Genomic DNA, 113,797 nt, shown 5'->3' with positions numbered 1-113,797 from the left:
CTAGACGAAACAGAGCATGACATCGTCTGCCTCCAGGAACTGAAAACTTCGGACGAGAAATTTCCAGTCGATGCGATCAGAAGCGCCGGTTATGGCGCGATCTGGCATGGGCAGAAGTCATACAACGGTGTCGCTATTCTTGCCCGAGGTAAGGAGCCGATTGAACGTCGACGCGGCTTGCCTGGAGATCCCGATGATACCCACCGCCGCTATATCGAGGCTGAGGTGGATGGGCTCGTCGTCGGCTGCCTTTATCTGCCAAATGGAAATCCATCACCCGGTCCGAAATTCGACTACAAGCTGCGTTGGTTCGATCGACTGATCAACTATGGCCAGTTTCTGTTAGCGGAACACGCGCCGAGCGTTCTCTGCGGCGACTACAACGTCGTTCCTACCCCGGCCGATGCTGTGGTGCCGACACGATGGCTAGGCGATGCAGTGTTCTCTCCCGAAAGTCGCCGGGCCTACGCTCAAATGCTCGACGACGGTTGGACTGATGCCGTGCGGCGCATTCATCCGGAGAAAGGCATCTACACATATTGGAACTTCGCTTACCGCGGCGGCTACGATCGAAGTTCCGGACTCCGGATGGACCATATCCTCATAAGTCCCGCCCTTGCGAATAGGCTACGCAATGCCGGTGTGGACGTTGAAGTGCGGGGATGGGAGAAGCCAAGCGATCATGCGCCAGCTTGGATTGAGCTGGATGAGTGTCGCTGAAGATCTGAAGCAAAGTCTCGAAGCCAGCCCGGTCATGTCGGCGCCTTACTGTAGAGCCCAAGCGTGCTGGAGCTAAGTCGGACGTGTGCGCCATCCCGGCAAAGTCTACATCAGCAAACGGTACAATAGAGACGCGTGCTGAGTGAGGGACTTTGCTCGAGTTTGAAAGCGGGCATCGAAATAAGATCCGGACAAAACAGCCGCGTTTGAGACGGCCGATGTGGCTTTCCCCGCTCGAGGTCCGCCGTGAACCAATCCTGCGGTGGCGAGCCGGCGCCATCGGGTGCCAACGAGATGTAGGGAAGCTTCTGTTTTCGATGGAACATTAGCCTTCGCGAGGGGTTCGTTAAAAGAGCGCTCATACCAGCGCGTCTCAAACCAACGAGGTCAGTCATGTTCTCTAAACTTCTAGCGACAACCGCTCTCACAGTGCTCCTTGCGACAGGTGCTCACGCGGGCAACGTGATATCCACCGCAACCGCTGCCCAGAATATTGCTACCCAGGCTCCTGAAGGCAGTCTGGTGTCCAAGATCATTGGAGTGGACGTCTACAACGGCACCGGCGACAATGCCGAAGACATCGGCGAGGTGAATGACGTCCTGCTGTCGAAGGACGGCACGGCCAAGTCACTGATCATTGGGGTCGGCGGGTTTCTCAACGTCGGCGAAAAGAATGTCGCCTACGACTTCGACAAAGCCAAATGGGCCGAGAAGGACGGAAAGCGATGGCTGGTTGTCAGCGCGACCAAGGAAGAGCTGAAGGCATTGCCCGAATTCGATACGAAGGCATACGACCCTTCGATGACGACCGCATCGACCAATTCGACGGCGCCCTCGGCCGCGCCGGCGAACTCTTCCACCGCGGTCGACAAGTCGGCACTCACCGAAATTCCTATCGACAAAATCCGCGCAGAGGATCTCATCGGCACCACGGTCTACGGTGCCGACGATGCGAACGTCGGGAAGATTGGGGATGTGGTGCTGACCGGCGACAAGAAAATCGATGCCGTCATCATCGACGTTGGCGGCTTCCTGGGCATCGGTGCCAAAGAGGTGGCAGTCGGCTTTGAAAAACTGAAATTCATGGCCGACAAGAATGGCAACAAATATCTCTACACCAACTTTACCAAAGACCAGCTTAAGGCACAGGCCGCTTACGATAAGGGCACCTATGCACAGGCGCGGGACAAACAGCGCCTGGTCGTCCAATAACCCCGGCACAACTGGGAACTGCCCGCAACCTCCCACAGGTTGCGGGCTTTCTGCAAATTGACTCACGATGTGCGGACAGCATAACCCTCGCGTCTGCACCTAACGGCTCGTCCGACCGTGGTTGGGCCGCGGCTCGCTCAATTTCATTAGAGGATCACGAAATATTTCGCCTGGAACAGACGTGAGAAGCCGGGATTGAATAAAGGTAGGAAAAACTCCCACAGCAGGAGGATGGCCATCAAGGCGGAAGCCGTGAGCAGCACGTGAAGGCTGGCAGCAGAGCCACAAAAAACAGCGACCAAAACCAGTACCAACGTCTGAGCCGTCTGCCGCCGTTCTCGGCCGCGCTTCTATTAGGCCCTTATAAACGGAGATACAAAATGCCAACAAAATCGGAAAATGGACTGGAGACCTTGTTCGCGGATGGTCTGAAAGATCTCTACTACGCAGAGAAGAAGATCCTGAAGACGTTGCCGAAGCTGGCCAAAGCCGCTCAGTCTGAACGACTGAGCGCCGCGTTCGAGAAGCATCGGATGGAAACTGAAGGACAGGTCGATCGGCTTGAGCAGATTTTCGAACAACTCGGCAAGCCCGCGAGAGGCAAGACCTGCCCGGCGATCGACGGGATTCTGGAAGAGGGCTCCGAGGTTCTGGAAGAATACAAGGATGCGCCTGCCCTTGATGCTGGCCTTGTCGGCGCCGCGCAGGCGGTGGAGCACTATGAGATTGCCCGTTATGGGACACTCATCGCCTGGGCGGAACAACTCGGCATGAAGGACGCGCTGCCTCTATTGCGTGAAACCCTGGAGGAAGAATCGGCGACCGATGAGGCGTTGACCGCTTTGGGGCAGAGCGACGCGAACAAGCGTGCGCTGCAGGCAGCTTAAACACTCAAGAGCGGCTCCGAGATTTCTCGGAGCCGTTCGTGATCTCTCCGGCGCCACTCGCGAACAACCAGCAAGCGAAAAGTAATAGCGAGCCAAAAGCCGGTTTCCCATCATCGCCTGCCGCCAATCGCTTCAGCGGCGCTCGCCATGAATGCGCCGATACAAAGCACCGGGGAGGCGAACGTGGTTCGGCCTTGATGCAGGGCGCGGCGCTATCCTTTTGCGCCGCCTAAAATTTTTCGACCGTTTGGCAGTTGGTCGGCGTTTCGCGCGTCGGAAAATCGAACAACGCAGCGGCATGATGCTAACTCGACCTGCCTGCTCCTCTTCCCCCCGCCGTCTTGTCGCATCAGGCCCAGTGGAATGGACCGCGGACGATTGGCCTAATGGCACAATGTTCTCGTGTGAAGCAAGCCTGCTTCACTGGGCAAGATTCGGAAGCTTCAATGCGCGAGAAAGCTCCTTCTCAGCCAGGCCAAAAGTCTATTTCCGCTGATGATCCGCCGGACCCGGCCAGCAGCCCAACTGCCTTGCATCATGGTGCCGGCATGACAACTACAGACAATTTCATGCAACTCCCAATCCGATAGCTGGAAGAAGCGCTTGGCTTCCCCATAGGTGTCCGACTTCAAGCCCGAGGCGCGCAACAATGGATCGTCGAAGGCAACCGTGATCGGCGATCCGGCTGCTCGCGCTTGTTCGCGAATCCCAGGGTAAAGACGCTCGGTCCCATGGAGAGCGGCAAGGCAGCGCGAGGGATTTTCGTCGAGCAACTCCGGCCCACCGCTCCATTCGCTGCGTTCTGCTCAAAGGAAGCGCCGGCTCGAGCGGTTTGATTTCGGCGATGGACTGCAGTTCATCGAGTGTTTGGTGTTTCATGATTGGCTCCCATACATTGGTCCGCAGCTGACTTCGCGAGAGAACGTCCGGGCAGGACGAGACCGCACGTTCTTGAGCCCGACCCGACGGGCCGACCGGATTGCGCACCGATCTTAGCAGACACCAAGTAGCGGCATCTCGTGACACAGAACTGCCAGCTTTCTCCAATGTTCCAGTCCCCAAAGTAAATTTCTACAGGGCCCGGTGGATCCGTGAATGGAAATGATAAGCTTGCTGGAGCGTTCGGCTTCAATCCGATTTGCTGCCCGTGCAGTCACCCTTGATGGCGCCGTTTCGACATCTCCAAGGGCTGCCGCCGGATTCGCCTGGCCACAGGCGACAGGGCGTAGATCCGAGAAATTTTCTCCGAGTTCGAGCTGATCGGCCGCCCGCGGCGCGGCCAACGGAAGGACGTGCGCGAAGTGATTATCCTCGACCGCAAGACGCCGCGGCCAGCCACCTTGCCGCCGGCGACCAGCGCGCACGAAGGTATTTCGACATTCCGACGGAACAACAGTCTCAAAGTCCCGTTGGAATGATGCCGGACGGCGCCCCCACACCCCTCCGCGCGCCGCCGGGCTACTCCAACCGAACTCAGCCCGCCGGCCCCTAGCCGTCGGGCTTCTTTTCTTTCAGCCATCCATCTCGAGAGGCTTGTGATCGGCCTTTTCATGCCAGATCACCTGACGCAGGTCGCGGCGATCGACGGGCTGCCCGCATCCCTTGCAGCGATAGAAATGATCGAACTCGCATGGCGGCTCACCGCCATGACGCGTGCCGGTGATCGGCGGCCCGAGATCCGAAAGCTTTGTCAACCGTGAAGTTTCCGGGCTTCGCGTTCCAAGGTCTTGCGGTCGTTGCCATGCTCGCTGATCAGCTCTCTCACCTGCTCTGGCGTGATCCGATGCTGTTTGGCGAAGTAGCGGACCTCGTAATCCTCATCCGCCGACACGCGGTCGCGGTCCCGAAAATCGCGCTTGGCCTTGTCGTCTGCCATGGTCGATCCTCCTTGCCGTCAAGAAACCGCGACCGCGCCGCGAGGTTCCTTTTCTTTAGCGGCGGCTAACGGAACCGAAGCCGACCTTCCTTATTGAATCGGCGTCTGGGGATGTGCGCATGCATGGAAAGGCTGCCGACGACCGGCTGTCGTTCATCGAGCCCCTGATGCCGACCCTCGTGGAAAAGCCGCCCGAAGGCGATGGCTGGATTCATGAGGTGAAGTTCGACGGTTACCGGTCGCAAATCGTGAGGGATGCAGGCGGGGTGCGCATCTTCACGCGCCGGGGCCTCGACTGGACGTCGAAGTACCGCGATTTGAGCCATGCTGCCGCTGCGCTTGATGTTGAAAGCGCTATCATCGACGGCGAGATCGTGGTGCTGAACGAGGCCGGGCTGTCCGACTTCGCCGAGCTGCGCAAGGCGATCACACGTCGACAGCACGACCTCTATTTCGTTGCCTTCGACCTTCTCCACTTGAACGGCCATGACATCGTCGACATGCTGCTGATCGACCGCCGCGAGATCCTGGAGGCGCTGATCCCGACCGATAGGCGCATCCAGTTCAGCCAAGCGTTGCCCGGCGACGCCAGGTCGATCTTCCATCTTGTCGAGCAGGCCGGTCTTGAGGGCGTGGTGTCGAAGCGCAAGGACAGCAAGTATCGCAGCGGGCCGTCGACCAACTGGCTAAAGGCGAAATGCTACACCATCGACGAGTACGAGCTGCTTGGCGTCGAGCGCGAGGCAGGCAAGCCTGCGTTCGCCTTGATGGCCGAGCGCGGCACGAGCCGCTATGTCGGATCGGCCTTCATCACATTGAACCGGGAGCTGCGCGAGCGGCTTTGGCGGCGCGTCCAGGAGCACGCAGGGCCAGCACCGAAGGGAATGAAGCGCCCTGCCACTCAATGGGTCAAGCCAGGGCTCATTGGTCGAGTGAAGCATCTGCGTGGCGAGGAAGACCTTCGCCACGCCTCGCTGCAGGACTTCCGCGAAGATGAAACCTGAAGGCTGTTCGCAGCCTCATTTCCCGGTTGCGAACCTCCCGGAGCCCCGACAGTCGCACCTTCCGTTGGCGATTGTAAAAACCTCTCCCCGGCGCCGGAACCGAGCTTGGCAGCTGGACGTTTTTTCGGTCACGTGTCGTACAATATAGGGAGGTATTCCGATGACCGTGAAAATGCTCAGTATGGGCGCAATCGCGCTCGCCATGATGGGTGGTGTTGCCATGGCCGGTTCCGCTGCCGGAACGTCCGCGCTCGATGATCCGGCGAAGATGTCGCCGTTCTTCACCGATGCCGGCATGAAAACATTGAAGTCGGAAGCGGATTTCAAAACCGCGTGGATGGCGATGAAACCCGACGAACGTACCGCGGTGTTGAAAGACTGCGGCGATGCTACGATCAACAAGTCGCATGCCGATTTCTGCGCAATGGCCAAGAAGATGGGTGGCTAGGCGTTCAAACCAGTCGCGAAGGCGGACCGTGTGGCCCGCCTTCAAGCATCCGGCAAACCGACACCCTTAGCCGGCGGATAGCTTATGTCCGTGCCTTCCGCTTGGGTGGCACGAATGATGTCACGAGCCTGAGGGTGTCCATGTTCACCGTCACTGGCAGGCCCCAAGTTCACCGTGCCCAGATCCCCGTCGATATGGGTGACATCGCCTGTCAGCTCGATCGACTGGCCTTTCTTGACCGTCGACGTCTTGTCGATGATCGAGTGAAGGGAATTCCGTAAGGATTGACACGCTAATCCGATCTTCGGTGACGCGTCGGCGCACGGTCGCGATCGTCCCGACTTCGTCGCCGATATTGATCCTGCCCTTGGCCATACCGGGAGTCTGGTGCGGCCCGCGGCTTAAGCAGCTGCTGCCAATCGCTTGAGCACTGCAAAATGCTCTCTATGAGGTCCTTTTGACGAAAGGGCTTCTTGAGAACGGACAAGTCGCCTTGCCCGAGCCTTCAAGGAATTGAGAATTTGACGACGGTTGAGTTGCCGTCTTGATACTTCACAGTGCCACCTAGCCCCGCGGTTTCGTGAAGGAAATGATTGCCAGATGAAAAGTCCGCCCCTGTCGGCGATGCAAGGCTCAAAGCGTGGAATTGGCCCGCTAGAGGGGCGATGCAGATCGGAGCATCAACGCCTACCGTTTTACAGTGCGGATCTTGCGCCGATATACGTCAGGCGCCGAGCAATTTCAGCGCGGTCCTCGATATAGGCCCGGCCGCGTGCGCAAGTCTTGACCTTCTAGGCCGCCAGGAAGAAGGAACTCGCTAGCCGCGCTCCACGTTCGTGGTGATGGTCAAACACGCGTTTCGAGAGGCCCTGACTCTAGGCGGGGTCTTCACTTCCCGGCCATGGGCCTTTCTGATCCTCGCAGCTTTCACAGTCAGCTGGATCGTCTTCGAACGTGACACTTTCGACTGGCACGGCGTCGCTACGCTAGTAACCTGGGCAATGACGCTCTTTATCCAGCGGGCGGAGCATCGCGACACGCAAGCCTTGCAGGCGAAGCTGGATGAACTCATCCGGGCCACCAGCTCAGCAAGCGACGACGTTACCGAGATCGACGACAAGGAACCGGAAGAGATCGAAGAAGAGCGATCGGCAGCTCGGCAATGAGAGGAGCTCGCGACGCGTCGCAGCCTCACTGCGTTGCGGCCGTTAAGGCGAGGCTTACCGCAGCAAGTAAGGCGCATTTTCACACATTGCCTACGAGCCTGATGCGCTTCCATGTTAGCAATAGATGATCAGCATGAATAAGATTGACGCTAACTTTGAAGGATCGGCCAGGCTCGCAGGCTCAACCCGGCGGTCGGTCTCATCACTTGGCGATATAGATTTGACGGACCAAAGCTAAAATTGTTCGGAACCGAATTCCGCCCTCGCGATTATCCAGCTAGACGACCATACCCCCCACCAAGGTCGTCTAAACCCAAGCAGACAGCCCGTCGCCGTTTCCATCTCGACGACGGGCTTTCCATCGGACTTCAGTCGCACCAAATTGACTCGAAGCCGACCTTTTGGGCGTATCTTCATCAAGTTGTCCGTACCGAAGTAGGAGCACGCGGACGCTTGGAAGCGGTCCATGCTTCGCCCCGATGAGGGAGGCAGGCATGTTGCCATATGGAATTGCGGATTCCGTCCAGCTCAGCGTTCTCACAAAAGCTTTGAACGATTACTGCGAGAAGCATCGTATCAAGTGTAAAGAAGAACGCGAACGTACGTATCGCAATCAGAGTGATGAGCCTTTTCGGGCTGGTGTCGACGATCCCGACCAACTGGCGGAAGAGCTTGAGCAGGTAGGCTAGACAGTCACTTCCACATCGTGGAGCGGAGAAGAACGGGCATGGGACTGCGACCGATTGTTGGTGCACTATGAAGGCATCTTGCTCCAAGCATAGGAGCAGCCTCCCGGGCGGGAGAGGTCTTGGACAGGTCCGACAGTCGGTTCGATCAATGGCGAGTGTTCCGAGGCTAGCCGATAGCTCGCTCTCCGTTGGGAGAGCGTGTCCCGACAACTGGTCTTTGTGGCCTCGCCGCAGACGGCGTGCGGCTCCTGGCCACAGCCGCTTCAGTTGGAGGCAATAGGTTTCACGTATTGTGCCGCTTGTAGCGAAAACGGTTGCGAATGTGATTGTTGAAGTAGCGACCCTTGGCGAAGGCCGATCGGAATGCGGCAAAAATCTCCGGCGGCACATCCTCGAATTCATAGCGTTGGCCGCTGGCGACGAACCAGACGAAGAGAACCTTTCTATCCGGATCGTATTCTGTTTTGCGTATCAGGGTCGACGGCATGGCAGTCAACGAGCGGACGGGCACACCTGTTCCTGCCAGACGGCAATCACAGAAAGGGAAGTCGTAATGATGATGTGGCACGAACGGACCACCACCAGGCGCTGGAAATGGATTGATGGCAAGCCCGTCATCGCCGGATGACGGGCACTCGCGACCTCGCGTGTGACAATTGTTGCGTTCGGCACGGCCTCATTCACACCTTCCTTGCGAACGTCCACACCATCAGCGGATATTCCTCCTCGTTGCTCAGATCCCGCCACAGCCCGTAGGCCCGCACCGGACCACCGATATGCGCCTTGGCGCAGGCCTTATTGCCCCAACCGAAGGCTTGCACGTCGTCCTCGGCGAAGCCGCCTTCGACCATCACCTGCTTCAGCCCCGCCGGCGTCCAGCGGCTATAGTCGTGCGGGCGGGCATGCACCCGGAACAAGAAGGGCGTGGCCACCATAGCCCAGCCGCCGGGCCTGGTCATGGCGTGGATGTTGGCGGCGGCCGCCAGCGGTCGCTGCACATGCTCCAGCACCTGGTCGGCGATGACGATGGAATACTGCTCCTCGGTGCGGTCGCGGCAGATGTCGAAGTCGGGGAAATCGACCGAGCGGTAGTTCGGGCACATGGCCCGCCAATAGCGATTCCAGCCGGGCGAGATTTCGATCACGTCGCGCGACTTGCGGTTAGCCGCTTCGAGAAACGTTGTGAAGGCTTCGATCTGGCGGATGCGCAACCAGTTGCGGCTATCGTAGCCGATCAGCCGTTTTAGGGCTTGCTTCCCACGAGTTTTCAGCGCGCCGGCAAGGCTGGTGGTCACATCGACCTCCTCCGCAGCCCCTCGCCAAAATGGTTCTATATCGAAAAGAGTACAAAAGCATGACGGAAGAAACGGCGCCGAAGCGCCGTCTCGTGCGTCTTAGAGATCAATAATCGCCGTTGTAATAGCGGTCGTCGCAGGGCGCGGTGTAGACGCGGCCGTAACGGTCCTGGTAGCGGCAGAGCTGCTCGCCACGGCGCTGCGGGGTCGTGGCCGAGCCGACGACGGCGCCGAGCAACGCGCCGCTCGCGGCGCCGATCACCGTGCTCTTGGTATTGCCGCCGATGGCCTGGCCGACCAGCGCGCCACCGGCGCCGCCGATCAGCGCGCCGGAGGTGGCCCGCTGCTGGCCTTCGGTCTGCGTCTCGCAGCCGGCAAGGGCGGCGGTCATGAGCACGGCCAGAATGGCTTTCTTGATGATCATCTCTAGAACTCCTCTGAAGCCCCAGGGACTGAAAACGGGGGCGATTGCGCCAAGTGCGGTCGTATTGCGGCCAAACAGCGGCAGACCCCACTCACGAAGTGAGTCATGGTTTCCCGGCTGTTGAAGAGCATGGTCGCCAAACAGGAAAGACCGCGCGATACGCAAGAGGGTTGGTGCCTCCGCATCGGGCAATGTGATGCCCTTCATAGCGTGTGGAATATTCGCCGGCGAATGATGTTCGCGCGCATTTGGCGTTTTAGAAAAGCCTTAATTGCCGTATGGTAATGTCAGGAGACGGCGGTTGGGCTCCGCCGAGTTGAATGGGGTAGCGGCGTTGCGACGCCGCAGGGTTGGGCAAAATGGGTTTGATTTTCCCCGAAATTGGCGAGTGCCAGGGCTGCGGCGGCTCCGGCACGATTTTCGAATGTCCAAGATGGCGCAGTTCCAACGGCCACTGCTGCCCGGCAGGGACACATCAGCACAGGTGTCCTGGGGTCAGCGTGATGTGCTCTGAGTGCGAAGGGACCGGCGGGACCAAGCTGCGGGGCGCCGAGGGACACGCAACGGTCAGCTAGCTGGCCGACGTGGGAAAATGCCTGGCAGCCTTCAGACGCACCTGAATAGTTGTGAGCACGTCTTGATCGGTGATCAACTGCTCAGGAGAATTCGGCTCCGGAATGGGCTCGCCGTCCTCTAATAGCCCTTCGACGTGAAATGCGAGAGCCCGCCCTGCGAGCTCACGCACCTCTGCAATTGTCCCGGCGGCCGTGACGACGCCAGGAAGGTCGGGGAAGGAGAGCCCGAAGTCGCTGCCGCTCTCTTTGTGGATCACCCCGACGTATCGGCACATACCATCCCCATAACTTGTCAACCACGCCTGCGGATCTATTTCCGGATCGCGGATAGGCAAAACGCCTTTTGTGATCGGGGCAGAATGTTAATGCCAGCAACGGCTGCGGCCGTCGATCAATACAAAATCGCATCGTTCAAGGATATCCCGCAAACGTTGGCTACACAGATCGACTATCCAGGCGCGGATCGTTGGGCGGACGGCTCCGTCGGCGATGTTTGCTGGATCGAATCCACCCATCGCAGCCGCCTGACCAAGTCTTTATTGCCCGTGAAGAGGTCGTTGATCTTTACCTTATCCATTATTCCCAGGAGCGACGCCACGAGTTTGGAGGGCGACATGAAGAAAAGGCTCGGCCACATGGCAGCCGGACCACCAGTTGTGGGAAGATGAAGGGAAATTGATGTTGAGGGTCACATTGATTTCACCAGCGCTTCTGCCACTATCCGAATGGCGGAAAGCTTGGAGGCAAGGGCTTGATGAAGACTCAGCAGTGGAAGACCTCGGTCGAGATCGAGGAAATTGAACATAGGCATTACGTGCGCATCATCGAAGACGGCGCTGTAAGCATCAAGGGGTTCGGTTCCCGGACGGATGCCAAAATCTTCGCCCAAAGGGAACGCGCGCGGCTCGGGCTTGATATGCCTTCCAAAGAATAACCCGCCTTGCCAGCGGGCTGTCTTTTTTGTTTGCGGCATGAAAGCTACGGCCCGCTTCATTGCCAGCAGCTCCCCAAAAACAACCGGCCGGCCGGGCCACGCCAGCGTGCTTCCTGAAGGCCGCTGCTACACGAGCGATATGCCTCTCGGGTTCTGACGCCTGCGCGTGGCCCGCTGCATGCGCTATCGGTTTGGCTGATCTTCGCGCATGACGTTGTAGAGAAGCAGGCCCGCCATTAACGAGACGACGGCCCCTAACACATCGTTGCCAGTCAGCCCCAGATAATGAACGATCGCGAATGTCAACTCGGACATGATCCACCTTCGAAGGTTGCTTCTGGAGAACCCTCAGGGATCGCTAATGTTCCGATCGTTTGAGCGGGCGCTTGCGCGCATGTCAGGGGCAAGGCGTCCACCGCCTATCAGGCGTCTTGGCATGGTTGGTGAAATGCAGGTTCCGGTCGTCCCGGCCGGCGGCCCGGCATTCGTGGCAGAACAGCACATTGATCAAGTCGTGGTGCATGCACCGCTGGTCCGGCCCGAGCCGTTTCACCAGCTCGGCTATGTCAAGGATCGCGTGCCGGCGGCAGGTAAGGCAGTCGACAGAAAGCCCGGTGCCAGCTTCGAGCTTCTTGCCGAGCGTGTCTTCTGTGAAAGGAAACCTCATTGCCATGGCGATCCTCGTAAAATGGGTCGCCGCACCGGAGAGGACTATATTCCTCATCCCGAAGAAGCTGGCAATTACAAAATATGAAGCCCGCTGCCAAGGCTGGCGCAACGGGCCTCATATTACTCACCAGCCGGAATTTGAGGGCGGCAGGCAATCCGGCTGGCAGTGCTAACGAGAGACGCAAGTTTTGGTTCCCGCGGCGGCTTATATTAGCATTTCCTTGAATAAAGCTGCTAGCAATGCCAGACTCATGGCATGAAGGGCATCAAGGTTGGCGATGGGTCGCCATCACAGCAACGGAGCCGCGTCAGCGTAGCCATGCCTCACTGAAGGATTTTCGGGAAGAAAGTTAGCCAGTTGGAACCACGCTGGTCGCTAAATGTTCCTGTTGATCGGAACGATGGCAGGGATGGAACATTGGCGGCTCCCCGCGCAGTTTGGAAGGGTTTCCTGAAGGTCGGGTCCGTTTCTTGCGGCGTCAAGCTCATAGGGGCGACCAGCGAGGCCGGAAAGGTCCACTTCAAGATCCTCAACCGGAAGGACGGCCTGCCCGTCAAGAGCGCCTACGTGGATGAAGAGACCGGCGATGTCGTCCCCTCGGAAGATCAGATTAAAGGCTATGAAGCTGACAAGGGCGATTTTCTCGAGATCGAGCCCGAAGAGATCAAAAAGCTGAAGCTAACTTCGCAACACACGCTTGAGGTGGAGGGATTTGTCGCGATCGATGACATCGATACGCGCTACCTCGAAAAGCCCTATTATGTCATTCCGGCGGATGGCGCTGCGGTCGAGGCATTCACAGTGCTCCGTGAGGCAATGAAAAGGAAGCATGTCGCGGCCCGGTCTTGCGTCGTGCTCTACCAGCGTGGCCGAGAGGTCGTGATCCAGCCCTTTGGAAAGGGAATGCTTCTGACGGAGCTGCGCACCAACAATGAGATGGTTTCCGAGCGCAGCGTTTTCGACAACCTGAAAAAACCGAAATACGATAAGGATTTGCTCGAAATTGCCAGCCTTCTGATCGACAAAAAAGTGACCAAGTTCGATCCATCGAAATTCGAGGACACCTACGAAGACGCGCTGATCGCCATGATCGATGCCAAGCGCAAGGGCAAGAAACCACCCAAGCCCGTGCCTCAGCCAAAAGAGAACGTCGTCGATCTCGCTTCGGTGCTTCGCAAGAGCCTGGAGAAGGAAGGCATCAAACGACAGCCCAAAGCGAAGGCAGCCAAGACAGCGTAGCCCCAGTGCGAAGGGAGCTTCGCGGAGTGAAACAGGTGTCCGCATCAGCGGGACGTTGTCTATGCGGAGGCGTGCGCTATGAAATCGCCGGCAAACTTGCCGAGCCGATAGCCTGTCAATGCTCCCAGTGTACACGCACCAGCGGCAACTTCGCAGCCATGGCGGCTTGTCGATCAGAAGACATCAGGCTGATCGCATCGTCGACCCTGACCTGGTACCGTTCGTCGCCCAATGTCGAGCGGGGCTTTTTGTTCGCGCTGCGGCGGCAATCTTTTCTGGAGGGCAGCGCCCACACGACGTCTCTAAAGGCATGATGCAGCCGTGCCGATCGATGATTGCTCTCGTCTGCGCAAGCAGTCTCTTGTTTTAAGGGCTGCCAGTGCTCAATCCCCAAGCAAAAGCCCGTCGCCTCCTCTCCGACGGCGGGCTTTGCGTAGCTCAAAATCCCACATCAAACGTCTCGCCGCTCACGATGTCGAAGATGGGGTCTTTCCGGAGTAAAGACCACGCTCCGACTTCAGTCGCATTGCGAGTCTGCCTACAAGGGACTTCCAGGACTCCAACTTCCAGGACTCCAGTTGCCCTTCTAACCAGCATGCTCAACGGCCGGAGCGTAGCCCGGCCTGCCTGTCAGAACGCCGTTATTGCCACCAGAGCAGGTCGGGTTGCTGACTGGCCCGCCCCGTTCCTTAAAAATGTATTGAACCGGGCCCGGAATCACGCGTCACCGATACGATATCCAAGCAACGACAGCGCTCCATCAAAAGCCCGTCACCCCTCCCCCCGTGGCGGGCTTTCTATGCGCCTTCGGCTGTGCGCAGATCGAAAGCGACCACCACAACTCGTCTTCGGTCGGTGAAGCCATTTCAGACCTCAGTCGCACTTCCATAGCGACCGTAGACGTATCCCGGAACGTTCGCTCTAAACGCCCGTTTGCTTGAAGGTCCAGAAGGAGCGAAGGCCATGAAAACTAATGATTGGAACGATAGCGTCCTGGAAGCCCGGTGGCTTCTCGCTGTCCCTGCCTCGCTTGTCCTTACGGTCCTTTTGGCCTGCGTCTTGCTGACTTAACCAGCCAAGCTTTTGGCACGAAACCCAAATAGGAGAATAAAATGAGAACGCATCTTACCGCGGCTGCTGCAGGGTTTTTGCTACTCGCCGGCATCGGCGCGGCCGCTGCCGACACCGTGGTTATCCAGCCGGAGCAGGAAACGGTCATCAAGGAGTACGTGAAGAAAAAGCCTCTGGCGTCGGTGAAGCTTCCTGGCGTGGAACTCAACATCGGGACAGCACTCCCCGATACTGTCGAGCTTCACGAAGTCCCCAATGTCAAATACCGCTACACCGTCATCGACAATCGGACGGTCATCGTGGATCCAGACACACATAAGGTCGTCAAAATCATCGAATGAACTAAGGTCCGCTGGATGACTCAGCGGGAACACCCTTGAGCAGTTGTTCCTTCGGATGGAGCCCGCCGTCAGCCTCTCACAGGCGGCGGGCTTTTCGTTATATGCCAGGAACACGCAAAGGCCGACCCAAAATCGGCCTAGATCGGCCTGTTCGCGCTCCTGGCGCTGTTCAAAACGGACGGATGAGGCGGGGGCTGGGCCGCCGCTCGTTTTTCCGGCTAAGTCAGACGTGTGTCTGTGGCGCTTTTCCCGAAAGCGGGGGCATTGCGCCGTCTTCGAGCAGGATGTCTTTCTTGCGCGCAAAGGCTACGAGCACGCCCCGTGCAGTCTCGGCGTCGACATCTCCTATCAACGCGGCCTTGCAGGCGCGGATCGCTGCTCTTTGTTCCGGGCTGTTGCCGCACCAGTCAACTGCGAACTGATAGGCATCTGCGACCGTGTTGAGTTGGCGTGGAAAGCCCAGGCCGACCCATACCCGGATCGGCGTTTTGAAGGGTTGGGAGAGCATCGTGAATTCCTCCTTTCACGGCGTCTCTAGGTGCTCAGCCCGCCGCCCTGGCTACGGTTGCCGGGCATCCATGGCAAGACCGCGGTCACTTCCTCATGGATTTTGACGGACTTGGCGAAGCCACAAAACGCTTGCTTTGCGGCCGATCGCGGGTAGCTGCCGTCAAACGCTCTCTGGCATGCGCGGAGCGCGGTTTCATAAATGGTGCCGCGTCTATTTTTTGGCCATTCGTAAAGAAATTCCAGGGCGTCCTCCACGCACGCGATCTCCTGGATCAGGCTGTTCCCGCTTTTCACGAAAACAGGGCTGTCGAACATCCGATCGTTCATAGGATCCTCCACGTCGAACGAACAATTGAGTTTTGAATGAGTGGGACCGACAGCGGTCCGCCCGGCAAAAATATTGGGTTGCAAATTTTGGCCGTCAAGATGCCCATCACCGACGTCGACGAGAGCACGGTGGTAAGGGGACCGAACTCCCCCGATCGCTATTGCAGCCCGGTATCACAGGACTGGCCAAAAGTGCTTTCCCGGCTCGTGGCGCTGTGCTCCAACGGCCATGCACCAATACTTGCGCCAACTCGCAAGTCGCAACGGTCAACAGCTTGACCGCACGTGGGGCACAGGGAAGGTGACGCATTTCCTCGCCGGCCCCGTCGAATGACGCATCGTGAAAGTTGTTTCACTGCAGGGACCAATGCGCCTACTGTCCGGCTTCAGTCGGTCTTGGGGTTAGCGCCTTGTCATTGTCGGGCGGACCAAGGTGCCTATATCCGAAGCATTGAGGAGCTGGGGCAGCTTCATGCCTGAGGCGCGAAGAGAGATCATTGATTGGTGGCGTAACAGGCTAGCCGACGACAAGCAGCTTTTGGCCGACATCGAGGCTGGACGTATACCGGCGGATGAGATTCACGCCGCCTATCTCAGATGGATGATCTCGCAAATGGAGGCCATCGTACAGAGCGTGGAGCGCCACGGGCATCTGATCAAGCCTGACGGCCCTGGGTAGCGTGCTGCCATCGGCGCGACTGGCGCCCTAGTAGCCACTACCGCCCATGGCGCCAGTTCCGCTGGGAAATGCCGATCCTTTGTTGGTCATGCACCCGGCCGCACCGGTTAGGATCACTAGCAACGCTGCGATGGTGATGAGACAGCGCTAAGGGTTGCCTCCTCAGTGGGCTACCGCCCCGCATCCGGTAGACAACACTGTGCTCAGTCTTATTCCACCACGCTTGGGTGACGGATATGCGTGCTCGTAATGGGCCTCGCCTGGCGGCCTTGATCTCCGAAGACGCAAGATTACCGGGCCAGCCTTTGGTCTCTGCAGCAAGCGAAGAAGATGGCCGAGCAGTGACGTCGCTCAGCTTCTCGCGCTTGCGACGGGGATGCGAGGCCGAACAACCAGACCTTAGACGAGCTATGCACGATCGATCGAAAAAGGAAGATGGCCCCTCAGCAGCTTTCGACCTATTTTCCCACCCATGGCAGCAGCTATGGAATCGAGTTCCGTGGGCCGGCCAAGTGGGCCGACTAGATCGAAGTCCACGAGAAGCCACAATGGCGAGGCGGGCCGCGCCGTTCTGGCAGTTTCGCCTCTCACGATGACGTTGAGGGGGCGCGTTAAAAGTGAATGTCATCCACCAAAACCGTAGGTGGTGGGATATTGACAGTATGCCCGTTATGGGCGAGTTTCGCGCCGGACGGATGCGGTCAAAGGTAACCGTCGATTTTAGCCAACCTATCGAAGCGAGGAGCATATCATGTCGGTACAAGCAATCCGCGATTTGAATGATGCAGAAATTGACGAAGTCAGCGGCGCTGGCGGCTGGCGAGACGGGGCGATTGGCGGCATCTGGGGGGGCGCTACCGCACAAGCGGCGGGCGGCGACATGCGAACTGTGGGAATTGCCGCTGCAGGCGGATTTGCTGCAGGGTATTTCTCCGGCGGTCTCAGCAGCGGTGGAGGCGGCCGAGGCGGCCGGTCCTGAGTCTTGATCAACAATTGCTGTGCAGGCCTCTAGGTCTGCATAGCAACTTTATGAGGCCGACAAAGTTGAAATTTTTAGTAAGATCTGCAGCCGACTCCTTAATGTATGGGTTCGCGACCTACGGATTCGTCAATTTTGCGTCGCATTATGTCTCGGTTACAGGCAAAATTACCGAACCGGTGGCGCTACTTGCTCTGGTGACGTTATTTTTTCTTAGCCGACTGGTTTTGAACGGAGCTTTTTCGGGCCAGAAGTGATTCTTCAATTCGCCGGCTTGATCTTGATATCATTCTACTATCACAAGTAGCGGCTCTTCGGGCATTAACAAATGCAGGTACTTTGGATCGGATAGTGAAAGACCAGCTGCTCTAGATTCCACCGCATTGATATCGTCCACGGACCACCCGAATAGCCTTAATGTAGTCAATTGATAGGCGAATTCTACAATATTATGGTTCAACTGTTCGACTTGCCGTAAGAACGCCTCACGTGCCGAGCGTTGTTCTCCTTCCGTTGGACCTTCCTCTACGAACCCCCGGACGCTTTTTCTTATAGCAGAGAGCACTTCTGCGAGTTTCTGCTTGGAAACAGACCCGAAAACCACGAAAAAGCCTGTGCTAGAGAAGAAATCAAAACGGTATTGCAGGCCATAGGTCACGCCTTGGGTGTCGCGGATCTCGCGAAAGAGCCGGGATTTGTCGTCCCCCGTCAGAGCGTGAGCGAGCATCCGAACAGCGAGCCAATCGCTCGGCCTGGACGCGGCGGCGCTTCTGCCACCGATCCCCACAAATGCTTGTGGCTCGCCGCCGTGGTGCAAGAAAATCGGCTCCTTCGCGGAGGCCACGAATTGAACAGGTGGTAGCTTGTCCACCATGCTCCCTGTTGGCAGACCTTCGAACAGTCGATCAACGAGTTGTCCTGCACTCGTGGTCTCAAGATCGCCTACAATACAAATCCGCAAGCGCGCCAATACGATGTTTACCCGGATCCAATTTGCGATATCCGCATCCGAAATCTGCTCGATGCGGCTGGCCTCGGGGAGTAATGCCTGAATGTATGGATGCGGGTTACACAAGGCCGAGAGGAAACTTTCCTGAGCTTTGGTATCGACATCCTCGGCCTGCTCGAGGATTTGCGCCGCCAGCAAACGCTTCACGTCTTCGAGAACCTCAGCAGGGATGTCGGTACTCGTTAGAACTTGGTTCGACAAACGAACGATCTCGTCAATATTTGCAGGGGGGCCGGCAACACAACCGACCACCGCTTCCGCTTCGCTCTTGAGCACGAAGGACGCCTGCAAGTCCTTCAGCTTTTCGGCTAGTTGGTGATTTGTGCGCCGCATTGCAGAGTCGATGAGAGCTCGAGGCGCCGACATCGATGTCTGCGGGCCGTCTACGGGATCGTGCGCCATCCCTCCAGCGAAGCAAAAGCCGATCGCTATTGTCTTGGCCCCTTCGAGCGGCTGCAGAAGAAATGGAATCGCACGTTCACTGGTTGCCTCAATCGCCGGGTGCTTCTTGAGCGGCTTGCTTGCGGGGTAGGGCCGAGCAAGCTTTTGTGCTAGCGCAGTGACAAATTTGATCATTAGCTTGCATCCTATGGCGCAAAGATTAGTGCCCCTTCACGAAGGGGAAAAGACATCGCCTTCGAAAGGCGATGGAAGCCCGCAAGCTTCATTTCTTCCACGCGTTTTTTCTGCGTGGATGCCGCCAGATAACCGAAGAGGATCGTTTCAGTTCCCAAGTGCACAGCCGCCGCGCTGGGATCCTGGCTTCTCGCAGCCAGTTGACCAATTTGCCGGCGCTGCAGCCGCGTAAACGCTTCGTCGTCGAGACCCGTTTCGCTGACCATTCGCAAGTAGTCCTGTATAAACCGAACGGTCGCTTCCGCCTTGCTCTCATCTCGAATGACAACCTCGACCGTGACGAGCAGCTTTCCGCCCCCGATTAGCTCGGTGGAGGAGTCATATTGGACAACCGACCCTGCTTCAAACAATTCTAAGGCGAGGCTACCGGGAATCCGGCTAGCTATGAACTCTCCCAGAATATTGCGGAGCGTCAGATGGTCTGTTCCCTCACCGGGAAGCGACCACAGCGCCCTGTAGATCAGCCGTGGCAAGACCGTTTGCTCATCATGAACAGCCAAAGAAATGAAATCGCTGCCGGGGGAAATGTCGAGATTCAGGGCTGTTGGCGGGAAAGGTTCGAAAGAATCGGTTTGCCGAGTCGGGACTGCTTCACCACCGGAAGGCAAAAGTCTCGTATCGATGTTTGGATTGTGTCGCTTCGCTACCGCGATCACGTCCCGGTAGTCTGCCGGTCCCGTTGCGACGACTAGTCTGCGGCACGTCTGATAGTGGCTATGAAAATTGCTCGCTTCGCTCAAACTAAGTCGCGACACGCTGTCGGAGCTACCGATCGGCCAGTCTTCGAACGGGGTGCCGCAGAAAAAACGCTGGTCGAAACCGCGCAGATGAACGGCTGCGGACGATGGACGTTCCCGCTCCATTATCTCTTGCAGGATGATATCTCTTTGGCGCTCGAAAAGCGCCATCTCAATATCAAAGGGCGCTCGCAATCTGGAAAGAAAAGCGAATGCGGAGCCAAGATTTGCCGCATCGACGGCAACGTCGAAACGAGTCCAAAGGTACGACGTGAATGCGTTCGCGGATTCATGATCAAATAGGCGATCCTTCCGGCGTGCTGCCTCAAACGCGAGATGCTCAACCAAATGTGCAACCGCACTGGAGTTCCCATGCATCGATCCTACTGGGAACCATTGGTGAACGAAAAAGCCTCGTAGTGACGGTTCAGGAAGGTATAGGAGCAGCACGTCAGCGGGGACCCTTTCAAGCCCACGAGATTTGAAAAACGTGCTTAGCGCCTGTCTGATTAGCAAAGGCAACTCTCTAACGTTCAAATGCCCACCGCGGCCCACACACATATAGCCGCCTCATGGTGTCGGGACGCCCCGCAATCGCAATTGTATTTCGACGACTCTACATCTATGAGTAGCATTAAGTTGCCATCGGAGATGTTTATGCGATGATCGGATTTCTCTCAAGAGTTGCAGGTGAGAGAACGTTCCAAAAACGTAAGCACCTTGCTCAGCTTGCTGCAAACGAGCGTTACATCGAAGATTGTGCCGAGCGCATCGAGTTGATCCGCGAAACCTCTGGGTGCCGGCAAACGAGGCTCTTTCTGGAGCCCGCGCTACCTTTGAAACGGACACTTTTCTTCGTGTCCGCGCATTGGGGGAATTATTTCAGGTCTTTCAACAGGATCGCTCACTCTCTTCCCGAAGACTCCAGGTTCGTTGCGTTCCGAGGCGAGGCTTGGGAGGGCGAAGACCAGCTTTTTGGTTCTCTTCAGCGCATATCCCCCAGATCTATTTCAGTTTTTCGTATTCAGGAACGGAGAGGGCTTTTCGACGTCTGCAAGGCCATCGAAAAAGGTGCCCACGCGTTCGTCCTGTTCGACGTTACCGACCGCTCGGACAGAACACATAGATGCAATTTCCTCGGAAGCGAAATCGGCTTTGCCTCGGGCTGGGCAGAGCTCGCGCATATAACAAATTCGATCGTCGTCCTATTCGAGCCTTGCTCGGTCGCAAGACGTGAGGTGACATTTGCGTCTATTCTCGATCCGACGGGAATTCCGCGCGACCGTTTCGTTTCGTCCTGCATGCGAGCCGCGGTTCGTATGCTCGAGCGGCTCGTAGCCGAAGAGCCCTCCTATTGGTTTATGTGGGACGATTGGAAGAAAAGCGTCGCCCATGAATGAGCGGACTCTTTTCCGGGCAGAAGCGACTGCCGCGATCGAAAACAGTGTTTCTACGACATTGCTTGATCGCCGGCTCAACAAGGGGTCAGGCCTGCTGCCTCTGTTTCTCTTCGTTGCTGCACTGTGCGCAGGCGCCATGTTCGTTCAGGTTTCGATTGGCGTTTCCGCAAAAGGTGTTGTGCGTGCCAAAGATGGAACGTTGCCGATCCTGGCAGATCAAGGGGGCGTGCTGACGCAAATCATCTCTGAGCGAGATCCCATCCAGGTGCGGGCCGGCACACAGATAGCGTCCATACGGAATTTGGATCTAGTAGCGCTACGGCGAGGGCCAAAGATCGAGTTCAGCAAGGCCGAGCTTGCTCAAAGGCGACAACGGCTTGAGGCTAGACTTGCCGATATCTCTACCGACTACACGGCGAGAACCGCGCAGATCGCGAGGATGGACACCTCGCTAACGCAAATGTCGGAAAAGGTTACGGCCTTGCTCCCGGTCTATCGGGACGAAATAGCAAGACATGAGCGCCAACTGGTTGACCGGGAGGGCCTGCTTTCAAAGGGTATCGTTCCAAAGGAGGAGGTCGAGCTCACGCGAAACCGCCTCGTCGAGCGAAAACTGCAGTTGAACGAAGCGGAGATTCGTATCGCGGACTTCGATCGACAGCGGCGTGAATTAGCCCTTCAACGGACGCAACTCGACGGAGAATACAAGAAGACCCTTCTCGACGTCCAGAACTCGCTGTCCGACGTTAATGTCACTATTCAGGCCGAAACTGATCTAGAAACAAGTGAACTGACCATGCCGCTGAACGGCACGCTGATTCCTCGTGGCTTTTCGATTGGGCAGGTCGTCCGCACCGGTGATGTTCTCTTTGATGCGGCCGCCCCCGGATCAGAGCTCTATTTGTTCGAGGCTGACCTTCCTGCAAGCCAAATTGGCGGATTGAAAGATGGGCTATCGGCAAAAATTGGCGTCGCGGCCTATCCGTTCTATGAATACGGCTTCATCGAGGGCCGGGTGAAGTTACTGAGCGAGGTGCCGAACCAAAGCATCGAATTCAGCAAGAACCTGCCTGTCGACCCCTTGTTTCGAATTGTGATCGAGCCGACGCCGTCTTCCATCAACTCCTTCAGAGTTAGGAAAAACCTGATACCTGGCATGCCAGTGGACATCCACATCAAGAAAGAATCCGTTGCGTTCTGGCAACTACTTTTTGCTCCACTTTACAAGTTGTCAGCACGAATAGATCTCTAGCATGTTCTCCCGCGCGACGATCCAGCCAATACAGCAAACCGAGAGCCAGGAGTGTATCTTGGCGTGCCTGACGATGATCGCCCGGTACCATGGGCTTTCCATCAGTCTGCGCGAACTGCGCTCTCGCTTTCCCTTTCTCAACCGCGGAGGAACGCTTCGAGATCTTCTCGAGATAGCGCGATCACTTGATCTGTTCCCTAGGGCGGTCAAAGTGGAGCTGCATTCGTTGAAACATCTCCAGATGCCCTGCATTATTCACTGGAGCTTCAATCATTTCATCGTTCTCGAACGTGTTCGAGGAGAGAAAATCACCGTCTCGGATCCCGCAAGCGGCCGTCGGCGTGTGAGCATGGATGCGTTTTCGAGGTCGTTTACCGGGATTGCTGTTGAACTGGTACCAAACCCAACGTTCCAGAAAGGTCGCGCCAGCCACCCCACCGAACTCGTGGACTCGCTGCTGCCCCTGCGGGCTTTCACCCGACCAATCGCTCAATTTGTAGCGCTTTCACTGGCTGTCCTGGTCTTTTCGCTGATCTCGCCCCTCGCGGTACAGATCATCGTCGACCAGGTGATTCAGAAGAGCGACAGTGACCTCCTGCTCGTCGTTGCTGGTGCATTCCTGTTCGCCAACCTTTTGTCAGCGCTTGCAACCTACATACAGGGCTTTCATCTACTCAAACATTCAGCAGGGGCCCGCATTTCGGCGACCTACAAATATTTGCAGCGCCTCATGAGCAAGAGGTGGAATTACTTTGAGCGTCGCAAGCTCGGAAACTTCATCGCTCAGTACAACTCGCTTACCTATTTCGTGAACTACGTCATCAAGGCGATTGGGACGGTGATTTCGGACGCTCTATTCGTCGCTGTAATCACTGTTGCTCTATTTATGCTTCACCCCATCACCGGGGCCGTAGTGCTTTTTGTGAACTTCAGCGTCATTGCTATCCGAGTGTTGCTCATGAAAAAGGCTCGGATGCTTCAAGATACCCAGATCGTCGACGTCGCCAACGAGGAAGCGTTTTTTGTCGAGACCATGCGGGGTATCACTTCTGTGAAAGCGAACAGGATCGAAGCCAATAGAATGTCGATCGGGATCGATCGCACGGTCAGGGCGACGAACTCGTTTTTTTCACTAGGACTTTTCGGCCTCCGGTACTCCCTGCTCATGCAGTTCTTGAAGGCGGTGGAGGTCATTGTCGTTCTGTATCTTCTTGCCATTGATGTCATGCAAGGCGCGATGACGATCGGCATGATGTACGCGTTCTACTCCTACCGACAATTTCTCGACGAGCGGGTCGCGAGTCTAGTTGATGCGCTCAGCGAGATGCTCAACATCCGCGTGCACCAGGAAAGACTTTTGGAGGTACTCTCAATCGAAAGCCGGGAACATCAGCGCCCAGACATCGGCGAGTTCATTCGGTTCAAAGGAAAGATCGAGCTACGGAATCTGGCTTACTGGATCGACAACAAGAAGAAGCCGGTGATTGAGGGCTTCTCCGCTCTGGCGGACCGTGGCACCTTTGTCCATATCAAAGGTCCGACTGGTTCGGGAAAGACGACTCTTCTGAAGATCATTCTCGGGGTGCTTGATCAGGACGATGGTACCGTCCTGATCGACGACATACCGCTCAGCGGGGCCAACATCGCCATCCTGCGCAACAGTGTGGGGGTTGTATTGCAGGAAGATCTCCTTTTCAGCGGTTCCATCCTTGAGAACGTATCTCTTTTCGATGATCTTCTCGACGTCGGTCGCGTGCAGCATTGTTGTCGAATTGCCTGCATCGATGATGACATCGTTCGCCTACCGTTGGGCTACCAAAGCTTGGTTGGGGATCTCGGAGCTAACCTGTCAACTGGCCAACAACAGCGTCTGCTCGTCGCGCGGGCCCTCTATAGGGATCCGACGATTCTAGTCTTCGACGAAGCATCCGCCAATTTGAACGAGGTGGTCGAACGAGAGTTGCTGGGGAACCTCAAAGCTCTGGGCAAAACCGTCATATTCGCGTCCCATTCAGAGCGCATCGGCGATTATTGTGACACGGTTTGGGAATTACAGCCACGTGGCGACTCCAGCCGACCCCGGTATCCCAAGTAGATTCTAAGAATCTCCGAAGGCGACTTGCGGTGAGCCTGATGCACGTTGGGTAGCGGAACGAAGCGCATCCCCGGCGGGCGCTGGCCTGAATTGGCTCGCCGTTCGGGCGGGAGCCACCAATTGCTCCTTGACTACCTGGGAGGGCTCCCCGATCTGCGCCAAACGCCTTCAAGAGACCAAGAGGCCTATTGCGGTGTCCGTTCCTGCGGTTGCCCATCTGAGCCTTCGTCCTGCGGCGGCGCCGCATCGGCGTCCCGGGGGATTTCCTGTCTCAACCGCGGTCCCCGCGACAACCGTCGCCCGAGTGCCTGGGCAAAGGCGCCGTAGCGCTCGGTGGCTGCGGCGCGTCAAAACGGCCTTTGGCAAACCCTATCTCAAGTCAGCCGGATTGGTTGCCTGTGCATGCGCGGCGCGGTGCCCGTAGACGCACAAACTGCCTCGCCGAACCAGGCAAATCTGGTGACCCTTATGAAGCGGCGGGATATTTCCTTTCCAGTCGTTCCTGCTGCGGCGTGAGGGCGTAGAGTTCGCGGTAGCATTTGGAAAAATGCGATGCCGAAACGAAGCCGCACGCGACGGCAACCTCGACTATGGGCACGGACGACCGAATTAGCATATGCCGCGCGCGCTCGAGGCGTATCTCCAAGTAATAGCGGGCGGGGGAACGCCCCATCTCATCAAGGAAAAGACGCTCGATCTGTCGCCGCGAGAGTCCGACTTGCTTGGCAATGTCGGCTATCGATATTGGTTCGGACGGATTGGCGTCCATCAGTTCGATTATGGTCAGCACTTTTGAATTCTGAATGCCGAGCCGTGCGCGCAGAGGAAGTCGCTGGCCATCGCTTGCGCTGCGCACTCGATCGGTCAGCACCTGCTCACATATGTGCCTGACCAGAGATTCGTCGAAGTCATCGCCAATCAGCTTCAACATCATGTCGAGAGCGGCCGTGCCACCGGCGCAGGTGTAGATGTCTTGATCGAGCTCAAAAAGGTCGGCAAACACTTGCGTATTCGGAAATGCCTCGGCGAAGCCTGGCAGGTTTTCCCAATGGATTGCGCAGCGTTTGCCGGAGAGCAAACCGGCGGCCGCCAGCACATGCGCACCGGTGCAAAGGCCGCCGATCGCAACGCCGCAATCATGTGCCTCGCGCAACCAGGCAAAAGCCGACCTGTTCGAATAGCGCTCGACATTGATGCCGGTGCAATAGCGGACACCATACGCGATTGCGTATAGTTGCCTTTTATACGCGTTTGCGTATGCATAACGCATATACGCTATCGCGTATATTGACAATTCATACGCGAATGCGTATATGGAGCCTTGGAGGCTTATCCATGACCGACCAGATCGCTCGCAACGAAAAGCAACTCGGCGCCATCCTGCGCCGCGCCCGCCGGCAGGCCGACCTCACGCAAGAGACGCTTGGCAATCAAATTCACCTGCGCCAGGCTACGATCTCACGCCTTGAAGCCGGCGCGCCAGCCGTGCAGCTCAGCACGTTGATGGCCGCTCTCTCCGCCCTCGACCTCGAGCTCATCGTTCGCCCACGCAGCAAAAGCAGCGCCGCCGAAATCGAGGACCTTTTCTGATGGCACGGCGATCGGCCCACACACCGCTCAATGTCTTCCTGAACGGGCGCCCGGTGGGCGTGCTGCGCAGGCAATCAACCGGCGCCGTGGACTTCCAATACGCCCGCGAATGGCTGGACTGGCACGGTACTTTCGCGGTGTCGCTCTCGCTTCCTTTGCGGGAGGACCGCTATATCGGCGCGCCTGTGATCAACGTCTTCGACAACCTGCTTCCCGACAATGAAGCGATCCGCAAGCGCGTGGCCGAACGTGTCGGCGCGGCTGGTACCGATGCCTACAGCCTGCTCGCCGCGCTCGGCCACGATTGCGTCGGAGCGTTGCAGTTCCTGCCTGACGGTATCGATCCTGGCAGTCCGGGCAGCAGCGACGGCAAGCCAGTCAGCAAAAAAGACATCGCTGAAATAATCGAAAACCTCGCGGCGGCACCGCTCGGCCTCGGCGAGGATGAAGACTTCCGCATCTCGATCGCCGGCGCCCAGGAAAAGACGGCGCTCTTGCGCAAGGATGGACGCTGGTTCAAGCCGGTCGGCACGGCGGCGACCACCCACATTCTGAAACCGCAGATCGGCCGGCTGCCCAATGGCATCGACCTCTCCAATAGCGTTGAGAACGAGTATCTTTGCCTTAAGCTGCTTGACGCGTTCGGCGTTCCTGCCGCCAAGACGGAGATCGCTGATTTCGGGGAGCGCCGCACGCTGATCGTCGAGCGCTTCGACCGGCTATGGGCCAGGGACGGCCGGCTGCTGCGCCTGCCGCAGGAGGACATGTGTCAAGCGCTGTCGGTCCCGCCGACTCGCAAGTACCAGTCAGAGGGCGGTCCCGGCATGCCGGAGATTATCGAGCTTCTGAAAGGCAGTGACAGGCCCGAGAACGACATCGTGGTCTTTCTTCGCGCCTGCATCGTATTCTGGCTGATCGGCGCGACCGATGGCCACGCCAAGAATTTCAGCATCTTTCTAGGTCCAGGCGGCCGGTTTCGCATGACGCCGCTCTACGACGTGTTGACCGCGCAGCCCAGCCTCGACGCTGGGCAGATCCCTCGCAAGAAATTCAAGCTTGCGATGTCCGTCGGCAAGAGCCGGCACTATTCGATGCATGAGATTATGCCCCGCCATTTCATGCAAACCGCCGAGGTTGCAGGCGTGGGGACATCCCTGATGCGCAAAATCTTCGAAGATATCGCCGGAAATGCTGAGAGGCGGGCCGAGGTCGTGATTTCCAAATTGCCGCGTCACTTTCCCGCGCAACTCGTCGAGTCGGTCAGGTCGGCAATAGCCAAGCGCGCGATGCTTCTTCTCTCTGAGACCCGCTGATCAAGCTCTAACGACGCTCGGACAAGAAATTCAGGCTACCCGATCAGCATTCCACACCGACATCATCAGCACAAGCCAGATGCACCGGGCACCGGCAAGAGTGAGCGGAGCCTCGAAGCAGTGGCCATAGAGTGTCGTGGTGTCCTTGGCGGGAACTATAGATCCCCGTCGACCAGTCGAACACCCCGGGCACCTTCCACCGCGTATCGCCAGTGCCATTGCCCGCAATGCGTTGAACGTCCTCGACCAGTTCGTGGTCTAGACGTTATGCGCTTTCGAACGCTTCATGCGTTCTTTCGGATCGTCCAGACCGCGTTCTCGAAGTCGACCTCATCCCAGACCGCGTCCTGCAGCTCGCTCTTGCGCACCATCCTGAGCAGTCAAAGCCGCATCCCCAGGCGGATCATGGGAAGCGTGGCGATGTGCTCGAGCTGTTTCAGCATCACGTGAATTTCCGAGAGCGAAAGCGAGCGGTCCTTCGGCACGAATGTGGCAATCGATGCGGGCCCAACTTCATCAGCCGAGTTAGCCACCTTCTCCCGGTGGAGGATCGCGCACCCGCAAATCTGCTTCAGGATGTCTCGCACATGGATGGCGGTCGCCGGCGCGCCACGTTCAACGATGCTGCCGCAGTGGGCTCGTAGATCGTCCCGAGTGATCACAGTCAGGAGGCGATTGCGCCAGACCGGAAGAAGCTCACGCTCGAAGATGGAACGCCGCATCGCTCGCGTGCTGTCGGCCATCGGCGGGCGGTGAGCCACTTCTCCCCAAACTCGCCAAAACTCTTCGCCTCCTTCAGGCGACGTTTCTCGCGCTGCTTCTCGATTGCCGGCGATCGTCCCTCGCCGATGGCGCGCCTCGCGTCGAGGCACTTCTCACGGGCCCAAGCAAGCGAGATTCCGTCCCGTCCGTACTTGCCCAGATAGACCGTCTCCCGCCGTCCGTTGAGCCTGTAATCCAACCGGAACGAGATCGCTCTACTGGGCATGACGCGAACATACATGCCGTCACGGTCGACAACTTTATAGGTTTTCTCTTTTGGTTTCAGCGCTTTAAGAGCGGCCTCCGTCAACATTCTGCTGCCTCACCAAAAGTACCGTCAGTGCAATTTTGAGGCTTCGTGACAGAATTTCTCTTTTATCTTCAATTCCTTAGATTGGCATAGTTTAGGCGGCGTTCAGGTAGGCCTGAATTATTCCCATTCGATCGTCCCAGGCGGCTTGGACGTCACGTCGTAGACGACGCGGTTGATGCCCTTCACCTCGTTGATGATGCGGGTGGCGGCGGCGCCGAGGAAGTTCATGTCGTAGTGATAGAAGTCAGCCGTCATGCCGTCGACGGAGGTGACGGCGCGCAGCGCGCAGACGAATTCGTAGGTACGCCCGTCGCCCATAACGCCGACGGTCTGCACCGGAAGCAGCACGGCGAAGGCCTGCCAGATGGCGTCGTAGAGGCCGGCCTTGCGGATCTCGTCGAGATAGATCGCGTCGGCCTCGCGCAGGATCTCCAGCTTCTCGCGGGTGATGCCGCCCGGGCAGCGTATGGCAAGGCCGGGGCCAGGAAAGGGATGGCGGCCGATGAAGCTCTCGGGCAGGCCGAGCTCCTTGCCGAGCGCCCTCACCTCGTCCTTGAACAATTCACGCAGCGGCTCGACCAGCTTCATGTTCATGCGCTCGGGCAGGCCGCCGACATTGTGGTGCGACTTGATCGTCACCGAGGGGCCGCCGGAGAAGGAGACGCTCTCGATGACGTCGGGATAGAGCGTGCCCTGGGCCAGGAAATCGGCGCCGCCGAGCTTCTTAGCCTCTTCCTCGAAGACCTCGATGAACAGGCGGCCGATGGTCTTGCGCTTCCGTTCCGGATCGGCCTCGCCTTCGAGCGCCGAGATGAAGCGGTCGGACGCGTCGACTAGGATCAGCGGCAGATTGTAGTGCTGGCGGAACATCTCCACCACGCTTTTCGCCTCGTCCTTGCGCATCAGGCCGTGGTCGACAAGGATGCAGGTCAACTGGTCGCCGACCGCCTCGTGGATCAAGAGCGCTGCAACCGAGGAGTCGACGCCGCCCGACAGGGCGCAGATCACCTTGCCCTTGCCTACCTGCTTGCGGATCGTCTCGATGGCGTGGTCGCGATAGGCGGCCATGGTCCAGCCCCTGGCGAGGCCGGCGATGCGGTGGACGAAGTTGCCGAGCAGCTTGGCGCCATCAGGGGTATGGACGACCTCGGGATGGAATTGCACGGCGTAGAACTGGCGCGCCTCGTCGGCGATCGCGGCAAAGGGAGCGCCGGTGGAGGTGCCGACGACCCTGAAGCCGTCGGGAATGGCGGTGACGCGGTCGCCATGGCTCATCCAGACCTGGTGACGCGTTCCCTTGGCCCAGACGCCGTCGAACAGCGCGCAATCGTCCTCGATCTCCAGGAAGGCCCGGCCGAACTCGCGATGATGGCCGGCCTCGACCTTGCCGCCGAGCTGGGCGCACATGGTCTGTTCGCCATAGCAGATGCCGAGCACCGGAATGCCGGCGGAAAAGACTTCGTCGGGCGCGCGGGGCGAGCCGATGTCGACGGTCGAGTGCGGGCTGCCCGACAGGATGACGGCCTTCGGCCTGATGCGGCGGAAGCCTTCGGCGGCGGACTGGAACGGAACGATTTCGCAGTAGACTCCGGCTTCGCGCACGCGCCGTGCGATCAGCTGCGTGACCTGGCTGCCGAAGTCGACGATGAGAACGGTGTCGGGATGATTGGCTGTCGTCATGGCGAGCCTTTAGAGAAAGAAACGAGTCGACGCAATGGGTCGCGCGGTCGCGCCGCTCACTTCGGTTCCAGTGCTTCGTCCGATGCTTCGGCCCGCCCCGCGTCGAGTGCGCGCAAGGCGTCCATCAATGCCTCGAACCGCTGCCGGCCGATGCGATCGACATAGCCGCGCTCGATCTGACGCTTGACGCGGTCGCCGTCGCGCAAAGCATCCAGCCCCTTGCGCGTGTAGCGCACAAGCTTGCCGCGCCCGTCCAGCGGGTCGGGGAGCCGCTCCAGCACGCCTTCCGCCTCCAGCCCGTCGAGCAATTGCTGAACCGCCTGCTTGGAGATGGCCGCGCGCTCGATCAGCGCCGACTGGCGCGTGCCGTTGCGGGGGATGTGCCCGAGCAGCCCGGCGCGCGCTTCGCTGAACCAGCCGTGGCCGGCGGCCCGCATGGCGGCGGCAAATTCCGCGTGCCAGGCACGACTCGCCTGCCACAGCCGCCAGCCGACATGATCGGGCAGCGCCTCGGGTTTTTCGTCAAGCTCCTTGACCACTTGATCCGAACTCCATATAGTCAAGATACTTGACGATATTCACGCCGTCGAGGCTCTTTTGAACGCGAGCCCATGGACAGGGACAATGACGATACTGAACAGGAATACGCTGGCCATTATCATGATCGGAACCACGCATGTCATCGACATGGGCGGCAAGAGCGCCTTCATCCACTACGAAAATGCGGAGCGCGCGCACATGCTGCTGCCGGACGGCACCCGTTTTCATGGGGTCTGGGCGCTGCTCGACGACGGCTACAAGGTCGAATGGAAAGACGGCCCCAGCGGCGCGTGGAAACTCCACCACACGCCGGGAGCGATCGACTATGTCGAAGCAACCGGCGCCACCCGTGGGCGTATTTCGCGCATAGACTTCGGTGATTCGGCGCGGCTTGCCGTCTGATGCATCAGGCGCCCAGCAGGCCGTCGCCGATCGCCTGCTCCAGCAATTCGATGGCAGCGGCCAGCTTCTCGTCGATGACGTGGAGATATTCGGTCCAGTCGCTGACGTGCCTCAGATCGGCTGCGCCGTCGGAAATGCCGCGCAGGCCGATCAGCGGCACGCCGAACAACTGGCAAGCGCGCAGGCAGGCGAAGGTCTCCATGTCGACCATGTCGGCGTCGATCGCGTCATAGGCGGCACCGGTAACGATCGCGCCGCCGGTCGAAAGCGTGGCGCTCCTGATGCCGGGGATGACGAACGGCAGCGGCACCGTCACCGGCAAGTCGAGGAACGGGGTCGCGCCCTTCTCGAAACCGAGCGGCGAAGCGTCCATGTCGCGGTAGCTGACCGACGCAGCCTGGTAGATTTCGGTCTGTTCGAGCCGGCGGCTGCCCGCGGAACCCAGCGAGACGACGAGATCCGGCAGCGCGCCCTCGGCCTTCAGCGTCGCCAGCTTGGCGCCGAGCCGCAAGGCGGCCTCGACCGGGCCGACGCCGGTCATCAGCGGCGTGAACAGCGTCTTGAGGTGCGGGCCGTATTCGGCCTCCACCGCCATGACGAAGAGAACGGATTTTCCCCCTATTCGCGCGACGCCTGCCATGGATTCACCCTTCGATCCCGTCGCGGCCGACCACCGTCATCATCGTGCCGGTCATGGTGGCGATCAGCTTGGCCTCGCCATCGGTGGCGAAGGCGTAGGCCTGGCCGTCGGCAACGATGATGGTGCGGCCGGGCTTGGTTACCGAGCCGCGGAACAGGAAGCGCTCGCCCCTGCCCGGCGCGAGCAGGTTGACCTTGAATTCGATGGTCAGCACGCTGGAATTCTGCGGTAACAGCGAGAACGCCGCATAGCCGCAGGCGGAGTCCAGCGCGGTCGAGATGACACCGGCATGTAGGAAGCCGTGCTGCTGGGTCAGCTCGGGGGCATAGGGCATCTCGATCTCGATGATGCCGGGCGTGACCAGCGTCAGTTCCGCGCCGATGGTGGCCATGGCCTTCTGGCGCGCAAAGGAAGCCCTGACGCGTTCCTCATAGTCGGGGGCGGGTACGATCTTGGCTGCCATGGCCTTCGCCTCATCTTTGCTGGCGAAGCTTATTGCAGAGGCAGCCGGCACAGGCAATCTCTTATGTTGCAGCGCAGCAAAATGCCGGCTGCCGTCAGGCGGCCTTGCGCAGAGCGTGAAAGTAGAAGCCGTCGGTGCCGCTGAGCGCCGGCGACAGCGAGATGCCGCCGGCGCCGGCGATGCGCGCGGCGCCTTCATGGCCGGGGAAATGGCTGTCCCAGAGCCGGCGATGGTCGACCGGCGCGAAGTTGCCGTGGCGTTCGCGAAAAGCCGCGACCTGCTCGCCGTTTTCGGCGTCGAACACCGAACAGGTGATGTAGACGAGCAGCCCGCCGGGTTTGACGAAGGCCTGCGCGGTGTCGAGGATCGCCTGCTGCTCGCCCTTGCGGGCATCGAGCTGTCTGTCGGTCAACCGCCATTTGGCGTCGGGCCGCCGCCGCCAGGTGCCGCTGCCGGTGCAGGGCGCGTCGATCAGCACGACGTCCATGTGACCGGTGAGCGGCGCGAGTTCCGGGGGCTTGCTGACGACCTGGACGTTGCGGCTATGCGCGCGGCGGATACGCTCGAAGATCGGCGCCAGCCGCACCTTTTCCGCATCGTGGGCGAAAAGCTGGCCTGTATTGCCCATCTCGGCCGAAAGCGCCAGCGTCTTGCCGCCGGCGCCGGCGCAATAGTCGAGCACCTGCATGCCGGGCTCGGCGCCGGCAAGCGCTGCGGCAAGCTGCGAGCCCTCGTCCTGCACCTCGAACCAGCCTTTCTGGAAGGCGGGCTCGGCCTGCACGTTCGGATGCCTGCCGTCGCCATCGATCGGCGGGATGCGGATGCCCTGCGGCGCGATCGCGGCGGCCGCCGCGCCTGTGCCCTGGAGTTCCGCCAGCACCTTGCCGCGGTCGGCCTGCAGCGTGTTGACCCTAAGGTCCAGTGGCGGACGCATCGCAAGAGCGGCCCCCTCCCCGACCCAGGCATCGCCATAGGCCTGCTCGAGGAGCGGCGCGCACCAGTCGGGCACGTCCGCCCGCACGGCATCGGGCGCATCGGCCGGCCGGCGCCCGGCGATCGCCTTCAATTCCGCGGCGCTGAGCAACGGCGGCGCGAACTTGTCGCCGTCGAGCGCGTCGTTCAACGACTGCGCCGTCTGGCCCCATTCGAGCAGAAGCGCACCGAAGCCGATGGCGCGCGGCGTGTCCTCGCCGAAGACCCAGCCGGCAGAGCGCTTGCGGCGCAGCGCATCGTAGACGATGTTGCCGATCGCCGCCCGGTCGCCGCCGCCGGCAAAGCGGTGCGACAGGCCCCAGTCGCGCAAGGCATCGGCCACCGGGCGGTGGCGCCGGCCGATGTCTTCCAGAACTTCGATGGCCGCCGCCAGCCTTCCGCCAAGTCGCATCCCGTCTTTCCGCTGCCTGCAAATTGTCTTCCGGCCCGCTCTTAAAGCGTTTCGGGTCAAGATTGAAACAGTTCTATTTCGGCCACCCCGCCGGACCATGCCGAGGACCCGTGGCCGCCGGTGCCGGAAAATCAGGCCGGCAACATAAAAAGATCAAACTCGCAAGAAGGTCCGTAACAATTCCATCAGTACATGCACAGCCTCTAATGAAAATAACTGCATCGCACAAGCAATCATCCTGGCCTATCCACTTGGCTTTGCAAGTTTTCCAGGTGGGAATACTCTCTCGCCTGTGATTCGCGGCGCGGAAGACGCGGTTTAGCGGATCCCAATGAGGAGAGGGCAATGAAGTCTTATCTGGCAGAAGTTCTAGGCACGTTTTTGTTGGTGTTCATCGGCACGGCTTCAGTGGTCACGGGCGGCTTCGGCGGCGCGCTGCCGCTCGGCCAGGAAGGCATCGGCCTGGCGTTCGGCATCGGCCTGATCGCCGCGGCCTATGCGATCGGCCCGATCTCGGGCGCGCATCTCAATCCGGCGGTGACGCTCGGCGTGTTCCTTGCAGGACGGATGCCGGCCAAGGATGTCGTCCCTTACTGGATCGCGCAGATCATCGGCGCCGTCATCGCTTCGCTGGCGCTGTGGATCATCGTCACCGGCCAGGCCGGCGGCCACACCGGCGGCTTCGGCGCCAATGGCTGGGACGAGGCGAAATGGGGCATGAGCTCTGCCTTCCTGTGGGAGCTCATCGGCACCTTCACCTTCGTCACGGTGATCCTCGGCGTCACCAACGCCAAGCACACGACGGTTTTTGCCGGCCTGGTCATAGGTCTGACGCTGGCAGGGATCCACTTCGCCATGATCCCGGTCACCGGCACCTCGGTCAACCCGGCCCGCTCGATCGGCCCGGCGCTGTTCTCCGGCGGCGCAGCGCTCAGCCAGCTCTGGCTGTTCATCGTGGCGCCGTTGATCGGCGGAGCGATCGCCGGCGTCGTCGCCAAGGCGGGCATCTTCGAAAAAGACTGATGCTCGAAGGTGTGAATCAAAAAAAGGCGCGGGCATGAACCCGCGCCTTCTTACTTGGGAGGATGCGTCCTTACTTCGAGGCGATCTCGAAGCGGTCGAGGTTCATCACCTTGGTCCAGGCCTTGACGAAGTCCTTGACGAACTTCGCCTTGGCATCCGCCGATCCGTAGACCTCGGCGAAGGCACGCAGCTGCGCGTGCGAGCCGAAGATCAGGTCGGCGCGGGTGCCGGTCCACTTGACCGCCTTGGTCTTGCGGTCGCGCGCCTCGTAAACCTCGTCCGAGCCCGGCTCGGAACCCGCAGCCGGATCCCAGACGGTCGCCATCGAGAGCAGGTTGACGAAGAAGTCGTTGGTCAGCGTGCCGGGCTTATCGGTGAAGACGCCGTGGCTGGAGCCGCCGGCGTTGGCGCCGAGCACGCGCAGGCCGCCGACCAGCACCGTCATTTCCGGCGCCGTCAGCGTCAGAAGCTGTGACCGGTCGACCAGCATCGCTTCGACTGACATCGGCTGCTTGCCTCTGACATAGTTGCGGAAGCCGTCCGCGGTCGGTTCGAGGGCTGCGAAGGATTCGACATCCGTCTGCTCCTGCGAGGCGTCCATGCGGCCGGGCGTGAACGGCACCTTCACCTCATTGCCGCCGTCCTTCGCCGCCTTCTCGACCGCGGCGACGCCGCCGAGCACGACGAGGTCGGCCAGCGAGACCTTCTTGTCGCCGGCTTGGGCTGCGTTGAACTCCTTCTGGATGGCTTCAAGCTTCGCCAGCACTTTGGCGAGCTGTGCCGGCTGGTTGACCTCCCAGTCCTTCTGCGGGGCAAGCCGGATGCGGCCGCCATTGGCGCCGCCGCGCTTGTCGGAGCCGCGGAAGGTCGAGGCCGAGGCCCAGGCTGTGGAGACCAGCTCAGGAACCGTGAGGCCGGAGGCCAGGATCTTCGCCTTCAGCGAAGCGATGTCGGCTTCGCTCACCAGCTCGTGGTCGATCGCCGGGATCGGATCCTGCCAGATCAGCTCTTCCTTCGGCACGAGCGGGCCGAGGTAGCGCACGACCGGCCCCATGTCGCGGTGGGTCAGCTTGAACCAGGCGCGGGCGAAGGCGTCGGCGAACTGATCGGGATGCTGGTGGAAGCGCCGCGAGATCTTCTCGTAGGCCGGATCGAAGCGCAGCGAGAGGTCGGTGGTGAGCATGGCCGGCGCATGGCGCTTCGATGCATTGTGCGCGTCCGGCACGGTGTCGGCGCCGGCGCCGCCCTTCGGCGTCCACTGGTTGGCGCCGGCCGGGCTCTTCGTCAGCTCCCATTCGTAATTGAACAGGTTGTCGAAGAAGTTGTTGCTCCACTTGGTCGGAGTCGTGGTCCAGGTGACCTCGAGGCCGGAGGTTATGGCGTCACCAGCAATGCCGGTCGCGTATTTGCTCGACCAGCCGAGGCCCTGCGCTTCGATGCCGGCGGCTTCCGGCTCCGCGCCGACGAGCGCTGCATCGCCGGCGCCGTGCGTCTTGCCGAAGGTGTGGCCGCCGGCGATCAGCGCCACGGTCTCCTCGTCGTTCATGGCCATGCGGCGGAAAGTCTCGCGGATGTCGCGCGCCGCGGCGATCGGATCCGGCTTGCCGTTCGGGCCTTCCGGGTTGACATAGATCAGGCCCATCTGCACGGCGCCGAGATGGCCTTGCAGTTCACGGTCGCCCGAATAGCGCTCGTCGCCCAGCCACTTGGCCTCGGCCCCCCAGTTGACGTCCTGCTCCGGCTCCCACACGTCGGCGCGGCCGCCGGCGAAGCCGAAGGTCTTGAAGCCCATCGATTCCAGCGCGACGTTGCCGGCAAGGATCATCAGGTCGGCCCAGGAGATCTTGCGGCCGTACTTCTGCTTGACCGGCCAGAGCAGCCGGCGCGCCTTGTCGAGATTGGCGTTGTCCGGCCAGCTGTTCAGCGGCGCGAAACGCTGCTGGCCGGCACCGGCGCCGCCGCGGCCGTCGCCGATGCGGTAAGTGCCGGCGCTGTGCCAGGCCATGCGGATGAAGAGCGGTCCGTAATGGCCGAAGTCGGCCGGCCACCAATCCTGCGAATCCGTCATCACCTTGTGCAGGTCCTTGATCACCGCATCGAGATCGAGACTTCGGAACTCCTTGGCGTAGTCGAAATCCTCGCCCATCGGGTCGGAGAGGTTCGACTGCTGGTGAAGAACGCCAAGGTCGAGCTGGTTCGGCCACCAGTCGCGGTTGGTCCGGCCGGCGGATCCATGCGCCACGGGGCATTTGCCAGCGCTGTTGTCGTCGGTTTTCGCGTCCATCTTACTCTCCGATTTTGCCGGTTTTGAATTGGGTTTCCGGGGCAGCCAGCGGCCGCGCCAATCTGGAACGATTCCAGACTAGGACGGCTCGCCGATAAAGACAAATTGCCTTTCCTGTTTTTTCCGATAGGATTTCCTTATGATCGGTCTCACCGTCAGGCAGATGCTTTATTTCGACGCGCTGGCGCAGACGCTGCATTTCGGCCGCGCCGCGAAGCTTGCCGGCGTCAGCCAGCCGGCGCTCTCCGCGCAGATCGCAGAAATGGAAGAACGGCTGAACTGCCTCCTGTTCGAGCGCGGCGGCAAGAGCGTGCGGATGACCGACGAGGCGCTCGCCCTGCAACCTCGCATCGAACGCATTCTCGCCGACATACGTGACGTCGAGACGACTGCCCGGCGCGGCCGCCCCGCCATGGAAGGCCGCTTCCGGCTGGGCATCATCCCGACGGTCGCGCCTTATCTCTTGCCTCGCGTCCTGCCGGAATTGAAGAAGCATTTCCCAGCCCTGCAGCTCGAACTGCGCGAGGCGGTGACCGCATCGCTGGTCGAGGACAATGTCTCGGGCAGGCTCGACGCTTTCATCGCCGCGCTGCCGCTCGACCATCCGGGGCTGGTCACCGAGGAGCTTTTTCCGGACCGCTTCTTCCTTGCGGTGCCCGCCGGCGATCCAGCCTTCGCCTCGCCGCCCGTGCCGCCCGAAAGCCCCGCGCTGGAGCGGCTGATGCTGCTCGAGGAAGGCCATTGCCTGCGCGAGCAGGCATTGGCCGTCTGCGGCAATGTGCGGCCGGTGGCGATGGCAAGCTATGGCGCCACCAGCCTGACCACGCTCCTGCAGATGGTGGCGCATGGGCTGGGCGTGACGCTGGTGCCGGAGATGGCCGCAAGCGCCGCCGGCATCATGCCGGACCTGAGGATCGTGCCGTTCCAGGAGCCGATGCCCCAGCGCATGATCTGCATCGCCTGGCGCCGCAACAAGGTGCGACAGGACGAATGCGTGGAACTGGCGAAGATCATCCGCGCACTGGACCACGCCGTGCTCGCGGGTTGAGGCGTCTTTCTACGCCGCCTCCCCTGCACGTTTCAGGGAACAAATATCAAAAATACGTAAGTAAAAAACACCACAACATGGACCATGCCCGTCAGGAACGTGGTTCTTTCGTTGCTAAAGCTGACGCTGCATATGAAAAGCGCCAAGACCAGAAGCACCGCGTCGGCGGCCGGAAGCCCTAAGGTCAATCCTCTGCCTGTCAGCAGGCTGGCGGCCGCGACTGCCGGTATTGTCAGACCGATGGTGGCACATGCTGAACCCATCGCAACGTTCAAGCCGCGCTGCAGCTCATTGTTGAGCGAAGCGCGAACCGCGGAAATGGCCTCCGGCATCAAGACGAGCCCCGCGATCAACGCTCCCACAATACTGTCGGCCTGGGTCACCTGGTAGGCAACGAGCGTATCCTCGACACTTGCGGCGACCTGCTCGGCGAGCATGACAATTCCGATCAGCCCGATGAACAGGAGCAGGGCACTGGCATAGATGCCCTGGTGAGGGCCAGTGCGGATCGAGACGTCGTGCCCCTGCCCTTGGATGAAGTCCTCTCGGTGCCGGACGGTCTGGGCGAACACGAAACTTGCATAGAGCAGCACCGAAAGGACGCTTACAAAACCAAGCTGGGCTGCCGAAAACGTGCCGGGATCCGTAGTTATAGTGTAGGTCGGGAGAATGAGCGTCATGACGGTCAGCGCGATCAGCACCGCCAGGTATGCGCTGGTCCCTTGCCGGACGATCGCCTGCTTGCGATGGAGCCAGCCGCCAAGCGTGAGACAGGTGCCGACGACACCGGTCGAGGTAATCATCACCGTCGAGAAGACGGATTCACGGGCAAGCGTCGGGTTGTTTTCTCCATGCAGCATCATGGAGACGATGATCGAGACTTCGATTGCGGTCACGGCAAAGGTCAGCACCAGTGTTCCGTACGGCTCGCCCACGCGTCGGGCCACCGCCTCGCCGTGATCAAGCACCACGAAAATGGTGGTGAACATGATCGCGCTCGACAGCGCGCCAACGAGAATCCTGGCGTTCAGCGAACCTTCGTCCACCGAAAAGCCGCTGGCTCTGACCGCGACGGCCATCGCCAGGGCGGCCAATGGCATCGTGTAGGAAGCTGCCGACCGTCCGAATCCAGTCATTGAAGCCCCATGCGTTTCTGCGAAACTTAAAGCATGTCTCCCGAAAGCGGGAACCGGTTTCGGGAGACATGCGTAAAATCAAAAACCTAAAGCGCATGGAGCGAATCTGAAAGATCGCGACGCTCTTTAGCGGAAAAGCCTGTGGGAAGCACCTCGGCCGATATCAGAGCGAAGCGGTCAAGCCTGGACGCCGCCTTGAAATGGCGGTGAGCGCCATCGACCCGGCCAGGTCAGGGTCGCCCTGCTTATTGCTGGACTTCAATAGACCTGTGTCGCAGCCGTTGGGAGAGCGGCAACTTACCGTTCGGATACAGAGCACGTGCCGGGAAAATGCCGATGACGTTGGGGAGGCGCTTCTGGCCTTTAGGTCCGGTTGGCATCGGCGCGTTGCTGCTGTGCCCGCTTACAGATATCATCCAGCTTTTCGCGGATCCGGTCGTTATCAAACAGCAGCTTGGCGCGTGGGAATCCTCTGCTACGAAGCTCCCATTCGATGGCAAGCCATCCTTCATAGTCGCCAGATACCGCAAGTTTCCCGGCTTCGCGCCACATAAGCACGTCACGCTCTCGGGACACACCATTTCCCCCCGTGCTTTTGCGCTAAGCATATAAGAGGTCGGACCGATGTGAAATGCATAATGTCTCAAACTGAGACACTTCCGATAGCGCGGCTGCCTGGCATGATATATAAAGATTTCCTAATGTGATCGCTTAGCCCAAGAGGCGATTTCGGGGATGCCCAATTACAGGAACAGAAGGGTGCTGTGGAAGAGCGTGGCCGAAATGGGCCTCTTCTCCGCGGTGATGAACGCACTGGTGCTGGTTCTGCCTCTCTACATGCTGCAGGTTTATGATCGGGTTTTGCCCGCCGCCAATTTGGACACTCTCACCTACCTAACATTGCTTGCGCTTTCGTCGCTCTTTCTCTTTGGCGTGCTCGAAGTCGTGCGGGGGGTATATGCAAGCCGGCTCGCCGCGCGACTGGATGTCTCTTTGGGCACATCGTCTTTTCTCGCCGCAATGAGTGGCCCCCGCGCTGGCCTCGGCGATGTCCAAGCCTTGCGCGATTTGGCCACCCTACGTGTTTTCATCGCTTCGAGAACTATTTTCTTCCTCTTCGACCTTCCTTTCGGGCCAATCTTCGTGGGCCTGCTCTATTTCATCCATCCGTTGCTCTTCCTCGTGACGGTCGTCGGGGCGGTTCTCATGGTCATCATCGCCATGCTGAACCAGATCGCGAGTTCGCGACCTGGCAAGGAGGCGGCGGAGAATCTCAACGCCTCAATGAATTCGGCGCAGGCCTTCGCCCGAAACTTCGAAACCGTTCGCGCACTTGGCATGGTGTCCAACGCGATAGAGTTCTGGGGGACCCGTTTTTCCGGCTCTCTACACGCCTCGGATGGGCTCGCTCGCATCAATTCGTTTTATGGCGGTGTATCCCGCACCACTCGTTCGACACTGCAGATCGCGATATTGGGGGTCGGCGCTTATCTGGTTCTGCACAACGAGATGACCGCCGGTATGATATTTGCGTCCTCGATGATTTCGGCGCGCGCTCTGCAACCTCTTGATCAGATCATTGGGAGTTGGCGGCAGATCATCGACGCCAATCTTGCATGGAAGAGGCTTTCGGCTCTCCGATCCGGACCGGACAACCAGGAAAACGTAGCATTGCCGGCTCCTGAAGGAGCGTTAAGCGTGGATCAAATAGTCTATCACGTCCCGGGCGCGGCCGACGGATCGCTGCCGCTGATAAAGCGCTTGACCTTTGAAGTCGCCGCCGGCGAAACAGTCGCGATCGTCGGGCCGAGCCAGGCTGGAAAATCGACGCTGGCGCGCCTCATCGTCGGTGCCATCGAGCCCCGCTCGGGAGCGATCCGGATCGACGGCGGCGATATTCGAAACTGGGATCCGGAAGAACTCGGCCGCCATATTGGTTACCTCCCGCAAGATGTGGAACTCTTCCCGGGAACCATTGCCCAAAATATCGCGCGTTTCGAACCGGATGCGCCGGACGAGAAATTGGTCCAAGCAGCCCAGCGGGCCCAAGCGCATGAGCTCATCCTGGGTCAGAGGGATGGCTATTCGACGCTGATCGGCCCGACCGGCGTTCGCCTTTCGGGTGGCGAGCGTCAGCGCATCGGGCTTGCTCGTGCCTTTTACGGCGATCCCAAGGTGCTGGTTCTCGACGAGCCCAATGCAAATCTCGATTCCAACGGCGAAGCCGCGCTCGAGCGGGCGATCATCCAGGCGCGTTCACGAAAGACGACCGTGCTTGTCATAACCCATCGGCCCTCTCTCGCTTCCAAATGCGATCGCATATTGATGCTACGCAGTGGCCAGATCGAGATCTACGGTTTGACCAAGGACGTGCTCGATAGACTTGTCACGCGACGGGGCCAAGCGGGGCGGCCCGCAGCCTCTCAGTCGCGTGACAACGAAGGAGTGGTACCTTTCCCGTCATCTGCTCGCGGGGAGATGAAGGTCGCTAATGACGGTTCCTAGCCAACCCATCGGCGCCAAGACGTATCGCTGGCAGCGCAACGTCGATACACGCACAGATCGGATCACGCTCGCGGGATATGCAAGCGTGTCCGCTTTCTTGCTTGGCTTCGGATTCTGGGGCGCAACGGCGCCGATTGCCGGAGCAACGATCGCGCCAGGAGTGGTCGCTGCAGCTGGACAGAATGTCATGATCCAGCATCTCGAAGGTGGTGTGGTCAGCACCATCAAGGTTCGAGAGGGTGACAGAGTCTTGCGAGGCCAGGCCCTGATCGTGCTCGATCCAACGGTGGCGCAGTCCCAGCTCAACCGAGTCCTCAAACAGTGGGTCGCACAAAAAGCTGAAATCGCGCGGCTCGAGGCAGAGCGGGACGGCCTGGAGAAAATCGTCCTGCCCCGCGATGTAGGCTCCTACTCAGGCGCCCCCGAATTCAGTGACGTCTTTGCAGAGCAAACCAAGGAGTTCCAGGCTCGGCTAGCGCGCTATGCCGCAGAACAGGGGATTCTGAGGCAACGGGTAGCAGCCCTTCAGGAAGCCGTTGCCGGCTTGAGGGCGCAGAAGGATGCTGCGGAAAACCAGCTCGCGATCGTCAATGCCGAGACGGAACGCAAAAAGGGCTTGCTGGAAAAGGGACTGACAAATCGTTCTGAATACACCGATCTTCTGCGTAGCACCGCCGAGTTGGCAGGTCAGGCGGGATCGCTGGAGGCGCAAATCGCCAGCTTGGCGACCCAGACCGTGGAAGCGCGTCAACAGATTGAAAGACTTACAACCAGCCGGGTCGAGGATGCCGTGACGGAACTGAACAAAGCCCTGGCGCAGGTGGCGGACCTTAAGGAACAAATCAACGCCGCTCGATCGGTCCTGTCGCGGACGACCATTCGCGCCCCGGCGGACGGCATCATTGTCCGCTCGCTCTACAATTCAGAAGGCAGCGTCATCCGAGCTGGCGAGGTTGCAATGGAGCTTCTGCCGACCACGAATGAACTTATCATCGAGGCAAAGATCAAGCCCGAAGACATCGATTCTATCCGAGTCGGCCAAAGTGCGAACATGATGTTGACAGCCCTCAATGCACGGACAACACCAAAGGTGCCCGGAAAGGTGTTCTACGTTTCGGCGGACCGGCTGATCACACCCAGCACTGGACAGCCGTACTACACCGTGCGGCTTAAGATGGCTGATAAGCTGCCACCGCAGGTCAAGCCCGAGCAGATCTACCCAGGTATGCCGGTCGAAAGCTTTATTTCAACCGGCGAGCGGACGTTTCTGACCTATCTGACCAAGCCGCTGGTGGATTCGTTCCAGCGCGCCTTTCGGGAAAGGTAGGCCCGATCCTGCCTCCTGCGGCCTTCAACCTCACCCGAGGTGGAACTCGTCCGCCGGATCATACGCAACCGTGGTTCGGCCACTGCCGTCGTCGCCCAGCGTAAAGGTGTCTCTCCCATAAAGCGCCGACCATGGTGCCGGCATCATGAGTGCGATCCGAAACGAGCAGCGTTCCCCGCACTTTCGTCCCAGGCCAGAGTTGGCGCTCCGCCGCCATTTTTGACCGCTGATAATCGGACCTGGAGACCGGTAGTGACGCGCCCGCCCTTCGTCGTGCCATGGTCCGATCGCATAAGCGATCAAACGACGAACACGTCGTGATATGTCAGGGCCGCCCCCGGCTCTAGGTGGGCGATTTCCACCTGGGCGGTCGATTTCGAGCCGTCGGGATCATAGTACAGAACGCCCGTGGTCCGGTTGTAGAGCAGGTGATCGTTGCTGCTGGTGGCGTGTTCTCGCAACTCGAAATACGACGAGTTCACCCGCGTCGGGCTGGACCAGGAACCGGAGCCGAGCTTGGTGAAGATGGCATTGTCGAGATAGAGCGCGTCATGTTCCGCGTCGAAGTCGGTGAGTGTGTCGACATTGCCGGGGCCATAGGCCGTGTCAAACACGAAGGTGTCCTCGCCCGCGCCACCGGTCAGCATGTCGTTGCCACCCAAGCCCCGCAGTGTATCGTTACCAGCCAGGGCATCAAAGGTATCGGCCGCGCTAGTGCCGACAAAAGTATCGTTCCCGGTCGTTCCGTGGGTCGGGTCGGTCGGCGGGGTCGGAGGTGACGGTATCGGGTCGGTCCCGTCATGGGCTGCATGCCAGGCCGCCTTGGCCTGGGCCCAGTAGTCGCGGGCCGCCTGGCCTTGAAGGACCGTCCAGCCGGCGGGCGGCATTGGATAATCCGACGGCAGCGGCGTGTCAGAGAGGTTGAGGTAGTAGTTGCCGTGCGACTCGACCGTCTTGTCCCAGGCATGCTGCAGCCGCGCCTGGCCGTTGTGGTGAACGTCGGTGATCGCCACCACGCAGTCGATAAAGTGCAGGCTGGGCGTGATATCGTTAGCGCCTGTGCCATTGTCGAGTTTGAATGGCGAACCGTGGGTCATCTCGCCTTTGCGAAGGTACTCGCCCATGCCCAGAAGCATGCCATCCATGGTGACCGTGTTGTGAGACCCATCCACGTCACCGTCGCCAAGGCTCACTCCGGAAAACACGTGGTCGAACAGGGAATCCCGGATGGTGCCGCCGATCACGTCGTCGTCCTCGACCGCGTCGTCTCGTGAGTTGCCGACATAGGAATCTTCGATGAGGAAGGTGCCGGTGCCGCCGACACGGATGCCATCCCACGGCTGGGTGATCGTCCAGTCGTCGATGGCAAAGCTGTGGGCTGAATTTATACGGACTGCGGCGGAGTTGACGTAAATGTCCTCCCAGGCGGCGGTTTGGGAGACCGTGCCGTTGATCGTGCCGCCCAAAGCCAGGAGGTTGTCGCCGGGGTTGACGACCGCGAAGGGATAGAGGTTGGTAGGGCTTCCCTGATTGGCGACGATCCACGAGGCGTTGGTGGCATCGATAAGGGTGTTGGCGGGCAGACCGGATACTTTATATTGGCGGTAGCCATAGTCGCCGCTCAAGACAATGGTGTTTGTATAGGCCATGCTTGGCCCCCTTCACACCCCCGCCCCTTTTTTGCCAAAACGCCTGAAGCCAGAAAGGCCTGCAGCTATCACAAACCCGTCAGCGGTATCGTGCAAATCACAAAATGTAAAAAAAACTCAAAATTTAAAAATAGGTCCCGTCGCAGAAAGCGCTGTGGCGCAGTGATTTCAGCGCGGCTTCTTTTCAGTGGTCTCAATGCGGCTTTCACGTCCCTTGCCAGGAAGTGAAGGATATGTACGACCTGCGCATCGCGCTGCTCGTCCGCTCCTTCCACGCCATTGGGTTATTCGCCGGATGAAAGCCTGGTCGGCCAGTACGCGCTGTCGTTCAAGGAGGATCCGGCCGTGCGCCGCAGCTACCAGCCGCTGTTCGGCGACGTGCGGCTCGGCCCGTTCGTCGAGGAACCGGGCTCGGCGCCAAGGCCGTAGGAGGGACGAAGCGAGCGGCGGTTGCGGGTGCTTGGCATAGCCGGGCGTGACGCCTTCAATAAACCTGTGTCGCAGCCGTTTGGGAGAGCGGCAACTTGCCTTTGGGATACGGTCGCAGCACATGCCGCAAAAGCCGGCGTTTCCAGTGTGTGCGGTGCGAGTACTCGTCGAGCGATTCCAAGCGCCAGGAAAAATCATCCGTCCAGACCTTCGTCGCCGAGACCGGCCGCAAGAACGCCGTGCGATAGACATGCGCTGATATGTTCGGCTTCTGGTGCGTCGGGTCCTTCGTGTTGGCGAGGATGCGGATGCGCCTGTCCTTGCTCGCCGCAACCAGGTCCGCGACGGCTTCCCGATAGGCCGTCAGGTGATGGGACAGATCGGTATTGCGGTATGACGTGCCGCCGAAATCGAAAACCGGGCGGATCTGGATCGTGTCCGGACGGTATTCGCCATAGACCTTGATCAGGTCCTTGACCTGCCTGAGATTGTCCGGATTGACGGTAAAATTGAGACGCAACCGCGGGTTCCTGCCACCCTCTCTCACCCTGGCGACCATCCTCAGCACGGCGTGGTGCCTGTCGAAGGAAGCGCCCGGCATCAGCGCTTCATAGGTGGCCTTTTCGGTGCCATGTGTCGAGACGGTTATCTCGTCCAAACCTGCTTCTGAGAGGCGGCGGATGCCTTCCGCGGTAAGAAGCTGTCCGTTTGTCGTAAAGCCGATGAAAGGCACGCGGTGTCGCGTCGCGAGTTCGACCAGCCAGGGATAGTCCTTGAACATGGTCGGCTCCATGGATGCCCCGAAGTGCACCTGCAGCGCCTGCGGAAAGAGCTCGGCGGCGATGCGCTCGAGGTCTTCCTTGGTCAGTCGGCCCTTAGCATTTTCCGCACGCCAGCGATCATTGGAAAAGAAGCACATGCCGCAACGCAGGTTGCAGGCGTTCACGGGGTCGAGCCTGATGATGGTATAGCGCAACCCAAGAAGTTCCGCGCCCAGAGCGGCCGCGAATTTGACGCGAGGGCTCCTCACCAGATTGTTCAGGCGATGCAACGTTTCCGAACTTGCCATCTTGGTCCCCACCTTGCCAGGGTACGGGATTCCTGCGGCTTCAGCGCAAAGCTTGCCGACACATTGTTATTGATTTTGGGTGACGGAGCCTAGACGAGCCGCTCGGACCGAGGAACACATTATTTGTGGTTAGTCGATAGCCTGTTTTCGGTCTGTTTCGCCCTCAAGTCGGCCCTGCTCATCCGTAAGGCTTATTGCTGGCAGACTCACGCCGTCTTCTGCGCCACCAGCCCCAGTTCCTCGGCCATCGCCTGGCGCATCAGGAACTTCTGCGGCTTGCCGGTCACCGTCATCGGCAGCTCAGTGCGGAAGCGGACGTAGCGCGGCACCTTGTAGTGGGCGATCTGGCCGGCGCAAAAGGCCTTGATCTCCTGCTCGGTCGCGATCTGGCCTGGCTTCAGCACGATCCAGGCGCATAGCTCCTCGCCATATTTGTCATCGGGAATGCCGAAGACCTGCACTTCCTTGATCTTGGGATGGCGGTAGAGGAATTCCTCGACCTCGCGCGGATAGACGTTCTCGCCGCCGCGGATGACCATGTCCTTCACCCGGCCGACGATGTTGCAATAGCCCTCGGCGTCTATCGTTGCGAGGTCGCCGGTGTGCATCCAGCCGTCGGCGTCGACCGCCTCGCGGGTCTTCTCGGCGTCGTCCCAATAGCCCTTCATCACCGAATAGCCGCGCGTGCAGAGTTCACCAGGCTCCCCCACCGCGACGGTGGCGCCGTCGGCGGCGATCGCCTTGACCTCGACATGCGGATGGATGCGGCCGACTGTGGAGACGCGCTTTTCCAGCGGGTCGTCGACGCTGCTCTGGAAGGAGACCGGGCTGGTCTCGGTCATGCCGTAGGCGATCGTCACTTGCGCCATATGCATCAGCGACACGACCTTCTTCATCACCTCGATCGGACATGGCGAGCCGGCCATGATGCCGGTGCGCAGGCTGGACAGATTGAAGGATGCGAAATCGGCATGGTCGAGCATGCCGACGAACATGGTCGGCACGCCATAAAGGCCGGTGCAGCGTTCCTGCGCGACGGCCTTCAGCGTGGCGCCGGCGTCAAAGCCTTCGCCCGGGAAGACCATCGTCGCGCCCTTGGTGACGCAGCCCATCGTGCCCATCGACATGCCGAAGCAGTGGTAGAGCGGCACCGGAATGCAGAGCCGGTCGTCGACGGTGAGCCGGATTGCCGAGGTAACGAAATTGCCGTTGTTGACGATGTTCAAGTGGGTCAGCGTCGCGCCCTTCGGCGCGCCGGTAGTTCCGCTTGTGAACTGAATGTTGATGGCCTCGTTCGGCTTCAGGCTTTCGGAGATGCGGTCGAGGCTGTCATGCTCGTCGCGGCCCGCCATGGCGAGCACATCGCCGAAATTGAACATGCCGGGCGAATTGTCGTCGCCCATGCGGATGACGATCCTCAGCGCCGGCAGTTTTTTCGCCTTGAGCTTGCCGGGTTCGGCGGTGGCGATTTCCGGCGCCAGCGTCTCGATCATGCCGAGATAGTCGGAGGTCTTGAAGCTGACGGCGGTGACCAGCGCTCGGCAAGCGACCTTGTTCAGCGCATATTCCAACTCGGTCAGCCGGTAGGCCGGATTGATGTTGACCAGGATGAGGCCGATGCGCGCGGTGGCGAACTGCGTCACCAGCCATTCCCAGCGATTGGGCGACCAGATGCCGACGCGGTCGCCCTTCTCCAACCCGAGCGCTAGGAAGCCGGCGGCTAAAGCGTCGACCGCGTCCGACAGTTCGCTCCAGGTGAAGCGCTTGTCCTGGCCGACGAAGACGGCGGCGTCGAGCGTGGCGTATTTGCTCACCGTATCGGAAAACAGCTCCGGAATGGTCTTGTCGAGCAAGGGGACCGAGCGGTCGCCCGAGACATGCGCCCTGCTGTCCACCGGAGCAATGAAGGTTTTTTGCGCTTTGCGCAGATTGGTGGCGTTCATGAGCTCATCGAGTTTGATCGCCATCGCCGTTTCCTCCCGGGATGAGCCAGCCTATCAGCCTGCCGGGATGGTGGAAACCCGCCGAAGGTATGGGGTTAAAGCATGTCTCTCGAAAGTGGTAACCCGTGTCGGGACAAAGACATGCGTAGAAGCAAAAACCTAAAGCGCATGGAGCGAATCTGAAAGATCGCGACGCGCTTAGGCGACCAGCGCAGCCATCTTCGCGGCGACATCACTCAACACAGCCTCATCGGCCGCGTCGCGCTGCTTCTTCGAAGCGACCAGGCAGGCCTGAGAGTTCAGTATCGTGCCGTCGCCCAGCACTTTGAGATGGTTGGCGCGCAGCGTCGAGCCGGTGGTGGTGATGTCGACAATGACGTCGGCAAGACCAGCGGCCGGCGCGCCTTCGGTGGCGCCGAGGCTCTCGACGATGCGGTAGACCTGGATGCCGTGCTTGAGCGAAAAGAACTGCTGCGTCAGCCGCCAGTATTTGGTGGCGATCCTGAGCCGCCGGCCGTGGCGCTGGCGGAAATCGGCGGCGACGTCGTCGAGATCGGTCATGGTGTCGACATCGAGCCAGATGTCCGGCACGGCTACCACGACATCGGCCTGGCCAAAGCCGAGGCGCGCGACGATTTCGGCGCGCGCTTCCCAGTCGGCAAGGTTTTCGCGCAAAAGGTCCTCGCCGGTGATGCCGAGATCGACCGAACCCTGGCCAATCTCGCCGGCGATCTCGGAGGCTGAGAGGAAGGCCACCTCGACATTGTCGAAGCCGTCGATGCGGGCGCGGTATTTGCGGTCGTCTTGCGGCAGCGTGACCGCCAGGCCGGCCTTGGCCAGCACTTCCAGCGACTGTTCCTTGAGACGGCCTTTTGAGGGGATCGCCAGCGTGATCATTTCGCGCTCTCTCGCAGGGCCTCGATGCGGTCGAGCCAGACCGAGAAGCCGACGCCCGGGATCGGCTTCTTGGCGCCCAGCAGGGTCAGCAGCCGGTCATAACGGCCGCCGCCGACCAGCGGCCGGTCGCCATTCTCGGCCGCGATCTCGAACACGAGGCCGGTATAATAGTCGAGCGGGCGGCCGAAGGCGGCGTCGTAGCGGATCTCTTCGGCCAGCAGGCCATGCGCCTCGATCGCCTTGGCGCGAGCGGCGAAATTCTCGAGCGCGGCGCCCAGCGAAAGCCCGGCTTCGGCGGCGAATTTCTCGAGCGCCGCGGCCGCACCATCGAGCGCGACATCGATCGCAAGAAAGCCTTTCAGCGCCGAGAATGCCTCGTTGGACAGCCGCACGCTGCGCAGTTCGGCCTTCTCGATCAGCCGCCGCGCGATGTCGGTCGGCGCGCGTCCAGTCGAAGCGGAGAGACCCGCCTCCTCCATGCCGGCGGCGATATGCGCGGCAAGGCCTTCCGCATCGCTGTCGAGCACCAGCGTGGCGACCGGGCCGGAGAGCTGGCTGTTGCGCGGCGGATTGGCGAGATCGGCAAGGGCTGCCTCCAGCATCGGCGCCGAGCCGAAGGCGCGCGCGAGGCGCATGCGCCAGCCGCGCGGCAGACCGAGCGCGGCGAGCACCGCCTCGAACACCGTCTGGTCGCCAAGCGTGATGGCGAGCGGCCGGCCGGGCAGCACCAGCGAGAGCAGCGCATGCGCGTCGGCCAGCGAGCGGGCATCGGCGGCGGCCGTGTCGCGGTCGCCGAGATCCTCGATGCCGGCCTGGAAGAACTCGTTGCCGCCTTCGCGGCGCTGACGGAACACTTCGCCGAGATAGGAGTAGCGGCGCGGCGTGCCAGCCTGGCTGGCGATGTGGTCGAGGCAGACCGGGATGGTGAATTCGGGCCGCAGGCACAGTGTCTTGCCGGTCTCGCTCTCGGTGAGGAAGATGCGGCGGCGCAGATCCTCGCCGGCCATGTCCAGGAACGGGTCGGCCGGCTGCAGAACGGCAACTTCGACCGCGTGGGTGTCGCGGGACGCGAAGAGCTTCGTGATGTCGGCCGCGATAGCGGGGTAGCGGGAGGTCATCGGTCGACTTTGGCGCGATCGGTCGCCTGCGCTGCCAGGATCTTCTTCACCTCGGCGACCAGCTCGCTCTCCGCCACAGTCACCTGCGCCGGCCGGGCCGCGCGCCATTCGGCGTTGTCGGTGATCTCGGCCGACATGCGGGCGCCTTCGATCAAATCCTTGATCTGCACTTCGCACTTGGCGCGCTCGTCACCGCCTTGGATGATGGCGACCGGGCTGCCGCGGCGATCGGCATATTTCAACTGCGCCTTCATGCCGGCGCCGCCGAGATACATTTCGGAGCGGATGCCGGCGGCGCGCAGATCCGCGACCATCTTCTGGTACCGGCCGAGGCTTTCGGTGTCCTTGTCCATGACGAGCACGACGACCGGGGCGATGACGTCGGAGGTGTCGAGCTTGCCGAGGTTCTTCAGCGCCGTCATCAGCCGGGAGACCCCGATGGAGAAACCGGTCGCCGGCACCGGCTCGCCGCGAAAGCGCGAGACCAGCCCGTCATAGCGGCCGCCGCCGCCGACCGAGCCGAAACGCACGATCTGGCCGTCCTCGTTGGGGATCTCGGCCAGAAGCTCGGCCTCGAAAACCGGGCCGGTGTAGTATTCGAGACCGCGCACGACAGAGGGAGCGATGAAAACACGATCCCCATATCCCGCCGCATTGATCATCGACGCAATTTGATCAAGCTCGACAAAGCCTTGTTCAGCGATTTCGGAATCGCCCACCAGTTTCTCAATGGCTTGGAGAGTTGCCGAAGCGCCATCGCCCTGGGCAGCCATCAATTTTAGGATTGAACTCGCCTGGCCTTCATTCAGACCGGCACCTTTGGTAAAATCGCCGCTTTCATCGAGCCGCCCGCCTTGCAGTAGCAAGCTAACGCCGGCCAGACCGATTTTGTCCAGCTTGTCGATAGCGCGCAGTACCGTCAGCCGCCGGCTGGCATTCTGGTCGCCGCCGAGGCCGATCGCTTCCAACACGCCATCAAGCACTTTGCGGTTGTTGACGCGAATGGCATATTCGCCACGCTTGATGCCGAGCGCTTCCATGACATCGGCCATCATCATTGTCATTTCGGCGTCAGCGGCCACGCTCGCCGTACCGATCGTGTCGGCGTCGAACTGCATGAACTGGCGGAAGCGGCCGGGGCCGGGCTTCTCATTGCGGAACACCCAGCCGGAGCGATAGCTGCGATAGGGTTTTGGCAGGCGGTCGTAGTTCTCGGCAACGAAGCGCGCCGTCGGCGCGGTCAGGTCGTAGCGCAACGACAGCCACTGGTCGTCGTCGTCCTGAAAGGAGAAGACGCCTTCGTTCGGCCGGTCCTGGTCGGGCAGGAATTTGCCCAGCGCATCGGTGTATTCGATCATCGGCTGGTCGACCGGCTCGAAACCGTAAAGCTCATAGACGGACCGGATGGTCGCCATCATCTTCTCGACGGCGCGGATGTCTTCGGCACTGCGGTCGGCAAAACCGCGCGGCAGCCGCGCTTTCGTCTTTTCCGATTTGTCGGCCATGGGATGGGTCTTTTTCGCTAAGTAAACGCTGACTTATTTCGAGCGGGCTGTCCTAGACGATACAGCCTTGGGCGGCAAGAGTTAGCGGCTCTCCTTCTCCCCCTGCGGGAGAAGGGAAGCCGAGCTGAAACAAATCACGCAAAAAACGAAACAATTCCGCCATCAGTGCGGCATGCTGCCGACACAATCCAAGACGATAAAGCCCGCCGAAACAAGGGGTTCGGGGCCATGACCATGGCGCGAGATATCATCGAGAGTAGCAGGCAAACCGCCAGGCTGCGGCCTGCCGGCGGTGCCCCGCCCAAGCCGGCGCAGCAGCCGGCCGGGCCGTTCGAGGTTGCGGCGGAAGCGCAAAAGCCGACGGTGCGCGACGCGCTGGTGACCGGCCTGCTGGTGATCTACCCGGCCTTCGCGGCCGTGGCGGCCATCCTTGCCGGGCTGTTTTTGACAGGCGCCGGCGGGGTCTGATTTTGTCGCTCGTTGAGGAAATCTCGAAGGTACGCGCCGCCCCTCATCCGCCCTTCGGGCACCTTCTCCTCGTGGACGGGGAGAAGGATACGGTGGGCTATTTCGGCCGTTTGAATTTCTTGCGCTCTTTCTCCACCTCTGCCCTACAGACACAGCCTTCGAGATGGTCGTTGACCAGTCCCATCGCCTGCATGAAGGCATAGACTGTGGTCGGGCCGACGAAGCTCCAGCCGCGCTTCTTCAGTTCCTTCGAGATCCGGACCGAGACCGCCGTCGTCGGATTGGTGCGCAGATGCGCCAGATCGACGACCGTTGGCCGCTCGTCGGGACCTGGTTCGAACTTCCAGAACCAGGCGGCTAAAGAGCCGAATTCATCGACCATCTCGCGCGCGCGTTTGGCGTTGTTGATGGTCGAGACGATCTTGCCGCGATGCCGGATGATGCCGGCATTGCCGAGCAGCCGCTCGACGTCATGATCGGTGAACGCCGCCACCTTATCGAAGTCGAAATTGGCGAAGGCCTCGCGGAAATTCTCACGCTTGCGCAGGATGGTCAGCCAGGAGAGGCCCGACTGGAAGCCTTCGAGGCAGATTTTTTCGAACAGCCGGCGATCGTCAGCCACCGGCCGGCCCCATTCATGATCGTGATAGTGCAGATAGTCCGGCAGGTTGCCGTGCCAGAAGCAGCGCGCGATACCGTCGGGGCCGTCCAGCAGGCCGGTATTTTCGTTTGCCATCGGAAGAATTCCATTCGTTAACGCGCTTCGGCGCGAGCTTTACCGTGGCTTTACCAGATTCCTGAACGTGCCGGTAACCACACCAAAAAGTTTACTGACAAAGCGGCATTTTACGCATTCCGATTCATGTTTTGCTTGCCGCTGCGCGCCAAGGATCGCGACACCCGAGGGCCTCCTCCGCTCTCGCACGAGTTCGACGATCAAGGTGCTTTTCGATGAAGACAGCGTTTTGTTCCCTGCTTGGCGCGGTGGCGGTGCTTGCCGCCGGCGCGACGACCTCCCTTGCCAATGACCGTTACGCCGACATGCCGCCGGTGATGGTGAGCCCCGATCTTTCGGCGCCCTGGGTGCTGCAGCTTGGCCATGCGCCGGGCATCGTGCGCCCGAGCCGCCAGGCGACGCAGCAGCCGCTGCGGCGGCTTTTCCAGGCCGAGCCCGACCGGCAGCGCACGGCGGCCGTGCAGCAGCCTGCCAAGCGAATGGTGATGCGGCCGCAGATCAATCCGATCTATCTGCCGCAGGAAGTCGCCTATGACGGTCCGCAGAAGCCCGGCACCATCGTCATCGATACCAAGCAGAACTTCCTGTTCCTGGTGGAGAAGGACGGCAAGGCGCGGCGCTACGGTGTCGGCACCGGCAAGCCGGGCTTCGAATGGTCTGGCACGCACAAGATCACCGACAAGAGGGTGTGGCCGGACTGGCGTCCGCCGGCGGCGATGATCGCGCGCGAGGCGGCGAAGGGCCGCTACCTGCCGACCTATCTTGCCGGCGGCATCGAGAACCCGCTCGGCGCGCGCGCGCTCTATCTCGGCACCACCGAGTATCGCATCCACGGCACCAACCAGCCGTGGACGATCGGCGGCGCGGTGTCTTCCGGCTGCATCCGCATGCGCAACGAGGACGTCGTCGACCTTTACGAGCGAGTGAATGTCGGAACAACCGTCGAGGTGATATAGTGAATACGAATTGGCCGGTTAGGCAGCGCTAAGTGGTTTTGGCGCGCACTGTTGCCCTCAAGCCATAGCGCACTTTTGGCAGACGTGCTTAGACTGGCTGCGAGTTAACGGGGGACGGGCCGTGTGGGGATACGGCCAGTCACGAAAGGGCAGCACGGGCAACCGTGCTGCCCTTTTCTTTTCGTGCAGGCGCGACCGGTCGTCACCAAGGTGCGACCCGGTCGTCACCAAGGTGCGAGCTCATCGTCACCAAGGCGCGACCGGTCGTCATGACTGCGACAGGTCGCCCTGGAAGCACGGTGTTTCGTTTTCAGGGCTGATTTCCGGGCCAGGCTCTGCTATTGCAGCGCACAATATCCCCACCAAAGGTTCCAATTATGTCCCGGTCCGACGACAGCCGCTATCTCCGGGGTGGTCCCGTCGCCCAGCGCATCATCGCTTCTGTGCGCGAGGATGCGGCAACCGCCACTGCGGAAGGCTTTCCACCGAAGCTTGTCTCGATCACCGTCGGCGATACCGACGCAGTCGATGTCTATGTGCGCAACCAGCGCGCCAAGGCGGAACTTGCCGGCATCGGCTTCGAGGAGCGGCGCTTCGCCGCCGACATCACGGCGGGCGAGCTTGAGGCCGCCATCCATGGCCTCAACGCCGACCCGCGCGTCACCGGCATCATCATCCAGCGGCCGGTGCCGGCGCATATCCCGATCAAAACGCTGCAGGCGGCGGTGCATCCGCTGAAGGACGTCGAGGGCATGCACCCTGCCTCGATCGGCAACATCGTCTACAACCAGCTCGATCTGGCGCCCTGCACGGCGGCCGCCTCGGTCGAACTGCTCAAGGAAACCGGGCTCGACCTCAAAGGGCTCGAGGTGGTCGTCGTCGGCCATTCCGAGATCGTCGGCAAACCGATCGCCTTCCTGCTGATGAGCGAAGGCGCGACGGTGACGGTTTGCCATCACATGACGCGTTCGGTGGCGGCACACGCACGGCGCGCCGACGCGCTGTTCGTCGCCGTCGGCAGGCCGCGGCTGATCAAGGCCGACATGGTGAAGCCGGGTGCCTGCGTCATCGACATCGGCATCAATTCGGAAATCGGGCCGGACGGCGAAAGCCGCATCGTCGGCGACGTCGACACCGAGAGCGTCAAGCACGTCGCTTCCTGGATCACGCCGGTGCCGGGCGGCGTCGGTCCGCTGACGGTCGCGATCCTGCTGCGCAACACCATGGTGGCGCTCAACCGCCAGCGCGCGCTTTACCGGGCGACCTACGGCGTGGCGGACCAGCTCGCGGCTGAGTAGCTATTCGGCAGCGATCAAACCGCTGTCGGAAACACCTTCCGGTCTTGGACCGCCATAGGCCCAGTCGAGCAGCTTCACTGTATGCACCACCGGCAGCTTCGCGGCGGACGCGATCTGGGTAATGCAGCCGATATTGCCGGTGGCGACCACTGAAGCGCCGGTCGCCTCGATGTTCTTCACCTTGCGGTCTCGCAGCCTGGCGGAAATCTCGGGCTGCAGGATGTTGTAGGTGCCGGCCGAGCCGCAGCATAGATGCCCCTCGCGCGGCTCGCGCACGACGAAGCCTGCCCTGGACAGAAGCTCCTTCGGCTGGCGGTTGATCTTCTGGCCGTGCTGCATCGAACAGGCGGAATGATAGGCGACGACGGTGCCGGGCTTGCGCACCGGCTCCGGCAGGTCGAGAGCGGCAAGGTATTCAGTAATGTCCTTGGCCAGCGCGGAGACGCGCGCCGCCTTGTCCGCGTAGGCCGGATCGAGGCGCAGCATGAAGCCATAGTCCTTGATCGTCGTGCCGCAGCCTGACGCGGTGATGATGATGGCGTCGAGCCCGCCCTGGTCGATGGCGCGCGTCCAGGCGTCGACATTTTTCCTGGCCGAGGCAAGGGCCTGATCCTCGCGGCCCATGTGATGGACGAGCGCGCCGCAACAGCTCTCGCCTTCCGGCACCACGACTTCGACGCCGAGCCTTGTCAGCAAGGAGATGGTGGTTTCGTTGATGGCGGGATCAAGCACGGACTGCGCGCAGCCGGTGAGGATGGCGACGCGGCCACGTTTTTTGATCCCCTGCCCGGCGTGCGTGCCCGGCTTGGCCGTCGGCGATGCCTGAGGGATCGAGGCCGGCGCGAGCTTCAGCATGGCGGCGACCGGCCTGAGCCCCGGCAGTTTTTCGAACAAGCCGATGAACGGTCGGCCGAACCCGGCGAGCTTCAACGCGGCGCGGAAGCGGCCGGGATAAGGCAGCACGAAAGCCAGCATGGCGCGCGTCAGCCGGTCGAGCAGCGGCCGCTTGTAGGTCTTCTGGATATGGGCGCGGGCATGATCGACCAGATGCATGTAGTTCACGCCCGAAGGGCATGTCGTCGTGCAAGCTAGGCAGGAGAGACACCGGTCGATATGGGTGACGATCTCCTTGTCGGCCGGCCGGCCATTCTCCAGCATGTCCTTGATGAGATAGATGCGGCCGCGCGGTGAATCGAGCTCGTTGCCCAAAGTCACATAGGTCGGGCAGGTGGCGGTGCAGAAGCCGCAATGCACGCATTTGCGCAGGATCTTCTCCGACTCTGCGACATGCGGATCGGCGAGCTGCGCAAGGGAGAAATTGGTCTGCACACAAAAATCCTTACTGTCCCAGAAACCAGCTTTGCGGGTTCTTGACCGGCTCGCCGCGCTGAAGCGCCTGGATGCCCAGAATGCAGCGGACGATGAACCAGACCGCGACCGCGAACATCAGCAGGAAGCCAATTGCGAGCATCATCAGGACCACGGAGATCAGGGCGTAGAGAAGGCCGATCCAGAACGTCCTGATCAGGAACGTGTAGTGGCTTTCGACGAAGCCGCCCGCCTTGCCGCGATTGATATAGGCAAGCACGATTCCGACAATGCCGGTCACGCCGATGGCAAGGCTGGCGAGGTAGAGGATGTAGATGACCAGCGCGTTGGTCTGGCCCGGTTCCAGCCAGCGATCGGTCTGGCGCGGTCCACTGTTCGGTCCTGGATCGGTATTGCTCATGATGCGGCTTCCTCCGTTGATCGGACGAGAGTAGCAGAGCCGGTACCCGGTGCCATGCGGCCGGGGTTGAGAATGTGCTTCGGATCGAATTCGGCCTTGAGCCGGGCCGATAGCGCCGCCAGATGCGGCGGCTGCGGCTCGAATACCGGCAGCGCCGCGCGATGCGACGCCGAGGCGCGCACCAGCGTCGCATGGCCGCCGCCATATTTGCGGATCAAGCCGCGCAGCAGCTCGGCCTCAGGGTCGCTCTCACGCATCGAGAGCCAAACCATGCCACCTTGCCAGTCGTAGAAAGCGTCGACCGCTGCCTGCATGCGTAGCGCCATCACCATGTGATGCGCCTGCGACGGCGCCATCGACACGCGCCAGACCGGTCTCGCGCCACCGTCGGCGAAAGGCGCGCAATCGCGGACACCGCGCCAGATGGCCTTGGAAGCCTCTCCTGCGATTTCTTGCAGCGGGCCGGCCTTGCCGAGTAGCCGCCTCAACGCCTCGATCCGGTAGACAACCGACGGGCCAAAGCCCTCGACGCGCAGCAGTGTCGCGGCGTCGCTGCCCAGATGGCCGGCGGCAACGCGCGCGGCGATCCGCTCCGGCAGATGCGCGGCGCTCGACACTTCGGCGCTGGAACCCAGCGCCAGCGCCATGGCGGCAACCGCGGCATCGTCGAGCAGGCCGCGGATGGCCAAGGTCACTTCCGTCTCGGCCGCCGGCAGCACCTTGAAGGTGACGTCGGTCGCCACGGCGAGCGTGCCCCAGCTTCCTGCCATCAGCTTGGAGAGATCATAGCCGGTGACGTTCTTGACGACGCGGCCGCCGGACTTGAACGCCTCGCCGCGGCCGGCAACCGCGCCGATGCCGAGGATGTGGTCACGCGCCGCACCGGCCTTCAGCCGGCGCGGACCCGACAGGTTTGACGCCAGCACACCGCCGATCGTGCCCCTGCCCGGCTCGCCGCCAAGCAGCGGACCATAGTCCATCGGCTCGAAGGCGAACTGCTGGCCGTACGCGGCGAGCAGCTTTTCGATCTCGGCGAGCGGCGTGCCTGCCCGTGCCGACAGCACCAGCTCGGCCGGCTCGTAGAGGGTGACGCCGGTGAGCTTTGAGAGGTCGAGCGTGTGTTCGGTCTGCAGCGGTCGGCCGATGCCGCGCTTGGAGCCGTGGCCAAAGATCTCCAGCGGTGACTCTTCGGCCACTGCCCATTGGACGGTGGACAGGACGTCGGCGGGCGAGGATGGGGTGAAGGTGGTCACCGGTGAGCGCCTTTCCTCGCCCCCGAGAAGCGGGGGAGAAGAGAAAGGTCGCATTCCTGTTCAAGCGCCAACGTGTTCACTCAAAACCTCGGAATGTCCGGAAACGCCACCTGCCCCCGATGCACGTGCATCCTCCCCAGTTCCGCGCAGCGACGCAGTTGCGGGAAGACCTTGCCGGGGTTGAGCAGATGGTTGGGGTCGAAGGCACACTTGACGCGCATCTGCTGGTCGAGGTCGATCTGGTTGAACATTTCCGGCATCAGGTCGCGCTTCTCGACGCCGACGCCGTGCTCGCCGGTCAAGACTCCGCCCACCTCGACGCAAAGTCGCAGGATGTCGGCGCCGAAGCTTTCGGCCTTGTCGAGCTCGCCCGGCACATTCGCGTCATAGAGGATCAGCGGGTGCAGATTGCCGTCGCCGGCATGGAAGACGTTGGCGACGCCCAACCCGTATTTCTCGGAAAGATCGCGCATGCCGGCGAGCACGCGCGGCAGTTCCTTGCGCGGGATGGTGCCGTCCATGCAGTAATAGTCGGGCGAGATGCGGCCGACCGCCGGGAAGGCGGCCTTGCGTCCGGCCCAGAAGCTCAGTCGCTCCTGTTCCGACTGTGAGATGCGGCAGGTGGTCGAGCCGTTGCGGTAGGCGATCGCCTCGACGAGGCCGATCAGGTGGTCGACCTCGACGCTCGGCCCGTCGAGCTCGACGATGAGCAGCGCCTCGACGTCGAGCGGATAGCCGGCGTGAACGAAATCCTCGGCCGCATGGATCGCCGGGCGGTCCATCATCTCCATGCCGCCGGGGATGATGCCGGCGCCGATGATGTCGGCGACGCATTGGCCGCCCTCTTCGCTGGTCGGAAAACCGATCAAAAGCGCACGCGCCGTCTCCGGCTTCCTCAGGATGCGCACGGTCACCTCGGTGACGACGCCGAGCAGGCCTTCGGAGCCGGTCATGACGCCGAGCAGGTCGTAGCCTTCCTGGTCGAGATGGCTGCCGCCGAGCCGCACCACCTCGCCATTCATCAGCACCATCTCGATGCCCAGCACATTGTTGGCGGTGAGCCCGTATTTCAGGCAGTGCACGCCGCCGGAATTCTCCGCGACATTGCCGCCGATCGAGCAGGCAATCTGGGAGGATGGATCGGGGGCGTAATAAAAGCCCTCCTGTTCGACGGCGGTGGTGATGCCGAGATTGGTGACGCCGGGCTGGGCGACGACGACGCGGTTGGGGTAGTCGATCGCGAGGATGCGGTTGAAGCGGCTCATCACCAGAAGCACCGCATCCTCGAGCGGCAATGCGCCGCCGGAGAGCGAGGTGCCGGAACCGCGCGGCACGACACGGATGTTGCGCTCGTTGCAGTATTTCAAGACGCGCGCGACCTGCGCCACCGTCTCGGGCAGCACTACCACCAGCGGCAATTGCCGGTAGGCGGTGAGGCCGTCGCTCTCGAAGACGCGCATTTCGTTGGCCGTGTCGACGACGCCCTCGCCCGGCACGATGATGCGCATGTCGGCGACGATCTCGGCGCGCCGGCTAAGCGTGCCGGCGTCTGGCTTCGGCATGGCAAGGCCGGACATCGGCGCTCCTCCACTCGACTGGTCAAAATCTTTTACCAGCTATGACCATTCGTTGCAAACTCTGCTTTGGTCACCATGAGGCAACGGACGTGGCGCAAGCTTCCGCAGCGGCAATCTGCCGCTGCGCTTGCCTCATTCACAATGTTCCCGAAAAAGCTATTCGCCCGGATGCCTGGCCGGCTCGGAATGCATCTTCCGCACGCGGCGCACGCCCCACCAGACCAGCAGGATGGCGACCGGCACGGAAGCCGCGGTGACGACTTCCGGCGCAAAGACATGGCCGAATATCGACGCGCCCTTGGCGACATAGCCGATGAGGCCGACGACATAATAGGACACGGCGGCGACGGAGAGGCCTTCGACGGTCTGCTGCAGGCGAAGCTGCAGCCGGGCGCGGTTGTTCATCGAGGCCAGAAGATCGCGATTCTGCTTCTCGACGTCGACATCCACCCAGGTGCGCAGCAGCGTGGTCGCCCGGGTGAGCTTTCGCGACAGGTTGGCCTGGCGCTCCTCGACCGAGCGGCAGGTGCGCATGGCCGGCGCCATGCGCCGCTGCAGGAAGCCTGCCCAGGTGTCGTAGCCTTGCACAGGCTCTTCGTCCAGCGCCTCCAGCCTCTCGGTCACGATGCCGTCATAAGCGCGGCTGGCGCCGAAGCGGTAGAGGCTGGACGCGGCATCGGCCTCCAGCTCGGCGGCAAGTTCTGTCAGGCCGGCGAGCAGGTTCTGGCTGTCGCGGGTCTCGACCGCCTTCATTTCCAGCGTCGTCTGCGCCAGGCGGTCCTCGATGCGGCGGGCGCGGCCGGACAGCGTCAGCGCCAACGGCAGGCCGAGCATGGCGAGCGTCCGATAGGTCTCGATGTCGATGAGGCGCTGCGACAAGGCGCCGGTGCTGGCGGGCGTCAGGCCGCGGTCGAGCACCAGCACGCGGGTCAGGCCGTCGCCATCCTGGCGGAAGTCGGTGATGATGGCCGCGGCGCCGCGCTCGACCAGCGAATAGCACAGACTGGTCGGATCGAAGCCGGCAATCAGCTTCTCGCTCGCCTGCGTCCATTTGCGGATTTCGAGCCTGATGCCGGAGATAACGGCTCCCGGCGGCGAGAAGCCGTTGCCGAAGGGCGAATCCTCCTGGCCTCTGCCGTTCTCGGCCAGAGGCCCCTCCCACAGATAGGTCGAGAATTCCGTGTGCCGCTCCCAGCGCAACGTGCCCTTGCCCCACCTCATGGCGTGGTGGCGGGCATGACGCTCGGGCGCCGCGATGCCGAGGCGGCGCGACAGTTCCGACAGCACGGCGTGGTCCACGGCAGAGCCACCCTCGGTCATGAAGGACAGCTGGATGAGCACGCGCGGCTTCTCGACCAGCGGATGTGGCCGGGCATGGACCTCGCCCAAGGCGCCGGGGCGTCCCTCATGCGCCGGGAAGCCCATGACGCTGCCTTGGGCGCGCGGCTGGAATTCGAGGTTGGACGTCTCGTCCGACACGGCTGGCCCCCTGGTTTCGACCCCTCGTGCAACCCTGCCGTCTTGCGGCAATCGGCAAAGCACGTAAACAGCAAATTTCAGCAAGGCGCCGATAAGAAGGCGTGGCGCCATAGCCGACCGTATCCGGCGAATTGGATAAATAATTTGACCAGTTGACGACAGAGGCTCTAATCTGCGCGACATCCGTTCCGTTCCCAGGCGCCCTCCGTTGAGCGATATTTTCTCCAGGATCGAGCATTCGCGCACCGCCGACGAGGTGGTGCAGCAGATCGAGAGCCTGATCCTCGAGGGCGTGCTGCGCACCGGCGACCGGCTTCCAGGCGAACGCGAGCTGGCGCGCCAGTTCGACGTGTCGCGGCCGATCCTGCGTGACGCGCTGAAGGCGCTGGAGGGACGCGGGCTGCTCACCACCAGGCCGGGCGGCGGCACGCATGTCGCCGACGTCATCGGCCAGTTGTTCACCAGGCCGGTGACCGACCTGATCTCCACACACCGCAAGGCGGTGACCGACTATCTGGAATACCGGCGCGAGATCGAGGCGGTGGCGGCCGAATATGCGGCGCGGCGCGCGACGCCCGAGGATCTCGCCCTGCTCGACCGCATCATGGCACGCATGGACGAGGCGCACCGGACCGGCGATTTCGACGACGAGGCCGAGATCGACGTCGAATTCCATCACGCGGTCTGCGAATGCGCGCACAACATCATCCTCCTGCACACGTTACGCTCCTGCTACCGGCTGCTTTCCGAGGGCGTGTTCCAGAATCGGCTTCTGGTGTTCACCGTTCCCGGCGCGCGCGAGGCGCTGCTTCACCAGCACCGGGCGATCCATGCCGCGATCAAGGCAGCCGACCCGGTCGCCGCGCGCAAGGCGGCGATGGACCACATCACCTATGTCGAGCGCTCCATGGCGGAAGCCGAGCGCAGCGGCGACTGGCAGCGCGTGTCGCGGCTGAGGCTGAGGCAGCGATCGGAAGCCGGCGACATCGAAACCACACGCAAACGCACCTAAGCATCGATCAAGCGGGGACCACTATGAGCGACATCCTCACCATCGCCGACCTCAAGGACCTGGCCCGCCGCAAGGTGCCGAAGATGTTCTTCGACTATGCCGATTCCGGCGCCTGGACCGAAAGCACCTACCGCGCCAACGAAGAGGATTTCCAGAAGATCAAGTTCCGCCAGCGCGTGCTGGTCGACATGAGCAACCGCTCGCTGGAATCGACCATGATCGGTGAGAAGGTGGCGATGCCGGTGGCGCTGGCCCCGACCGGGCTGACCGGCATGCAGCATGCCGACGGCGAGATGCTGGCGGCGCAGGCGGCGGAAGAGTTCGGCGTGCCGTTCACGCTGTCGACCATGAGCATCTGCTCAATCGAGGATGTCGCCTCGGTGACCAAGAAGCCGTTCTGGTTCCAACTCTATGTGCTGCGCGACAAGGATTTCGTGCTTAACCTGATCGATCGCGCCAAGGCGGCGAAGTGCTCGGCGCTGGTGCTGACGCTCGATTTGCAGATCCTCGGCCAACGCCACAAGGATATCCGCAACGGGCTTTCGGCGCCGCCCAAGATGACGCTTGCCAACATCATCGACCTGGCCATCAAGCCGCGCTGGTGCCTGGGCATCGCCAGCACGCCGCGCCGAACCTTCCGCAACATCGTCGGCCACGCCAAGGGCGTCGGCGACGTCTCTTCGCTGTCGTCCTGGACGACGGAGCAGTTCGATCCGCAGCTGTCGTGGAAGGACGTCGCCTGGATCAAGGAGCGCTGGGGCGGCAAGCTTATCCTGAAGGGCATCCTCGACAAGGAGGACGCGCTGATGGCTGCCCAGACCGGCGCGGACGCGATCGTGGTTTCCAACCATGGCGGGCGGCAGCTCGACGGCGCCGCCTCATCGATCTCGGTTCTGGAGGAGATCGCCGATGCGGTCGGCGACAAAATCGAGGTGCATATGGATGGCGGCATCCGCTCGGGCCAGGACGTTCTCAAGGCGCTCTGCCTCGGCGCCAAGGGCACCTATATCGGCCGACCCTTCCTCTACGGGCTCGGCGCGATGGGCAAGGCAGGCGTCACCAAGGCGCTGGAGATCATACACAAGGAGATGGACGTCACGCTGGCGCTGTGCGGCAAGCGCCTGGTGACCGACATGGGCAAGGACCAGCTTCGGCGCTAGACCGCGTCACGCTTGAACGGATTCAAGCGACGCGGTTCAGCTCCTTGGTTTTTGTCTGCGCATGTCGTTTGCCCAGAACCGCTGCGCATTTTTGGGCGACATGCGCTAGGGGCTTATTCATCGATTGGCCCTAGTTTGTTCCGTGACGATCGACACGGAAAAGATGTTCGCCTTGGCTGAGACCGGCATCCACTATCTCGACGCGCGCGGGCCGGAGGGCATGCGGCTCTACGCGATCGGCGACGTGCATGGCCGTCATGACCTGCTTGCCGCCATGCACCGCCTCATCGCAAGCGAACTGGAATACGCGCCTTCGTCAGACTGGCGCATCATCCATCTCGGCGACTATGTCGACCGCGGACCGGACTCGAAAAGCGTCATCGAATTCCTGATCCAGGCACGGGAACGCGATCCGCGCAACATCATGCTTGCCGGCAACCACGACATCGGCATGCTTGATTTCCTCGCCGAGCCCGATCCGGACGGGCTGTTCATGCGCTTCGGCGGCGTCGAGACGGCACAATCCTATGGCGTGTCGCTGTCGGCAGGCGGCGGTTGGTTCGGCAGGTCGGATGAGGCGCTGCTGCGCAGTCACGCGGCCTTGGTGGAGGCGGTGCCGCAAAGCCATATCGACTTCCTGCGATCGCTGGTCTTTTCAGTGTCCTTCGGCGACTTCTTCTTCTGCCATGCCGGCGTTCGGCCGGGGGTGCAGCTCGAAAGCCAGAACCTTCAGGACCTGATCTGGATCCGCGACGATTTCCTCGACCATCCCGGCCTATATCCGCAGGTGATCGTGCACGGGCACACGCCGGTGCCGGAGGCCGAAGTGATGGCCAACCGCGTCAATGTCGACACGCTCGCCTGGCAATCGGGAACGCTGAGCGCGCTCGCCGTCGATGGCGGCGACAAGCGCATCCTGACCGTGCAACGGAAAGCGTACTAGGCCGGCAATTCCGGGCGGAAAACCGCTGCGCCGGGCACTTTTCCTGGAATTGCTCTAACTTCTGTTTTTTCGCAATTCCGGACGGAAAACCGCTGCGCACTTTTCCTGGAATTGCTCCTAGTTCAGCGCGGCGGTGACGCCGTAGCCGTCGATGGCCCGGTGGTTGGTTGCTGCATCCGCGGCATAGATGCCGAGGCCGCACAGAACGATGGCAGACAGCATTACAAAGGACAAAAGCGCTGCTTTCACGGACGTCATCTCTGGTTGAGCTTTCTGCATCTGGGCACGAGGCGGTTACCAATGCGTTGAAACGATAAAATGCGTCTCAATGTTTCGACGATTTCGCGCTTCTAAGCAGATTCTGTATCGCCGGTGTGTCGCGCAGATCACACAGAAGGTTCATCGCGGTTGCACGGACGATACAGGGCGGACGCCTTCTAGGATGGCGGACGATCCCAAGCCAAGGACGAAGCGGGTTTTCCCCAGGCGGAACTGCCGTCGCGTGCCAATTATGTCACGCCGCTGGATGGCGAAGGCTAGGATCCCGGAGCGGCACAGAAACGCCGAAACACTCCAATTGTCTTCACCCTATTCCGGGCGGAAAACCGTCTTTCCTGGAATGGCTCTAGATCGTCGCTACCCAGGCGCGGGCAATCGCCAGGCCGGCGGCATCGGCATCCGGCCCATTGCGAGCCATCTCGTCATCGAGCATGCCAGCCCAGTCGGGATGGCGGTCGGCGATCAAAGGCGCGAACGAGGTGCTCCAGTCGCGCACCATCGGGCGGTCCGCCTCAAAATGGAACTGGAAGCCGTAGACGGCGCGGCCGATGCGAAAAGCCTGGTTCTCGGCAATGTCGTTGCCGGCGAGGCGCACGGCCTTCTCAGGCAGGTCGAACGTGTCGTCGTGCCACTGGAAGATCGGGAAGTTTTCCGGCAATGCGCCGAGCACCGGATCGGCCTTGGCCGCCGTCGTCAGCGACACGCCGCACCAGCCGAATTCAACCGCGCCGCCGATGTGGTTCTCGGCTCCGAAGGCACGGGCGACAAGCTGGCCGCCAAGGCAGATGCCGAGCACCGAGCGGTCCTTGCCGGCGAAATCGCGGGTCAGCTCGAGCAGAGCGGGAAAATAGGGATAGTCGTCGTCGGCCAGCGCATTCTGCCCGCCTCCCAGCATCACCATGGCGTCATGCCCGGTCGCATCCTGTGGCAGCGGATCGCCCTGGTAGGGGCGCCTCAGGTCGAGCTCTGCGCCTGCCTCCGCAAGAGCCGCGCCGACCTGGCCGAGGCCGGTATTGTCGTAGTTCTGGACGACCAGCACCCGCATGGGAAAATCCTGCTGACATGAAAATGCTGGGGCGAGCGATATCATGCTGCCCGCATTTCACTCAAGGTGCGTGCCGGAGAGAAAGCTATGCCACTGCAAAACCGGGTCGATCCGTTCGGCGCCATCCACGCCGTGCCGGAGCGTGGCCTGTTCACCGGCAATCGGGGCATCATCCACGATCCCGAGACAAGAACGCTTTTGAGGAAGCGCTGGGCCTTGCCGGCCTGGATCATCTGCGTCTGCGAATTCCGCGGCGTGCGGCGCGAGCCGATGGGCCGCAACCGGCCAAGTGATGACGAACCGGGCGGCAAAGCGGGCTGGACCGAGCTGTTCTTCCTGGACGAGGTGACGGCTTTAGCCGCCGGCCACCGGCCCTGCTTCTTCTGCCGGCGCGAGCGGGCGACCGATTTCGTCGATCGCTTCGGCCGGGCGTTCGGAATCGCCGAGCCGCGCGCGCCGATAGTCGACAAGCGGCTGCACAAGGAGCGGCTGGCCTCGGGCGGCCGGCCGGCGGCCGTCACCGTCGAGCAATTGGGCGAGCTTCCGGGTGGAGCGATGGTGGCTGACGGCGATACCGCCTATGCGCTTCGCGCCGGCAAGGCACTTAGATGGTCGTTCGCGGGCTATGGCGATCCTCTTCCGTTCGACCGACTTGCCGGGCGGCCGCTGCGGCTGCTCACGCCAGTAACGACTGTTGCGGTGCTGCGGCAGGGTTACGCGCCGGCCTGGCATCCGTCCGCCAATACTTGACGGCGCCCATCGCCTCGCCCATTGCTCGGCGATGCGCGCCAATTACAAAATGCAGCGGCTGTTCGTGCCGGACGACCTCGGGCCGGGCTTCGAATTCGATGCCGGGCAACAGCAAAGCCACTATCTCGCGCATGTGCTGCGGCTCGGCGAAGGCGCCGAGGTTCTTCTTTTCAACGGCCGCGACGGCGAATGGTCGGCGGCAATCGCCGCCAAATCCAAGAAGGCTGTCCGGCTCAACGTGCTTTCCCTGCAGCGGCCGCAGCCGCCGCTGCCCGATCTGGTCTACTGCTTCGCGCCGCTGAAGCAGGGCCGGCTCGACTATCTGGTGCAGAAGGCGGTCGAAATGGGCGCCGGCGTGCTGCAGCCGGTCATCACCCAGCACACGCAAGTGGCGAAGCCCGGCATCGAGCGGCTGCGCGCCAATGTCGTCGAGGCGGCGGAGCAATGCGGCATCCTGGCGGTGCCAGACGTGCGCGAGGCGGAGAAGCTGGAGCGGCTGCTGGGCGGCTGGGACAAGAGCCGGCGGCTGATCTTCTGCGACGAGGACGCCTCCACCAACAACCCGCTGCCGGGCCTGCAGAAGGTAGTTGAGAAAAAACTCGCGCTGCTGGTCGGACCGGAGGGCGGATTTTCCGACGACGAGCGCAGGATGCTGCGGGCGTTGCCCTTCGTCACCGCCATTCCGCTTGGGCCGCGCATCCTGCGCGCCGACACGGCGGCGGTGGCCGCGCTTGCCGTGATGCAGGCGACGATCGGCGATTGGTAGATCAATTCCTGTTGAGACGTGGCTCAGGATTTTTCGCTTGATCGGCTACTGACATTTCGTCCATCTAGCGCCGGCGGTCGTCCGGCCGCCTAAAGCGCCGCGCGTCCTTTCGGACGCGCAAAGGACGCTGTAGGACTTTGATTTGGCGCATGATCCTTTCCGAAAATCGAAGCCGATTTTCGGGGTCATGCGGCGGGAGGGCTAGTCATGGCGCGCGACACAACCGATATTCAGCCCATCGAAGGCATCGACGAACTCGTCGGCTATCTCGCCGCGGGCAACAAGCCGCGCGACAAGTGGCGCATCGGCACCGAGCACGAGAAATTCCCCTTCTATGTCGACGGCAACGCGCCGGTGCCCTATGGCGGCGAGCGCGGCATCCGCGCCATCCTGGAAGGCATGCAGCAAAAGCTCGGCTGGGATCCGATCATGGATGCCGGCCGCATCATCGGCCTGGTCGAGCCGACCGGGCAGGGCGCGATCTCGCTCGAACCCGGCGGGCAGTTCGAGCTGTCCGGCGCGCCGCTGGAGTCGATCCACCAGACCTGCCGCGAAGGCAACGCGCATCTGGCGCAGGTGCGCGAGATCGCCGAGCCGCTCGGCATCCGCTTCCTCGGCCTCGGCGGCAGCCCGAAATGGTCGCTTGCCGAAACGCCCAAAATGCCGAAGTCGCGCTACGAGATCATGACGCGCTACATGCCGAAGGTCGGATCGAAGGGCCTCGACATGATGTACCGCACCTGCACGATCCAGGTGAATCTCGACTTCGATAGCGAGACCGACATGCGCCGCAAGATGCAGGTGTCGCTGAAGCTGCAGCCGCTGTCGACGGCGCTGTTTGCCAACTCGCCCTTCACCGAGACCCGGCCGAACGGCCTCCAGAGCTGGCGCGGCGACATCTGGCGCGACACCGACAACCAGCGTTCCGGCATGCTGGAGTTCTGCTTCGCGCCCGATTTCGGCTTTGCCGACTATGTCGAATGGGCGCTCGACGTGCCGATGTATTTCGTCATCCGCGACGGCCACTATCACGATATGACGCGCTACACCTTCCGCCAGTTCATGGCGGGCGCCGCGCGCAACGAAGTGCCTGACGGTCTGCCGACGATGGGCGACTGGGCCAACCATCTCTCGACGCTGTTCCCCGATGTGCGGCTGAAGCGCTTCCTCGAAATGCGCGGCGCCGATGGCGGCCCGTGGCGGCGCATCTGCGCGCTGCCGGCCTTCTGGGTGGGGCTGCTCTATGACGAGCAGGCGCTGGACGCCGCCGAGACGCTGACTTCGAGCTGGACCTACCAGGAGGCGCTGGCGCTGCGCAACGCGGTGCCGGAACATGGCATTTCGGCGCCGTTCCGCAACACGACCTTGCGCGACGTTGCCCGTGACGTGCTCGCCATCTCACGCATGGGGCTGAAAAACCGCGGCAAAAAGAACCGCGACGGCTATGACGAGACGTCGTTCCTCAACACGCTCGACGAGGTGGTGGCGCGCGGCACCACCAGCGCCGAGGAAATGCTGTCGGCCTACCACACCCGCTGGGGCGGCTCGATCGAGCCGGTGTTCATGGAATACGCGTATTGAAGCGTTCGGTTTCCGCTTGACGGTGGCGCGGCAAAAGCCGCTTCAACAGTGGATGGAAACGAACTAGGCTCCTCCGTGAGGATATTGCGGAGGAGACCCCATGCCTTCCCTGTTCGACATCTTTGCGCAAGCCCAGAACGGCGCCGGCATGCAGGCGTTGGCGCAGCAGTATGGCCTGTCGATGCAGCAGACCCAGGCCGCGGTGCAGGCGCTGCTGCCGGCTTTCTCACAAGGACTGCAGCGCAACACGGCGGACCCATATGGAATGGGCGCCTTCATGACGGCGATGGCGAGCGGCCAGCACGCCAAATATTTCGAGGACGCGACCCGGGCCTTCTCGCCGCAAGGCATTGATGAAGGCAACGGCATTTTGGGCCATCTGTTCGGCTCGAAGGACCTGTCGCGCGCGGTCGCTGCCCAGGCCGCGCAGGCGACTGGCCTCAGCCAGCAGGTGCTGCAGCAGATGCTGCCAGCCATGGCCTCGATGATGATGGGCGGGCTGTTCAAACAAACGAACAACCAGATGCAGGCCGCCGGCGGCTTCGGCGGCGGCAATCCGCTCGGCGAGATCATCGAGCAGATGATGCGGCAGGCCGGAGGCGGCGCGCAGGCGCCGCAACCGGCACCCAATCCCTATGGCGACAACCCTCTCGGCAAGGTCCTGCAGGACATGTTCGGCGGCGGCGCGCAACAGCCGCAAAGCCCGCCGCAGCAGGCGCCGAACCCCTATGGCGACAATCCGCTGGGCAAGGTGCTGCAGGATATGTTCGGCGGCAGCTCGCAGCCGCCGCAAGGCCGGCCGCAGCAGACGCAAAGCCCCTATGGCGACAGTCCGCTCGGCAAGATTTTTGAAGAAATGCTGCGCCAGGGCGGCGGCGGGTTTGGCTTACCGGGCGGACAGCCGGCGCCGCAGCAGCCGCAACAACCCCAGCCGCAACAGAGCGAGCCACCGCAGCCGCAAACCAACCCGAGCGGCCGGCCGCGAAACCCGTTCGACGATATTTTCGGCAGGATGTTCCAGACCGGCGCGCAGCAGCGCGACGAATATCAGAAGGGTGTGGAGAGCATCTTCGACCAGTTCAAGCGCGGCATGGACCGGAGGTAGGTCGTATCGCTGAATTTGGCGCGTCGAGATTCAGGTCAGGCCGAGCCGAAAATGGTGGGTTCCGAGAACCGGAGCGGAGCGTACTTGAAGTACGTGAGCACCGGAAGCGCAGGAAGCCGCCGTTTGCAGGCCGGCATCACCTGAATTGCGACGTGCCAAAAAAATGCCCGGTCCTGGAGGAGAACCGGGCAATGTGCAGGCAGGCCGGCGGGGAACCGGCAGGGAGTGTGGAGCCTGCATGAAGCTTGGTCGCGCCGCGCCTCGAAAAGGTTCAAGGGCGACCCAAAATGCAATCGCGCAGCCCGTCAGGCCACCTTGCGGGCGAGGTCTTTGATCGTTTCGGCGCGATCGCCGGCGATGGCGCGCAGCTTCGCCGTCGGATCGCGGCCGAAAGGAACGGCGACGGCGACGTGAAGATCGGCGCGGGTCAGCCCGATATCGGCAAGCTCGGCATCCGACATCTCGCCCAGGCGATAGAAGGCGCGGCGATTTTTCCAGGCGCGATAGGTGTTGGCGACCGCATTGAGCACGCGCGTCGCAACGGCCGGACGCGTGGTGATGCGCGGGGTCTCGGTGGCGAATTCGATCGTGGTCATGTCAGTCTCTCCTTCGGAGTCGAGCGGACGAAACCAGGCAATCGGCGCCTTGGGAGAAGCGCCGTTGCGGTCTCGATACACATGCCTTCATGTGGACAATGGCAATTTGCCATCATGCGATTGATTAATCCAACGAATGTTTCTAATCTTTAGCATCAACATCAATGATGGATTGGACCGATGAAAGCGCCGCTCGATCTCGATCAGTTGCAGACCTTCATCTCGATCGCCGACACGGGAAGCTTCACCCGCGCCGCGGAGGAAGTGCACCGGACGCAGTCGGCAGTGTCGATGCAGATGCGCCGGCTGGAGGAGCGGATCGGCAAGCCGCTGTTCGAAAAGGACGGCCGCACCAACAAGCTGACAGAGGAAGGCGACAGGCTGCTGTCCTATGCGCGGCGGCTGATCTACCTCAACCGCGAGACTTTGGCCGCCTTCGACGACCAGCGGCTCGAAGGCACCATCCGCATCGGCACGCCGGACGACTATGCCGACCGTTTCCTGCCAGAGATCATGGCGCGCTTCTCGCGCTCCAACCCGCGCGTCGAGCTGACCGTCATCTGCGAGCCGACGCCAGGACTGGTCGAGCACATCAAGCGCGGCAACCTCGACCTTGCGCTGGTGACGCACAACGACACGCGCGGCCAGTCGGAAGTGGTGCGGCGCGAGCCGCTTTTGTGGGTCACCTCGGCCAACCACGCCACGCATGAGCAGGAAATCCTGCCGATGGCATTCGGCCGGCCGAACTGCATCTGGCGACGCGCCGCCGTCGACGTGCTCGACCGACAGAACCGAGAGTATCGCGTGCTCTTCTCGAGCTTCTCGGCCACCGTGATCACTGCCGCCGTGCTTTCAGGCCTCGCCATCTCGGTGTTGCCGGAATGCGCGCTCAGGCCCGGCATGCGCGTGCTCGGCGAGGCCGACGGGTTCGATGCGCTGCCCGACTGCCGCATCGGCATCATGCGCGGCCAGACCTCGCAGCCGGAGATCGTCGACGCGCTGGCCAGGCACATCGCGGAAAGCCTGGACAACATTTCCGTGCCGGTGAGCGAGGAAACGGGAAGCTTCGACTTCGCGGCACTCGCCTACGCCAAGATTAAGCGGACCAAGGCAAACCAGATCCTGCCTGGCTGGTAACGGTCAGGCGCGCGCTGCGGTGCGTTCCGCAACGCCGGAGGACAAGCCCGGCAACGCCAGCAACTGGCCTGGCTCCAGAGGCGGCGACAGCAGATAGCCCTGCAATTGGTGGCACCCCATGCCGACCAGCAGGGTCTTCTGCTCGTCGGTTTCAACGCCCTCTGCCGTCACTTCCACCTTCAGCGCCAGCGCCAGCTCGATCAGCGCCTTGACGATTGCCGCGCCGCTTCCGTCCTGGTCGAGAAGGCGGACGAAGGAGCGGTCGATCTTCAGCTTGTCGATGGCATGGCGGCGCAGATAGCTCAGCGACGAATAGCCGGTGCCGAAATCGTCGAGCACGATGCGGACGCCGGATTTGCGCAAGGTGGCGATAGCCGCGCTGATTGTGTCCTTGTGCTCGATCAGCACGGTTTCGGTGGTCTCGAGCTGCAGGCGGGCCGGATCGAGCCCGGTTTCGTTCAGGATCGCGGCGACCTGTTCGGCAAAGCCGACGTCACGCAATTGCATCGGCGAGATGTTGACGGCGACCCAGGGCAGCTCGGTCCCGACGGCAAAGCGGCACGCCTCCGTCAAGGCCCATTTGCCGAGCTCGCCGATCAGGCCGCGCTCTTCGGCGATGGCGATGAACTGCGCCGCCGGCAGCGCGCCATGCACCTCGTGACCCCAGCGGATCAGGGCTTCGGCGCCGATAATCTTGCGGCCGTCGGCCGCAAAGACAGGCTGATAGGCGAGCTTTATGCCGCCACCGCCGGTCAGCGCCTTGCGCAGTTCGGCCTCGACCTTGCGCTTGCGCAGCAAAAGGTCGTCCATGTCGCCGGCAAAGACCTGATAGCGGCCGCGGCCGTTCTTCTTGGCTTCGTAGAGCGCGATGTCCGCCTTGCGCAGAAGGTCGTCCGCATCGGTATCCGATGACAGCGCGATGCCGATCGAGGCACTGACGAAGACCTGGTCATCGATCAGCTTGAACGGCTCGTGCAGCCTCTGCAGCAGCCGGTCGGCGACATCCTCCGCGCTTCTGACGTCGGGGACGTCGAGCAGGATGATGGCGAATTCGTCGCCGCCAAGCCGCGCGACAGTGTCGACCTCGCGGATGGTTTGCTTGAGCCTTGCCGCCGTCTGCCTGACAAGCTCGTCGCCGGCCGGATGGCCGAGCGTGTCATTGATATGCTTGAAACGGTCGAGATCGAGATAAAGCAGCGCTACCCTCGCCGCGTCGTGGCTGGCGAACAAAAGCGTGCGCCGCAGGCGGTCCTCGAACAGAGCCCTGTTGGGCAGGCCGGTGAGCGTGTCGTGGAAGGCGAGATATTGCGCCTCGTCCTGGCTTGTCTGCAGCGCGGACGAGGCGCGGCGGAGCCTGCGCAGCAGGAACGCCAGAACGCCAACCGCCACGAGCAGCGCCAGGGCCAGCGCCGGCGCCATCTTGCGCACCAGGGCGAGGCCAGGCCGTTCCTGGTCCCAGCAGACATAGCCGAGGATAATGCCACGGGAATCGACGAGCGGGACCGCCGCGGCGCCGACCGGTTGCGACAGCGGCACGAGCCGCGCGCCGTCGAGCAAGTACTTTGCGGCGATCTTGTTGATCACCGCGTCGTCTATGAACTCCACCGAAATATGCAGATATTCGGTGCCGGGCGCCTGCGTGACCCGGTCCGAACTCGGCAGCAGCGGCATGACGCTCAGGATCGCCGGCTTGCCGCCGAGCGACACCAGATCCTCGGCGACCATCTTGGCCGGCTGGCCTGAAACATCGTTCCTCGGCTCGGCGAGCATAGCGCGCAGTTTCTCAATGGTGGCGAGCATCTCCGGCTCGTCCTCGCCATAGGCGGACGGATCGACCACCTTGCCTTCCTGCATGGTGTGGACGGGACGATTGGCGGCGTCGAGAATGTAGACCCGGTTGTGACGATAATAGGTGTACATCCAGACGCTGAGGTTCTCCTCGATCCAGGTCTGGTTACCGGCCTTCACATTGGTGATCGCGTCATCCCAGACCGAAACGCTTTCCTGCTCACGCTGAACGGAGGCAATCTGATCCTTCAAGCCGTCGGCGATGAATATTTTCTGCCGTTCGAGCGAGACCTGATCCGCCTGTGCAGTCGCATAGACGCCAAAACCGACGACAATGACCAGCGCGAGGACGGCCAATGTCAGCACCGTCAGCGTGACCTGATGCGTCAATGGGCTGCTGTTGGTGCGTGCGCTCATGCGTTCCCTGGGCCGACTTTCCTGCCGCCAGTCAAAGCAAATCGGGCTTAAGATCGCGTTATAATATTAGCGAGGATTGCTCCCTGCCTTGACGCAGCCCGATAAGCGTTCCCCAATCACGTGATGAGCGAAGCAGCAACCGAATCACGCAGCAACGCCACCGAGTATACGGTGAGCGAGATTTCCGGCGCGTTGAAGCGCACGGTCGAGGACGCTTTCGGCAATGTGCGGGTGCGCGGCGAGATTTCCGGCTATCGCGGGCCGCATTCCTCCGGCCACGCCTATTTCGCGCTGAAGGACGACCGCGCACGCCTCGACGCCGTGGTCTGGAAGACCACGATGGCGCGGCTGAAATTCCGTCCCGAAGAAGGGATGGAAGTGATTGCCAGCGGCAAGCTGACCACCTATCCCGGCAAATCCAACTACCAGATCGTCATCGATAATCTCGAGCCGGCGGGCGCCGGCGCGCTGATGGCGCTGCTGGAAGAGCGCAAGCGCCGGCTGCAGGCGGAGGGCCTGTTCGATACCGGCCGCAAGCGGCGTCTGCCGTTCATGCCGCGCGTCATCGGCGTCGTGACCTCGCCGACGGGCTCGGTGATCCGCGACATCATCCACCGCATCAAGGACCGGTTCCCGCTCACCGTGCTGGTCTGGCCGGTGAGGGTCCAGGGCGAGACAACGGCCAGGGAAGTGACCGCAGCCGTCAACGGCTTCAACGCGCTCACCTGGGACGGCCCGATCCGCCAGCCCGATCTGCTGATCGTGGCGCGCGGCGGCGGCAGCCTCGAGGACCTTTGGGGCTTCAATGACGAAGGGCTGGCGCGCGCCATTGCTGCCTCGCATATCCCGGTGATCTCCGCAGTCGGCCACGAGACGGACTGGACGCTGATAGACTTCGTCGCCGACATGCGCGCGCCGACGCCGACGGGAGCCGCCGAGATCGCGGTGCCCGTCAAGGCCGACCTCGAGGCGACGCTGGCGAGCCTCGGCGCGCGGCTCAACGCCTGCGCCTCGCGCAATCTTGAACGCAAGCGGCAGGCGGTGCGCGCCGCGGCGCGCGCGCTCCCCTCGCCCGACCAGTTGCTGGCGCTGCCGCGCCGCCGCTTCGATGAGGCGACGAGCCGACTCAGCCGTGGGCTGACGGTGAGCGTCGAGCGCAAGCGCGCGAGGCTGGAGAGGCAGCGGCTGACGCCGGCCACCTTGTCGCGCCGCCTGAACGAGACGCGCACCCTGACAGGCCGCGACATTGCCCGCGCACGCGCCGCCTTCTTCGCCATCGTGCGTCAAGGCCGGGCACGTTTCCAGCGCACGTCGGCGAGACTGTCGCCGGCGCCGATCGAGAGGCGGCAGAAAGCTCAGGCCGATGCGCTGGCGGGATTGACACGAAGGCAGGACCAGGCGCTGGCGCGGCAGATCGACCGGCTGCGCGCCGCTCTCACCCAGGCCGACCGGCTGCTCGCCACGCTCTCGCACAAGGCCGTGCTGGCGCGCGGCTTCGCACTGGTCAAGGACGCCGACGGCGCCGTCATCAAGCGCGTCGCGGAGCTGGCGCCGGGCGCGGCGCTGCAGCTGGAATTCGCCGACGGCAGTGCCGAAGCCATCGCCACCAGCGGCGGGGCGAGGCCGAAGCTGGCCGCCAAGCCGTCGGGCAAGGCCAAGGAGCCCGGCAATCAGGGTTCGTTGTTCTGAGGACAGCATGAGCAGCAACGACCCGCATCTTCGCACGCCATCGGGCAAGCCGCGCCTGCGCTCGTTCAATATCGCACTGGACGGCACGCCGGGCCGCTTCAACGCCATCACCGACGTGCCGGGTGTTGCAGTCGGCTATACGACGCTGATTGCCGGCGACGGCCCGCTCAAGGTGGGCGCGGGGCCGGTGCGCACCGGCGTCACTGCCATTCTGCCAAGACCGGTTCAAGAACTCGCGACGCCGGTCTTCGCCGGCGTCTTCAGCCAGAACGGCAATGGCGAGCTGACCGGCACGCACATCATCGAGGAGACGGGCGCCTTCAACTTCCCTGTCACCATCACCAACACGCATTCCTGCGGCCTCACCCGCGACGGCACGCTGCGCTGGATGCAACGCGTGCTGCCGGCCGCGCTCGACAGCGCCTGGGGTCTGCCGGTGGCGGCGGAGACCTACGACGGCTTCCTCAACGACATCAACGGCCATCATGTGAGCTTCGATGATGTGGCCGCGGCACTCGACGGCGCGACAAGCGGCGCCCTCGAGGAAGGCAGCGTCGGCGGCGGCACCGGCATGATCACCTTCGGCTTCAAGGCCGGATCCGGCACCGCCTCGCGCATCGTCGAATGGCAGGACAGGCGCTACACGCTCGGCGTGTTCGTGCAGTCGAATTTCGGCAAAAGGCGCAATTTGACCATCCGTGGCCGACGCGTCGAGCCGGAGCTCACCGAACCGGCGATCCGCGAGGCCACGGCGCGCGCCGAAAAGGGTTCGATCATCGCAATCGTCGCCACCGACGCACCGTTCCTTCCGCATCAGATGAAGCGGCTCGCCCGCCGCGTGCCGCTGGGCATCGCTATGACCGGCGGCTACGGCTACCACAGCTCAGGCGATATCTTCCTCGCCTTCTCGACCGCCAATCCGGAGGCCGCGCTGGCGCCCTCAGGCCGCATCGCCCGCACGGATTTCATCCCGGACGTCGATATCGATCCGTTCTTCGACGCGGTGGTGCAAGCGGTGGAGGAAGCGATCCTCAACGCGCTCACCGCCAACGAGGACATGACGGGGCGCGACGGCAATTTCGTGCCGGCGCTGCCCAAGGCGTGGCTCAATGAGGAATTCGGGTAAAGCCGGGTCCAAGTTCCGGCAGACTATGGTCATCTTTCCCGGCTCAGGCCGGGCCTGGCATCTCACTCGGACGGCTTGTCCGGCGCCGTCTGTTGCTCGCTCTCCTCGGCGGCTTCCTCAAGCCGCGCTGCGATCAGTTCCTTGATATCGCCGACCTCCTCCTGGATGTCCTCCAGAAGGATGCCCTCCTCGGCGGCCTTGGCGCAGCACTCCTCGGCGAGGGTCTCGGCCTGCTTCTCGATCTTGGCGGGCGAATGCTGGCAATGGACTTTTTCGCCAATCCATCCGCGCAAGAACTCGATCGCATGTTCACTCATACTGCTTCTTCCCTAGCGGCAATGCCGGTTGGTAGTCATGAACGCCCCCATCCCGCTAACGGATGCACGCCCCATTCGAGCCGAGTCGGCCTCGCCCGGCAAGACATCTTGCCCGAGGTCCACAAAGCGGGAGGAATTGGAGGGTTCGGGGAACACGTTCTGATCGGTGAGGGTGATGATGCCTTGGGCAGGATCGCCAAAGATCCGCACTATTGTTTCTGCTTGCTTTTCCCGGTTTTTCAGACCGATTTCAGTCACAACACGCAACGCATTTACGGCGATCTCGCAGGCGCACCCAAGCGGCGAGAAACCGAAAGCCGCCGGTATATAGTGATATCCTCATGCAATGTCGACTCCGCGCGCCGTCCCTGCTTCTTTCCGTCGCGTCAGGTGGGATGACGGCCGTTGGATCACAAGCATGCGGGTCGCGTTCGCCAGGCACAGCGCGATGCCGTCATTGGCCCTTGAACGCTCAACTCTGGCACGCGTAACATCATACCGCTCAACTGAGTCTGTTTCATTCGTCCGGGCTAATGCCCGGATCGGGTTGGATATTTTCCTTGCATACGGATGCAACCAGCAGCGCGACGGAGCGCGGCAAATCCTTTGTCCATGTGGCGGAAGCCTCCTGGGGCAAGGGTCTCAGCACCCTGCTCCGCATCACGCGCATGACGCTGCGCCATCCTTGGCAAGTCGCGATCACCATCGTCTCGACCTTCATCGCCGCGACGCTGCAGCTTCTCATTCCACGCCTGCTGGGGCGCGCCATCGATCAGGCGCAAGGCGTGATGGCCGAAGGCGCCGGCACCGCTGCGCAGCACGCGCTTTGGAACACGGCGCTCACGCTGCTGGTCGTCAGCGTGCTGCGCGGCCTCTTCACCATGGCGCAGAACTACTTTGGCGAGGCCGTCGGCCATCAGACCGGCTATGAGCTGCGACTGGCGTTCTATGAGAAGATCCAGCGGCTGAGCTTTGCCTTCCACGACAGGGTCCATACCGGCGATCTGATCACGCTCGGGCTCCTCGACCTCGACGGCGTGCGCATGTTCTTTTCCACCGGGGTCCTGCGCGTGGTCCTGCTCGGCGTACTGATCGGCGTCGGCGCCTATCTCTTGGTCAGCACCGATCTCATGCTCGGACTGCTGAGCCTGAGCTTCGTGCCGTTCGTCGCCTGGCGATCCTCCGTCACTCAATTGAGGCTGCGCAGCACCTGGTTGACCCTGCAGCAGCGCCTGTCGGTGCTGAGCCGGGTGATGGACGAGAATCTCGGCGGCATCCGCGTCGTGCGCGCTTTTGCGGCGCAGCGCCACGAGTTGGAGAAGTTCGACCGCGCCAAGCAGGATGCGCTGGATCTCGCCAACGAGCGCGTCGACATTCGCGTCAGCAACACCAGCGCGATGAATTTCTCGTTCCTGGCGGCCATGGGCCTGGTGCTCTGGTTCGGCGGCCAGAAGGTGATGTCGGGTCAAATCAGCGTCGGCACGCTGGCGCAGTTCCTCACCTTCATGACCATCCTGCAGATGCCGGTGCGCCAGCTCGGCCTGATGGTCAATTCGTTCGCACGCGCCTCGACCTGCGGGACGCGGCTGTTCGAATTGCTCGACACCGAGCTCGACATCAGGGACGCGCCGGGCGCCAGGGACCTCGTCGTCACCGAAGGCGTGCTGCGCTTCGACGATGTCGGCTTCCACTATCCGGGCTCAGGCGGCCGGCCGACATTGTCCGGCATTTCCTTCGAGGCCGGGCCCGGTCAGACCATCGGCATCGTCGGCCCGCCCGGCAGCGGCAAGTCGACCATCGCGCATTTGATCCCGCGCTTCTACGATGTGACCTCGGGCACTATTACCATCGACGGCCAGGACATCCGCGAGGTCACGCTGCAATCGCTGCGCAAGGCGGTCGGCGTCGTGCAGCAGGACGCGTTCCTGTTCACGACCTCGATCGAGAACAACATCGCCTACGGCAATCCCTGGGCCCGCGAGACCCGCATCGAGCGGGCGGCCGAGTCCGCCCAGTTGCACAACTACATCATCGGGCTTCCGGCCGGCTACACCACGATCGTCGGCGAACGCGGCGCGTCGCTCTCCGGCGGCCAGCGGCAGCGTCTGACCATCGCCCGCAGCCTGATGCTGCGGCCTTCGGTGCTGGTCTTCGACGATTCCACCGCGGCCATCGATGCCGGCACCGAACAGCGCATCCGGGCGGCGATGAAGCGCTTCGCCAAGGATCGCGTGACGCTCATCATCTCGCACCGGCTGAGCTCGCTGATGCATGCCGACCAGGTCCTGTTCGTCGAGGGCGGCAGGATCGTCGAGCGCGGCACGCATGAGGAGCTGCTGGCCCTGGGCGGACGCTACCGCGCGCTCTACGACCTGCAGCTGCGGCCAGACGACGACCGGCCCGTTGCGCTCGGAGCGGCATGATGTCGACACAGAACGACGACGAGAAGGAAGACACCAGCGGGCGGCCGGCAAAGGCCGTTGTCGGCTCGCATCGCGACGAGGAAGAGGTTTTCGGCAAGGCCTACGATCCGCGCATCGTGCGGCGAATCTGGAGCTTCGTCAGCCCGTACCGGGCCCGGATCTTCATCTCGGTCGCCGCGGTGCTGGTGTTCACGCTGACGCAACTGGCGATCCCGCTGGTCATCCGCTATGCCATCGACCACGGCATGGCGCCGGGCAGGGTCGACCGTTCGGTCATGGCCTTGGCGACCGCCGCCTTTGCCGTGATCATCCTCATCAACTACGCGGCCAGCTATGTGCAGGAAAGCGTCGTCGGCAAGGTGGCCGAGAATGTGCTCTCCGACCTGCGCCGCGCCATGTTCGGCCATCTGCAGCGGGTCTCGCTGGGCTTCATGGACAAGACCGAGGTCGGTCGGCTGATGTCGCGCCTGCAGGGCGACGTCAATTCGATGCAGGAATTCCTCGAAACGTCCGTCATGTCGGTGGGCGACATCGTACTCTTGTTCGGCATCGTCAGCGTGCTCTTGTGGCTGGACTTTCGGCTCGGGCTGCTGACGCTGTCGACCATGCCGGTGCTGTTCATCGTTCGCCTGTTCTGGCTGCCGCGCGCCAAGGTCGCCTTCATGGCCGCGCATGAGACCAACTCGATCGCCAACGGGGCGCTGGCCGAAGGCATTCACGGCGTGCGCACCGTGCAAAGCCTTGAGCGCCAGCACGTCAATTTCGAGCTCTATGACGAGAAGGTGCTGGCCAATCTCAATGCCCATCTCAGGTCGGCCAAATACGCGCAGGTGATGGTGCCGATCGTCGACACGCTGACCGGCATCGCCATGGTGACAGTCATCGTCGTCGGCGGTTCGATGGTGCTGTCGCACAGCCTCGACGTCGGCGTCATGGTGGCGTTCCTGTTCTACATCCAGCGCTTCTTCGACCCCATCCGCTCTCTCACCATGCAGTACAGCGTCATGCAGCGCGCCATGGCTTCGGGCCAGCGCATCTCCGAAGTGCTCGACGTGCCGGTGGAGGTCAGCGACCGGCAAGGCGCGGTGGCGCTATCGCCAGACATGGACGGCTCGGTCGAGTTCAGGAACGTCACCTTCGGCTACCGGCGGAACCAGCCGGTGCTGAAGAACGTCAGCTTCCGCGTCAACCCAGGCGAGACCGTGGCGCTTGTTGGTCCGACCGGCTCGGGCAAGTCGAGCTCGATGGCGCTGGCGCACCGCTTCTACGATGTGTGGTCGGGTCAGGTGCTGGTCGGCGGGCACGACGTGCGCGACGTGACGCAGAATTCCCTCGGCGAGCAGATGGCGATGGTGCTGCAGGAGCCGTTTCTGTTTTCCGGAACGGTGCTGGAAAACATCCGCTATCACAAGACCAATGCTACCCGCGAGGAGGTGGTGCGCGCGGCAAAGGCCGTCGGCGCGCACGACTTCATCGAGCACCTGCCCGACGGCTACGACACCGAGCTCGAGCAGCGCGGCGGCAATCTCTCGCTCGGCCAGCGGCAGCTGATCAGCTTCGCGCGGGCGCTGGTGGCCGACGCCAGGATCCTCGTGCTCGACGAGGCGACGGCCAGCATCGATTCCTATACCGAGATGCTGATCCAGAAGGCGCTGGTGAAACTGCTGGAGGGCCGAACCGGGCTCGTCATCGCCCATCGGCTCGCCACCATCCGCGGCGCCGACCGCATCATCGTCTTGCAGAACGGCGAGATCGTCGAGAGCGGCAACCACGAGCAATTGATGGAACGGAAGGGCCTCTACGCCCGCCTCTACACCATGAACTACGCCTCGTTCGACGACATTTCCGAGGAGGAGATGGGAATGGACGCAGTGGCCGGCAAAGCGACGTGAGCATCGAGAACTCGCTGGTGCCGACCGTGGTTCGCTTCCGTGGGCTTGCGGCATTGAACTGGCGCCGGCGCGGCATTCTTACGCCATCGCGCGCATGTTCGCCGACGAATGAACCGTGCGTTCCGGGACCAGCGCCCTCGACTTCGCGGTGAATTGGCCAGCCTGTCCGGGCAGGCAGGGTGCGAAGGCTCCGGTTGAAGTATTCCGACAGGAGAGAACCGTGAATCGAGCATGATCCGGACGCGCGCCGCGCCCGGATCATGCGACGGTTATGAGCGGCTCATGCGGGCGGCGTCAGGCGTGCCGAATTTCCGTTCCGAGCACGTTCAGGCACTCGCGGATAAAGGCGGCAAGCGCGGTCCAGCCTTTGGCCGAAACCATGGTGCCGTCGACATAGGCCTCGGTGGGGGACAGGTCGATGTAGGTGCCACCCGCCAATGTGACCTCCGGCTCGCAGGCGCCCAGCGCGCCGACCTTCTTGCCGCGCACGACGCCGTCGACCGCAACCAGGATCTGCACGCCGTGGCAAATCGTGAAGATCGGCTTCTTGGCTTCATGAAAATGGCGCACCATCGCCTGAACGCGCTTGTCGGTACGGATGTATTCCGGACCGCGGCCGCCGGCGCAGTAAACCGCATGATACTGGTCGAGCTGCTTTTCTGCTTCGGAAAAGGTCTTGTTGATCAGAGCATAGTGGCCAAGCTTCTCCGTGTAGGTCTGGTCGCCCTCGAAGTCGTGCAGCGAGGTCTTGATCAGGTCTCCCGCATTCTTGTCAGGACACACGACGTGGACCGTATGGCCGACGGCTTCCATCGCCTGCTGGTAGACAAAAATTTCGTATTCCTCGGTGAACTCACCGGTAAGCATCAGTATCTTCTTGCCTGGCATGGCTCTTCCTCTCGATCTCGGTTGGAACAAGGCGCGCCCGTCCTTGTCTTTTTGGGCCTCAGAAAATCGCTTGTCAGAAGGGGGAATCCGGGAAGCAGCATTCCTTGGCGTTGCCCTGGGTGATCAGCGGCGCGTCGAGCTTGACGGACATAGGAGCGGCTACTCGAAGGCAGGCAGGAGCCGATCCCGCGAATTCTCGATATGCACGCGCATCGCCTTTTCGGCGGCGCGAGGATCGCCGGCGGTGAAGGCTGCGAGGATGGCTTCATGCTCATCGAGCGCTTCCTCCGTGACGCGCGAGTGATACATCAGGCGAAAGATATGGAAGTGCGTATGCTGGTGGCTGAGCGTTTCGCGGATCAACTCGTTCTGGGCGAACTCCATGATCTTGTCGTGGAAGATCGCGTCCTGGCGAGCAAAATTCGAATAGCGCAGACGCTCGTCTTTCCCCACCCGGCGAGCCATGACCCCCGCTGCCTCCCGAAGAATTGCCAGACGCGGCTCGTCGAGAGCGGCCGTCGCCTTCGCGGCGGCGGCGGGCTCCAGCAGCAGTCGCAGTTCGTAAAGTTCGTCGAAGCGCCGCCGGGTTATCTGTGGCGCGGCGCGGTAGCCTATGAGATGGGTCTTCAACACAAGGCCCTCGCCTTCCAGGCGGCCGAGGGCCTCGCGGATGGGCGTGTGCGAGACGTTGAACTCCCTGACAAGGTTGTCGACCGTGATCCGCGACCCCGGCGCGATCCTGAGCGACATCAACTGCGCGAAGATGGCTTCGTAGACATCGCCAGCCAGGCTGTTGGCGCGCTGGATACGGCCGGCCGGCCGGGCATCGCTGTCGACTGATAGGTCCGGATACTGCATCGTTTGCCCCTTGACAGAGGCAAGCACTAACACGATGCTTTGAGCAATTCAATCCTATATCCTATACGATCTTATAGAGGATACGGCGTGAGGGTGGGCAGGGACAGCACGCGGGCGGCTACCAACGGAACCCCGCCGCCGCAGGGCTGCGTGCTCGATGCCGAAGGGTGCACCACCACCACCAATGCCGCTGACCTCAAGCAGGGCGCACTCGCGCCTTTCGCCGGCGCGAAAGGCTATGGGCTAGGCTTGGCGCTTGAGCTGCTGGCCGCCGCCCTCGCCTGCCTCGAGCCGGCGCCGAACATTCGCGGCACCGCACCGGCTGCGCTGCCCGGCGACCAAGCAGCGGCGCGCCGGGCACAAACCCTCACAGAAGGTTTCGCGGTCGAAACCAGCCTTTGGAATGCGCTCAACCCCCTCGGCCACCAATCCATTTTCGAAGGACACGTTTCATGACCTTGTTTGCAGTGACGCGTCTGCCGCGCGAAATTCTGTTCGGCAAGGGCCAGCGCCACGCGCTGCCTGCCATCGCCGCCAGACATGGCCGGCGCGCCTTCATCTGCACCGACGAGCGTTTCGCGGCGACATCCCAATTTGCCGAAATCCTAGCCGCATTGAAGGCAGCCTCGATCGACACGCTCGTCCATGACCGCACCTTGCCCGACGTTCCTCGCGACAGCGTCGCCGTATGCGTCGCGCAGGCAAAGGATTTCAAGCCGGACATGGTGATCGGCATCGGCGGCGGCAGTTGCCTCGACATGGCCAAGTGCGCGGCGCTGCTGCTCAGTCGCGGAGGCAGGCTCCAGGACTACTACGGCGAGTTCAAGGTGCCGGGCCCCATTCTTCCCGTCATCGCCGTGCCCACCACGGCCGGCACGGGCTCGGAGGTGACCCCGGTGGCCGTCATCTCCGATTCGGAACGGACGCTCAAGGTCGGCATCTCCAGCCCCTACCTCATCGCCGCCGTCGCGCTCTGCGATCCGGAGCTCACCATGACGTGTCCACCGTCGCTGACGGCCATCACCGGAGCCGACGCGCTTACCCACGCCATCGAGGCTTTCACGGCAATGAGACGCGAAGCCGATTCCGCCTTGCCGCAGCAACATGTCTTTGTCGGCAAGAGCGCGCTGACCGACCATTTCGCCCTGCTGGCGATCAGGCTTCTCGGCCGCAGTCTCGAAAAGGCGTTTCGCGACGGAGCGGACGAGGTGGCGCGCGCCGATGTCATGATGGGCGCCCTGGCTGCCGGCTGCGCCTTCGGCACAGCCGGAACGGCAGCCGCCCACGCCGTGCAATATCCCGTCGGCGCGCTGACGCACACGCCGCACGGATTGGGCGTGGCGACGATGCTGCCCTACGTGATGAACTATAACCTGCCCGCCGCGACCGCCGAGATCGCACAGGTCGGCGCCGCTCTCGGCCTGGCGCGGGCAGATGGCACAGCTGAACAGGTGGCGCGCGCGACCATTGACGAGGTGGCCCGGCTGTTCGGTTCCATCGGCATCACGCCGACGCTGGCCGAGCTTGGCCTGCCCGAGGACAAAGTCGACTGGACCGCTGAGCAGGCGCTCGGCATCGACCGGCTGATCAAGAACAACCCTCGCCGCTTCGATATCGCCGGTATGCGACGGCTGGTGAAAGCGGCCTACGACGGCGATATGGCAGCGAGCGCATTCTGACCGAGCAAGGGGCATTCCGATGAACATTTCTCCAGTGTTATTGGACGACGATCCAGACATGTTCGACTACAACACGTTCTCGCACGGGCTCTATATCGGCGGACAATGGCGACCGTCGTCCGACGGTCGCCATATCAAGGTCGTCGATCCGTCGACCGAGGCCGTGATCGCGGCGGTGCCGGATGCGACGCTGGCCGATGCCCAGGCCGCCGTCGAAGCGGCGGCCAAGGCGGCGGCGGGCTGGCGCGATACCGCGCCGCGCAAGCGTTCGGAAATCCTGCGCGCTGCTTCGAGCTGATGACCGAACGGGCGGAGACGCTCGCAGCGCTTATCTCGCTGGAAAATGGCAAGGCGCTGCGAGACGCGCGCGCCGAGGTGATCTACGCGGCCGAGTTCTTTCGCTGGAACGCCGAAGAAGCAGTTCGCATCAGCGGCGAGTTCGGCCTCGCGCCGTCAGGCGCCAACCGGATCGTCGTCGACTACCAGCCGATCGGCGTCTGCGTCCTCATTACACCCTGGAACTTCCCGGCCGCCATGGCCACGCGCAAGATTGCGCCCGCTCTTGCTGCCGGCTGCACAGTCATCCTCAAGCCCGCCAGCGAGACGCCGCTGACCGCCTACGCGCTCGCCGCGCTCTACGAGGAGGCAGGCGTTCCGCCAGGCGTCGTCAACGTGCTCACAACCTCCAATCCCGGCCCGCTGACGGCGGCCATGCTGGCCGATTCGCGCGTGCGCAAGCTCTCCTTCACGGGGTCAACCGGCGTCGGTCGCGTGCTTCTGGCCGAGGCGGCGAAGCACGTCATATCGTGCTCGATGGAGCTCGGCGGCAACGCGCCTTTCATCGTCTTCGATGACGCCGACCTGGAGGCTGCACTGGATGGGGCAATGGTGGCCAAGATGCGCAACGCCGGCGAGGCCTGTACAGCAGCCAACCGCATCTACGCCCAGGCCGGCATCCATGACAGCTTCGCCGAAGGCCTGCGCAAACGCATGACCGCCCTGAAGGTCGGCTCCGGAACGGATGCCGACACCGAATGCGGCCCGATGATCACGGGGAAGGCCGTCGACAAGATCGACCGTCTGGTAAGAGATGCCGTGGGCCGCGGCGCCGAGGTCCTGTGCGGGGGTGCGATAGCCCAGGGCAGAGGCTACTTCTACCCGCCGACGGTGCTTCGCAACGTGCCCGCCGATGCCGACATGGCGCACGAGGAGATATTCGGCCCGGTCGCGCCGATCGCGCGCTTCGAGGACGAGGCCGAGGTCATCGCCCGCGCCAACGACACCGAATACGGTCTCGCCGCCTACATCTACACCCGCGACCTGGCCAGGGGTATGCGTGTGGCTTCGAAGATCGAGTCAGGTATGATCGCCCTCAACCGCGGCCTGATGTCCGATCCGGCTGCGCCCTTCGGCGGCGTCAAGCAGAGCGGGCTCGGCCGTGAAGGCGGGCAGAAACACGGCATTGCCGAGTTCATGGAGGCAAAATACATCGCCGTGACGATCTGAGCTGAGAGACGATGACCAAGGATCCCTTTCGCATTCGCGACCACGTCGCCGAGTTCGACGACATTGTCGCAGAGATCGTTCGTCTGAGCGCGGAGGTGAGGCTGAGACTTCCGATGGTTGCCGATATCGCCTATGGGCCGGACGCTACCGAGACCGTCGACCTGTTCTTCCCGGAAGGCAAACGCGACGGCCTGCCCGTGCACATGTTCATCCATGGCGGCTACTGGCGCATGTTCTCGAAACGCGACTATTCCTACATCGCCGAGACGGTGACGCGCGCCGGCGCGATCGCGGTCATCGTCGACTATGCGCTGATGCCGGCGGTCAGGATGGCCGCGATCGTCGACCAGGTGCGCCGGGCACAACAATGGGTGCTTGCCTGCATCGCGCAGTATGGCGGCGATCCCGAGCGACTGACCGTCAGCGGTCATTCCGCCGGCGCCCACCTTGCGACAATGGTTCTCGGCGACGGCAGCAGGCCATCGAAGATCAAGGGGGCCCTGCTGCTTAGCGGCCTCTATGACCTGGAGCCCCTGCAGACCTCGTTCCTGGCCGCCGAAATTGGCATCACGGGAGAGGAAGTCGCGTCGTTCAGCCCCCTCACCCACCGCTTCGACCCGGCTGTCGCGGTCGAAATCGCGGTTGGCGCCGAGGAAACGGCTCCCTTCCATCGCCAGGCCGAGGCATTTGCGCTCCATCTGCAAGAACAGGGACTGCGTGTCCGGCGGACCGCCGTAACGAACGCCAATCACATGAGCATCGTGCGCGATATGGGCCTGCTCGGCACCGATGCCGCCGGGTTGTTGGAAGACCTTGTTTCAAGGTGAAACCATAGGTGCGCGCCCGGACGGGATCCGGCCAAGAGACGGCGCGACGGCTGGACCAACATGGACGCGCGCGACCTTGGCCGGATCGTGCATCTGTGCATCGAGAAGAGCGGCCTGGGATTCCAGGTGTTCAACGCCGTCAATGACAATATTGTCGCCGACATCCCCACGGAAGCGTTTCTGAAGACCCACGCCCCCGGTACGCCAATCACGCGGCCGATGGATGATTTCGAAGGTCCGATCTCAAATCGCAAGCTGCGCGAAGTCCTCGGGTTCCGGCAACAGTATAACTGGCGTGCGGAACCGGCAGGTTCATGAGCAGCAATCGCGTGTGCGATGTCGCGCGGTCGAGCTGCGACGGGTGAAGCGGTTCGCGTGGTGCAGGGCAGAAGCGTGGCTCAGTCGAAGAAGCCCGCATCCTCGTCCCTGAGATATTTCCCGGCTGCTTCGGCATCGATATCGAGGCCCAGCCCCGGCGCTTCCAACAGATCCACCATGCTATCCTTAACGATCTGCCGCGGCAGGCCGATTACGAGGTCCTCCCACCAGGGGTCGGAGGCGCTCGGGTATTCGAAGGCGATGTAGTTGGCCGGCAAGGTGGCGCAGACATTGATCAGCGCGCCGAGGCCGAGCAGCCCGTTCGCCGTTCCGTGCGGCGCCATCAGGATCGAGTGCATATAGGCGTGCTCGGCGACCCATTTGAGCTCAGCGATGCCGCCGATATCGGCAGGATCTGGGCCGATGACGCGCACGGCCTGCGTCTCGATCAGCTCCTTGAAATTGTGCCGCAGGTAGATCTGCTCGCCGGTGTGGATCGGCGTCGACGTGGAGGTGGTCAGCTCCCGATAGGCCTGCGGATTGACCCACGGCACATAGTCGCCGGTCAGCATGTCCTCGAGCCACATCAAATTGTACTTCTCGACCGCGCGAGCGAACCTGATCGCATCAGGCAGCATCCAGCCCGGACCACAGTCAAGCGCCAGGCTGACCTTGTCGCCCAGCACTTCCTTCATCGCGATCACGCAGTCGAGCATGTTGTTGAAACCGCGCTCGCTGATGACGCCCTGGTCCATAGCGCCGTGATAGCCAGCCTTCTTCTGCGTCACGCCGTAATGGAAGTCTTCGATGGTATCCTTCATGTTGGAGTGGAACGAGATTCCCTGCTTGATCATGAAGAAGTTCTGCGGCTGCTCCATCATCCATTTGACGTCGGCGGCGTAATCCTCCGGCCGGTCGCCCGCGCGCTTGCGGCGGATCGATCCGTTATAGACGCGCACCTTGTCGCGCACCTTGCCGCCGAGCAGCTTGTAGACCGGCACGCCCGCGGCCTTGCCGGCAATGTCCCACAGCGCATGCTCGATGGCGCTGACCGCGGCGCCATAAGGCTTGAACGAGCCGCGCTGGCGGATCTTCAGCATCACCCGCTCGACGTCGGTCGGATCCTCGCCGATCAGCGCGTCGCGGAAATGCAGCACAAAGGGCCTGAGATAGGTCTTGGTGAACTCTACTTCGCCAAGGCCATACAGGCCCTCGTCGGTCACGATGCGCACGATCGGATGCTTGCCTATCACAGCGCAGCGCAGGTCGGTGATCTTCATGGCGCAGTCCTATTTCACAGACGAGAAAGCTGTCGGCGTGAGCAGCTGGCTGCTGATATTGGCAATGATCTGCCCGTCGCGCTCAGACTCGTCCCGGGCCCTGTGCCATACCGGATCGGTGACGAAAGCCGACCATTTCGTCTCACGCTCGGCCAGCGATTCCCAGGCGAGGAAATAGGTGAGGCGATTGCTGTTTTCGCCGATCGCCGTGGTGAAAAACCCGGCTTGGCGGATGCCATGCCTCTCCCAGATGGCCAGCGTTTGGTCGGAAAAGCGCTTGAGCAAAGCCGGCAGCCTGCCTGGCAGGCAGTCATAGATGCGCAGTTCGTAGATCATGGTTTCGTCCGTTTCTTTCTTCGCCTCTCCTTTGGGAGAGGTCGACACGAATGGTCGGTCGTTGGCCCTGTGAGCCTGAGGGAATGAGGGCAAGGGGTCTGGGCTAACTCCAGGTCCGGTCCCAGCTAAATTCATTGTCCCAATGCTCGGTGCATTGCCATATCCCTGTGACACCCGGTTGCAGGTGCAGCGAGATTACCTCGTCGACCACGTCGTCAATCCCCAGGCCCGGCTTGTCCAGAACAGTGATAAAGCCGTCCTTGACGAGCGGCTTGGGCAGGCCGGTGACGATATCGTCCCACCAGTCGACATCGGCGGAGTGGTATTCGAGCGCCATGAAGTTTTCGGTCGCGGTGGCGACATGTGCGGCGGCCATGGCGGCGATCGGGCTTTCGGCCATGTGGATGGCCATGGCGACGCCGTGGTCCTGCGCCATGTCGCCGATCTTCTTGGTCTCGAGGATGCCGCCGCTGGTGAGCAGGTCCGGGTGGATGACTGAGAGGCCGCCGCTCTTGAGCAGTGGCTCGAAGCCCTCCTTGAGGTAGATATCCTCGCCGGTGCAGATCGGCACCGAGGTCGCTTGCTGCAGCTGCCGGTATTGCTCGGTGTATTGCCAAGGAATGACGTCCTCGAGCCAGGCCGGGACGTATTTCTCGATGCGGCGCGACAGGCGGATGCCGTCCTGCAGCGAGATGTGGCCGACATGATCGATGGCTAAGGGAATCTCGTAACCGATGACCTCGCGAACCTCGTGGATATACTGCTCCAGCAGATCGATACCCTTCTCGGTGAAATGCAGCCCCGTGAACGGGTGCTGCACGTTCTGCGCATCGTAGGCGAGATTGCGGGCCTTACGCTGCTGGGGCGTGCCGCCACGGCCGCGCGGATTGGCGTGAAACCCTTCGAGCGCGCCTGCGGGCGCCACGACGGCGCCCGGGACATGGGCGATCTGCATCAGGCCCAGGTCCATCTTGAGGAAGGTGAATCCACGATCCATGCGCGCCTTGAGGCGCTTGCCGGTTTCGGTGCCGCTCGGTTTCTCGGCATCGGTATCGCAGTAGACGCGCACGCGATCGCGAAACTTGCCGCCCAGCATCTGGTAGATCGGGACGCCATAGGCCTTGCCGGCGAGGTCCCACAACGCGATTTCGACCGCCGAGACGCCGCCGCCTTGGCGGCCGTGCCCGCCGAACTGCTTGATGCGGCGAAACAGGCGGTCGATGTCGCAAGGGTTCTCGCCGAGCAGCCGGCTCTTCAGCATCAGCGCGTAGGTGGCGCTGGCGCCGTCGCGCACCTCGCCAAGCCCGACGATGCCCTGGTTGGTGTAGATCTTGAGCAGCGCCGAGGTGAACGGCGCGCCGACGATTTCGGCTACCCGCATGTCGGTGATGCGCAATTCAGACGGCCTGGAATTGGTGTTGACCCGATTGAGAGCCTCGTCGGCTCCACCCGTTTTTGGCATGACTTGTCCTCGTTCTGGTCGGCGGGGTTTGTCGCCCGTGCGCCGGGGCGCAGAGCGTTGCTAGCCCAGCTCAATCTCATGGGCCTGCAGGTAGTCGCGATCCATCTCGACACCGAGACCCGGCCTCGACGTCAGCTTGAGGCTGCCGTTCGACACGTCGAGCGGGCTGTCGATGAGGTGATCGTACTTGCCCAGGTTCCACTCCGACGTTTCGAGCTTGTAGAAGTTGGGAACCGTCATCATCACCTGCGCTCCGGCAACCACGTTGATCGGTCCCGCGGCGTCATGTGGCGAGACGGGGACGTAGTAGGCTTCGCAGAGGGCGGAAATCTTCTTGAGCTCGGTAATGCCGCCGGTCCAGGTGACGTCAGGCATGATGTAGTCAGCGAGCTTGTTCTCGAGCACCGGCACGAAGTCCCACTTCGTGTGGCCGCGCTCGCCCCACGAGATGGCGGCGCTGACCTTGTCGCGCACCTGCTTGAGGGCGTTGAGGCTTTCGGGCGGGCAAGGCTCCTCGAACCAGTCGATCTGGCCGGCTTCCTCGAGGCTGCGACAGAGGCGAATAGCGGTGGGAACGTCGAAGCGGCCATGCGCATCGATGAGGATGTCGACATCGGGGCCCGCCGTTTCGCGGATCAGGGCCGTGAGCTCGGCCGCTTCGCGCTCGTCCTTGCGGGTCATGCCGCCATCGAGATAGCCGTCCCGCCTTTCGCGGGCCTCGCCGTCGACGCTGGGACCCTGGTGGGGGAACGGATCGAACTTGAGCCCGGTATGGCCGGACTCGACGATGTCCCGAATTTCGCGGACCACGGCCTCCTTGCTGGTGAACTTGGCCTGGTTGGGGTGGGTGTAGAGGGCGATCTCATCGCGCACTGGTCCGCCCAGCAACTCATAGATCGGCTTGCCGAGGACTTTGCCGCGGATGTCCCAGAGCGCTATGTCGATGGCGCTGACGCATTCGACCGCGGCGCCGCGGCTGCCCATGTAGGTGAAGCTGCGGAAGATCTTGTGCCAGAGATGCTCAATGCGCGAGGGATCCTCACCTGCCATGGCGGAACCGATCTGCCGCAGGATCGTGCACAGAGCGCGGTTGGCGAGCTTCGTCGTGGTGGTGATCTCTCCCCAGCCACTAACCCCCTCGTCGGTCGTCACTTCGACGAACAAGTACTCCCCCCAATAAGACGCATCGGACTTGATCAGCCACGGCCGAACGCTCGTGATTTTCATGTCAGCTACCTTTGTCTGAATGGCCGGGCTGAAGGCATTCCCGGCCAGGTGTGTTCTATCCGGCCCGCGCGGCGTTGCGGGCTCGCATATGTTCGAGGATGTGCCGGCCGGAGCCCTCGACATGGCGGGCAACGAGCTCGGCCGCCTTGTCGCCTTCTCCCGCCTTTACGAGCGCGATGAGCTCGCGGTGCTCGCGAATGATCGCGGCACGTCGCGCAAGCGTGAAATCGAAACGCCGGCTCACGGCTCGCAGCACTTCGCGATGCTTCCACCAAAGCTCGGCGGCATGGCGGTTGTAGTGCCGCTGGTACATCACGGTGTGGAAGGCGGTATCCAGCTCACTGTGCCTGAATGTATCGGCAAAGTTGTTCTCTTCGATTAGACCCTGGATACGTTCGAGTTCGGCGATGTCCTCGCCGGTGGCCATGTTCACGAACCATCTGGTCAGGGCCGGCTCGATGAGAACGCCGATCTCGTAGATATCGCGGACAAATTCCTGATCTATAGGCCGGACGCGCGCGCCCCTGTTGGGGGCAAAGATGACAAAGCCCTCGCCGCGCAGCAGCTGAAGGGCCTCGCGCACGGGGTTGGTCGAAGTGCCGTGACGGCGGGCGAGATCAGTGACCACAAGCCGCTCATTGGCGGCGAGCCGCCCCTCGATGATGTCTTCCCTGATCAGTTCATAGATCGAGGCGCCCTCGCTGGAGGCCCCTATGGGGTCAATCCCCGCAGGTGGTTTGGCTTTAAAATCGGTTGGTTCGGCCAAGGCCCCGTTCCCCCTGGATCAATACACACTCTTTCCGATTATCACGCAAAGTTTCGATAAACAATGTACGATCTGGCACGTTGACAGACAATTCACGATCTGAAAACGTACAAATAGACCGAAGGGATACACAGATCGATGTTCCGTGGTCGAAACGAGCAAGGACCGCTTGCCTCGAAGCGAAGCGGCGTGGGAGAGAACCTGGAGGATACCTATGACGAGGATTACACTCGGTGGTGCCGTCCTGCGCGGCACTGTTTCGACTGCTTTAATGGCATCGTTGATGTCGGCGCCGGCGCTGGGCGCGCCGCCGGTCGACGTGAGCAAGTGGTCGCCGGAATATGTGCGCTCGATCGCGGGCACGCAGGATTTTGATACGGCGGGCGATTGCGCCAAGGTCACCCCGCTCGACTACAAGGGGCGGCTGACTTTCTGGTACCAGGGCGTGTTCGAGGGCGACCCCGACCTCCTGCGCCAGTACTACAAGGATTTCTTCGCAAACTTCCGCAAGACCTATCCGAACATCCAGCTCGAGGAACAGGCCCTCACCTACAACGACCTGCTCGACAAGTTCCGCACGGCGCTCCTGGGCAACGCGGCGCCGATGGCGGTCCGCCTGCAGATCCTGGGTGGTACCGAGTTCGCCTCGAAGGGCTATCTGCAGCCGCTCAAGCCCGAGGATGTGGGCTATTCGACCGAGGATTTCTGGCCCGGCGCCATGAAGGCCGTCACCTGGGACGGCGTGACCTACGGTATTCCAACCAACAACGAGACGATGGCGTTCATCTGGAACGCCGACATCTTCAAGCGCGCGGGCCTCGATCCGAACAAGCCTCCGGCAACCTGGGACGACGTCGTGAAGTATTCCAAGCAGATCCACGACAAGCTCGGCATTGCCGGTTATGGCCTCGTAGCCCGCAAGAACGCCGGCAACACGCCCTATCGATTCATGCCGCAGCTGTGGGCCTATGGCGGCGGCGTCTTCGACGAGGCGAAGGCGGACCCGACCTACAAGGAGATCGAGCTCAACAGCCCGCAGAGCAAGGCGGCGCTGCAGGCCTCTTACGATATGTATGTCCGGGACAAGTCGGTTCCGGTTTCGGCGCTCACCAACCAGCAGGCCGACAACCAGCCCCTGTTCCTGGCCGGCCAGCTCGGCATGATGATCTCGCACCCGTCAGACTACAACGTCATGCTCGACCTGCAGAAGAAGGCTACGGGCGCCGACAAGGACAAGGCGCAAACGGTCATCGACAACATGCGCTACGGCCTCATCCCGACCGGCCCGGACGGCAAGCGTGCCGTCGTATTCGGCGGCTCAAACATTCACATCCTGAAGCCCGAATATGTCGAGGGCGGCAAGGTGGACGAGCCGGCGGCAAAGGCCATCATCTGCATGTGGACGAGCCCCGAATGGTCGCTGAAGATGGCTTACGCCGGCTCGAACCCGGGCAACCTCAACGGCTTCAAGACCAAATGGATGAAGGAACGTCTGGACAACATCAAGTTCCTCGATGTGACGACCTCGATGCTGCCATACGGCATCCCTTTCCCGGCGCTGCCGCAGTCTCCCGAGATCATGAACATCATCGTCCCGGACATGCTGCAAAATGCCCTGACCGGAGCGATGACCGTCGACCAGGCAGCGGACGACGCAGCCAAGAAGGTGAAAGACCTGATGGGCGGCGGACTCTAGCCGAAGCCTGACCTGAGATCCGACCGGCTGCGCCGAGAGTGCGGCCGGTTGGCTCCGAAGAACAAGGGCACGCCAAAGTGACGATCGTGACCGGCCAGACCGAGGCTCGCCGACCATTGCAACCCGACAGGTCCGGCGCGCTGCGCAATATCTGGGAGCATCGCGCCGACTACGCGTATGTCCTGCCGGCGATCGTCGTGATGCTCATCGTCATCGCCTATCCGATCTACTACACGATCGAGCTGTCGTTCTTCAGTACGCCGCCTGGCCTGCAGCTGCGGGACAAGATCTTCGTCGGCCTCGATAACTACAAGGCCATCCTCACCAGTGAGGTGTTCTGGAAGGTCACCTGGAACACTCTTGTCTGGACGCTGGGATCCACCTTCGTCTCCTTTGTCCTGGGCTTTGCCACCGCGCTGGCGCTCCATCGCGACTTTATCGGCCGCGGCGTCCTGCGCGCCGTCCTGATCATTCCCTGGGTCATCAGCGCGGTCGCCGCCTCCTATATCTGGAAGTGGATCTACCATTCGGATTTTGGGATCATCGGCGCGGTGCTGGTCGAACTCGGATTGGTAGACCGGCCGCCGAACTTCATCGACAGCGTCGGCACGGTGCTGCCCTCCCTGATCGTGGTCAATATCTGGCGTGAGTTTCCGTTCGCCATGATCATGATGATGGCCGGCCTGCAGACGGTTCCCGACCAGTTGCTGCGCGCCGCAAAGGTCGACGGAGCCAATGCATGGCAGCGCTTCTGGCACGTGACTTTCCCGCACTTGAGGAACGTCTCGACGGTGACGATCCTGCTGCTGGCAGTGGCCAACTTCAATTCCTTCATCATCCCCTGGATCATGACCGGCGGCGGCCCGTCGAACGCATCGCATATCTGGATCACCCACATTTACGAGCTTGCCTTCGGCCGTCAGCGCTGGGGGGTGGCATCGGCCTATTCGGTGCTTCTGTTCCTCATCCTGATGACGCTCGGCTACTTCTACGTCCGTGCGCTGAGCGGCAATGAGCGGAAGGAAGGGAACGCATGAGCACGATTGCCGAGACAGTCCCTCGGGGCCAGACCAGCCGCCGCATGCGCATCGATGGATGGCGGTGGGGCGGGCGGGTCTTCCTGGTCTTCATGCTGCTTTACACGGCATTGCCGATGATCTGGATGCTGCTCACCTCGATCAAGTCCGGCTTCGCGGCGATGCAGTTCCCGCCGCAATGGTGGCCAGACCAGCCTACCCTTGCCAGTTACCAGAAGCTGCTCGATCCGCAAAACAGCGTCGGCCAGGACTTCCTCCGCTTCTTCTGGAACAGCCTTTTCGTCTCGACCGCCACGACGATCCTTTCGGTGATCGTGGCGGTGCCCGCGGCCTATGCTTTTTCGCGCTTCACCTTCCCGGGCCGGAACTTCCTGTTCTTCGCCGTGCTGCTGCGCAACATGTTCCCCGCGGTGATCTTTCTCGTGCCGCTCTTCATCCTGATGCGGGCGATCGGGCTGGTTAACACGCATGGGTCGCTTGTGCTCACCTACCTCACTTTTGGACTGCCGCTGGCGATCTGGCTGCTCAAGGGCTTCTACGATAACATCCCGATCCAGCTCGAGCAGGCGGCACGCATCGACGGAGCGACGCGGTTCCAGGCCTTCGTCCTGATCGTGATGCCGCTCTCGGCGCCGGGAATCATCGCCACCGCGATCTATTCCTTCATCGGCGCGTGGAACGAGTACATCTACGCCTACACCTTCCTCTCCAAGAACGAGCAGCTGACGTTGCCGGTCGGCATCCAGCGCTTCTTTTCGGAAAATACGACGGACTTTCCGGGCCTGATGGCGGCCAGCTTCATCATGAGCGTCCCCGTCGTGGTGCTGTTCCTTGTTTTGCAACGATACTTCGTACGCGCCCTTACGGAAGGCGCAGTCAAGCACTAAGGAGTTTTTTGCCGATGGCCCACGTGGTCCTCAAAGATCTCGTCAAGTCCTACGGCAACTTCAAAGCCGTCAACGAGGTGTCGCTGACGGTCAATGACGGCGAGTTCGTTGCGCTCGTCGGTCCTTCGGGCTGCGGCAAGACAACCACGCTCAATCTCGTGGCGGGTCTGACCTCGGTCACGTCGGGCGACATATTCATAGGCGAACGGGTGGTCAACGACCTCGACCCCAAGGACCGGGACATCGCAATGGTGTTCCAGAACTACGCGCTCTATCCGCAAAAGTCGGTCTATATGAACCTCGCCTTCCCGCTGCAGATGCGCAAGCTGCCCAGGGACGAGATCGACAAGAAGGTCAGGGAAGCGGCGCGGGTGCTCGACATGACGCAGCTGCTCGAGCGCAAGCCGCGCGAACTTTCGGGCGGCCAGCAGCAGCGCGTGGCGCTGGGCCGGGCCCTCGTTCGAGATCCGGCGGTGTTCCTGATGGACGAACCGCTGTCCAATCTCGACGCAAAGCTGCGCGTTCAGATGCGATCCGAAATCAAGCGATTCCATCAGGATTTGAAGGCAACGATCATCTACGTGACCCACGACCAGCTCGAGGCCGTGACGATGGCCGACAGGATGGCGGTGATGAACGGCGGCTACCTGCAGCAATACGATTCACCGGCGCAGGTTTTCGCCCATCCGGTAAACATGTTCGTCGCTAGCTTCGTGGGCAGCCCGGCGATGAGCCTTATCCCGCTGGAGGCATCGACGGCAAACGGCGACACCGTTCTGACGAGCGCGGAAGGCTGGAGCCTCGCGCTGTCGCAACCCAATGCGCGCAAGGTCCAGCGGGCGGCCACCAGGAAGGTCGTCCTCGGTGCGCGGCATTCGACGATCAAGCTGCACAAGAGCGCGGTGCCCGGCGCCATTCCGGCCAAGGCCTATACGGTAGAACCAACCGGAGACATCACCTTCGTGCAAGCGTTTCTCTCCGGCGCCATCGTCAACATCAGCGTGTCTCCCAACACCGCCGTCACACCTGACGAGCAGATCTGGCTCGAGTTCGACCAGGAGCGCATGCACCTGTTCGACGGCGAAACTGAAATGGCTCTGAGGGCCAACTGACGCGGGCGGAACGTGGGCGTGGATGACAACGAAGCTTAAGCTCACCGCGATAAAGCCCTATCCAGTGTGGGTGGGAACGCGCAATCAGATGCTCGTCAAAATCGAGACCGACCAGGGCATCTTCGGCTGGGGTGAAAGCGGCTTGAGCGGCCGTGAGAAGGCCGTGGCTGGCGCGATCGAGCACTACCGCGAGTTTCTCATCGGCCGCGACCCGATGCAGACCGGCCGGATCTGGCAGGAGGTTTATCGCAGCCAGTATTTCGAAGGCGGGCGCGTTCTGCAGGCGGCGATTTCCGCCATCGACATTGCCCTTCACGACATCAAGGGCAAGGCGCTGGGTGTGCCGATCTACGAGCTGCTCGGCGGCAAGCAGCGCGACCGCATCCCCACCTTCGCCTCGACCGGAGACGAGGCCGAAGGCGATGCCGCCATCGAACGAGCCAGCGAACTGCGCGCGCAGGGATGGCAGGCGATCCGCTTCTTCCCCGTCGGGCAAAGCAGCAGGGACATCTTCGAGCCGCGCGAGTCGATCGGCGCTACCGCCGGTATGCTGAACAAGGCGCGCGAGGCGCTGGGCGACGACGTCGTCCTCGGCATCGACTATCATCATCGGCTGTCGGTGGCCGAGGCGGCGAGCTTCTGCAACAAGCTCGACCGCGGCGTGCTCGACTTCCTCGAGGAGCCCATTCGGGACGAGACGCCGGAGGCTTACGAATCTCTGCGCACGATGACCGACGTCCCGTTCGCCATCGGCGAGGAATTCGCCAGCAAGTGGCAGTTCCTGCCCTACATCGAGCGCGGCATCCACCAGTTCAACCGGCTCGATGTCTGCAATGTCGGCGGGCTCACCGAAGCAATGAAAATCGCCGGCTGGAGCGAGGCGCATTATGTGGACCTGATGCCGCACAATCCGCTCGGTCCAGTGTGCACGGCCGCGACCGTGCATCTCGCCGCCGCGGTGCCGAACTTCGCGTGGCTCGAGACCAGGGTGCCCGAAAGCAAGCTCGGCTTCGACAATTCCGACTTCTTCCCCGTGCAACCACGGCTCGACGGAACCGACTATCCGGTCGGCGATCTGCCGGGGCTGGGCGTCGAGGTCAACGAGGAGGCCATCCAGGCCCAGAGTTTCCGCTTCTGGGAAGCGCCTCACCTCAAGCGCCGCGACGGTTCTGTCACCAACTGGTAGTTCCATTTAACGGAGTCCACAATGACGCATACTCCCGACATCACGCGGCCGCCCAAAGACCTGATCGACGCGCTTAGGGAGATCGGCGCCGCGACGGTTGCCGGCACGCTTGGCCACATGGGTTTCCGCAATCCGCACATGGTCGGCCCGGTGGCCCAGAACCATGGCAAGTCGATCGTCGGGCCGGCGCTGACGCTGCAATTCCTGCCGCAGCGGCCGGACCTCTTCAACGAGGGAGAATATGCCGACCCCGAGACGCAACTGCACCGGCACGTGCTCTATCACGCACAGGAGGGCGATGTGGTCGTGGTCGACGCGCGCGGCGACATGAGCTCGGGCGTCTTCGGCGATATGATGTCGACGTATTTCAAGGGCAGAGGCGGCGCGGGCATCGTCATCGACGGCTGCATGCGCGACCGGCCTAATGTCGAGAAGCTCGATCTGCCCCTGTGGCTGCGCGGCTGGACGCCCAACTATCATGTGCAGACCAGCATCTATCCCAACGCCGTCAACGTTCCGATTGCCTGCGGCGGCGTCACGGTGATCCCCGGCGACATCATCGTCGCCGACGATGACGGAGTGGTGGTCGTTCCCGTCGCAATGGCCCCGAAGGTCATCGAAGAAGCGAAGACGCATCACGATTGGGAAGAGTTCTCGCGGGAGAAGCTCATGCAGGGCGCGCCGCTGCAACGCTATTATCCGCTGCATGACGATGCCCGCGGGGAATACGAGGAGTGGCGCAAGACAAGGCGCTAGGAGAACCCTAACCAGCGGATGGATTGCCCGGCCGGTGAAACGGCGATCCAAGAAATTGCCGTCTCACGCCAGGCATTATGCCGGCGCGCTCGGCTCAAAGTGGCGCATCCCCCGGCCGGCTGCCGTCAGCGGCGGCAAAGTTCCCCACCGTCGGATCGGGCCGGATCTCGAACACTGAACCACGAGGACTATCGCGCAGTTGAGCGGTCGCGAACCTTGCGGTCTGCTTTCATCCGGTACCGGTTCGCTCGATCGATGTCGAACGAGCAGCGCCCTGGGCAATCATGCAATCCACCACAACAGCGGGGCATATGCGGCGCGTGACCCGGATCGGCTGTTACCAAACCTTGAAGGCGCCCGAATCCGCTTTCGCATCAACGTCGGTGATCAACATATGCCCGGGCGATACCGTGATCGAGATCGCGAGTTCGGCGCGAGCGAGAGCGTCTTGCGCGGTCAGGCTGCTGGCCCAGAACACCGGGACCTCTCCCTCCATGATGTCGACCGCATCGCCCCAGTCGGGAGCGGCCAGATTTCTTATTCCGATAATCGATGGCTCTCCGACATGGATGGGGGAGCCGTGGGCAAGCGGGAAGCGTGCGGTGAGGGCTCGAACTTTATCGACATCGCCCTGTCTTATGGGACGCATGGAGACGACCATCTCACCACCAAAAGGTCCTGCGCCGCGCGTCATGATGCTGGTCCGAAACCTTGGGAGGGATTTTCCGCGGCCGACGCTGCGGAGTCTGACTCCCTTTTCCATGAGGGCCGCTTCGACGGTAAGCGAGCTGCCGAGCGCGAAAGCGGCAAAATCATCCCGCCACAGGTCGATGATATCTGTCTTCTGACGGATCACTTCCCCGAAGCAGTAGATATTGTACTGGGGAGCATCGGTGCGGATATCGATGTCGCCCAGCGCCGGCAGCAATGGGCTGCCCGCGCGGCTTACTCCCACCAATGGACAGGCTTTGGGATTGCGCACGCAAAACTGATGGAAATCGCCAGCAAAGCGGCTGGGCACAATCACGACATTGGCTTGAAGCTTGCCGCTCGCAAGCCCTCCCGTATGCCCTTCATAGGCGCCCATCCTAACCAGCCTGCGCAGCTTATCTGCATCGACCAGTCGCAAATTGTCATAGAACAATGAAGTGGTCAGGCGAGGCATGGCGTCCGAGAGTATGCACGTTTCACAGACACGTCGAAAGAGCGTAAGATCATCGGCGGGCCAGCCGCTTGTCAAATCGTCAGAATCTTTCCTTGCCGATAAATTGTATTTATTGGTTAGCCGTCGAATGCTCAACTATTAGCATTTTTGCATAGACATACTGACTCTCACTGACAGCTTGGGCAGCCGATCGCTTCTATCTGGCGGCCTGCCTCGCGCAGGAAGCCGAGGTCGCGGTTCATATAGGAGAGCAGGAAAGCCGCGTAGAGGACAAAAACGAGGCTGAAGACCAGCGTCTTGACGACCAGAGAAAGCGCAAAAACATTGAGGTGCGGCGACGCCCGCGCCAGGAAGGCCAGCACAATATCGGACAAGAGCATGCTGATGATGAGCGGGAAGACCAGGGTCAGCGCCATCACCAGAATGCGGTTCAGCAAGCCGAGGAAGACTCCGGCCGCGTCCTTGCTGAACACCGGTAGAAGGCGGTCGATCGGCCAGAGGCCATAGCTGTCGTAGAGGCTGGTCAGGGAAAGTTGCAGGCCGCCGGCTGCGAGGTAGATCGTGACCATGATGACGGCGAGTAAGGTGCCGGTGGCACCGGTCTCATGGGTCATCATCGGATCGATCAGCGTCCCCATCGTGGAACCGCGCTGCAAATCCAGGATATCGCCCGCGGCCTCCGCCGCCCAGAACGGTATTCCCATCGCCAGGCCGAGCGTCACCCCGACCACGACCTCCTTGAGCATGTAGGGCACGACCATCGTCGTTTGGAGGTCGCTGTTCATCAGCTTGTTGACGATCATCGGGAAGATCGGAACCGCCAGCGCCAGCGCCACGCCGCTGCGCAGGAGCCCTGACAGCGGCACACGCGAAAAGAGCGGCATGAGGAGCATGAACCCGCTCATGCGGGCGAGCGCGAACGCGCCTGCCAGGAGATAGAACTGGAGTTCCTTGACCGAGGTGAAGAGTGGCTCGACCGGCATCCGCGTGCCTCAACGCGTGACGACGGGGAACTCGTCCAACGCCGTCGAGGCCTGTTGCGCGATCTGCTGGCCAAGCAGCGGACCAAAGACGATGATGACCAACAGTATCACGACGAGCTTGATGGTCTGCGGCAGCGACTGGTCCTGGATCTGAGTCAGCGCCTGGGCAAGGCCGACGAGGATGCCGACGGCCAGCGCCGCGATGATCGCCGGGCTCGACGCCAGCAGCACCGTCAGAAGCGCACCTTGGACCTTCGCCAGGACGAAGTCATTGCTCATGCAAAACCCCCAGCGGCGTCAGCCATAGCTCAGAATGAGGCCATGCATCAGCCGCGACCAGCCGTCTATGGCGACGAAGAGGAATAGTTTCAGCGGGATCGAAATAAGGACCGGCGAAACCATGATCATGCCGAGCGTCATCAGGACGTTCGCAACAACGAGATCGATGATGAGGAAAGGAAGATAGAGCAGGAAGCCGATTTCGAAGGCCCGGGTAAGTTCGGATGCGACAAAGGCAGGGACAAGGATCGACAGATCGTCGTCTTTGAGATTTTGCCGGGCCTGTTCCGGCCACAGACGGTTCGTTCCGTCGAGAAAGAACTGCCGCTCCTGCGGCTGGGTGAATTTCATGAGGTGGCGCTGCAATGGTTCCTTGACCAGTTGCGCCGCCCTGGCAAGGTCATCCGTCGTCTGGAACTGGACCTGCCCCTCCTGAAGCCGGCCCGACATTTCGCTCAGCAATGGCGTGGTGACATAGACCGTCAGCACGAGCGCGATGCCATAGAGCACCAGATTGGGCGGCATCTGCTGAACGCCAAGCGCATTGCGGATGAGAAACAGCACGACCGAGATCTTCAGGAAGCCCGTCATGGTGACGACCGCCAGCGGCAGCAACCCGACCACACCGACGGCGATCAGAATTCCAAGCAGGTTGGGTGAGTTATCAAGCATTGCCGAACATGCGGACGATCCGCACGCCCAGGGTTTCTCCGATCCGCACGATCTCACCACGACCGATACGCCTGCCGTTGGCGAGGATGTCGACAGTCGGCTCGGCCACATCGGCGAGCGGAACGACGGCGCCGGGCGCAAGGTGCCTTACTTCCGCGAGCGGCATTGCGGTGCGGCCGACCTCGAAGGCAAGCGCGACCACCAACTCGTCCAAAGTCGACTCCTCCAAGGCCTGGCTGGCCGGCGGCGGCGTATTCTGGTTCATGGTCCACTCCCAATTCGATCCAGCGATTGCAGTTGGCGCGGCAAGCAATTGCGGGCCTCCCGCAGTGAGGGTCACCGGAGCATAGAGGTGCTCGGCGATGATGAGCGCCGCCATGCGCTCCCCCGCAGCATCGTCGAAAAGCACCACATCGTCAGGCTGCAGGGTTTGAAGCTCGCCAAGGGTGATCGCAAGCGGGCCGCGCCGCAGGCAGACCGGCAGCGGAAATTCGCCCGGAACCGGCGGTCTGGTTTTGCCCAGTTCGTCGAGAAGGCGGCCGATCCGCACCGCCAGACCGGCGTCATTCGTGGTCAAGACGCAGCCTATCGATTCATCCTTGCCGGTCAGGACAAAAGCGAATGGAGTTTCGCCGGAAACGGTATCTTCCGGTGCGACGGAGGTGATCGCGACCCGCTCGTCCAGCTTGCCCTCGATCCACTCGAGATCGTCTTCGAACGCGGCCTCCAGCAGAAGTGCCCCGTGGGCGGGCGCCAGCCGTTTCATGTCGATCGTTCCGTCGAGCCTGGCGAGACCTCGTTCGACAACAGAAAGCGGCAGGCGCAATTGTCCGATCATCTCTCCGACGGCGAATCCAATGGCGCATTGCGCCTGGTCCGCAGAGTTCGGCGCCGGCCAGATGGATGCGATCGCGATGGCCTTTCCCGCAATGGTGATCTCCGCGGCAGCGCGGCGACGGTAGAAGGCGTTCAACGCGCCAACATCCACGGGCGCCACGGTTTCCAACGTCAGCCGTGCTCCACCGCCCGAGCCTGCGGCGGCCCGTTTCGCCGGTTTCACCCGCGCTTTCCTTTTCGCCGGAGCGAAGTCTTGAGGCATCACATCCATGTCGATCACGAATTGAGCTATCGTTCCGCCGGCGGGCGCGGTTGGCCGCGCTCCTCTTCCTCGGAAAGCTCGGCAAGGGCCAAGCGACGACGCGCGTTGCGTTTGGCCAGTTGTTCCGACAGCCTGTCCAGCTTGGTCACCGCCTTCATGCTCGCGCGGTGATCATTGCGGGCCATCGACAGCTCTGCCTGGCGCTGCTGCTCGGCGAGCACGGCCATCTTCGCGGTTTCCCGCAACTGCTCGGTTTTTCTCGCAGCACCCTCGAACCGCCCCTGAAGCCGGTGGAGCCTGGTAGCCTCGACCGGCTGTCCAACGAGCGCCGCGAAGGCCGCGTCTTCGGCGTCGACCGTGCGCTCGAGATGATCCGTCACCGCGACGGCGGCCTCCTGGCCCTGCCTTGCCGCCCTCTGCGCAGCCGCGTGCCTTCTGACTACATCTTCCCTGGCACGCTCTTCACGGCGGCTTCTGAGGTCGCGCAACCGGGCGATCATGTCACGCTCCTTCATCGACGATCTCCCGCATCAATTGCCGTGTCTTCTCGATGCTCTCGTGAGTGGCGGATCCCTGCCGAAGGAAGGCGGTGATGGCGTCGATCTTGGCCATCGCCTCGTCCGCCACGGCATCGCTGCCTTTTTCGTACTCGCCGACACGCAAGAGAAGTTCGATGTCGGCGTACCGGGCGAGCAATTCGCGCAGGTGGCCGGCGTCGGTCCGATGTGTCGACGGCACGACGGCATCCATCAGGCGGCTCCTGCTGCGCAGGACGTCGATGGCAGGGAAATGGTTCCGTTGCGCAAGTTCGCTCGACAGGAAGACATGGCCATCGAGCAGCGCCTGGATTTCCTCGGCGACCGGATCCAGCGTTCCGTCGCCTTCCAGAAGGACGCTGTAGAGGCTTGTGATGGACCCGATGCGGCCTGGCCCCGAGCGCTCGAGCAGGCGCGGCAGGACCGCGAACAGCGAAGACGGAAAACCTCTTCGCGTCGGCGGCTCGCCCGAGGCCAGGCCAATTTCACGCTGCGCTCGGGCGAACCGCGTTATGTTGTCCATCGCAAGCAGCACATGCTTGCCCTGGTCGCGAAAAAATTCGGCGATGCTGGTCGCCACATAGGCGGCCTTGACGCGCTCGATGGCGGGCCGGTCCGACGTCGCGACGACGACGACCGCCCGCTCCCGACCTTCCGGTCCAAGCTGGTGTTCGACGAATTCGCGCACCTCGCGCCCGCGTTCGCCGACGAGGGCGACTACCGCAACATCGGCGTCGGTGCCGCTGACGATATCGGAGAGCAGGATCGACTTGCCGACGCCGGGTTCGCCGAATATGCCGACGCGCTGGCCGCGCGCGCAGGTGAGCAGCCCGTCGAGGGCGCGGATGCCAAGCTGGATCGGCTCGGAGATCAAACTGCGCTCCAGCGGAGACGGCGGATAGGCATTGACCGGATAGCTGCCGACAATGCCGTCCGGCGAAAGCGGCCTGCCATCCAAAGGCTCGCCGAACGCGCTGATCACGCGGCCCAGAAGGCCGGGTCCGACAGCGACCAGCTGGTCCTTTCCGGTCGCGACGACCTCAGTCAGGCTTGAAAGGCCGGTCAGATCGCCCAACGGAACAAGGATTGCCATCTCATCCATGAGCCCGACGACTTCCGCCTTGGTCGTCCTGCCGGCCTTGGGGTCGACCAGCTCGCATATCTCGCCGATCCGGGCCTCTTCCACGGTCGCATGAATGACCGTTCCGATCACCCGTCGCACACGGCCTTTCCTGGGGCGGCTGGCATCGTCGCGCAGGCCGGAACGGAGGTTCGGAATGATGGACGCCAGACGACCTTCGATATCGATGGCTGGACCTGTCATGCCGGCGCCTCGGCCTTTGACGAGATTGCCGCGGCGATGGCATCGAGCTGGGCGTCGATGCTGGCGTCAATGACGGCGACATCGGTCGAAAGGATGCAAGCGGCCGGCGCCAGCGCATCGTCCGTGTCGATTTCGACCGTCATGCCCAGATCACTCTTGCGCAAGACCGCGTCCAGCTCTTCGCGAACCCTGTCCACGGAAGCGGGATGGACGCGGATCTTCAGATATTTGGCTCGGCGAATTTCGGTCACGGCCTGTCTCGCGGCCCTTGCCACAAGCGTGCCGACGTCGAATTCCCCCAGCATTCGCCTGACGACCTCGAGGGCGAGACTGGTGACTTCGGCTTCCAGCCCACCGAGATAGCGATCGACCTTGACAGCTGTTTCGCTTATCAGCCGGCTGGCATCTGCATCGCCTTGCGCCTTGCCGTCCTCATAACCCTGCGCATATTCGGCAGCATAGGCACGCCGGGCGGCGTCGCGCATCTGCTGGGCATCCCGCCGTGCGCCATCGAGAAATGCATAGCCATCCTGCCAGGCGCGCGCCTCGGCGGCGCGCAGGATGCGGGCGTAAGGCCGCCTTGGCATATCGGTGGTCGCAGGGCCCGGTTCGACCATCACGCCAGCTCCATCGCGCGCCGGACGATCGCCGGACCGCACTCTACGAAAGGCTTGGCCGTCCGGTCGATGAGTTCGTGCGGCATGAGCTTGAGGCGAACGCGCACGCCCGTCTCGCCAGACATCGCCTGGCACCACCCGCCAAGGCAGCTCAGGCCGTCGGCATAGACGCGACTGCGGATATCTTCCAAGGGCTCCAACGGCCGCACTGGACCGGCCAGGTCGCGGTTGACGACGGCGAAGGTACAGAGATCGGGGCCCAGCGCCGCCTGCAGCGCATCGGCCTGGCGTCCGTCAATGACGGCGGCAAGACTGCCCGCCCAGTAGATTGCTCCCGAGCGAAGAGCGAGCTCCTCCAGCTCCTCGCCCGACGACAGGGCGATCGCCCGATCCAGTTCGTCGGACGGTTCATCGTCCGCATATGAGAGCCGGTAGCGCTCCAGGAGAAGCTTCGACAACCGCTCATGCAGGCGTTGCGACTGCAGCATGCGTTGGCAGGCAGCCTCGCTGATCGTGCCATCAAAACATTCCGCGAGCCGGGCCGCGTCCGCATAGGATGCGAGGCCGGACATGAATGCCTGCCACTGCGGGTTGGCGGCTTGCTCCGAGCGGCCCCGGGTCATGTCTTCTTCACAGGTATTGCGGAAGCGTCGAGGGCGTAGACACCCGGCCGTCGGTACCACTGCAGGTACGCCAACCGGGCGGCCAGCGCGAGTATCGCCGCCGCCATGCCGTAGAACAGCCACATCGCGGCCGCCACGCTATCCGGATGCAGCCAGAGACCAAGGAAGGTCGTGAAGCCTACCTCGGAGTCCGGCTCCGGGGCTGTCGCGGCAACCGGAATGAGCGTGACGGAGACGTTGTCGTAGGTCAGTCCGGCGATGCCCTTGGCCACCAGCATCTTAACCTGCGGGATCAGCTCATTCATCGGCACGGATGCGCGATGCCGGATGAACACGGAGGCGGACGACGGCACCAGCTGCTGTTTCAGCGGGTCGTTCTCGGGCAGGACAAGATGAACGCGCGCGGAAAGCACGCCGTCGATATCCGAGATTGTCTGCGAAAGCTCCTGGCTCAGGCCATAGATCATCGTTGCCCGCTCTTCCACCGGCGAAGACACAAGCCCGTCCCTCTTGAACACCTCACCCAGCGTCTGGAATTCCTGTTTGGGCAACCCGCTTTCGTCGAGAATAGCCATGGCTTCGGCGAAACGGCCCTTCTGTACCGAAACCGTCATCTTGCCGTCCTTGCCGGCCTCGCGTTGTGCCGGAATCCCGTGACGCATCAGCGTGGCCACGATCTCGTTGGCCTGGCGCTGATTGAGGTTGGAATAGAGCTCCACCGAACAGGCCTGGAGCAAAAGCATGGCCACGAGAACAAGCGCTACGCGGCACCCCGCGATGCATCGACTGAACAACGCCGACCGCCGCGGCAGGACCAATTCTGGTACGAGCACTTCGCAGCGCCTATTGTTGCTTGATCAGCGTGCTGGTGGACGACGTCACGGCCTTCACGCTGCTCGTCACGAGCTCGAGATTGGCTGCCGCCCACATCACCGAAATGGATCGCTCGAGCAGCTGCTCGGCATTCTTTGCCGGTGCATTTTCCGCTTCCTTGCCTGACGGCGCGGCATCCTGCGTGGCGGCCGTTTCGGCGTTTGCCGGCGTATTCGCCTTGCCGAGAGCCTTCTGAACCTGCTGCATGGTTCCTTCCAGCGACTGAACGGCAGAACCTAACAGGGCCGAGGGATCCGTGACCGCTCCCCCTCCAGCCTTCTCCACCTCGGCCAGATAGTCGAAGAGCTTGCGTTCGACGACCGGCCCGGCCTTCTCCGACCTGGAAGACTGTCCGGCCATTGCCGGATTGGCTCCGGAGGATGTCTGCGCCACCTGCTGGCCCGCGCGTGCGGCGACGTCGCCGCGCTCAGGCGCGTTGAGCCGCGCGGCATCGTGCTTTTCCTGCTTGGCGCCCACCATCCGGTTGCCCGGCTGCGCCGCCGCGCCGGCGTTGACCTGCTGTTGCGAGCTTATGCTGGTGGTCAAGTTGGCCAGCGTCGCCTCCAAGGCTCCAATCGGCGCGATCTGCATGAACCTGCCTCCTATTCCTTAGTTGGTTTTCCGGAGGGGACAGTTTGCGCCTCCGCCTGCTTTCCGCGGAAAACGCGAACCGAAACAACCTTGCCCGGCTCCTGCTTGTTGCCCTGCGCGGCGGGAACCCCGAGCGTCTTCCTGACGAGCTCGATGTAGGACGGCGGCCCCGATACCGAGACGACATCGTCCTGCCTGGAGACCTTCACAGGAAACTTCGGATCGATGACACCCAGCCGCGAAAGCCGGTCTTCCGCGTCGGCAGCGGTGTTGGCATCAAGCGGAATCAGCTCCGTCTGGACCTCCGCTTCGGTGGCGACGTTCATGACGATACCGTCGAAATGCCAGACCAGACCGTATCGATTGCAGATCTCTTCAAGAAACTCGCGCGCCGTTCCAACCGGCATGCCGGCGCTCAGGCGCCCCTTTACGAGCTTGCTGACACGCATCGGCACCCGCATGTTGCGGCCAAGCTCGACGAGCGCATCCGTCACCGACTGATCGATGGTGAGGTATTTGTAAGGACCCGCGGGCCAGCGCGGCTCGGCGGCATCCGCCCGCGAAACAGCAAGGCCGTACATTAGGATGACCGCGAGGCCGCCGGCCACGAGGGCAGCGTAGGCTTTCGACCACCGGTGCGCTTGGCAGGTACCGCGTGCCGTCAACATTGGTCCTATCGCAGGGGCGCGGAGCGATGGCCCGCGCTGCCCGTCTCATGGTTTTACCCGCCACGTTCATCCTATCGCGCGTGTTGCCAAATTGGAAGTCCAATTGGATTGCCAATGCATGCTTGGTTCCAAATGTTGCGAATGGTGAGCAAAGCGATATGGTGCGCATGGAATCAGGCAGAAGCGGTTCGTGGTTGCCGGTTTCCTGCTCGAATTTGAAAGGGATCGGCCCCGGTGGCAGCACGCAGGAACCTGCTCTCGAGCTTGAAAGCTCCTGCGGGCATTCTAGGGCGCCGGCCCCTAATCGACCCGCGTCTCGTCAGGGGCTTGGGTGAGTCGGTTCTGCTTGCCGCCACGTTGAGTGCCGCCATGGCGCCGGCGCAGGGTCAGTCGAATAGCGGCTACGACCCGCGGAGCTGGAGCTACGACCAAGCCCGAAATGTGCTGATCTCGCCATCCGCTCCCGACCAGGCCGCTGGTGGAGAAATGCGACCGGCATGGTCGGCAATCCCCAAGGAGGTCGTTGATTTCGCTGAGGCCCAACCGAAGGGGTCAATTGTGATCAACACCACGGAGCGACGCCTTTATTACATACTGGGGAACGGGAAGGCGTTGCGATATGCGGTGGGTGTCGGCAAGGAGGGGCTCGAGTGGTCCGGTCGCGACACGATTTCGAGCAAGAAGGACTGGCCGGAGTGGCGGCCGCCGGCCGAAATGCGATCCAGGGAAGCATCGAAAGGCCGCTTCCTGCCCGTTCGGGTCGCGGGAGGCCCCAACAACCCGTTGGGCGCGCGCGCCTTGTACATCGGCAACACGCTTTATCGCGTCCACGGCACCAATCAGCCATGGACCGTCGGACAGGCCAACTCCTCCGGTTGCATTCGAATGACCAACGAAGACGTTATCGACCTATATGACCGAGTGAAGATCGGCGCCCAGATTATTGTCCGGCATTGAATCGTGATCCCTTTCAACATCAAGCAGCTCGAAACCTTCCTCCTGGTGGCGACTTTCGGAAGCTTCCGAAAGGCGGCTGAACGCCTGAACACGACACAGCCCGCGGTCTCGACCCGAATCGCCGGTCTGGAAGAAGCGCTTGGCGCCAAGCTGTTCGAGAGGCATCGCAGCACCGTAAGGCTGACCGCCGAGGGACAAAGGCTGCTGCCGCCGGCGCAACGCGTCCTGCGCGTGGCCGAACGGCTGCAGTTGATGGCAAACTCCCTTTCGGAAACGGCAGGGGTGCTGAGACTCGGGATTGCCGAGACCATCGTGCACACATGGCTTCCTGATTTCCTCAAGGAATTGCAGGCGAACTATCCGCTTGTCGATGCCGATATCGTCGTCGACACGACGACGACCCTTCGCAATGAGCTCATGTCGCACCGGCTCGATCTTGCAGTGCTGATGGGCCCTATCCTGGAATACAATATCGAGAACGTGGAGCTGCCATCGTTTCCGCTCGTGTGGGTCTGCTCGCCCGCTTTGAACCTGCCCAACCGAGGCAAGCTGACGCTGAACGACCTGATGCAATTCCCAATCATCAGCTACGCGCGCACGACGAGACCCTACAGCGAGCTTTACCGTAAGCTGACGGGCGAGCTTGAAGCGACGCCGCGTATCTTTCCGGCCAATTCGCTGGCCGCCTCCATCAGGATGACGCTGAACGGGATCGGTATCGCCTCCCTCCCCAGGGAAGTCGTCCAGGATCATACGGCCAGCGGCGCTCTGCGGATCGTCGACTGCGAATGGCATCCCTCCGACCTGCGCTTCACCGCCTCCTACTCCTCCGAACCATCGAATCCGACAGCGGAGCGCGCGGCAAAGCTGGCCGGTTGCATCGCCCATGCATATGCCGCGCGGATCGGCAACGGGCACCCTGCCGAGGAGTCTCGAGTCGAGCCTGCGGCGTCTCAGCCGACCGACGCAAGCGGCAGGTAGATGCGATCGCCGGAGAAGATCGTATCCGGCATCAGGATATGATCCATGTTCAGCATCACCGTATCGGCCACATCGGCCGAATGCGCATTGGCGATCAGGCGAATGCTGTCGCCATTCTTGACCTCGACCCACCGATAGCCGTCTTTCTCCAGTGTCGGATTGGTGCGCCCCTCCGGATTGCTGCTGCCCGCGGGATGAACCTCGACATAGTCGCCCGAGACCCAGCCGCTATGCTTTTTGCCGTCCGGTCCGAACCCTTCGACGGGTATCCAGGCCTCTCCTGACGGATCGGTCGAGGGCTTCGCGGTCTGCTCGACGAACGTGCCGGGTTGCAGAACCGTCACCACGGCGGAATCGCCCTCGGGCTTGCTCCGCAAATTCAGGCCGTCATCGGCCGACACCACGAGCTGCGGGAAGTCTTCGGGCGGGGTTTTCGGCTTACCTGGAACATCCGAATGATCGTCGGGCTGCTGGGACGACGTATCGCCATCCGGTTTCTTCGGATCGGGCGGAGCGGTCGTTTTCGGGTCCCAGGGCTGCGCAAGCAGGGAGTCCAGAGAGAAGAGAAGCATTCCGATGCCAAAGGTGATGCCTAGCGTCCATCGATCCGCTGTGGCCCATCGTTTGTCGGACTTTGCCGCCGCCGCGATATCGGCATCGGTTCGGGGCACCGAACGACGATTCATCCGGTCCGTCCTTATGGCCGACGCCCAGAACTCCGCGCAGCCGAACGTGAACATGGTGCCGGCGACTGTGGCGATCGGAGCCGGCCAAGAGTGCAGCGTATAGACGGCGCAGCCAAGCACGTAGCCGGGCCCGGCCAGATGCTCGGCCAGGTTACGGATCACCGGCCTGCCGGTGAACGACTGCAGCATCGACTTCGTGCCATAGACGACGTTGCCGAGCGAGAAGGTGCTGTTGACGACAAGATCCTTGCCCTGGATCATCCCGGTCGCGGCACCCGGCGCCGCGGCAATGAATGTGGCTCCGCCGAGCGCATTGAGGAACCGCCCGAACGGCTTGTTGTTTGCGGTTGCGTTGGGGAAGATTGCCTGCGTGCCGAAAACGAAGCCTCGCACGCCGAATGCCACCGCTCCGGCCGTTGCGCTCCAGGTCGGGGGCAGCGAACTCCACAATACATAGGAAGTTGTCGACATGCCGCCAAAGGTGGCGAGCGCCTGAGCGTTTTCGCGCACCCTGGCATGGCGCAGCGCCAGATCGACGCTGGTCGCCTGATCCGGCGTCATCGTCTTCTTATGGGTGGCCCGAAAGGTCGTCAGTTGCAGCACGGAGAGGCCGTTCGTCTGATCCCCGCTCATCCACTCGAACTGCTCGGGCGTGAACTTGCGGAACTGGCCGGGGCTGATTTCCTCGAACTGCTTTGGTGTCACCGCTTCGATCTGCGGCTGGGTCAGCGCTTCGATGTGGTGGATCGTGAAGGCGCCCCATTGATCGCGGGTCGGCGCAGGGATCTGCCTCCCGGTCAGCCATGGCACCTGCCTGGCATCGAACTTCGCTACATCCACCGAACCGATCATGGTCTCGGGGATAGCCCCAACCTGGCGCTCGACGAGGTTCTTCAGCAATCCGGCCTCGCCCAGATCCTTGAATTGCGGTGACGTGAACTTCGCGACTTGGCTCCCCTTGAACCACGGAACCTGGCGCGCATCCAACTTGGACACGTCAACGAGCCCGACCTTGTCTCCTTTTATCGCCTGCAACTGCGGTTTCGTCAGGAGACGGGTAAAACCGGCCTTGCCGAGATCACCGAACTGCTGGTCGGTCAGATTGCGGATGTGGCCCTCGGTGAGCCAGGGAACCTGTTTCCCGTCGAGGCCCGCTATGTTGATATAGCCTGTCTTTGCCTTCGGGATACCGCGCAGTTGGGACTTGGTCAGATGGGGCAGCAAGCCCGCCTGGTCCATGTCGCGGAACTGCTGCTCCGTCAGCTCGGCCACCTGCTCGCGCTTGAGCCATGGAACCTGGTTCGGCAGGAAGTCGCCCATGGCGAGATCCGGCACCTGGTCAAGTGGGGTGGCTCTGACGCCATCCCGGGTGAGCGGTCGATTGCTCGGAGCCAATTGCGGGGGCTGCGCGGCGTTGTTCGCACCGCCAGCGGTATTGGCCTGCTGATTGTTCTGTTCCGGGCGCCCGAGGCTTCCCGGCACGTGCTCGTCGGAAGCGCCGCGTATCCAGGGCAACACCACAGCCTCGCCCGTATCGGGGTCAAACACCAGAATGTGGGTCTTGTCCTGGAGCTCCGGTGCGTCGGCCGGCGCGGGCGGTCCATCGGAAGGCGGAACATAAACCCGCTCAGGACCGCTCGGCTGGACGCCGAGTACTGACGCGGTGATCGCGTTGCCGCTTTCGTCTTCGAGCTGAATGGTCCGGCCCGAACTATTCTTGGCCGTCGCGGATTGCGGTTGCGGTTTTGCAGCGGCCGGCTTTTCGTGTCCGAAGATGTTGCCGACGATCCGGGCATCGTCGAGCGCGCCTTGCAACTCAACCGAGGGCGGCGCGTCAAGGAACACCCAGCGCGGCTGATAGCCCTGGTTTTCATTGCGCAGCGCCACGTCCTTGTTGATCTGCTCCTGCAGTTTCGGCGTGAGCGGCACCTCGCGCATCTGCGCGACGCCGTTGATCGTCGTCCAGCGATGGTAGGTCTTGACCTCGATCGCCTCGATCACATCCTGGCTCTTGAAGACTGGAGCATCGACGTATCGCCCACCCTGGCCAGTAACGGGGTGGGTGCCGTCCGGATTGGCCTCGACCGGGAAATGCACTTCTCCAGACGATCCGTTGAGCTCGCGCGTATAGATCTCGCCTGCCTTCCATTTTTCGGGCTGCCGCATGTTGCGAACTTGTTGCAGCGAATAGGTCGTCGGCGGCGCCGCCTCGATTGCCTTCCCGGCTGCAGGCGGCTGCGCCGGCTCTCCCTTCGGCGTTCCTTGACCACCCGCCACATGGTCCTCGGAAGCGCCGCGCACCCACGGCAGGACATATGCCTCTCCCGTCTCCGGGTCCCGAAACAGAATATGCGACTTGTGCATCAACTCCGGTTCGTCGCCACGCGCCTGCGGCCCGTCGGCTGGCGGCACATAGATGTTCTCCGCGCTCTTTGGCACCGGTCCGTAACGGGTCGCCGTCACCGATTGCCCGTTCTCGTCCCTTATCCGGATAGGCCCGCTTCGGCGGCTGCCGACCTGCGAGGAGAGGAACGTCGACACGCCGTCGGCAACGTCCTGACGCATGAAACCGCCGTCGACGATCGACGGCCCGAACTCGGTCTTGAACTGTTCGATCGCGGCAAGCTGATCCGGTCTTGCCGTCTTCTGCAACTCGCTCAGGAACTGGTCCAGGGAGGCCTTGCCGCCCTTTGGTATGCGCGTTGCGGCGCCGTCGCGCGAGGATTCCATCGCATGGGCGAGCCAGGCCGGGACCGTCAATTGCTCACTCTGCCCGTCGGCGCGATTGAAGGTCAGTGTCGCGGTTTCGTTCTTGGCGATCGAAGGCGCGACCTTTGCCGCCTTGGACTTGTATTGAACCCTAACCTCGGCGCTATAGGCCACGGCTCCCGCGGGCAGAGGCGGGCTCGATAATGAGAACGTGTAGCGTGTCGCCGGCGTCCCGTACGAACCATTGAGATTGTCGTAGATGTTGCCGTCAGCCGGCATATAGCGGGGCTGCGGGGTCCCCTCGGGCCGGAAACGCGCCGGCAGCCACGACTGTACCGTCGATTTCACCTTGTAGGTCGCCGAAGTCGACATCCGGTCCGGGTTGAAACCCAACACGCCAGGCAGCCTGTTGCGGTCGTTGAAGATGACGTCGACCAGCATCGCCTCGGGGTTTACAACGCGAACCGTCTCGCCGGTCAGCAGGACGATGTCCGCC

The 113,797-nt window shown here is 62.1% G+C and carries 109 protein-coding genes and 5 pseudogenes (2 of these 114 running past the window's edge); 51 read left to right on the top strand and 63 right to left on the bottom strand.

Translation table 11 applies throughout. From position 1 onward, the window contains the following. The 3 genes from xth to EN853_RS08320 all read left to right on the top strand — a co-directional run. Nucleotides 1–720: the 3' portion of an exodeoxyribonuclease III gene (gene xth, locus EN853_RS08330; protein ID WP_127859049.1), read on the top strand. 66 nt of this gene lie to the left of the window's left edge; only the last 720 of its 786 coding nucleotides appear in the window; the start codon falls outside the window, past its left edge; its stop codon occupies nt 718–720. Nucleotides 721–1,242: 522 nt separating this feature from the next. Then, complete coding sequence (locus tag EN853_RS08325; RefSeq protein WP_348631567.1) at nt 1,243–1,932, top strand: PRC-barrel domain-containing protein; 690 nt, start codon at nt 1,243–1,245, stop codon at nt 1,930–1,932. A 380-nt stretch (nt 1,933–2,312) separates the two neighbouring features. Then, nucleotides 2,313–2,819, top strand: coding sequence for a ferritin-like domain-containing protein (locus EN853_RS08320; protein ID WP_127859047.1), 507 nt, complete (start codon nt 2,313–2,315; stop codon nt 2,817–2,819). A gap of 443 nt (nt 2,820–3,262) precedes the next feature. Here EN853_RS08320 and EN853_RS08315 read toward each other — a convergent pair. From EN853_RS08315 to EN853_RS08305, 3 genes and pseudogenes are all read right to left on the bottom strand, one after another. Then, nucleotides 3,263–3,698: pseudogene (locus EN853_RS08315) on the bottom strand (hypothetical protein). 632 nt (nt 3,699–4,330) lie between these two features. Continuing rightward, nucleotides 4,331–4,513: a hypothetical protein gene (locus EN853_RS08310; RefSeq protein WP_127859046.1), complete on the bottom strand. Its 183-nt coding sequence runs from the start codon at nt 4,511–4,513 to the stop codon at nt 4,331–4,333. Further along, nucleotides 4,510–4,695: a DUF3606 domain-containing protein gene (locus EN853_RS08305; protein ID WP_127859045.1), complete on the bottom strand. Its 186-nt coding sequence runs from the start codon at nt 4,693–4,695 to the stop codon at nt 4,510–4,512. The genes EN853_RS08310 and EN853_RS08305 overlap by 4 nt, the downstream gene beginning before the upstream one ends. A gap of 119 nt (nt 4,696–4,814) precedes the next feature. Between EN853_RS08305 and EN853_RS08300 the strand changes: the two genes are divergently transcribed. From EN853_RS08300 to EN853_RS08280, 4 genes are all read left to right on the top strand, one after another. Continuing rightward, complete coding sequence (locus EN853_RS08300) at nt 4,815–5,699, top strand: RNA ligase family protein (protein WP_127859044.1); 885 nt, start codon at nt 4,815–4,817, stop codon at nt 5,697–5,699. Between the two features lie 160 nt (nt 5,700–5,859). Continuing rightward, nucleotides 5,860–6,147: a hypothetical protein gene (locus EN853_RS08295; protein WP_127859043.1), complete on the top strand. Its 288-nt coding sequence runs from the start codon at nt 5,860–5,862 to the stop codon at nt 6,145–6,147. 842 nt (nt 6,148–6,989) lie between these two features. Further along, entirely contained in the window at nt 6,990–7,313 is a 324-nt protein-coding gene (locus tag EN853_RS08285; RefSeq protein WP_127859042.1) for a low affinity iron permease family protein, read from the top strand. A 494-nt stretch (nt 7,314–7,807) separates the two neighbouring features. Continuing rightward, the gene (locus EN853_RS08280) at nt 7,808–8,002 is read left to right on the top strand and encodes a hypothetical protein (RefSeq protein WP_127859041.1); all 195 of its coding nucleotides are present in this window, start codon (nt 7,808–7,810) and stop codon (nt 8,000–8,002) included. Nucleotides 8,003–8,285: 283 nt separating this feature from the next. Here EN853_RS08280 and EN853_RS08275 read toward each other — a convergent pair whose 3' ends face one another. The 4 genes from EN853_RS08275 to EN853_RS08260 all read right to left on the bottom strand — a co-directional run bounded on the left by EN853_RS08275 (nt 8,286) and on the right by EN853_RS08260 (nt 10,631). Continuing rightward, nucleotides 8,286–8,570: a KTSC domain-containing protein gene (locus EN853_RS08275; protein WP_245516859.1), complete on the bottom strand. Its 285-nt coding sequence runs from the start codon at nt 8,568–8,570 to the stop codon at nt 8,286–8,288. A 112-nt stretch (nt 8,571–8,682) separates the two neighbouring features. Next, nucleotides 8,683–9,297, bottom strand: coding sequence for a methyltransferase domain-containing protein (locus EN853_RS08270; RefSeq protein ID WP_127859040.1), 615 nt, complete (start codon nt 9,295–9,297; stop codon nt 8,683–8,685). Nucleotides 9,298–9,403: 106 nt separating this feature from the next. After that, on the bottom strand, nt 9,404–9,721 hold the full coding sequence (locus EN853_RS08265; RefSeq protein ID WP_127859039.1) for a YMGG-like glycine zipper-containing protein: 318 nt from the start codon (nt 9,719–9,721) through the stop codon (nt 9,404–9,406). A gap of 571 nt (nt 9,722–10,292) precedes the next feature. Further along, nucleotides 10,293–10,631, bottom strand: a complete 339-nt coding sequence (locus tag EN853_RS08260; RefSeq protein WP_127859038.1) for a type II toxin-antitoxin system HicB family antitoxin — start codon at nt 10,629–10,631, stop codon at nt 10,293–10,295. 30 nt (nt 10,632–10,661) lie between these two features. Between EN853_RS08260 and EN853_RS08255 the strand changes: the two genes are divergently transcribed. Continuing rightward, nucleotides 10,662–10,964, top strand: coding sequence for a hypothetical protein (locus tag EN853_RS08255; RefSeq protein ID WP_127859037.1), 303 nt, complete (start codon nt 10,662–10,664; stop codon nt 10,962–10,964). 20 nt (nt 10,965–10,984) lie between these two features. Here EN853_RS08255 and EN853_RS08250 read toward each other — a convergent pair whose 3' ends face one another. Both EN853_RS08250 and EN853_RS35095 read right to left on the bottom strand, forming a co-directional pair. Further along, on the bottom strand, nt 10,985–11,290 hold the full coding sequence (locus EN853_RS08250; RefSeq protein ID WP_127859036.1) for a hypothetical protein: 306 nt from the start codon (nt 11,288–11,290) through the stop codon (nt 10,985–10,987). Nucleotides 11,291–11,413: 123 nt separating this feature from the next. Further along, on the bottom strand, nt 11,414–11,545 hold the full coding sequence (locus EN853_RS35095; RefSeq protein WP_281061491.1) for a hypothetical protein: 132 nt from the start codon (nt 11,543–11,545) through the stop codon (nt 11,414–11,416). A 121-nt stretch (nt 11,546–11,666) separates the two neighbouring features. Here EN853_RS35095 and EN853_RS08245 point away from each other — a divergent pair, with 121 nt between their 5' ends. Beyond that, nucleotides 11,667–11,984, top strand: a complete 318-nt coding sequence (locus EN853_RS08245) for a hypothetical protein (protein ID WP_127859035.1) — start codon at nt 11,667–11,669, stop codon at nt 11,982–11,984. A gap of 333 nt (nt 11,985–12,317) precedes the next feature. Then, on the top strand, nt 12,318–13,139 hold the full coding sequence (locus tag EN853_RS08240; RefSeq protein WP_127859034.1) for a Ku protein: 822 nt from the start codon (nt 12,318–12,320) through the stop codon (nt 13,137–13,139). A 115-nt stretch (nt 13,140–13,254) separates the two neighbouring features. On the opposite strand, the gene EN853_RS08235 is transcribed toward EN853_RS08240, so the two are convergent. Next, the gene (locus EN853_RS08235; protein WP_127859033.1) at nt 13,255–13,581 is read right to left on the bottom strand and encodes a hypothetical protein; all 327 of its coding nucleotides are present in this window, start codon (nt 13,579–13,581) and stop codon (nt 13,255–13,257) included. A 670-nt stretch (nt 13,582–14,251) separates the two neighbouring features. On the opposite strand from EN853_RS08235, the gene EN853_RS08230 reads away from it, so the two are divergent. Beyond that, complete coding sequence (locus tag EN853_RS08230; RefSeq protein WP_127859032.1) at nt 14,252–14,551, top strand: DUF1236 domain-containing protein; 300 nt, start codon at nt 14,252–14,254, stop codon at nt 14,549–14,551. Between the two features lie 223 nt (nt 14,552–14,774). Here EN853_RS08230 and EN853_RS08225 read toward each other — a convergent pair whose 3' ends face one another. Beyond that, complete coding sequence (locus EN853_RS08225; protein WP_127859031.1) at nt 14,775–15,059, bottom strand: DUF982 domain-containing protein; 285 nt, start codon at nt 15,057–15,059, stop codon at nt 14,775–14,777. Between the two features lie 26 nt (nt 15,060–15,085). Further along, nucleotides 15,086–15,388, bottom strand: coding sequence for a DUF982 domain-containing protein (locus tag EN853_RS08220; protein WP_127859030.1), 303 nt, complete (start codon nt 15,386–15,388; stop codon nt 15,086–15,088). Nucleotides 15,389–15,860: 472 nt separating this feature from the next. Here EN853_RS08220 and EN853_RS08215 point away from each other — a divergent pair, with 472 nt between their 5' ends. After that, complete coding sequence (locus EN853_RS08215) at nt 15,861–16,067, top strand: hypothetical protein (protein ID WP_128158766.1); 207 nt, start codon at nt 15,861–15,863, stop codon at nt 16,065–16,067. 1,265 nt (nt 16,068–17,332) lie between these two features. On the opposite strand, the gene EN853_RS08210 is transcribed toward EN853_RS08215, so the two are convergent. Then, a complete protein-coding gene (locus tag EN853_RS08210) occupies nt 17,333–18,631 on the bottom strand; it encodes an insulinase family protein (protein WP_127859028.1) in 1,299 nt (432 codons plus the stop codon). A gap of 11 nt (nt 18,632–18,642) precedes the next feature. Next, a complete protein-coding gene (locus EN853_RS08205; protein ID WP_127859027.1) occupies nt 18,643–19,989 on the bottom strand; it encodes an insulinase family protein in 1,347 nt (448 codons plus the stop codon). Nucleotides 19,990–20,090: 101 nt separating this feature from the next. On the opposite strand from EN853_RS08205, the gene EN853_RS08200 reads away from it, so the two are divergent. From EN853_RS08200 to EN853_RS08190, 3 genes are read left to right on the top strand one after another with little or no spacing between them, the layout of a single operon-like run. Further along, entirely contained in the window at nt 20,091–20,828 is a 738-nt protein-coding gene (locus tag EN853_RS08200; protein WP_127859026.1) for a hypothetical protein, read from the top strand. Next, on the top strand, nt 20,821–22,080 hold the full coding sequence (locus tag EN853_RS08195; RefSeq protein WP_127859025.1) for a hypothetical protein: 1,260 nt from the start codon (nt 20,821–20,823) through the stop codon (nt 22,078–22,080). Before EN853_RS08200 ends, EN853_RS08195 begins: the two co-directional genes overlap by 8 nt. A gap of 1 nt (nt 22,081) precedes the next feature. Further along, nucleotides 22,082–24,175, top strand: coding sequence for a peptidase domain-containing ABC transporter (locus EN853_RS08190; protein WP_127859024.1), 2,094 nt, complete (start codon nt 22,082–22,084; stop codon nt 24,173–24,175). Nucleotides 24,176–24,641: 466 nt separating this feature from the next. Here EN853_RS08190 and EN853_RS08180 read toward each other — a convergent pair. After that, nucleotides 24,642–25,379, bottom strand: a pseudogene (locus EN853_RS08180) (GlxA family transcriptional regulator); the annotation flags it as partial. Nucleotides 25,380–25,510: 131 nt separating this feature from the next. Here EN853_RS08180 and EN853_RS08175 point away from each other — a divergent pair. Together EN853_RS08175 and EN853_RS08170 are read left to right on the top strand one after the other, a co-directional pair. Continuing rightward, entirely contained in the window at nt 25,511–25,765 is a 255-nt protein-coding gene (locus tag EN853_RS08175; RefSeq protein WP_127859023.1) for a helix-turn-helix domain-containing protein, read from the top strand. Continuing rightward, entirely contained in the window at nt 25,765–27,078 is a 1,314-nt protein-coding gene (locus EN853_RS08170; protein WP_127859022.1) for a type II toxin-antitoxin system HipA family toxin, read from the top strand. The genes EN853_RS08175 and EN853_RS08170 overlap by 1 nt, the downstream gene beginning before the upstream one ends. A 126-nt stretch (nt 27,079–27,204) precedes the next feature. On the opposite strand, the pseudogene EN853_RS34505 reads toward EN853_RS08170, so the two are convergent. The 4 genes and pseudogenes from EN853_RS34505 to EN853_RS08150 form a co-directional block, all read right to left on the bottom strand. Beyond that, nucleotides 27,205–27,343: pseudogene (locus EN853_RS34505) on the bottom strand (DUF932 domain-containing protein); the annotation flags it as partial. After that, nucleotides 27,340–28,153 (bottom strand): annotated as a pseudogene (locus EN853_RS08160) (integrase family protein); the annotation flags it as partial. The pseudogenes EN853_RS34505 and EN853_RS08160, both read right to left, overlap by 4 nt. A 117-nt stretch (nt 28,154–28,270) precedes the next feature. Continuing rightward, a complete protein-coding gene (gene guaA / locus EN853_RS08155; RefSeq protein ID WP_127859021.1) occupies nt 28,271–29,833 on the bottom strand; it encodes a glutamine-hydrolyzing GMP synthase in 1,563 nt (520 codons plus the stop codon). Between the two features lie 56 nt (nt 29,834–29,889). Further along, the gene (locus EN853_RS08150) at nt 29,890–30,372 is read right to left on the bottom strand and encodes a MarR family winged helix-turn-helix transcriptional regulator (protein WP_127859020.1); all 483 of its coding nucleotides are present in this window, start codon (nt 30,370–30,372) and stop codon (nt 29,890–29,892) included. A gap of 85 nt (nt 30,373–30,457) precedes the next feature. Between EN853_RS08150 and EN853_RS08145 the strand changes: the two genes are divergently transcribed. Next, the gene (locus tag EN853_RS08145; protein ID WP_127859019.1) at nt 30,458–30,775 is read left to right on the top strand and encodes a hypothetical protein; all 318 of its coding nucleotides are present in this window, start codon (nt 30,458–30,460) and stop codon (nt 30,773–30,775) included. Between the two features lie 4 nt (nt 30,776–30,779). Here the strand turns inward: EN853_RS08145 and EN853_RS08140 are convergent, their stop codons facing one another. The 3 genes from EN853_RS08140 to EN853_RS08130 all read right to left on the bottom strand — a co-directional run bounded on the left by EN853_RS08140 (nt 30,780) and on the right by EN853_RS08130 (nt 33,262). Next, nucleotides 30,780–31,415 (bottom strand): 5'-methylthioadenosine/S-adenosylhomocysteine nucleosidase, encoded by a 636-nt coding sequence (locus EN853_RS08140; RefSeq protein WP_127859018.1) that lies wholly within the window; start codon nt 31,413–31,415, stop codon nt 30,780–30,782. 4 nt (nt 31,416–31,419) lie between these two features. Continuing rightward, nucleotides 31,420–31,878 (bottom strand): PaaI family thioesterase, encoded by a 459-nt coding sequence (locus tag EN853_RS08135; protein WP_127859017.1) that lies wholly within the window; start codon nt 31,876–31,878, stop codon nt 31,420–31,422. Nucleotides 31,879–31,972: 94 nt separating this feature from the next. Beyond that, the gene (locus tag EN853_RS08130) at nt 31,973–33,262 is read right to left on the bottom strand and encodes an RsmB/NOP family class I SAM-dependent RNA methyltransferase (RefSeq protein ID WP_127859016.1); all 1,290 of its coding nucleotides are present in this window, start codon (nt 33,260–33,262) and stop codon (nt 31,973–31,975) included. A gap of 345 nt (nt 33,263–33,607) precedes the next feature. Between EN853_RS08130 and EN853_RS08125 the strand changes: the two genes are divergently transcribed. After that, nucleotides 33,608–34,285: an MIP family channel protein gene (locus tag EN853_RS08125; protein ID WP_127859015.1), complete on the top strand. Its 678-nt coding sequence runs from the start codon at nt 33,608–33,610 to the stop codon at nt 34,283–34,285. 70 nt (nt 34,286–34,355) lie between these two features. On the opposite strand, the gene katG is transcribed toward EN853_RS08125, so the two are convergent. Continuing rightward, nucleotides 34,356–36,569, bottom strand: coding sequence for a catalase/peroxidase HPI (gene katG, locus EN853_RS08120; RefSeq protein ID WP_127859014.1), 2,214 nt, complete (start codon nt 36,567–36,569; stop codon nt 34,356–34,358). Nucleotides 36,570–36,708: 139 nt separating this feature from the next. Here katG and EN853_RS08115 point away from each other — a divergent pair, with 139 nt between their 5' ends. Then, a complete protein-coding gene (locus EN853_RS08115) occupies nt 36,709–37,617 on the top strand; it encodes a hydrogen peroxide-inducible genes activator (protein WP_127859013.1) in 909 nt (302 codons plus the stop codon). A 32-nt stretch (nt 37,618–37,649) separates the two neighbouring features. Here the strand turns inward: EN853_RS08115 and EN853_RS08110 are convergent, their stop codons facing one another. Further along, nucleotides 37,650–38,696, bottom strand: a complete 1,047-nt coding sequence (locus tag EN853_RS08110; RefSeq protein WP_245516857.1) for a calcium:proton antiporter — start codon at nt 38,694–38,696, stop codon at nt 37,650–37,652. Nucleotides 38,697–39,116: 420 nt separating this feature from the next. After that, the gene (locus EN853_RS08105; RefSeq protein ID WP_135857300.1) at nt 39,117–39,305 is read right to left on the bottom strand and encodes a hypothetical protein; all 189 of its coding nucleotides are present in this window, start codon (nt 39,303–39,305) and stop codon (nt 39,117–39,119) included. A 207-nt stretch (nt 39,306–39,512) separates the two neighbouring features. Here EN853_RS08105 and EN853_RS08100 point away from each other — a divergent pair, with 207 nt between their 5' ends. Then, nucleotides 39,513–41,258 (top strand): type I secretion system permease/ATPase, encoded by a 1,746-nt coding sequence (locus EN853_RS08100; protein WP_167524404.1) that lies wholly within the window; start codon nt 39,513–39,515, stop codon nt 41,256–41,258. Then, the gene (locus EN853_RS08095; RefSeq protein ID WP_127859009.1) at nt 41,245–42,585 is read left to right on the top strand and encodes an HlyD family type I secretion periplasmic adaptor subunit; all 1,341 of its coding nucleotides are present in this window, start codon (nt 41,245–41,247) and stop codon (nt 42,583–42,585) included. Before EN853_RS08100 ends, EN853_RS08095 begins: the two co-directional genes overlap by 14 nt. Nucleotides 42,586–42,884: 299 nt before the next feature. Here the strand turns inward: EN853_RS08095 and EN853_RS08090 are convergent, their stop codons facing one another. Next, nucleotides 42,885–44,234 carry a calcium-binding protein gene (locus tag EN853_RS08090; RefSeq protein ID WP_127859008.1) on the bottom strand — a complete coding sequence of 450 codons (1,350 nt, stop codon included), beginning with the start codon at nt 44,232–44,234 and terminating at the stop codon, nt 42,885–42,887. Between the two features lie 279 nt (nt 44,235–44,513). Here EN853_RS08090 and EN853_RS08085 point away from each other — a divergent pair, with 279 nt between their 5' ends. Beyond that, a complete protein-coding gene (locus tag EN853_RS08085; RefSeq protein ID WP_245516856.1) occupies nt 44,514–44,663 on the top strand; it encodes a hypothetical protein in 150 nt (49 codons plus the stop codon). A gap of 55 nt (nt 44,664–44,718) precedes the next feature. On the opposite strand, the gene EN853_RS08080 is transcribed toward EN853_RS08085, so the two are convergent. The 5 genes from EN853_RS08080 to hisS all read right to left on the bottom strand — a co-directional run bounded on the left by EN853_RS08080 (nt 44,719) and on the right by hisS (nt 51,195). Continuing rightward, complete coding sequence (locus EN853_RS08080) at nt 44,719–45,732, bottom strand: radical SAM protein (protein WP_127859007.1); 1,014 nt, start codon at nt 45,730–45,732, stop codon at nt 44,719–44,721. A gap of 206 nt (nt 45,733–45,938) precedes the next feature. Then, nucleotides 45,939–47,699, bottom strand: a complete 1,761-nt coding sequence (locus EN853_RS08075; protein ID WP_127859006.1) for an AMP-binding protein — start codon at nt 47,697–47,699, stop codon at nt 45,939–45,941. Nucleotides 47,700–47,873: 174 nt separating this feature from the next. Next, nucleotides 47,874–48,572: an ATP phosphoribosyltransferase gene (gene hisG / locus EN853_RS08070; RefSeq protein ID WP_127859005.1), complete on the bottom strand. Its 699-nt coding sequence runs from the start codon at nt 48,570–48,572 to the stop codon at nt 47,874–47,876. Next, entirely contained in the window at nt 48,569–49,690 is a 1,122-nt protein-coding gene (locus EN853_RS08065) for an ATP phosphoribosyltransferase regulatory subunit (RefSeq protein ID WP_127859004.1), read from the bottom strand. Before EN853_RS08065 ends, hisG begins: the two co-directional genes overlap by 4 nt. Next, nucleotides 49,687–51,195 carry a histidine--tRNA ligase gene (gene hisS / locus EN853_RS08060; protein ID WP_127859003.1) on the bottom strand — a complete coding sequence of 503 codons (1,509 nt, stop codon included), beginning with the start codon at nt 51,193–51,195 and terminating at the stop codon, nt 49,687–49,689. Before hisS ends, EN853_RS08065 begins: the two co-directional genes overlap by 4 nt. 228 nt (nt 51,196–51,423) lie before the next feature. Here hisS and EN853_RS08055 point away from each other — a divergent pair, with 228 nt between their 5' ends. Then, nucleotides 51,424–51,663: a hypothetical protein gene (locus tag EN853_RS08055; RefSeq protein ID WP_127859002.1), complete on the top strand. Its 240-nt coding sequence runs from the start codon at nt 51,424–51,426 to the stop codon at nt 51,661–51,663. A 97-nt stretch (nt 51,664–51,760) separates the two neighbouring features. On the opposite strand, the gene EN853_RS08050 is transcribed toward EN853_RS08055, so the two are convergent. Next, on the bottom strand, nt 51,761–52,399 hold the full coding sequence (locus tag EN853_RS08050) for a DNA-3-methyladenine glycosylase I (RefSeq protein WP_127859001.1): 639 nt from the start codon (nt 52,397–52,399) through the stop codon (nt 51,761–51,763). A gap of 215 nt (nt 52,400–52,614) precedes the next feature. On the opposite strand from EN853_RS08050, the gene EN853_RS08045 reads away from it, so the two are divergent. After that, on the top strand, nt 52,615–53,355 hold the full coding sequence (locus EN853_RS08045; RefSeq protein ID WP_127859000.1) for a L,D-transpeptidase: 741 nt from the start codon (nt 52,615–52,617) through the stop codon (nt 53,353–53,355). A 377-nt stretch (nt 53,356–53,732) separates the two neighbouring features. Continuing rightward, nucleotides 53,733–54,653 (top strand): bifunctional 5,10-methylenetetrahydrofolate dehydrogenase/5,10-methenyltetrahydrofolate cyclohydrolase, encoded by a 921-nt coding sequence (locus tag EN853_RS08040; RefSeq protein WP_127858999.1) that lies wholly within the window; start codon nt 53,733–53,735, stop codon nt 54,651–54,653. Here the strand turns inward: EN853_RS08040 and glcF are convergent, their stop codons facing one another. From glcF to EN853_RS08015, 5 genes are all read right to left on the bottom strand, one after another. Continuing rightward, nucleotides 54,654–55,982, bottom strand: a complete 1,329-nt coding sequence (glcF, locus tag EN853_RS08035) for a glycolate oxidase subunit GlcF (RefSeq protein WP_127858998.1) — start codon at nt 55,980–55,982, stop codon at nt 54,654–54,656. Nucleotides 55,983–55,992: 10 nt separating this feature from the next. Next, nucleotides 55,993–56,382, bottom strand: coding sequence for a DUF4870 domain-containing protein (locus tag EN853_RS08030; protein ID WP_127858997.1), 390 nt, complete (start codon nt 56,380–56,382; stop codon nt 55,993–55,995). Then, nucleotides 56,379–57,635 carry an FAD-binding protein gene (locus EN853_RS08025; RefSeq protein ID WP_127858996.1) on the bottom strand — a complete coding sequence of 419 codons (1,257 nt, stop codon included), beginning with the start codon at nt 57,633–57,635 and terminating at the stop codon, nt 56,379–56,381. The genes EN853_RS08030 and EN853_RS08025 overlap by 4 nt, the downstream gene beginning before the upstream one ends. Nucleotides 57,636–57,715: 80 nt before the next feature. Further along, on the bottom strand, nt 57,716–59,212 hold the full coding sequence (locus EN853_RS08020; protein WP_127858995.1) for an FAD-linked oxidase C-terminal domain-containing protein: 1,497 nt from the start codon (nt 59,210–59,212) through the stop codon (nt 57,716–57,718). Nucleotides 59,213–59,368: 156 nt separating this feature from the next. Next, nucleotides 59,369–60,691, bottom strand: a complete 1,323-nt coding sequence (locus EN853_RS08015) for a DUF3422 family protein (RefSeq protein WP_127858994.1) — start codon at nt 60,689–60,691, stop codon at nt 59,369–59,371. 208 nt (nt 60,692–60,899) lie between these two features. On the opposite strand from EN853_RS08015, the gene EN853_RS08010 reads away from it, so the two are divergent. The 3 genes from EN853_RS08010 (at nt 60,900) to EN853_RS08000 (ending at nt 63,806) form a co-directional block, all read left to right on the top strand. Next, complete coding sequence (locus EN853_RS08010; RefSeq protein ID WP_127858993.1) at nt 60,900–61,703, top strand: FCD domain-containing protein; 804 nt, start codon at nt 60,900–60,902, stop codon at nt 61,701–61,703. A gap of 23 nt (nt 61,704–61,726) precedes the next feature. Then, entirely contained in the window at nt 61,727–62,863 is a 1,137-nt protein-coding gene (locus EN853_RS08005) for an alpha-hydroxy acid oxidase (protein WP_127858992.1), read from the top strand. 172 nt (nt 62,864–63,035) lie between these two features. Continuing rightward, nucleotides 63,036–63,806, top strand: coding sequence for a metallophosphoesterase (locus EN853_RS08000; RefSeq protein ID WP_127859077.1), 771 nt, complete (start codon nt 63,036–63,038; stop codon nt 63,804–63,806). A gap of 117 nt (nt 63,807–63,923) precedes the next feature. Here EN853_RS08000 and EN853_RS07995 read toward each other — a convergent pair whose 3' ends face one another. Both EN853_RS07995 and EN853_RS07990 read right to left on the bottom strand, forming a co-directional pair. Further along, complete coding sequence (locus tag EN853_RS07995; RefSeq protein ID WP_168247743.1) at nt 63,924–64,064, bottom strand: hypothetical protein; 141 nt, start codon at nt 64,062–64,064, stop codon at nt 63,924–63,926. Between the two features lie 367 nt (nt 64,065–64,431). Next, the gene (locus tag EN853_RS07990; protein WP_127858990.1) at nt 64,432–65,130 is read right to left on the bottom strand and encodes a type 1 glutamine amidotransferase; all 699 of its coding nucleotides are present in this window, start codon (nt 65,128–65,130) and stop codon (nt 64,432–64,434) included. 87 nt (nt 65,131–65,217) lie between these two features. On the opposite strand from EN853_RS07990, the gene EN853_RS07985 reads away from it, so the two are divergent. The 4 genes from EN853_RS07985 (at nt 65,218) to EN853_RS07970 (ending at nt 69,332) form a co-directional block, all read left to right on the top strand. Further along, nucleotides 65,218–65,880 (top strand): hypothetical protein, encoded by a 663-nt coding sequence (locus EN853_RS07985; protein WP_127858989.1) that lies wholly within the window; start codon nt 65,218–65,220, stop codon nt 65,878–65,880. Nucleotides 65,881–65,911: 31 nt separating this feature from the next. Next, nucleotides 65,912–66,646: a 16S rRNA (uracil(1498)-N(3))-methyltransferase gene (locus EN853_RS07980; RefSeq protein ID WP_127858988.1), complete on the top strand. Its 735-nt coding sequence runs from the start codon at nt 65,912–65,914 to the stop codon at nt 66,644–66,646. 207 nt (nt 66,647–66,853) lie between these two features. After that, nucleotides 66,854–68,227, top strand: coding sequence for a glutamate--cysteine ligase (locus EN853_RS07975; RefSeq protein WP_127858987.1), 1,374 nt, complete (start codon nt 66,854–66,856; stop codon nt 68,225–68,227). Between the two features lie 100 nt (nt 68,228–68,327). Beyond that, nucleotides 68,328–69,332: a DUF937 domain-containing protein gene (locus EN853_RS07970; RefSeq protein ID WP_127858986.1), complete on the top strand. Its 1,005-nt coding sequence runs from the start codon at nt 68,328–68,330 to the stop codon at nt 69,330–69,332. Nucleotides 69,333–69,637: 305 nt separating this feature from the next. Here EN853_RS07970 and EN853_RS07965 read toward each other — a convergent pair whose 3' ends face one another. Beyond that, on the bottom strand, nt 69,638–69,928 hold the full coding sequence (locus EN853_RS07965; protein WP_127858985.1) for a DUF1127 domain-containing protein: 291 nt from the start codon (nt 69,926–69,928) through the stop codon (nt 69,638–69,640). Nucleotides 69,929–70,108: 180 nt separating this feature from the next. Between EN853_RS07965 and EN853_RS07960 the strand changes: the two genes are divergently transcribed. After that, nucleotides 70,109–71,065 (top strand): LysR substrate-binding domain-containing protein, encoded by a 957-nt coding sequence (locus tag EN853_RS07960; protein ID WP_127858984.1) that lies wholly within the window; start codon nt 70,109–70,111, stop codon nt 71,063–71,065. A gap of 3 nt (nt 71,066–71,068) precedes the next feature. On the opposite strand, the gene EN853_RS07955 is transcribed toward EN853_RS07960, so the two are convergent. Then, entirely contained in the window at nt 71,069–73,270 is a 2,202-nt protein-coding gene (locus EN853_RS07955) for an EAL domain-containing protein (RefSeq protein ID WP_127858983.1), read from the bottom strand. A gap of 123 nt (nt 73,271–73,393) precedes the next feature. Between EN853_RS07955 and xseA the strand changes: the two genes are divergently transcribed. Beyond that, nucleotides 73,394–74,959, top strand: coding sequence for an exodeoxyribonuclease VII large subunit (gene xseA, locus EN853_RS07950; protein ID WP_127858982.1), 1,566 nt, complete (start codon nt 73,394–73,396; stop codon nt 74,957–74,959). A 7-nt stretch (nt 74,960–74,966) separates the two neighbouring features. Then, entirely contained in the window at nt 74,967–76,085 is a 1,119-nt protein-coding gene (locus EN853_RS07945) for a P1 family peptidase (RefSeq protein WP_127858981.1), read from the top strand. Between the two features lie 62 nt (nt 76,086–76,147). Here the strand turns inward: EN853_RS07945 and EN853_RS07940 are convergent, their stop codons facing one another. Both EN853_RS07940 and EN853_RS07935 read right to left on the bottom strand, forming a co-directional pair. Continuing rightward, the gene (locus EN853_RS07940) at nt 76,148–76,402 is read right to left on the bottom strand and encodes a DUF768 domain-containing protein (RefSeq protein WP_127858980.1); all 255 of its coding nucleotides are present in this window, start codon (nt 76,400–76,402) and stop codon (nt 76,148–76,150) included. 12 nt (nt 76,403–76,414) lie between these two features. Then, nucleotides 76,415–76,660, bottom strand: coding sequence for a hypothetical protein (locus EN853_RS07935; RefSeq protein WP_127858979.1), 246 nt, complete (start codon nt 76,658–76,660; stop codon nt 76,415–76,417). A gap of 302 nt (nt 76,661–76,962) precedes the next feature. On the opposite strand from EN853_RS07935, the gene EN853_RS07930 reads away from it, so the two are divergent. Then, a complete protein-coding gene (locus EN853_RS07930; RefSeq protein WP_127858978.1) occupies nt 76,963–78,825 on the top strand; it encodes an ABC transporter ATP-binding protein in 1,863 nt (620 codons plus the stop codon). Beyond that, a complete protein-coding gene (locus EN853_RS07925) occupies nt 78,825–80,717 on the top strand; it encodes an ABC transporter ATP-binding protein (protein ID WP_127858977.1) in 1,893 nt (630 codons plus the stop codon). Before EN853_RS07930 ends, EN853_RS07925 begins: the two co-directional genes overlap by 1 nt. 294 nt (nt 80,718–81,011) lie before the next feature. Here EN853_RS07925 and EN853_RS07920 read toward each other — a convergent pair whose 3' ends face one another. Next, the gene (locus EN853_RS07920) at nt 81,012–81,605 is read right to left on the bottom strand and encodes a DJ-1/PfpI family protein (RefSeq protein WP_127858976.1); all 594 of its coding nucleotides are present in this window, start codon (nt 81,603–81,605) and stop codon (nt 81,012–81,014) included. A gap of 159 nt (nt 81,606–81,764) precedes the next feature. Continuing rightward, a complete protein-coding gene (locus EN853_RS07915) occupies nt 81,765–82,463 on the bottom strand; it encodes a GntR family transcriptional regulator (protein ID WP_127858975.1) in 699 nt (232 codons plus the stop codon). An 87-nt stretch (nt 82,464–82,550) separates the two neighbouring features. Between EN853_RS07915 and EN853_RS07910 the strand changes: the two genes are divergently transcribed. The 5 genes and pseudogenes from EN853_RS07910 (at nt 82,551) to EN853_RS07890 (ending at nt 86,793) form a co-directional block, all read left to right on the top strand. Beyond that, nucleotides 82,551–82,919 carry an Ldh family oxidoreductase gene (locus EN853_RS07910; protein ID WP_348631566.1) on the top strand — a complete coding sequence of 123 codons (369 nt, stop codon included), beginning with the start codon at nt 82,551–82,553 and terminating at the stop codon, nt 82,917–82,919. Further along, nucleotides 82,916–84,142 (top strand): iron-containing alcohol dehydrogenase, encoded by a 1,227-nt coding sequence (locus EN853_RS07905; RefSeq protein WP_127858973.1) that lies wholly within the window; start codon nt 82,916–82,918, stop codon nt 84,140–84,142. Before EN853_RS07910 ends, EN853_RS07905 begins: the two co-directional genes overlap by 4 nt. A 19-nt stretch (nt 84,143–84,161) precedes the next feature. After that, a pseudogene (locus EN853_RS07900) lies at nt 84,162–85,648 on the top strand (aldehyde dehydrogenase family protein). Between the two features lie 11 nt (nt 85,649–85,659). After that, nucleotides 85,660–86,475 carry an alpha/beta hydrolase gene (locus EN853_RS07895; RefSeq protein ID WP_127858972.1) on the top strand — a complete coding sequence of 272 codons (816 nt, stop codon included), beginning with the start codon at nt 85,660–85,662 and terminating at the stop codon, nt 86,473–86,475. 60 nt (nt 86,476–86,535) lie between these two features. Further along, nucleotides 86,536–86,793: a hypothetical protein gene (locus tag EN853_RS07890; protein WP_189343868.1), complete on the top strand. Its 258-nt coding sequence runs from the start codon at nt 86,536–86,538 to the stop codon at nt 86,791–86,793. Nucleotides 86,794–86,873: 80 nt separating this feature from the next. On the opposite strand, the gene EN853_RS07885 is transcribed toward EN853_RS07890, so the two are convergent. From EN853_RS07885 to EN853_RS07865, 5 genes are all read right to left on the bottom strand, one after another. After that, a complete protein-coding gene (locus EN853_RS07885; RefSeq protein ID WP_127858971.1) occupies nt 86,874–88,073 on the bottom strand; it encodes a mandelate racemase/muconate lactonizing enzyme family protein in 1,200 nt (399 codons plus the stop codon). 9 nt (nt 88,074–88,082) lie between these two features. Further along, on the bottom strand, nt 88,083–88,409 hold the full coding sequence (locus EN853_RS07880) for an NIPSNAP family protein (protein ID WP_127859076.1): 327 nt from the start codon (nt 88,407–88,409) through the stop codon (nt 88,083–88,085). Between the two features lie 103 nt (nt 88,410–88,512). Then, on the bottom strand, nt 88,513–89,871 hold the full coding sequence (locus EN853_RS07875; protein ID WP_127858970.1) for a mandelate racemase/muconate lactonizing enzyme family protein: 1,359 nt from the start codon (nt 89,869–89,871) through the stop codon (nt 88,513–88,515). 60 nt (nt 89,872–89,931) lie between these two features. Then, on the bottom strand, nt 89,932–91,119 hold the full coding sequence (locus EN853_RS07870; protein ID WP_281061493.1) for a mandelate racemase/muconate lactonizing enzyme family protein: 1,188 nt from the start codon (nt 91,117–91,119) through the stop codon (nt 89,932–89,934). Between the two features lie 34 nt (nt 91,120–91,153). Beyond that, on the bottom strand, nt 91,154–91,864 hold the full coding sequence (locus EN853_RS07865; RefSeq protein ID WP_127858968.1) for a GntR family transcriptional regulator: 711 nt from the start codon (nt 91,862–91,864) through the stop codon (nt 91,154–91,156). A gap of 214 nt (nt 91,865–92,078) precedes the next feature. Between EN853_RS07865 and EN853_RS07860 the strand changes: the two genes are divergently transcribed. The 6 genes from EN853_RS07860 (at nt 92,079) to EN853_RS07835 (ending at nt 98,538) form a co-directional block, all read left to right on the top strand. Then, nucleotides 92,079–93,560: a sugar ABC transporter substrate-binding protein gene (locus EN853_RS07860; protein WP_127858967.1), complete on the top strand. Its 1,482-nt coding sequence runs from the start codon at nt 92,079–92,081 to the stop codon at nt 93,558–93,560. Nucleotides 93,561–93,637: 77 nt separating this feature from the next. Next, nucleotides 93,638–94,597, top strand: a complete 960-nt coding sequence (locus tag EN853_RS07855; protein WP_127858966.1) for a sugar ABC transporter permease — start codon at nt 93,638–93,640, stop codon at nt 94,595–94,597. Next, nucleotides 94,594–95,484: a carbohydrate ABC transporter permease gene (locus EN853_RS07850; protein WP_127858965.1), complete on the top strand. Its 891-nt coding sequence runs from the start codon at nt 94,594–94,596 to the stop codon at nt 95,482–95,484. The genes EN853_RS07855 and EN853_RS07850 overlap by 4 nt, the downstream gene beginning before the upstream one ends. A 14-nt stretch (nt 95,485–95,498) precedes the next feature. Continuing rightward, nucleotides 95,499–96,596: an ABC transporter ATP-binding protein gene (locus EN853_RS07845; RefSeq protein ID WP_127858964.1), complete on the top strand. Its 1,098-nt coding sequence runs from the start codon at nt 95,499–95,501 to the stop codon at nt 96,594–96,596. 22 nt (nt 96,597–96,618) lie between these two features. Continuing rightward, entirely contained in the window at nt 96,619–97,782 is a 1,164-nt protein-coding gene (locus tag EN853_RS07840) for a mandelate racemase/muconate lactonizing enzyme family protein (RefSeq protein ID WP_127858963.1), read from the top strand. A 21-nt stretch (nt 97,783–97,803) separates the two neighbouring features. Then, nucleotides 97,804–98,538 carry a ribonuclease activity regulator RraA gene (locus tag EN853_RS07835; protein ID WP_127858962.1) on the top strand — a complete coding sequence of 245 codons (735 nt, stop codon included), beginning with the start codon at nt 97,804–97,806 and terminating at the stop codon, nt 98,536–98,538. 337 nt (nt 98,539–98,875) lie between these two features. On the opposite strand, the gene EN853_RS07830 is transcribed toward EN853_RS07835, so the two are convergent. The 12 genes from EN853_RS07830 to EN853_RS07775 form a co-directional block, all read right to left on the bottom strand. Then, on the bottom strand, nt 98,876–99,703 hold the full coding sequence (locus tag EN853_RS07830) for a DUF1445 domain-containing protein (RefSeq protein ID WP_127858961.1): 828 nt from the start codon (nt 99,701–99,703) through the stop codon (nt 98,876–98,878). 167 nt (nt 99,704–99,870) lie between these two features. Further along, nucleotides 99,871–100,686: a type III secretion system export apparatus subunit SctT gene (gene sctT, locus EN853_RS07825; protein ID WP_127858960.1), complete on the bottom strand. Its 816-nt coding sequence runs from the start codon at nt 100,684–100,686 to the stop codon at nt 99,871–99,873. Nucleotides 100,687–100,695: 9 nt separating this feature from the next. Further along, on the bottom strand, nt 100,696–100,965 hold the full coding sequence (locus EN853_RS07820; RefSeq protein WP_127858959.1) for a flagellar biosynthetic protein FliQ: 270 nt from the start codon (nt 100,963–100,965) through the stop codon (nt 100,696–100,698). Between the two features lie 18 nt (nt 100,966–100,983). After that, nucleotides 100,984–101,637 carry a type III secretion system export apparatus subunit SctR gene (sctR, locus tag EN853_RS07815; RefSeq protein WP_127858958.1) on the bottom strand — a complete coding sequence of 218 codons (654 nt, stop codon included), beginning with the start codon at nt 101,635–101,637 and terminating at the stop codon, nt 100,984–100,986. After that, nucleotides 101,630–102,745 (bottom strand): type III secretion system cytoplasmic ring protein SctQ, encoded by a 1,116-nt coding sequence (gene sctQ / locus EN853_RS07810; RefSeq protein ID WP_128234694.1) that lies wholly within the window; start codon nt 102,743–102,745, stop codon nt 101,630–101,632. The genes sctR and sctQ overlap by 8 nt, the downstream gene beginning before the upstream one ends. Before the next feature lie 17 nt (nt 102,746–102,762). Continuing rightward, nucleotides 102,763–103,251 carry a hypothetical protein gene (locus tag EN853_RS07805; RefSeq protein ID WP_127858956.1) on the bottom strand — a complete coding sequence of 163 codons (489 nt, stop codon included), beginning with the start codon at nt 103,249–103,251 and terminating at the stop codon, nt 102,763–102,765. Beyond that, the gene (locus tag EN853_RS07800) at nt 103,238–104,596 is read right to left on the bottom strand and encodes a FliI/YscN family ATPase (RefSeq protein WP_127858955.1); all 1,359 of its coding nucleotides are present in this window, start codon (nt 104,594–104,596) and stop codon (nt 103,238–103,240) included. Before EN853_RS07800 ends, EN853_RS07805 begins: the two co-directional genes overlap by 14 nt. Beyond that, nucleotides 104,593–105,213 carry a type III secretion system stator protein SctL gene (sctL, locus tag EN853_RS07795; protein ID WP_127858954.1) on the bottom strand — a complete coding sequence of 207 codons (621 nt, stop codon included), beginning with the start codon at nt 105,211–105,213 and terminating at the stop codon, nt 104,593–104,595. The genes EN853_RS07800 and sctL overlap by 4 nt, the downstream gene beginning before the upstream one ends. Beyond that, nucleotides 105,213–105,836: a SctK family type III secretion system sorting platform protein gene (locus tag EN853_RS07790; protein ID WP_127858953.1), complete on the bottom strand. Its 624-nt coding sequence runs from the start codon at nt 105,834–105,836 to the stop codon at nt 105,213–105,215. Before EN853_RS07790 ends, sctL begins: the two co-directional genes overlap by 1 nt. Next, nucleotides 105,833–106,654: a type III secretion inner membrane ring lipoprotein SctJ gene (gene sctJ, locus EN853_RS07785; RefSeq protein ID WP_245516855.1), complete on the bottom strand. Its 822-nt coding sequence runs from the start codon at nt 106,652–106,654 to the stop codon at nt 105,833–105,835. Before sctJ ends, EN853_RS07790 begins: the two co-directional genes overlap by 4 nt. Before the next feature lie 25 nt (nt 106,655–106,679). Next, nucleotides 106,680–107,300, bottom strand: coding sequence for a hypothetical protein (locus EN853_RS07780; RefSeq protein WP_127858952.1), 621 nt, complete (start codon nt 107,298–107,300; stop codon nt 106,680–106,682). Between the two features lie 11 nt (nt 107,301–107,311). After that, nucleotides 107,312–107,908 (bottom strand): type III secretion protein, encoded by a 597-nt coding sequence (locus tag EN853_RS07775; RefSeq protein WP_245516854.1) that lies wholly within the window; start codon nt 107,906–107,908, stop codon nt 107,312–107,314. A 429-nt stretch (nt 107,909–108,337) separates the two neighbouring features. Between EN853_RS07775 and EN853_RS07770 the strand changes: the two genes are divergently transcribed. Both EN853_RS07770 and EN853_RS07765 read left to right on the top strand, forming a co-directional pair. After that, nucleotides 108,338–108,925, top strand: coding sequence for a L,D-transpeptidase (locus EN853_RS07770; RefSeq protein ID WP_127858951.1), 588 nt, complete (start codon nt 108,338–108,340; stop codon nt 108,923–108,925). Between the two features lie 3 nt (nt 108,926–108,928). Next, nucleotides 108,929–109,906, top strand: coding sequence for a LysR family transcriptional regulator (locus tag EN853_RS07765; protein WP_245516853.1), 978 nt, complete (start codon nt 108,929–108,931; stop codon nt 109,904–109,906). On the opposite strand, the gene EN853_RS07760 is transcribed toward EN853_RS07765, so the two are convergent. After that, nucleotides 109,879–113,797 carry the final stretch of a LysM peptidoglycan-binding domain-containing protein gene (locus EN853_RS07760; protein ID WP_127858950.1) on the bottom strand. It continues 5,963 nt past the right edge of the window, so 3,919 of the gene's 9,882 nt are visible here — the last part of the coding sequence; its start codon lies beyond the right edge, outside the window; the stop codon is at nt 109,879–109,881. The two genes, EN853_RS07765 and EN853_RS07760, sit on opposite strands and share 28 nt — an antisense overlap.

It is taken from the genome of Mesorhizobium sp. M1C.F.Ca.ET.210.01.1.1 (assembly GCF_004791585.1).
In the GTDB taxonomy this organism is placed as follows: domain Bacteria; phylum Pseudomonadota; class Alphaproteobacteria; order Rhizobiales; family Rhizobiaceae; genus Mesorhizobium.
This window is presented reverse-complemented; position numbering and strand designations above follow the sequence as displayed.

Bases quoted from the DNA above. Each gene is read 5' to 3' on its own strand.
- EN853_RS08320 (WP_127859047.1), top strand. From the start codon at position 2,313: ATGCCAACAAAATCGGAAAATGGACTGGAGACCTTGTTCGCGGATGGT.
- EN853_RS08305 (WP_127859045.1), bottom strand. From the start codon at position 4,695: ATGGCAGACGACAAGGCCAAGCGCGATTTTCGGGACCGCGACCGCGTG.
- EN853_RS08300 (WP_127859044.1), top strand. From the start codon at position 4,815: ATGCATGGAAAGGCTGCCGACGACCGGCTGTCGTTCATCGAGCCCCTG.
- EN853_RS08295 (WP_127859043.1), top strand. From the start codon at position 5,860: ATGACCGTGAAAATGCTCAGTATGGGCGCAATCGCGCTCGCCATGATG.
- EN853_RS08285 (WP_127859042.1), top strand. From the start codon at position 6,990: ATGGTCAAACACGCGTTTCGAGAGGCCCTGACTCTAGGCGGGGTCTTC.
- EN853_RS08280 (WP_127859041.1), top strand. From the start codon at position 7,808: ATGTTGCCATATGGAATTGCGGATTCCGTCCAGCTCAGCGTTCTCACA.
- EN853_RS08265 (WP_127859039.1), bottom strand. From the start codon at position 9,721: ATGATCATCAAGAAAGCCATTCTGGCCGTGCTCATGACCGCCGCCCTT.
- EN853_RS08255 (WP_127859037.1), top strand. From the start codon at position 10,662: ATGCCAGCAACGGCTGCGGCCGTCGATCAATACAAAATCGCATCGTTC.
- EN853_RS08250 (WP_127859036.1), bottom strand. From the start codon at position 11,290: ATGAAGCGGGCCGTAGCTTTCATGCCGCAAACAAAAAAGACAGCCCGC.
- EN853_RS35095 (WP_281061491.1), bottom strand. From the start codon at position 11,545: ATGTCCGAGTTGACATTCGCGATCGTTCATTATCTGGGGCTGACTGGC.
- EN853_RS08245 (WP_127859035.1), top strand. From the start codon at position 11,667: ATGGTTGGTGAAATGCAGGTTCCGGTCGTCCCGGCCGGCGGCCCGGCA.
- EN853_RS08230 (WP_127859032.1), top strand. From the start codon at position 14,252: ATGAGAACGCATCTTACCGCGGCTGCTGCAGGGTTTTTGCTACTCGCC.
- EN853_RS08225 (WP_127859031.1), bottom strand. From the start codon at position 15,059: ATGCTCTCCCAACCCTTCAAAACGCCGATCCGGGTATGGGTCGGCCTG.
- EN853_RS08220 (WP_127859030.1), bottom strand. From the start codon at position 15,388: ATGAACGATCGGATGTTCGACAGCCCTGTTTTCGTGAAAAGCGGGAAC.
- EN853_RS08215 (WP_128158766.1), top strand. From the start codon at position 15,861: ATGCCTGAGGCGCGAAGAGAGATCATTGATTGGTGGCGTAACAGGCTA.
- EN853_RS08210 (WP_127859028.1), bottom strand. From the start codon at position 18,631: ATGATCAAATTTGTCACTGCGCTAGCACAAAAGCTTGCTCGGCCCTAC.
- EN853_RS08205 (WP_127859027.1), bottom strand. From the start codon at position 19,989: ATGTGTGTGGGCCGCGGTGGGCATTTGAACGTTAGAGAGTTGCCTTTG.
- EN853_RS08200 (WP_127859026.1), top strand. From the start codon at position 20,091: ATGATCGGATTTCTCTCAAGAGTTGCAGGTGAGAGAACGTTCCAAAAA.
- EN853_RS08195 (WP_127859025.1), top strand. From the start codon at position 20,821: ATGAATGAGCGGACTCTTTTCCGGGCAGAAGCGACTGCCGCGATCGAA.
- EN853_RS08190 (WP_127859024.1), top strand. From the start codon at position 22,082: ATGTTCTCCCGCGCGACGATCCAGCCAATACAGCAAACCGAGAGCCAG.
- EN853_RS08175 (WP_127859023.1), top strand. From the start codon at position 25,511: ATGACCGACCAGATCGCTCGCAACGAAAAGCAACTCGGCGCCATCCTG.
- EN853_RS08170 (WP_127859022.1), top strand. From the start codon at position 25,765: ATGGCACGGCGATCGGCCCACACACCGCTCAATGTCTTCCTGAACGGG.
- guaA (WP_127859021.1), bottom strand. From the start codon at position 29,833: ATGACGACAGCCAATCATCCCGACACCGTTCTCATCGTCGACTTCGGC.
- EN853_RS08145 (WP_127859019.1), top strand. From the start codon at position 30,458: ATGACGATACTGAACAGGAATACGCTGGCCATTATCATGATCGGAACC.
- EN853_RS08140 (WP_127859018.1), bottom strand. From the start codon at position 31,415: ATGGCAGGCGTCGCGCGAATAGGGGGAAAATCCGTTCTCTTCGTCATG.
- EN853_RS08135 (WP_127859017.1), bottom strand. From the start codon at position 31,878: ATGGCAGCCAAGATCGTACCCGCCCCCGACTATGAGGAACGCGTCAGG.
- EN853_RS08130 (WP_127859016.1), bottom strand. From the start codon at position 33,262: ATGCGACTTGGCGGAAGGCTGGCGGCGGCCATCGAAGTTCTGGAAGAC.
- EN853_RS08125 (WP_127859015.1), top strand. From the start codon at position 33,608: ATGAAGTCTTATCTGGCAGAAGTTCTAGGCACGTTTTTGTTGGTGTTC.
- katG (WP_127859014.1), bottom strand. From the start codon at position 36,569: ATGGACGCGAAAACCGACGACAACAGCGCTGGCAAATGCCCCGTGGCG.
- EN853_RS08115 (WP_127859013.1), top strand. From the start codon at position 36,709: ATGATCGGTCTCACCGTCAGGCAGATGCTTTATTTCGACGCGCTGGCG.
- EN853_RS08110 (WP_245516857.1), bottom strand. From the start codon at position 38,696: ATGGCCGTCGCGGTCAGAGCCAGCGGCTTTTCGGTGGACGAAGGTTCG.
- EN853_RS08105 (WP_135857300.1), bottom strand. From the start codon at position 39,305: ATGTGGCGCGAAGCCGGGAAACTTGCGGTATCTGGCGACTATGAAGGA.
- EN853_RS08095 (WP_127859009.1), top strand. From the start codon at position 41,245: ATGACGGTTCCTAGCCAACCCATCGGCGCCAAGACGTATCGCTGGCAG.
- EN853_RS08090 (WP_127859008.1), bottom strand. From the start codon at position 44,234: ATGGCCTATACAAACACCATTGTCTTGAGCGGCGACTATGGCTACCGC.
- EN853_RS08080 (WP_127859007.1), bottom strand. From the start codon at position 45,732: ATGGCAAGTTCGGAAACGTTGCATCGCCTGAACAATCTGGTGAGGAGC.
- EN853_RS08075 (WP_127859006.1), bottom strand. From the start codon at position 47,699: ATGGCGATCAAACTCGATGAGCTCATGAACGCCACCAATCTGCGCAAA.
- hisG (WP_127859005.1), bottom strand. From the start codon at position 48,572: ATGATCACGCTGGCGATCCCCTCAAAAGGCCGTCTCAAGGAACAGTCG.
- EN853_RS08065 (WP_127859004.1), bottom strand. From the start codon at position 49,690: ATGACCTCCCGCTACCCCGCTATCGCGGCCGACATCACGAAGCTCTTC.
- hisS (WP_127859003.1), bottom strand. From the start codon at position 51,195: ATGGCCGACAAATCGGAAAAGACGAAAGCGCGGCTGCCGCGCGGTTTT.
- EN853_RS08055 (WP_127859002.1), top strand. From the start codon at position 51,424: ATGACCATGGCGCGAGATATCATCGAGAGTAGCAGGCAAACCGCCAGG.
- EN853_RS08050 (WP_127859001.1), bottom strand. From the start codon at position 52,399: ATGGCAAACGAAAATACCGGCCTGCTGGACGGCCCCGACGGTATCGCG.
- EN853_RS08045 (WP_127859000.1), top strand. From the start codon at position 52,615: ATGAAGACAGCGTTTTGTTCCCTGCTTGGCGCGGTGGCGGTGCTTGCC.
- EN853_RS08040 (WP_127858999.1), top strand. From the start codon at position 53,733: ATGTCCCGGTCCGACGACAGCCGCTATCTCCGGGGTGGTCCCGTCGCC.
- EN853_RS08030 (WP_127858997.1), bottom strand. From the start codon at position 56,382: ATGAGCAATACCGATCCAGGACCGAACAGTGGACCGCGCCAGACCGAT.
- EN853_RS08020 (WP_127858995.1), bottom strand. From the start codon at position 59,212: ATGTCCGGCCTTGCCATGCCGAAGCCAGACGCCGGCACGCTTAGCCGG.
- EN853_RS08005 (WP_127858992.1), top strand. From the start codon at position 61,727: ATGAGCGACATCCTCACCATCGCCGACCTCAAGGACCTGGCCCGCCGC.
- EN853_RS07995 (WP_168247743.1), bottom strand. From the start codon at position 64,064: ATGACGTCCGTGAAAGCAGCGCTTTTGTCCTTTGTAATGCTGTCTGCC.
- EN853_RS07990 (WP_127858990.1), bottom strand. From the start codon at position 65,130: ATGCGGGTGCTGGTCGTCCAGAACTACGACAATACCGGCCTCGGCCAG.
- EN853_RS07985 (WP_127858989.1), top strand. From the start codon at position 65,218: ATGCCACTGCAAAACCGGGTCGATCCGTTCGGCGCCATCCACGCCGTG.
- EN853_RS07980 (WP_127858988.1), top strand. From the start codon at position 65,912: ATGCGCGCCAATTACAAAATGCAGCGGCTGTTCGTGCCGGACGACCTC.
- EN853_RS07975 (WP_127858987.1), top strand. From the start codon at position 66,854: ATGGCGCGCGACACAACCGATATTCAGCCCATCGAAGGCATCGACGAA.
- EN853_RS07970 (WP_127858986.1), top strand. From the start codon at position 68,328: ATGCCTTCCCTGTTCGACATCTTTGCGCAAGCCCAGAACGGCGCCGGC.
- EN853_RS07965 (WP_127858985.1), bottom strand. From the start codon at position 69,928: ATGACCACGATCGAATTCGCCACCGAGACCCCGCGCATCACCACGCGT.
- EN853_RS07960 (WP_127858984.1), top strand. From the start codon at position 70,109: ATGAAAGCGCCGCTCGATCTCGATCAGTTGCAGACCTTCATCTCGATC.
- EN853_RS07955 (WP_127858983.1), bottom strand. From the start codon at position 73,270: ATGAGCGCACGCACCAACAGCAGCCCATTGACGCATCAGGTCACGCTG.
- xseA (WP_127858982.1), top strand. From the start codon at position 73,394: ATGAGCGAAGCAGCAACCGAATCACGCAGCAACGCCACCGAGTATACG.
- EN853_RS07945 (WP_127858981.1), top strand. From the start codon at position 74,967: ATGAGCAGCAACGACCCGCATCTTCGCACGCCATCGGGCAAGCCGCGC.
- EN853_RS07940 (WP_127858980.1), bottom strand. From the start codon at position 76,402: ATGAGTGAACATGCGATCGAGTTCTTGCGCGGATGGATTGGCGAAAAA.
- EN853_RS07925 (WP_127858977.1), top strand. From the start codon at position 78,825: ATGTCGACACAGAACGACGACGAGAAGGAAGACACCAGCGGGCGGCCG.
- EN853_RS07920 (WP_127858976.1), bottom strand. From the start codon at position 81,605: ATGCCAGGCAAGAAGATACTGATGCTTACCGGTGAGTTCACCGAGGAA.
- EN853_RS07915 (WP_127858975.1), bottom strand. From the start codon at position 82,463: ATGCAGTATCCGGACCTATCAGTCGACAGCGATGCCCGGCCGGCCGGC.
- EN853_RS07905 (WP_127858973.1), top strand. From the start codon at position 82,916: ATGACCTTGTTTGCAGTGACGCGTCTGCCGCGCGAAATTCTGTTCGGC.
- EN853_RS07895 (WP_127858972.1), top strand. From the start codon at position 85,660: ATGACCAAGGATCCCTTTCGCATTCGCGACCACGTCGCCGAGTTCGAC.
- EN853_RS07890 (WP_189343868.1), top strand. From the start codon at position 86,536: ATGGACGCGCGCGACCTTGGCCGGATCGTGCATCTGTGCATCGAGAAG.
- EN853_RS07885 (WP_127858971.1), bottom strand. From the start codon at position 88,073: ATGAAGATCACCGACCTGCGCTGCGCTGTGATAGGCAAGCATCCGATC.
- EN853_RS07880 (WP_127859076.1), bottom strand. From the start codon at position 88,409: ATGATCTACGAACTGCGCATCTATGACTGCCTGCCAGGCAGGCTGCCG.
- EN853_RS07875 (WP_127858970.1), bottom strand. From the start codon at position 89,871: ATGCCAAAAACGGGTGGAGCCGACGAGGCTCTCAATCGGGTCAACACC.
- EN853_RS07860 (WP_127858967.1), top strand. From the start codon at position 92,079: ATGACGAGGATTACACTCGGTGGTGCCGTCCTGCGCGGCACTGTTTCG.
- EN853_RS07850 (WP_127858965.1), top strand. From the start codon at position 94,594: ATGAGCACGATTGCCGAGACAGTCCCTCGGGGCCAGACCAGCCGCCGC.
- EN853_RS07845 (WP_127858964.1), top strand. From the start codon at position 95,499: ATGGCCCACGTGGTCCTCAAAGATCTCGTCAAGTCCTACGGCAACTTC.
- EN853_RS07840 (WP_127858963.1), top strand. From the start codon at position 96,619: ATGACAACGAAGCTTAAGCTCACCGCGATAAAGCCCTATCCAGTGTGG.
- EN853_RS07835 (WP_127858962.1), top strand. From the start codon at position 97,804: ATGACGCATACTCCCGACATCACGCGGCCGCCCAAAGACCTGATCGAC.
- EN853_RS07830 (WP_127858961.1), bottom strand. From the start codon at position 99,703: ATGCCTCGCCTGACCACTTCATTGTTCTATGACAATTTGCGACTGGTC.
- sctT (WP_127858960.1), bottom strand. From the start codon at position 100,686: ATGCCGGTCGAGCCACTCTTCACCTCGGTCAAGGAACTCCAGTTCTAT.
- EN853_RS07820 (WP_127858959.1), bottom strand. From the start codon at position 100,965: ATGAGCAATGACTTCGTCCTGGCGAAGGTCCAAGGTGCGCTTCTGACG.
- sctR (WP_127858958.1), bottom strand. From the start codon at position 101,637: ATGCTTGATAACTCACCCAACCTGCTTGGAATTCTGATCGCCGTCGGT.
- sctQ (WP_128234694.1), bottom strand. From the start codon at position 102,745: ATGGATGTGATGCCTCAAGACTTCGCTCCGGCGAAAAGGAAAGCGCGG.
- EN853_RS07805 (WP_127858956.1), bottom strand. From the start codon at position 103,251: ATGAAGGAGCGTGACATGATCGCCCGGTTGCGCGACCTCAGAAGCCGC.
- EN853_RS07800 (WP_127858955.1), bottom strand. From the start codon at position 104,596: ATGACAGGTCCAGCCATCGATATCGAAGGTCGTCTGGCGTCCATCATT.
- sctL (WP_127858954.1), bottom strand. From the start codon at position 105,213: ATGGTCGAACCGGGCCCTGCGACCACCGATATGCCAAGGCGGCCTTAC.
- EN853_RS07790 (WP_127858953.1), bottom strand. From the start codon at position 105,836: ATGACCCGGGGCCGCTCGGAGCAAGCCGCCAACCCGCAGTGGCAGGCA.
- EN853_RS07780 (WP_127858952.1), bottom strand. From the start codon at position 107,300: ATGCAGATCGCGCCGATTGGAGCCTTGGAGGCGACGCTGGCCAACTTG.
- EN853_RS07770 (WP_127858951.1), top strand. From the start codon at position 108,338: ATGGCGCCGGCGCAGGGTCAGTCGAATAGCGGCTACGACCCGCGGAGC.